Genomic DNA, 114,311 nt, shown 5'->3' with positions numbered 1-114,311 from the left:
CTAGCGCGTCGTAGATCTCCGACAGCCGCACGTGCGCGTACGCGATCGCCTCCTGCCCCGTCAGGATCGCGAGCTCGCGCTTTCGCGTGATCGACGCCTGTTCGAGCGCCCCTTCTTGCTCCTGCAGCCGGGAGAGCTCGGTGAGGATCCGCCGCGAGGTCGGCGTCCCGGCGGGCGCGCGCGAGGTGGCGCGCCCGAGCAGCGCGATCGCCTCGTGGGGATCTTTGAGCCGCTCACACTGGATCCGCGCGGCCGTGTAGAGCAGCCGCGAGGCGCGATCGTCGTCGAGCTCGTGCTCGGCTTCAGCGGAGAGCGATTCGCAGTACGCGCGCGGATCGTCGTGGCGCACGTGGTGCCGCGCGAGCGCCGCGCGGACCGGCCCCGGCGCGGGCTCGAAGCTCACGGCCCGCTCGAGGGCCGCGGTCGCGAGCGCCGGTTGCTGGAGCATGTCGTCGAGCGCCGCCGCGCGCTCGACGTGGAGCCATGCGGCGAGCCGCGTGTCTCCATCGGGCTTGCCCGCCTCGGGGGCGTACGCGTCTGCCATGCGTTCGAGGTGCTTTGCGAGCGACTCGGCGAGATCGCGCCCCTTGCCGCGCTCGAGCTCGCGACGAAGCACGGCCTCGAGGCCACGCAGCGCGTGCGGGTGCGCGGGCACGAGCTCGAGCGCCTTCCCGTAGGCCGCGCGCGCCTCGGGCCAGCGCCCGAGCTCGGCCGTGGCCCGCGCGCGCTCGACGAGCAGATCCGCGCGCTCGGCGTCGCTCTCGGCGACCACGAGCTCGTCGTCGACCACCGAGATCCGCTCCAGCCGATCTTCGGGCTCGAACAGATGCCGGAGCCGCGACAGCGCCGGGCCGAGCGAACGCGTGATCGCGCGCGCCGCCGCGAACGAGCGCCGCGCCGCGATCCGATCGTGCTCGACGCGCTCCTCGACGAGACCCCGCTCGACGAGGGCGCGCGCCGCGGCCACGGGATCGGCGCTCGTGATGCGCTCGGCGCGCCGCGTGAGCTCGACGCTCAGCGTGACTGGCTCGTTGGAAGCAGCTTCGGCGGGCGCGGCGGGCGCAGCCGCAGCCGCAGGCGCAGGCGCGGCGGGCGCAGCCGCAGGCGCGGCCCCCGTCGCAACCGTGGTCGCGCGACGCGGCGGCGCGGGACGACCGGGGACCGGCGGCGGCGACATCGGCGGAAGCGGCGGTGGTGCCATCGGCGGCAGCGGCGGCGCGGCGGCGGCTGCGGGTTCCGGCGTCGCTTGGCGCACCACCGTCGTCGCGGGCTTCGGCGGCATGGGCCCCACCGCGGGCACGACCTTGCCGGGCGGCGCGGGCTTCGGCGCGGACGCGCCTTGTGGCGGCTGCGCGGCTTGCGCGGGCGGCGCGGGCTTTGGTGGCGCTGCGGGCGCTTGGGGCTTGCCCTTGTCTGGCACGTCCCAGCCCGCGTCCACGGACATCATCGCGGGCCTTGCCAGCGGGGCGGGTTTGTCCTCGGCCTTCGGCTCGTCGGGGCGCTCGTCGTTCTCGGCCACGCTTCGATGCTACACGGCTTGCCCGTCGATCGAGCAAGCCCCGGGCATCGGAGGACCGTCGTTCACCCGGGGACGGGCGTCAGTTGCACTTCGCGCCGATGCAGGCCGCGAACTCCTCACCACACTCGGTCTGGATGCACCCGAAATCTCCGCCGCAGACCGGAAGCACACCGATGGCGCACGTGAGCACTTGATCCACGAAGAACTGCACGTCGGCGCAGCCCTGGGCCACGCAGTTCGCCACACAGGTCACGCTGAATTTCGGGGGATCCGCGCCGAGATCGAGGCACCCGAGGGCGCACGTGACCACCTCGAGGCACCCCTTCGTCTGGCACGTCCCGCAGTCCTGGGGGCAGATCGAGCACGTCTCGAACGCCTCGCACTTGCCGTTCGGGCACACCGAGCAGACGCCGCAGTCCGTCTGGCACGAAGCGCACGTCTCGGTCCCGGTGCAGATCCCGTCGCCGCAACCCGCGCACTTTCCGCAGTCGCCGGGGCACGTGAAACACGTCTCGGTGCCCGCGTCGCACGCGCCATCGCCGCAGCTCGGGCAGGCGTCGCAGTCGGGCGCGCAGGAAAGGCAGTCCTCGGGCGCCGTGCAGAACCCGTCGCCGCAGCTCGCGCACGCGCCGCAGTCCCCGGGGCACGACGCGCACGTCTCGCTCGGATCACATGCGCCGTTGCCGCACGTCTGGCACAGGCCACAATCGATCGGGCACGTCGCGCAGCTCTCGCTCGGATCACACGCGCCGTTGCCGCAGCTCTGGCATGCGCCGCAGTCGAGCACGCACGTCGCGCAGCTCTCCCCGTCGCCACACGTCCCGTCGCCACACCCCGCGCACACGCCGCAATCGACGGGGCAGTTGTCGCAAGCCTCGATCCCGGTGCACGCGCCGTCGCCGCACCCCGCGCAGAACCCGCAGTCCTCGGCGCAGCTCGCGCACGACTCCTCGGGATCACACGTGCCGTCGCCGCATGCGCCGTCGCCGCCCGCCGCCTGTCCCTCCGCGGGCGTGATGCTCGTGCGGCCGCATCCGGCGAAGGGGAACAAGGCGCCGAGCGCGCCGAGCAACAACACCCCGACGAACGACCTCTGCACGAAGCGCCGCGAGCTCTGCATGGGATCCACCTGTCCAAGAAATCGAAGCGAGCGAGCTTCGATCCTACCCGACGAGGCATCCCCGCGCTGCGCCCGCGCGGCCATCTTTCAGGCGCACAAAAAAGGACACCCCGGCGACCCGCAGAAAGCGGATCGCCGGGGTGTAAGTCGTTTCACTTCGGGGCGGCTTCGCCACCGGCCGGCGGAGCGGCCTGGTCACCCGCCGGAGCCGCGCCCTCGGCCGGCTTCGCCGCGTCACCCGCCGGAGCCGCGCCATCGGCCGGCTTCGCCTCGCCCGCGGCACCCTCGGGCGCCGCCGGCTCCTGCGCGGCGCCGCCGCAAGCAACCGCGAGGAGGGAGACCGAGAGGGCGAGGATGATGTGCTTGATCATGTTGAGATCCTCCGTACTAGCTAGAAGCTCCCGCAGACGTCCGACCTGCGGCTCTCCCCTGGACGCCCGAGGTCGCCGGAACGGCTCACGTGAGCTTCAAAAAAATCTTTGTGGCCGCCGTGAGCCACCTGCCACACCCTGAGCGTCCTTAAGGACACGCGGGATTATCGAAAATGGCGCCCAGACTTCAGCGCGGTCGGTTGCGGCTCGTCGAGCCATCGCCTCGCCCCACGACCGAGGGCGGCGAGGTGGCCGCGACGCCGGCCCCCGACGATCGCGCCGAAGCCAAGCGCCCGCCCGAGACCTCGCGTGTCCCCAAAGGCAGCCGCTCCGCGCTCGCCGACTTGCCCGACGCGCAGCTCGTCGGCCTCGGCGCGGAGGGCGACGTGCAGGCCCTCGAGATCCTGTACCGGCGCCACGCGGCCTTCGCGATCAACCTGGCCACGCGGATCGAGGGCTCGCCGCGCGACGTGGAGGACATCGTCCACGACGCGTTCCTCCGCGCCTTCGAGCGCCTGCGGGATCTGACGGATCGGTCGGCGTTCCGCGGCTGGCTCGGCTCGATCGTGGTGCACGCGGTGCGCTCGCGCATGCGCCGCGGCAAGCTCCTGAACCTCCTCGGGCTCGGTCGCGCGAGCGAGCCCGTGGACCTCGACGCGCTCGCGAGCCCCGACGCCTCGCCGCACGTGCGCGCGCAGCTCGCCCAGATCTACGCGCTCCTGCGGACGCTACCCGCGGACGAGCGCATCGCGTGGACGCTCCGCTGCATCGAGGGGCACGAGCTCGAGGCGGTCGCGGGGCTCACGCGGTGCTCGCTTGCCACCGTGAAACGTCGTATCACGCGCGCCCAGCGTTTCCTCGACGAACACTTCGTCGACCCGACCGGCAAGGAAGAACCGGTGAGCAAAGAGGTTGACCAATGAGCCGCCGCGTGGCGCCTCCTCTGCGGCCGCACGACCTGCGGGACCACGCCGATCCGGCGCGGATCGATCGCGTCTGGGAGCGGCTCGAGCACGATCTGCCGGGGCGCCGCGAGCCCGATCGCTCCCGCATGACGGGCACGCTGGTCGCCGTCGCCGCCGCAGCCGTCGCCGCCTTCTGCGCGGGCCTCTACGTCGGGACGAGCACGAGCAAGGACGGCGGTCCCACGGAGGTCCGCGCGATCGCGGCCGAGAACAACGCGTCGCCGAGCGTGCTCGCCGCCGGCACCCGGCAGGCGAGTTATCCGCTGCCCGGCGGCGGCACGTTGACTCTCTCGCCCGGCGCCACGGTGGAGGTCGAGCGCGGCGAGGGTGAAGCCGTCACGTTGCGCCTCCTGCGCGGCGAGGCCTCGGTGGACACGGCCGGCGCGCCCAAGGCCGCGGAGGTCGCGCTCGTCGCCGAGAGCGCGACGCTCTTCGCGCGCGCGGGCAGCGTGGTGTTCGTCCGGCGAAACGAGGCGGACATCGACGTGCGCGTGGCGAGCGGCTCGGCGCGCGTCTCGTGGCCCGCAGGATCACGCGAGCTCTCGGGCGGCGACGGCCTCGAAGCCGTGCCGATGATCGCGCTCGCCGAGGCCCCGCACGACGACGATCCGACGAACCCCGTTCCGCGCCCGCGCCGCGCCATCGCGCCCATGCCGCGCGACATCGACGTCTCTCCGCGTCCGCTCTCGCTCTCGCTCCCGCTCCGCGCCGAGACGCCGACGGTCGCGATCGCCGCGCCCGACTGGCGCGCCAAGTACAACGCGGGCGAGCTCGCGCAGGCCCTCGAGCTGCTCCGCCAGCAGCCCGGCGGGATCGAAGGCGCCATCGCGTCATCGAGGAGCGCGGCCGAGCTCGTGGTGATCGGCGACATCGCCCGCGCCAAAGGCGGAGATCCTTCCGCCGCGCTGCTCGCGCTCCGGCGCGTCGTCGAGCACTTCCCGAACGATCCGTACGCGGAGATCGCGGCCTACACGCTCGGCGGCATGTACGAGAAGATGGGGCAGGCCGATCAAGCACAAAAGTACTTCGAGCGTGCACGAAGCCTGAAAGGTGTCCTCGCCGAGGATGCTCTCTGCAAGCAGATCCGCGCCGAGCACCGCGCCGGTCGGAAGGAGGAGGCGGCGCGCATGGGCACGGAGTATTTGAACAAGTACCCCGATGGCCGGTGCAAGGAGGACGTGGAGCGAATTCTCTCGGGCGAGGAGCCCACGCAGGAGGAGCCCCAAGCTTCACCGGACGCGGGAGCAGGCGACGCTAGCGCGCCCTGAAGCACGCCGCGCGTGGCGCTCGCCCATCGCGCTCGCCGCCCTCGCCGCCCTCGTGACGTTCGCCCTCGGCCCGAGCGCCGCGCGCGCTGAAGGGCCCGCGCCCGCCACACCCGCGCCCGCCGCCACGGCCCCGCGCCGCGTCGAGGTGCGCCTCTCGATCTCGCGCGCCGCAGCCGAGGCGCTCGGCGGCGAGGCCCGCGTGCGGCGCTTGCTGGAGATCGAGCTCGACGACACGGGCACGCTCGCGCCTGGTCCCAGCGGCCCGCTCGGCGACGACGTGGCGCACGTCTGGATCGATCTCCCGAGCCCGTCCGAGGTCCTCATCGAAGCGAGGCTCGCCGAGCGCGCCGCCGGGCGACGTTTCATCCTGATCGGCGGCCTCAACCCCGACGTCGCCGCGCGCCTCGTGGCCATCGCCGCGAACGAGCTCGTCCGCACGCAGGCGCGCCCCCTCCGTCCGCGCAAGGCCCCGGCCCCGCGCGCGCCCACGCCGAAGGAGCTCGAGCTCGCGGCGCGCCGCGCGCCTGCGATCGTCTGGTCGGCCGCGCCGAGCTTCGTCTTCCTGCCCGGTTCGTCCGGCGCCTTGTGGGGCGCGGGCGCCTCGCTCGGCTTCCGCGGCGCCGGCGTGAGTGAACGCGCGACCGCCCGCTGGCTCACGGGCTCCACGAGCGCCGACGCGACCCGCTGGTTCGAAGTCGGGCTCGCCGTCGACTACCGCGTCTACCTCGGTTCGTCGGTCCGCCTCCTCTTCGGCGCCGACGCCGCGCTCGGCTTCTTGCACCTCAGCGACGTGCGCGCGACGGACGGCATCGTCGGCACGCGTGACGCTTTTTCCGGCCGCGCGGGTGGCCTGCTCGGCGTCGACGTGCGCGCGTTCGGGCCTGCTTGGCTCGGCCTTCACCTGAGCCCGGGCGCCATCCTCCGGCCCACGCGCTTCGAAACCAGGGGCGGCCTCGGCGGTACCATCGAAGGCCTCTGGCTCGGCGTCGACCTCGCCTTGCAGCTCGAGCACCCGCTCGTCCGATCCGCACCGACGAACCCCCGTTGATCGCTCGCGCGGAAGGGGGCCTTGTGCCTCGGCAGCGCGTCTCCATGAACCCGGGGGGGAGCCTTTCGATGCAACACCAGCAAGAGCCCGAGGAGACCTTCGTGCTCGGGCCTGCGAGCGCGGGGCGTGCGCTGCGCGCCCGCTTCGGCACGTTCGTCGGCGCCGACTACCTTCCCGGCAAAACGGCGATGCGCGACGCGCTCTGCGAGCGGTTCGGCGTCTCGCAGCTCGAAGCCGAGGAGCTCTGTGACGCGCTCGAAGCATCGGGCGCGCTCCGCTTCATCAGCACGCCCGACGGCGAAGGCTTCCACATCGACAGCGACGTGGTCGACGAGGCCGCGTAACGCGCCGCGAAGCTCGCCGCACGTCGAGCGACCTCGGGGCACGCGTGTTGCCCCCGTCGGGGCGAGCAGCTCGGCCCGGCGCGCGCGCTGCCACCGGAGGAAGCACCATGTTGGACCGTGGCTGGACGATCTTCCGCATTCGCGGCATCCCGGTGAAGCTGCACATCACGCTCGTCCTGTTTCTCCCGTACGTCGCGTTCGTCACGTCCTCCCAGTTCAGGGCCATCGCCGAGGCCGTCGGCCTCCCGCGGAGCGAGCTGCTCCTGCCGCCGCTCGTGTGGGGCGTGATCCTCGCGATCGGGCTCTTCGTCTCCATCCTGCTGCACGAGCTCGCGCACTGCCTCGTCGCGCTCTCGAACGGCGTCCGCGTCCGATCGATCACGCTCATGATGCTCGGCGGCGTCTCGCGCATGGAGCGCGACGTGCGGCCGGAGCGCGAGGCGTGGATGGCTTTCGCCGGCCCGCTGTCGAGCTTCGGCATCGCGGTCGCCTGCTGGCTCGCCTCGCTCTTGCCGCTCCTCGCCGAGGTGCGCGTCGCGTTCCTCGCGCTCGCGCTCGCCAACGTGGTGCTCGGCGCGTTCAACCTCCTGCCCGCCTTCCCCATGGATGGCGGCCGCGTGCTCCGCGGCCTGCTCTCCACGCGGCTCGGCATCCGGCGCGCGACGAGCGTGGCCGCGACGATCGGCAAGGGCATGGCCGTGCTCTTCGGCCTCTTCGGGCTGCTCTCGTTCAACGTGCTGCTCGTGCTCATCGCGGTGTTCGTCTACATGGGCGCGGCGGGCGAGCAGGGGCGGGCCCAGTGGAGGCAGGTCCTCGAAGGTTTGCCCGTGGCCGAGGTGATGAACGACCGGCTCGGCGAGGCGCACGCCGACGAGCGCGCGGGCGAGGTCGCGCGGCGGCTCTTCCGGCAGAACCTCGCGGGCGCGCTCGTGGTCGACGGCGAGCACGAGCATGCCGAGCTCGCGCCGGATCACGTGCTCGGCGTGGTGACGGCGTGGGACCTCGCGCGGCCCGAGCTCCACCGCGCGCCCGACGCGACCGTGGGCAAGGCCATGCGGACGGACGTGCCACGCGTGCACACGCGCGACGACGCCGCGGCCACGCTCGACGCGCTCGTGAACGGGGAAGCGGAAGCGGTGCTCGTGCTCGACGAGGGCGAGCACGTCGTCGGCCTCGTGACGCCGGCCGACCTCCAGCGCGCGCTCGCGCTCCTCGGTGCAGCCGGCGGACGAGGCCGTTAACGCGTCAGGCGCTCATCTTCGGAATGATCAGGCGCACGCGCGCGCCGCCGCTCGGAGCATCATCGATCTCGAGCTGCATGCGCACGTGCGCCGCGATCGCCGTCGCGGCGATGAGCGAGATCCCCGCCGGACGACCCGCCGCGAGCACCTCGAAATCACGGCTCAGCACGCCGGTCCTCGCCGCCTCGGGCAACGGGTGCCCGGCGTCGTCGACCGTCAGCGCATACCCGCCGCTCGTATGCTCGGAGAGCGTCAGCACCACCTCCGTGCCCGGCGGCGACGCGCTGATCGCATGATCGAGCAGCGCGTGCATCAGCACCGTCAGCGCCCCGATCTGCGCCACCTCGTACGCGCTCTGCGGCGCGTGCAGCGTCACGCGCACATCGTGCCGCGCTGCGCGCCCCACGTCGTCGCGCACCACGTCCCGCAGCGCCTCCGCGATGTCCACGTGCCGCGGCAGCTCGCCGATCGGGCACGCGCCGAGCCGCGCGAGATCCGCCATCGTCTCCGATGCTGCCGTCACGTGCCGCATCGCGCTCGCCACGATGTCGCCGACCTCGCCCTGCCGATCACGCAGCGGCAGGAGGTCGCGCGTGATCGCCGAGAAGATGCCGCGTAGCTCCGACACGAGCCCTCGCACTCCGGCCACGAGCACCGCGAGCCCCTCGCTGCTCACCGGCTCGATCGACGCGCTCGCCGGCGGCGTGCTCGATACCTTCGCGCTGCCGCTCGCGAACACCGCGGCGAGCTCGCGCGCGTAGGCCTCGCCTTGCTCCTGCGCGGCCTTCAGCTCTCGCTTCAGGTTCTCGAGCTCCTGCCGCTGCATGTCCACGTCGGCTGGCAGCACGAGCGTCTGCATCGACCCGTCGAGCTCGAGACGCCCTCCGTGCCGGATCGCCATGCGCGACAGCCACGCGCGCTCCGACTCGAACGTCGCGGGCTGGTCTGGACCGAGCACCACGCTGACCTTCACCTCTTCGCCTTCGCGGCGCACGCTCACCTCGGAGGTGCCCTTCGCGTTCGCCGGATCGCCTGCTTGACCGACGAGCAAGAGCAGCATGCGACGCAGCTCGGCCTCGTCGCCGAACACCGTCGTGCCCTCGCCCATCTCGATCTGCACGCGCGCCTCGGGCGCGACCTCCCACATGAGCTGCGCGAGATCGATCTTGCCTCGCCGCCCTCGCGTCGCAGGGTGCCCGTGGAGCGAGGCCAGCATGCCGACGGCCTCGTCGAGCTGGTTCAGCGTAGTCTCCACCGCGACCGTGCTCTCGCCGTCGGGCACGCGAACGGAGCCCGGGGGCCCGTCCTGGATGATCACTCCCTGGCGGAGCTTCTGCGCTGCAGTGCGGGCTTCCTGCGCGAGCAGCCACGTCAGCTCGTTGCGCGTCAATCGATCGCTCGTCACCCGATCTCCGTCCTCTGCGCTTTCTTCGAGAAATCGCGCCGACGCATGATGCCAGAACCCGTCCTGCCCTGCTACGCTGAAGGCGGACCTCGCCCCTCCTTCCTTTGCCATGACGAGCGCCGAGACGAAGGAACCGCGGCTGCGGCTCTCGCCCCATCTCCGCTGGATCGCGCCCCTCCTCCCCGCGGCCGCGCTCGCCGCCGCATGTGGGCCATCCACCGCGCCGAACCCCTTCACCGTCGACGCCGGCCCCGACGCGGCGGACGAACCCGACGGCGGCGGCGCCGGCGGCGGTAATCCCGACGACGGAGGCAGCCCCGACGACACCCTCGGCGGCCCTTGCAACGACGACACCCAGTGCGACGACGCGATCGCCTGCACCGTCGACGCCTGCGACGTCTCGATCGCGCGATGCCGCCACAGCCCCGACGACGCGGCTTGCCAGAACGGCGTCTACTGCGACGGCGTCGAGCGCTGCGAGCCCAAGCTCGGCTGCCTCGCCGGCGCGCCCGTCGCTTGCTCCGACGGCGACGTCTGCACCATCGACGCCTGCGTCGAGTCCACGGGCGCCTGCACCCACGTCCTGCGCGACGCCGACGGCGACGGCTCGCCCGACGGCCACTGCGTCGCGAAGGGCGACTGCGACGACGCCGATCCCAAGGTCTCCCCGGCGCTTCCCGAGGTCTGCGCGAACGGCACCGACGACGACTGCGACGGCGCCGTCGACGAAGGCGGCTGCGCCTCGCCCGAGCACGACACCTGCGGCGATCCCCTCGTCATCGACGCGCCCGGCGCCTACACGATCGACACCACCGCCGCCGCCTCGAACTTCGCCGCCTCGTGCAACGTCGACAACCAGCCTGCCGCGCGTGACGTCGTCGCCGCGATCGTCCTCCCTGCCGGCCCGCCCCTCGACGTCGAGATCACGGCCCGAACGAACGGACCCGACGTCGCCATCGCGCTCCTCGGCCAGTGCGGCGATCCCTCCACCGAGATCACGTGCGGCAAGTCCTTCTTCAACCTCCAGGGCGGCCGCTTCGCCAAGATTCGCGGCCGCGGCCTCGGCGATCCGGCGAAGGCCCTCGCGCTCCCTCTCTACGTCTTCGCCGACGCGGACACGCCTGTCTTCCTCGACGTCGCTTTCCTCCCGCCCGAACCCGTTCCCACGAACGAGACCTGCGGCACCGCCGAGCCCATCACCTTCGGCGTCCCCTTCTTCTCCACGTTGATCGACGCTGCCAAGGACGTCGGCATCGCCTGCACCCCGCTCACGGGCGAGCTCCTCTACAGCTTCGACCTCGCCTCCCCCGCGAACGTCCACGTCTACGCGAGCTCCGTCGACGGCGACGGCTACCCCGTGATCTCCCTCCGCGACGCGGTCTGCGCGCTGCCTGAAAACGAGATCACCTGCCAGAGCGCGCCGATCGTCGACGTCTTCCGCCACGCGCTCCCGGCGGGCACGTATCACGTCGCCGTTGGGGCCGCCGCGCCCACGGTCGTCTCCACGACCGTCGTGATCGAGCCGCCCACCGAGCCTCTCCCCGACGAAACCTGCGAAGGCGCCCCCGCGATCACGCCGAACGTCACGCTCGACGTCGACCTCCTCGAACGACAGGACGACGTCAAGCTCGGCTGCCTGCCTGGCGCCGTCGACGCGGCCTATTCGCTCTCCTTGCCTGTCGCCTCCGACGTCCTCCTCGTCCAGCGAATCTCCCAGGGCGACAATGGCGCCGTCTCGCTCTCCCTCCCGCTTTGCGCCGATCCTTCCGACCAGCTCGTCTGCGATTCCGGCGCGCAATCGCCGCTCCGCGTCGGCAAGCGCAACGTCCCGGCCGGCGATTACCGGGTCATCGCCGAATCACTCCTCGGCCAGCCCGTGCAGGTCACGGCGTTCGTCCGCAAGACCACGCCGCCTTTGATCGTGCCTTTCGCCGACGCTTGCGCCGACGTGCTCATGATCCCCGAAACGGGCGGTTTTTTCCAGGGCAACACCGCGAATGCCACGGCGAGCTTCAATGCCGGGTGTGATCAAGGTGGAGGGCCCGAGGGCGGGGCGCGTGACCAGCTCCTCGGGCTCTCGCTGTCTGATAAAAAACGCGTCATACTCGACATGGGCGGATCGGGCTACACGACGCTGCTCGACGTTCGCAAAGGGCCCGATTGCCCCGGCGTCGAGGTACCCAAGGCTTGCGCCGTCGGTTATGGCCAAAACAAGAGCTTCCTCGATCTCACCCTCGATCCGGGCATGTACTTCCTCCAGATCGATGGGCTCGCGCAGGACAGCGGCCCCTGGTTCCTCGACGTCCGTGTGGTGGATCCGTAATTTCTCGACGACCTGCTAACCGCTCGAGCCACCCCCTTTCTTCTTTTTCGACCTCGACTTCCCTGCCTGCACGCTGACGGTCACGTTGAACGCGAGCCGATGGATCTCCTCCACGGCTCGGTCCGCTTCCTCCGGCGTCATCGCGAATCCCGTGAACATCTTGCGCCCGGCATACCGCGCCGGATCGATGCCCTCGGCATTCACGTAGAGGAGACCATCACTGCCCAGGGCGAGCTCCGTAGGCAGCTCCGGCAGAGCCTCGTTCTCCCCCTTTCGTACGTCTCTCATTCGTCGCTTCGTCGACACCGCCATCGCGTCTTTGCGGGTGCTCGTTTTCGTTGTCCCCAATCGGGTCGATTCCTTACGCATGTACGCGTCCTCATGGGGGAGGATGCCGAACTCTGCGCGCCTGGCCAAGGCTCTTTCATGCTCGGTTTTCCCCCGAACGTCAAGCGCGGTTTTTCCGGGACCGTGGTTTTTCCGGGACCCTGGTTTGTCCGTGAACCCGGTTTGTCCCGAGCCCGTCCGGGCCTCCGAGGGTCCGGTCCGGACGGCTCGGCTCAGCCCTTCGCCTTCGTCTGCTCCGCGGCGAGCGCCGTGACGAACGCCCCGCGCAGCGCCTCGAAATCTTCGAAGGAAAGCGTGTGGCTATCCTGGACGAACCCATTGAACCAGTGCTTCGGCGCGCCCGGCCGCAAGGACTCCAGGATCGGCCGCGTCCGGATCTCCTTGCCGAGCTCTCCCAGCACCACGAATTTTTTTCGAAATGGCTGCGCCCCGCCGTCCATCCCCCGGAACGAGGGTGTGTCGTCCCGGTATGTCTCCCCCACGAACATCCCCATCGCCCGCAGCCCCCGGCCGCGCCCGGTCACGTGGAAAAAAAACGGATCGCCCTTGCCATACCGCTCGAGCTCGGCTTGCCTGCGCCGGCCGAAGCTCTTCGTCTGCATGCAGAGCGTGTAGTTCTTCGCCGTCACCACGAGCAGGTGCCGCCGCGCCGCGGCCTTGGCGCGTTGCTCGCCGAGCTTCTGCGCCACCGAAAAATCGAGCCGCGCCTCGGCCGAAGGATCCGGCGCGCGCTCGATCGCCGCCCTTCGCGCCGCGCGCAGCGCCTCGTACTCGGCCTCGAACGCCTCCGACAAGGGCCACGAGAGCTCCGACCAGAAGAGCTCCTCGAAGAGCCGCATCGGTCGTTCGAGCTCCGGCTCCGACACGCTCCCCTCGATCCGCACGTTCACCGCGAGGTCCCGCGAAAGCCCCGACGCCGCGAGGTCCGACGAGCCCACGTACACCACGCGCCGCGCCCCGCTGTCGAGCACGTAGAGCCGCGGCAAAAACGAAGTCCCGCCCCAGGCGTGGTAGAGGCGGCACCGCGCGCCCGGCATCCGCTCGAAGCGACGCAACATCGCCGTCTCCGTCCCGTAGCCGTCGAGCCCCGCGAGCAGCAAAAGCTCGCCGCCGCGCTCGACGAACCCCACGAGATCGACCACCCCGAGCGCGCTCGCCTCCGCGCGGCTCACCGCGATGCAGACCCGCGTCGCCTCGGCGAGATCCGCGGCGAGCCGCGCCCCCATCTCTCGGCCGTGACGCAGGAGCTCGATCGTCGCCATCTGCCCGCGTTTCTAGCAAGGGATCCCGCGCCGCGTCGAGCCTCTTTCGGGCAGATCGCGTTCCTGGGCAAACACGCCCCCGTCCGATTGACGCCCCTCGCCGGCTCGGGTCTCCTCACGAAGCATGAGCCACGATCCCGAGCGCGAGCTCGTCTACTTCGACATCCGCGGCCGAGCCGAGTCGATCCGCCTCCTCCTCGCCTACGCGCGCGCCCCTTACGTCGACCGGGGCATCCCGCGCGCCGAGTGGCCGAACCTCAAGAAGACCGTCCCCCTCGGCCAGGTCCCCGTCCTCATCGAGCGCTCGTCCGGGGGCGAACGCGTGATCCCCCAGAGCCAGGCCATCCTCCGCCACCTCGCCCGCGTCTTCGGGCTCGACGGGACGAACGAGGACGAGCGCGTCCGCGCCGACGTCGTCGCCGAGACCGTCCTCGAGCTCCGCGCTGCGTGGAACCGCGTCGCCTACAACCCCGGCTGGCTGAAAGATCAAGCCGCCGTCGACGCGCATTTCCGCGACGTCTTCCCTCGCTTCCGCGCGACACTCGAAGGTTTGCTCGAACAATCCGAGGAGCGCGGCGCCCTCTACTTCGCCGGCCCCTCGCCCACGCACGCCGACTTCCTCGCGTTCGACACCCTCGAATCGCACCGCGAGGTCGTCCCCTCTTGCCTCGACGGCCACGGCTCGCTCCAGCGCTTCCTCGACGACGTCCGCGCCCTGCCCGCGATCGCCGACTACCTCGCCCGCCGCCGCCCCTCGGATTTTCCGCAGCGGTCCTGATCACCTTTCCTGGTAGTTTCGTATCTCAAAAGGTCTAAAATAGATCTTGCAAGGGTCCCGTGTGTCTGCGACCGTGTACACACCTTCCACAAAGAGTGTACAAACCATGCGATCCTTACGCCTGTCTCAGCTCCTCGCGATCCTCGTTGGCTGCGCTCCCTTTGCCGCGGTTGCCTGCGGTGACGACCCGACGAACCCCGGTACGAGCACGAGCTCGAGCAGCGCCTCCGGCAGCGGGGGGAGCGGCGGCGTCGGCGGCGCCGGTGGGATGGGCGGCGTCGGCGGCGGAAGCTCGAGCACCGGCACCCCCGGGGTCGCCTGCGCCGACGCGCTCCTCCCGCTCCAGAACCCGCGCGCCCACACCCTCGGCGAAACGTTTTACCTGCCGCGATTCCTGACGGATGCCGGCTGCCCGGCCGATCTCGCGTGGCAGGTCGTCGCTGCGCCCGCGGAGAGCAAAAACGCCGTCTACAACATCGGCGCCCCCGAGCCGCGCTTCACGCCCGACGTCCCCGGCGAGTACACCTTCCGCCTCAACGACCCCGCGCAAACCGAGCTCACGCTCCGCGCCGTCGCGCGCACCCCGCAAGCGCGCTTCCGCAACCACCACCTCACGCCGCTCCACGGCGCGGCCGCGGTCGACGGCGAACTCTGGACGGCGAACGGCGCCTCGTACACCGTCACGCGCCTCGTCGCCGACAATGGCCAGTGGAAGAAGGCCGGCGAGATCACGGTCGGCGCCTGGCCCGCGGCGATCGCGCATCACCCCGGCGACAAGAAGGTCTACGTCGCGCAACGCGGCGGCGACACGGTCGGCATCGTCGATCGCGACCGCAACGTCCTCGAAGACGCGCTCTGGGTCGGCGACGAGCCGAGCGGCCTCGCCATCTCGCCCGACGGCACGACGCTCTACGTCTCGCTCGCCACGATGCGCAAGGTCGCCGTGGTCGACCTCGACAAACGCGAGGTCAAGGCCTCGATCCCGGTCGGCTTCGACCCACGCGCGCTCGCGCTCTCGGCCGACGGAAAGCGCCTCTTCGTCGCCTCGTATCGCTCGGGCAACAAGATCAAGGACACGCGCGGCACCTACGGCCCCGGCGACGACGAGGACATCTGGATCGTCGACACCGAGACGCAGAAGGTCTCGCTCGCGATCTCCGGTATCGCCGCGGATCTCCGCTCGATCGCGCTCTCCGAGGACGGCAGCGAACTCTACGTCGCCTCGACCGACGGTGACCCCGAGCCCTCGCAATCGGCGCCGAACGCCATGCCGTTCGTGCACGAGGTCGTCGTGCTCGGGGCCGACCCGGCCAAACCCGAGTACGGCACCGTCCTTCGACGCGCCGATCTCACGCGGCAATCGGGCTCGGGCGGCGCCGTCGTCAATCCCTCGGGCGTGCTCGGCGTGGGCGAAACGATCTGGGTCGCGTCCGAGTCCTCGGACGTCGTCGTGGCCCTCGACCGCGCCACGCTCGTCGAAAAAAGCCGCACCGCCGTCGGCCCCGGCACGCGCGCGCTCGTCAAGATCGGAAATGAAGTCGCCGTCCACAGCTACCAGAGCTTCGAGGCGCGCTTCCTCGACGCAGCGGGCGCCGTCGTGCAGACCGTATCTCTCGCCGAGGATCCGCGCCCCGCGAACGTCGCCCTCGGCGAGCGTGTCTTCACGCGCCCGGGCGGCGGATTCGCCGCCAATCATGCTTGCTCCAGTTGCCACGTCGAAACGCAGAACGACGGCATGGTCTGGCGCTTCGGCCCGCAGATCTGGCACAACGTCCGGCCGCTCCAGCTCCTCGACGCGACGACCCCGCTCGAATGGGGCGCGTACGTCTCGAACACGGACAATTTCGGCTATCAGGGCCCGAGCTCGATCGTCGGCCGCCCGGCGACGCCCGAGGAAGCGCTCGGCATGCAGGCGTTCCTCGGCTCGCTCCTCGGCGCGCCGCGCGAGACGGGCCATACCCGCATTGACGGAAGCTTCACGGAGGCGGCCCTCCGCGGGAAAGACCTCTTCGAGGGCAAAGCCGCTTGTTATGGCTGCCACGTGCCGCCGCTCTACACGTCGCGCGAATACATCCCCGTCGGCAAATCGGGCGAGCCGGCCGACGTGCCCTCCTTGCTCGGCGTCTACCGCCACGGCGTGTATTTCGTGAAGGGACAGGCGCGCGACCTCGAAGCGGCGCTCGACGTGGCCATCAATTACGTGCAGGCCGACCTCACGACCGACGAGAAGGCCGATCTGCTCCAGTTCCTGCGCGAGCTCACGCCCAAGGGCGCGCACCCGCTCGCGATCTGGCCCGACATCGACAGCGATGAAGCGGTATACCCGGACATCCGCCCGAGCGTCGCGTTCGCCGATCCGATCGACGACTCGCAGCCCGGAAAAACCGCGGCCGACCTCGCCGCGGAATACGTCACCCTCGAAACCGAGGCAGGCGAAAAGGTCGCCGGCTCGGTCGAGGTGACGGGCGGCCGCGTCGAGTTCGTCCCGACCACGCCCCTCACGGCGGGCGCCAAGTATCGATTCCGCGTCTTGCCGGGCCTACCGTTCCTCTCGGGCGGCGCGACCTCGGGCGAGCGGAGCACGGAGTTCGTCGTGGCGAACCCTGCGATCGGCGCCTGGCCCAAGGCCATGAAGATGACCGTCACGGTCCCGGGCCCGGGCGGCATGATGACCCCGCTCGATTACGTGCTCGAAGCGAGCGACACCCCGCGCCCGGGCGGAATGACCCTGATCGTAAAACCCCAGCTCTTCGGAAGCCAGCAGCGGCAGGAGGTGTGGGCGCGGCTCGACGGCGACAAGCTCTACATGCAGCCTGTCGCCTTGCCGATCAACCCGAGCGGCGTGGCCGACGCCGCGATGATCGTGGGCACGGTGAAGACCGTGAACCAGGCCGATCAGAGCATCTCGCTCGTCGAGGGCACGCTCCGGCTCGGCGGCCCGGGCATCAACCTCCCGGGCGTGAAATTCGTCATCGTCCCGAACTGATCCCTCAAGGCGCCTTCGTGTTCGCCTCGCCGGGTGTCGGATCACAAGCCCCGAAATCGCCGATGCCGTTCGGCACCCGGCCGTACGTCTGCCCATCCGCCACGGCTGCCGCCGGATAGGCCGCCTCCTCGACGATCGCGTCGCTCGGCGACAGGAGATAGATCTTGTCGCCGTTCGACGCGCTGATCCCGAATGCAGCTTGATAACAGGTCGCCGGCCCGCCGTCCGGGAGGCAATCCGATTGTGGTCCGGGCGCGGCCATGTCGAGGCCGGCGACGATGAGCAGGTACGCGCCCGGCGAGAGCTTCGTCCCGGCCTCGAAACGCACGGCCTCGGCGAGCTTCGGCATGTCGCCGTCCTGATCGGCGATCCCGTATCCGTCGAGATCCATCACCGCGTCGCCCACGTTGACGAGCTCGATCCAATCGTCGCCCGTGGCCGAAATCTCGTTGATCACCACCTTCGCCTGGCCGGCGCCGCCTCCGCCGCCCTGCCCGCCTCCGCCACTGCCGCCTCCGCCTCCGCCGCTCCCGCCGCCGCCTTGCCCCGAGGAGCTCGACGAGCTCGCGCCCCCCGTGGGAGGCGGATTCTCCGTCGATTCCGAGCAACCGAGCACGGCGGTTGCCGCGACGAACACACCTGCCAGGAAAAACTCCATTCGCGCCATCTCGTGGTCTCCTTTTTTCAGAATACGACCCGGCTCGCGAGCCGGAGCTCCCAGAAATCCGAGCCGGGCAGCGCCGCCCTCGCGACCTCCCCCGGCGCCTGCCGCGTCACGGCGACGTGCCCTTCGAGCGGCTGCGCCACGCGATATCCGACCGAGCCCGTCACCGTCACCACCGTATCCCCCGCCCCGCCGAGATCCCGATTCCAGTAAGCGCCGCGCACGCCGAACATCAGCCGATCGATCGGTTCGAGCCGCACGAATCCATCGACGAGCAAGGACCTTCGCGCGCCGTCGTCCGCGAGCCCCCACGCGTGCGTGACGGACGCGCCCGCGCGCACCCGCGTGCCTTGCCAGAGCACCGATCCGGTCAACCTGTCCGCGCGGGAGAGCCCCGTGCCCGACGAGCCGATCACGTACGATCCGAACACCGCGAGCGGCCGCGCGGCCCCGCCGGGCGCAGGATGCACCGACGCCGCGATTTCGATATTTTTCCCGCGATTGAGCTCCCGGTTCGTGTATCCCTCGCCGTTGTACGCGCCGACGGCGACGAACCCATACTGCCGCGGCAAGTTCACCCGCGCCGTCGCGCCGAGATCCGCCGGCGACAGCATGCCGGTTTGCTCGATCGGCGCGGGCCCGACGACCCTGAGCCGCCATGTCCCTTCGAGCTCGGGCACGGTGAGCGTCGGAACGACGCCGGCCGCGAAGACGAACCACGACGAATACCGGACCCCGGCCCACGCTTCGCGGAGCCGCAGCACGATGCTATCGCCGGCCACGCCGATCAGCGCTCCCTCGCTCGCCGAGCGCACGCCTTCGAGCACGACGCGCCCCATGGCCGGGCCAAACTCCCCCGTGATCGCGCCGTGCACGCGCGGCACCTCGAACAGGTGGAACCACGATCGCTGCCCCGGCTCGGTCGCGGTCCATCGAACCGCGTATTGCGCGAACATTTCGAGCCCCGGCGCCACCTTGAGCCCCGTGGTCCCTGCTGCGGTCGGAGGCGCCGCGGTGCCATTGAAATCGGGAGCGGAGGCGGAAGCGGGAGCGGTCGCGGGAGCGCGCGCGGCTGCGGGAGCCGTTGCGGCCGCCTCCTGCGCCGCCGAAGGTGCCGCAGAAACAAACAACACCGCAAAAACCGTCGTCAAAGCGTGAATGCGCATGCGAGTCCGTCACTCCCGTCAGGGCACATGAGCGTCGCCATAAAGCGCGCGCAAATCGGACGGCGGGGTATCCGCCGGATCCATCGGAACACCGAGCCGCGGTCCGCGCTCCGCGAGCGCCTCCTGGAACAGCCGCCAATCGGCGAGCACCTGCGCCGCATATCGATCGCCGACCTCGACCTGTTCCGCGACGAACCCTCCTGGATCCCGCCCGATCACCTCGGCCACGTCCCCCACCGCCCACGACGTGCCCAGGGGAACCGCCGCATGCGCGCGGGCCACCACGCCTCCGAGCCGACGCCCGAGGCTCGCGAGCGCCTCCGGGGTGCCTCGCTCCTCGCGCATGCGGCTCGTCCGCAACGTCTTTTGCCCCTCGCTCTCACGCTTGATCTGACAGACGAACCCCATCCAATCCGTCGTCCCCCAGAGCGGCTCCGCGTCGGGCCGTGCCCAGGCCGCGCGCGACGTGGTGCGCACGCGCTCGGCGACGCCGTCGTAAAACACGCCCGGCGGATAAAGGCCCGCGAGCCCGCTGTCGCCGAGCTCCTTCAATTCGAGCACGACATCGTCGGCCGGATCGTCCGTTGGTCCACGCACGAGCAAGATGACCCGCACCCGGGCCCAGCTCGCGACGCCCGAGCCGAGCTCGCGCGCGGAGTCGAGCAGCGTGAAGAAGGCAGGCGGCGGCGGATCGAGGAGCGTCCCGCGATATCGCTCGATCGCCGCGGGAAGCGCGGCATACGCCGCCGGGGGTACGTCGAGGTACACGCCCGTCGGCTCCTCCGGATCGATCACACCACGACGAAGACGACGCTCCGGGCCCACCAGCGTCGTGAGCTCGTCGAGCTCCGCGCGAGCGTCCCGATCCTCGATCGATCGCTCGAACAGATCCTCGAGGTTCGGATCTCCCCCGCCCTCCGTGATCCGTTCACGCGGCGCCCCTTTCGCGAGGGCCGCGATGGCCTCCGCATACCCTTCTGCCGCGGCGCGGGCCACGTCGCGCGACGCCGCGGCCGTCGCCGCCTGCGCAGCCGGATCGTCCGCGTTCGCGAGGCGCGCGGCGAGCGCCATTCCCGCGACGAGGCGGCGCACGTCCCAGAGATACGGCGCGAAATCCGCGCTGTCGAAATCGTTCGGCTCCAGCGCGAGCGTCCCGTCGGCCGCGAGCAAGGCCCCGAAGTTCTCCGGATGTGGATCCCCGAGCGCGGGCACGAGTGGCCCCGCGAGCGCGAACGCGGAGGCGCCGAAGCCGAAATTGTTCCCCCGATAATCGTGGAGCGAGAGCGGCACCGTGCCGCGATAAAAATCGTACGCGCTCGCGGCCATCCGCGCGTATTTGCCCTCGCAGAGGCGCGGCCTCGCGCGGAGGAGCGGCTCGTCGGCCCGGGCCATGACGCTCGTGATCTCCGCCTTGCGCGCCTCTTCCTCGGTCCTCTCGCCGCACGCCGAAAGCCCGAGCGCGAGCGCGAGGCAAAGACGAAGACATTCCGAGGGCGGCCCGTTCACGCGGGCGATGCCTAATCGACCGGAAACGTCGAGGCAATCACGCGACGCGCGCGACACCCTTCCTTCACGCGGCTGCCACGTCGTCTACGCGCGTGACATCGACCCGTCACCCGAGCGTCATTACGCCGAGCCGCCCCCGAGCCACGCGCCCACGAGCCTTCGAATCCGCACGTTTCCGGGGACACGCTCGACGAAGTGCCGGCGGTACACCGGATCCCCGATCGCCGCCTCGCGCGCGCCGAGCTCGTTGTGCGCCTCGCGCAGCGTCGCCTTCGCCGCCTCCGCATCCCCGGCCGCCATGAGCGCCTCGGCGAGCGTGAGGAGCACGCGTTCCACCCCGCGCGGCCCGATTTGCCGATGGAGCACGAGCGCCTCGCGACAAACGTTCGCCGCTTCGGCGGCGCGTCCCCGCGCGAGCAAAACCCTCGATCGGAACCACGCGCATGCGGCGCCGACGAGCTGGTTTCCTCGGCTGCTCGTGGTGTCGATCAGCGACTCCGCCGCCTCCACGTCGCCGCGCTCGATGTGGGCCTCGATCAGCGTGATGGAACCAAGCGCGCTGACGACGTTGCCGTCCTTGCCGTGCACCCGCTCCGCCACGGTGCGTGACATCGTGATCGCCTCCTCGAAGCGGCCTTGCGCGAGCCGGAGCTGCGCGAGATACGCCGGGACCACGTTCGCCGCCATGCTCGACGGGCGCGTCTCGGTGCGATCGAGCCACGACTCGGCCTCCTCGAACGCGCCGAGATCCGTGCAAATGCCGACGAGCAGCGCCGTGACCATCGGCACCACGTGCCGCTCCCCGCCCTCCTCCAAGAATCGCACGCCGTCGAGCGCGTACTGCCGCGCGAGCCACGGATTACGGCCGAGGTTCTTCTCCACCATCGCCGACGCATACGCGAGCGCGCCGGCCCGCGACGGCTCCACCTCGATGCTGGCCGCCAGGGTCGCGCGCATTTTTTCGAGAAACACGAATGCGTCCGCATTGCCGCTCGCCGCGAGCGCGGCGATGAGCGGGGCGAGCGCCCGCGCCAGCGCGGAGAGCGCATTCGGCGCGGGCTCCGTCTGCAGCACCCGCCGGCTCAGGTCCTTCAGCGTGTCGTGACGCCCGAGCAACATCGCGCCCCCGATCGCGCCCTCCAGCGCGATGCAATGGGCCACGGATCCCGGCGTCGTCCGGCGCAGAGCCTCCTCGGCCGCCGCGAGCGACGCCTCGTAATCACCCGAGGCCGAGGCGATGCGGGCCCGGAGCGCCCAGAGATCCGTCGCGACCTCGTCCGTCGGCCCGGCCGCGAGCCCCCGCTCGACCGCCCGCACGCCGGCCTGCAAGTCATTGCCGCGCATCGCCGTCTGCGCCGCCCGCGCGTGCCAGAACGCCGCCCGCGCGCCCTGCCCGCCGCGCTCGAAATGCATCGCCAGCACCGACGGATCCGGCTCGCCCACGCGCTCGAGCCACGCCCCCGCGAGTCCATGCCCGAGCGCGCGATCCCGCTCCGTCAACATCGCATACGCCCCTTCTCGCAGGAGCGCATGCCGGAATGCATATTCCTCCTCGCCGACGAACCGCCGCGAATTCCGCCGCGTCACGAACTCCCGCGCCACGGCATAATCGAGCGCCGCGTCCACGTTCACCGGCCTCCGACCGCCGAGCAGCCGCCTCACCCCGTTCGGCCAGAACACCTCCCCATAAACGCTGGCCGCGCGCAAGAAATGCCGAACGTCCGGCGGCAGCGCGGCGAGGCGGGCCTCGACCATCCCGAGCACCGTCTCCGGCAATCCGCTGCTGCGCCCCTCCGTGAAGGCCCGGACCAGTTCTTCCAGGTAAAACGCATTTCCTTCCGACCGCGCCACGAGCCCCGCCACGAGCGCGTCGTCGACGTCGTCCCCGAGCGCGGCCCGCACGAGCGCAGAAGCGGCGCGGCGCGGCAAGGGTCCGAGCCGGACCTCGTGCGTCCGCTCCGCCCAGATCCGCGGAAAGAGATCGTGGATGTCCGGCCGGGCAAACGCGACCACCGCGAACGGCTCGTCCCGGAGCTCGCGCAGCGTCGTATCCACGAGCTTCACGGACGAACCGTCCCCCCAGTGCAAATCCTCGAGCACGAGCAGCGTCGGCCCTTTTCGGGCCGCGGCGCGCATGAACTCGACCCACGCCGATTCGATCCGGCCCGCCATGAGCGGCGCATTCTCGCGGGCCGACCGGAGCAGCGGATTGCGTTCGTCCGGGAACGACGCGCCCACGAGCTCGCCCAGAAACGGCGCCGTCCGCTCCGCCGCCTCGCCCGACAGGAGCGCGCGCACCGCCGACGACACCTTTTCCTGCTGCACCTCGCGCCGCTCGCCCACCTCGATCTCCATGAGCATACGCAACGCCGACGCGATCACCGAAAACGCCGCGCCCGAGCGCATCGCGTCGGCGCGGCCCACCGCGAGGCAAAGGTCGGGGATCTCGAGCTGCAGCTTCGCGATGAGCTCCTGCCGCAATCGTGATTTTCCCATCCCCGCGGGCGCCGTGACGAGCACGGACTGCGCGCGCTGCTCGTCGAACTCTTGCTGCAGCAAATCGAGCAGCGTGGTGAGCTCGCGCTCGCGCCCGACGAACGGGCTCGGATTGCCGAGGAGCGTGCGCGTCTCCTCGCCGCGCGCGTGCTCGCTTCGCAGCCACACATGGCCCGCGTGCTCCTCCACCTCGAATCGTGGATCGAGCAGCGCACGCGTGACCTCGTCGACGATCACCCCGGGCCTGCCGTGCTCGCGGGCGCTGTCGAGCAGCAAGGCCACGAGCTCGACGAGATCCCCGACGGGGAGCCGATCCGCGAGGTCGCTCCGCCCCGTCACGAGCGCAACGATCCGATCGGGCGATGCCCCCTGAATCGCCAGCGCGGCGCGCGCCGCCCGCACCACCTGATCGGCCGGGCTCCCGACGCCGGGCAGCACCATCAAGATCGTGCCCCCGGCGAGCGTATCCACGAACGCGCCAAGCGGCTCCGCGATACGGCGAACCTCGTCGAGCGCGCCGCGCGACGTGCCGGAAATCGCCACGATCGACAGGAGCCGCCGCTCCCGCTCGCTGAGCCGCGACGGCGTCATGCTGCGGACCGACGGCGAGCTCGACGAGGTGATTCCGCCGATGGCGACGAGCTCGGCCACGAGCGCCGCCCCGTCCGCCGGCCGCTGGCTCGGATCCTTCGAGAGCATGCGCGCGCAGAGGCTCGACACGGACCCCGACACCTCCGGCCGCACGACCGCGAGCTCGGGCGGTTCTTCGAGCAGGAGCTTCGCGAGCAGCGCCATCGGGTGCGAGCCCTGGAAGGCCGGTCGTCCTGCCAAACACTCGAAGAGCACGCAGCCGAGCGAAAAGACGTCGGCGCGTGGGCCCACGACCTCGTCGCCGCGCGCTTGCTCCGGCGCCATGTAGCCGGGCGTGCCGAGCACGGAGCTCGAACGCGTGAGCACGGTCGAGCCCGTGGAGGCGCGCGCGATCCCGAAATCGAGCAGCTTGATGCGATCGACACGCCGGCCGACGAGGAAGATGTTGCTCGGCTTGATGTCGCGGTGGACGATGCCCCGCGCGTGCGCCGCGGAAAGGCCGTCCGCGACGTTCCGGACGAGCGCGAGGCCCGCGTCGATTTCGAGCGGCGCGCGCGAGAGGCGCGTCGCGAGGTCCTCGCCCGAGAGCCACTCCATGACGAGGTACGGCTCGCCTTCGGCCGTGAGCCCGTGCCCCATGTGCCGCACGATGCAGGGGTGTTCGAGCCGCGCGAGGATCCGCGCCTCGGACAGGAATCGCTCGGCGCCGTGGTCGGGATCCCGGAGGACCTTGAGCGCGACGGTCTCGCTCGTCGCGAGATCTTTCGCGCGCCAAATGGTGCCCATGCCGCCGGAGCTCGCCCGCGACTCCAGCTCGAACCGCCCGTCCACGATCTCGCCGCTCCGCATGCGCCGCGATCCTCGCCGAACCGCCCCATCAGTTCAAGGTTCGAACGTACGGCCCCGGACATTCCGTGCACGTAACGGCAGGATTTCCTCGCGCGGGCGGCTCAGGCCGGGCTGTAGAGGATATCCGTGCGCAGGACGAACTTCTCGCCGCGGACGACCTCGCTCGCGATATGGAGGATCCGGTGCTGGAACATCAATGCGCGCCCTCGCCGCGGCGTGATGCGCCGTTCGAGCTCCGGAAAATCGGTCTCGCCGCCCTCGAAATCATCGTTCAGGTAAAAGACCAGCGTCACCAGGCTACGCACGCCGCCGTCGAGGTGGACCACGGTGTCCCAGTGCGCCCCGTGTTGCTCGCCGGGCCCGTATCGATACAAGCGGATGCGCGGGTTGCCGCCCGCGAGCTTCATGCCCATGAGGAGCTTCGGCACGTGCGGCCCGACGCGCGCGACGAGGCCGTCGGCCTCGGACGCGTCGTCCCACATCACGCGCGTGTTGTTCCGGACCGCGAGGTCGACCTCCGGCTCGCCGTCTTCGCCCACGATCGGCGCGATCTCCTGGCTGCCCGTGCGGATGCGCTCGATGTACGCGTCGCAGTCGGCGGGCGAGAGCGCGTCGTCCACGGTCCAGACGAGAGGCTGCGTCAAATCGAGGTGACCTGCGTACATGGTCGCGGAGTATACGCGACGCCTGACCTCGCGTCGTCGGGGCTTGCGTCCGGCCCGACGCGACACCACCGTGGGGGCATGGCGCGCCGCCTCCTCGCCCTCCTTGCGGTCCTCTGCGCCCTCGTCCTCGCGTTTCCGGGCCACGCGCAGGCCGGTTCCCTCACCGCGGACGAAAAGACCCGCCTCGCGCGGGGGGAGGTCGTCAAGCGGACCTTCGACGTCGAGCTTCCCGAGGGCGATTTCATCGGCGGCCTCGGGTACGTGGTCATCGCGGCTCCACCCGCCGAGGTCATGGCCGTGCTGCTCGACCCGGGCTCGTATCGGTACATTTTCCCGCTCACGCAGGAGGCGCGCCTCGTCGGCCGGAACGGCGACGACTTTTTCCTGACGTTCCGTCAAGGCGGCGCCAAGGTCTCGGGTGAATACACCGTCCGCGCGCGCCGTGAAACCCCGTCGCTCGTCCGATTCTGGATGGACCCGTCACGGCCGCACGACATCGGCGATTGCTGGGGGTATTTCCGGGTCGACCCAGCCGAGGGCGGAAAAACCCTGCTCACGTACGGCGCGCTTTTGCACCTCGAATTCGGGGTGATCAAGCTCCTCTTCCAGGAGAAGATCCGCACGTATGCGTTACAGACGCCGGAGCTCTTGCGCCGACACGTGGAGGATCGGCGGGGGCCGAGGCCTTGACGGCCGCGCCCTCAGGAACGCTCTGCGGCGCTGGCGAGTTTTGCCCGGAGGTCCTCCGGGATCGGCATCGGCCTGAAGATCCCGACGTTCGCGCCGCCGGTATTGCCGAGGGGCGCGCGGCCGAGCAGCGACCCCGGCGCGGCCAGGAGGAGACGGGGCACTTGACCGAGCATCTCGCGCACGTCCCCGCGCCGATACGCAAAGCGGAACATGGCCCAGTGGACGCCGGTATGCGCGACAGCGAATGCCTGGCTGAGGATGTGAGCGCGCTCGAGCGCGCGCCACGCCGTCGCCATGTCGCCGTTCGCCTCGGCGGCCGTCGAGGCATCCAGCTCTGCCTTCAAGAAGCCTGCCATTTTCGTATTCATGTCGACTCCGAACCCTTCATGTTCGTGACTTTGCCCGTACCGAACAGGACGTAGATCGCAGGGAGAACGAGGAGTGTGAGAATCGTCGAGGAAAGGACGCCGCCGATGACGACGGTCGCGAGCGGGCGCTGCACCTCCGCGCCCACGCCGGTATTGAGCGCCATCGGCAAGAACCCGAGGCTCGCGACGAGGGCGGTCATCAGGACCGGACGAAGCCTCCGCTGCGCGGCCTGCTCGACGGCGTCGCGTACCGGCATCCCGGTGCCGAGGAGCTGCCGCACGGTCGAGACGAGCACCATGTCCGCGAGGACCGAGACCCCCGACAACGCGACGAACCCCACGCCGGCGGAGACGCTGAACGGCAGCCCGCGCAGCCACAAGGCGACGATCCCGCCAATCGCGGCGAACGGGACGCCCGTGAACACCCGCGCCGCGTCGAGGACACGGCCATACGTGAAGTAAAGGAGCGCGAAGATCAGCGCGAGCGCGACGGGCACGACGACGAGGAGCCGCGCCTGTGCCCGTTCCAGGTGCTCGAATTGGCCGCCATAACGAACGTAATAACCGGCCGGCCAAACGACCTTCTCGTCGATGCGCGTGCTCGCCTCCTCGACGAACGAGCCGACGTCGCGGCCGCGCACGTTGGTCTGCACCACGATCCGCCGTTTGGCCCACTCTCGGTTGATGGAGGACGGGCCCTCGACGAGGCGCAAATGCGCCACGCTCGAAAGGGGGATCTGCGTGCCGTTGGCAGCCGTGATCAGAATACGCCCGACAGCCTCGATGTCCGTGCGATACCGATCGTCGAGCCGCAGCGTGATCGGAAAACGCTTCTCGCCCTCCTGCATCTGGCCGACCTCGCGCGTCCCGAGCGACGCGACGACGTCGAGCACCTCGTGCGCCGGAATCCCGTGGCGCGCGATCGCCGCCCGATCCACCTCGACCTGGAGCAGCGGCTGCCCCGTGACCTGCTCCGTCACGACGTCCGCCGCGCCCGGAATCGTCTTCAGGACCGCCTCGATTTCACGCGCCTTCTCCTTGAGGATCTCGAAGTCCTCGCCGAAGAGCTTCACCCCGACGTCCGATCGAACCCCGGCGACCATCTCGTTCACCCGCATCTCGATGGGCTGCGTGAACACCATTCGCATGCCGGGCAGATTTTCGAGCTCGCTTTGCATGGCGCGCACGAGCTCGTCCTGCGTCGCGCCTCGCTTCCATCGCTCCCGCGGCGTGAGCGTGACGAACACGTCGGAGAGCTCGATCCCCATCGGATCCGTGGCCACCTCGGCCGTGCCCGTGCGCGTCCAGACGCGCGCGATCTCGTCGGGAAACTTCTCCCGCAGCGTCTTCTCGATCTGGAGGCCGTAACGCGTCGACTCTTCCACGGAGACCCCCGCGAGCCGGATCGTATTGACCACGATGGCGCCTTCGTTCAGGCGCGGGACGAACTCCGAGCCAAGCCGCGTGGAGAGCGCGGCCGCCCCGCCCAGGATCGTCACGGCGACGGCCACGACGAACCGCCTTCGGCGCAGCGCGAACTGGAGCGCCGGGCGATACACCCGCAAGAGCGCCCGAACCACGATGTTTTCCCGCTCCACGATCCTGCGCGGTAGGAGCAAGCTCGCGAGCACCGGCATGAGCGTGAGCGAGAGCAACATCGAGCCCGCGAGCGCGAAGATCACCGTCAATGCCATCGGCCGGAAGAGTTTTCCCTCGACCCCTTCGAGGAAAAGAATCGGCAAATAGACGATCATGATGATGAGCTCGCCGAACATCGTCGGTTTGCGCACCTCGAGCGCCGCGTCGCGCACGACCTCGATCGTCGACGTCTCGCCCTTGTCCTCCGCGAGCCGCCGCGTGGCGTTCTCGACCATGATCACGGAGCTGTCGACGACGAGGCCGAAGTCGATCGCGCCGAGGCTCATCAGGCTCCCCGCGATGCCGAAACGAAGCATCAGGTTCGACGCGAAGAGCATCGAGAGCGGGATCGCCGAGGCCACCACGAGCCCGGCCCGCAGGTTGCCGAGAAAAACGAAGAGGACCGCGATGACGAGGATCGCGCCTTCGAGGAGGTTCGTCCGGACCGTCCGCAGCACGTGATCCACGAGCTCCGTGCGGTCGTAGACGGTCGTGACCTCGATCCCCGGCGGCAAACTCTTCTTGATCTCGTCGAGCCGCACCTTGAGCCGGCTCGTCACGTCATGGCTGTTCTCGCCCATGAGCATGAAGCCGAGGCCGAGGACGACCTCGCCCTTGCCGTCCGCCGTCACCGCGCCGCGGCGAATCTCACGCCCCTCGACGACCTTCGCCACGTCGCGGACGCGCACGGGCACACCTTCGTGCGCCGTGATCACCATGTCCTCGATGTCGCTCGGGCGTGTCGCAATCGCGATTCCCTGGACGAGCGTCGCTTCGCCGGCTCGATCGAGGCTGCCACCGCCGACGTTCGTGTTGTTGTGCTCGATGGCCTCGGCGAGCTCCAGAAGCGTGAGGCCACGACGCTGGAGGTCTTTCGGATCGACGACCACGTGGATCTGCCGCTCGTCGCCGCCCCAGGCGTTCACCTCGGCGACGCCGCGGACCGAGCGGAGCTGCGGCTTGACGATCCAGTCGTGCGCGGTGCGAAGCTCGCTCAGGCTCTTGCCCTCGCCCGAAACGATGTAATGAAACACCTCGCCGAGCCCGGTCGCGACGGGCCCGAGGGTCGGTCGCTCGATCGGAGGCGGAAGCGAGACGCTTTGCAGGCGCTCCATGGCGACCTGCCGCGCGAGATAGATGTCGGTCCCGTCCTCGAAAACGACGGTCACCTGCGACAAACCGAACCGCGAGATCGAGCGCACCTCGTCGAGCCCCGGGAGGCCCGAGATGGCTTGCTCGATCGGCGCCGTGATCTGCCGCTCCATTTCGAGCGGCGAGAGCGCGGGGGCCACCGTGTTGATCTGCACCTGCACCGGCGTCGTGTCGGGGAAGGCGTCGAGCGGCAGGCGGCGAAAGGAGAGCGCCCCGAGGATCACGACCGCGACCGTCGCGAGGATGACGAGGAGGCGGTGGCCGAGCGACCACGTGATGATACGGCTCAGCATCGCTCTCAGTCGGCGTCGCAGCAGCCGGCGCCGATGCTCTCCTTCAACGTCTCGGTCTTGAGCAGGAAGCTGCCCGTCGTGACGACGTCCTCGCCGGGACGCGCGCCTTTGCGAATCTCGACGAGGTTGCCCTCGCGAACCCCAAGCTCCACGCGCCGCGCTTCGTATTCGTCCTCCGCGATCCGCACGAAGACGAGGTGCACGTCCTTCGCACGCTGCACGGCCGCGTCGGGGACGGTGACGCTCGCGCGCGCCGCGCCGACTTCGACGCGGGCCCGCCCGAACATGTTGCCCCGCAGGGCGCCGTCCGCGTTTTCCAGCGGAACACGCGCCCGCACGGTGCGTGTCGCGAGGTCGATCTGCGGGCTCAGATACGTGATCTTCCCGCGGAACGTGCGCCCTGCGAGCCCGTCGACGTCGAGCGTCACGGATTGCCCCACCACGACCGCAGAAAGCTCGGCCTCGGGGACGTCGAGCTCGGCCCACATCGCGGACGTGTCGACGACCTCGAAGAGCATCTCTTCGAGCCCGACGTGCTTGCCCACGGTCGCGCTTCGCTGGGTCACGACGCCGTCGATCGGCGAGGTGAGCATGTACGAACCGCCCGCCCCGCCGCCGGCTCCAATGATGGAGAGCGCCGTGGCGAGCGCCGATTGCTCGGCTTTGGCGGCTTCGAGCTCCTGCTCCGCCGCGAGCACGTCCTTCTCGGGGCTGAAGCCCGATTTCTGCAGCGCCGCGACGCGCTCGAGGTTCTTCTGCGCGATCCCGACGCGCGCCCGCGCGGCTTGGAGCTTGGAGCGATCCGCCCCGACCTCCGCGCTTTCGATCACGGCGAGCGGGTCCTTCTTTTTGACCTGCGCGCCGATGTCGACCTTCATCGTGCGCACGACGCCGGGCGCCCGCGCATTGATGTGCGCGAGCCGCGTGGCGTCGTAGACGAGCCGCGCCGTGACGAGGAGGCCGCCCGCGTTTTTCCGTTCCTCGGCCTTCACCGTCTGGATCCCGGCGAGCCGCGCGGTCTCCTTCGTCTTGAACCGAACCTTCGTTCCGTCGGCCGGCGCGTCCTTCTCGGGGGCGTTTTTCCCGCCGCCCTTGCCGCTCACGTCGGCGGCGGGGCGTCCGCCGCGCTCCGGATGGCAGATCGGGCAAAACGACTCCGGAAAGCCATGCTCGGCGCACCAATCGCCCTTCGCCTGGAACACGGCCGCGAGCTTCGGGTGGCACTTGGGACAAACCACCTCGAGCACGCCGTGCTCGCAGAGCTTCCCTTCGCCATCCGGTGTTGCCGCTGCCTTCTGCGTGGAGCTCGCAGGGGCCGCGGGCGATTCCTTCGGATCTCGGCCGCACCCGGCGATCCCCGGAAGGAGCGCCAGGGCGGCGACGATGAGGGCGCGCACCTCAGCTCCCCTTGGGAGGTCGAACGATCTCGAGGTCCGGGTTGCACTTCAAGCACTGCGACTCGGGCAGGCTGTGCTCGGGGCACCAATCGCCCGTGGCCTTGAAGGCCGGGATGAGGTCGGGGTTGCACCGGGTGCACTGCGATTCGGGGACCTGATGCTCCCCGCACCAATCCTCGTGCGAGCCGGGCTTCACGGTGCTCGGCGCGTGGGCGCCGTCTTGCTTCGCGGGTTGCGCCGCGGCCGCCTCGGGCTTGGCCGTGGAGCCGCCGTCCTTGGAGCACGCGGCGAGGGAGAGGGCAACGAGGAGCGAAAGGAGAAGCGAACGACGGATCATGATGAGCCTCTTCGGTTTGTCTTGCCAACTGCGGACACGTCGCCATGCGCGCACTGCGAGAATGCAGCTCGCGCGCCGAGACGGTCGATCGATGGAGCCTCCTCCGGCAGGGCCGGGGCTCCGATCAGCAGTGGAAGACTCGAAGGGCGATACAACGCTCCGCCGAGGAGCGTGGCCCCGCGCGAGGGAGCACGGGGCGAGCGACGATCCGCCGCGCTGACGTGAGGTACTGGGGGCTTCGCGGAGGGAGGAACGCGACCGGCAGCACCTCGTCCGGCAGCGGCGTGGCCGGCGCCGGAGGCACCTGCGGGAGTTCGAGGCGCTTGTACGCGGGCGGCAGCTCGCCGACCCGATGTTCCTCGCAGCAGCCTTCCCCGATGCTCGGACCTTGCTCGTCCTCCCCGTGAACGGCGCAGTCGTCGGATTCGCAGGCGTGCTCGACGACCTCCTGGACCGCCACGCAGAAGTAATAGCTCCGGCCCGAGAAGAACACCGCGAGCGCGACGACGGCGACGAGGAGCAACGCGAGCACACGGCGAGGCCCAGGGGCCTGCGTGGAGATCGCGGGGGCTCGGCGGGTCGTCACGGGCGTGAGCCTATCCGCGGCGGGAGAGCACGTAAAGGGCCGCCGCATCTGCGATCATCCGCACCCACGGGACCGAGGCTCCATGGTGCACAGGCCGGGACCCGCTTGATGGGATTGAACGAATTCGCCGGTTATTTCGCGGTCGCCGCGAGTTCCTCCAGACGAGCCTGAATCTGCCCGCGGGCTGTGCGGAATCGCTCGAGCATCTGCTCGCGCGACGACGAGGGATCGTCATGCGCGGGATCGGGAATGGGCCAGTGGAGCCGCTGGATCTTGCCGAGGAACACCGGGCAAACCTCCTCGGCGCAAAGCGTGACGACCAGGTCGACCGACGCAGGGTCGATCGTGTCCACCGACTTCGATGCGTGCGTGGTCAAGTCGATCCCGATCTCCCGCATCACCTCGATCGCGTAGGGATTGACGCGGGACGGGCGGCTGCCGGCGCTCTGCACCCGCACGTGATCTCCGAAGCGGCTCCGCGCCAGGCCTTCCGCCATTTGGCTGCGGGCCGAGTTCGCGACGCAGAGAAAGAGAATGCTCGTGGGAGTCATGCGTGGACCTCCGATTCCACAGCGGGCGCGCTGCGGGGAAAGAACCACTTGCCGAGCCGGAGCGCAACGTTGACGAGCCCGATGAGGACCGGCACCTCGACGAGCGGCCCGATGACGGCCGCGAACGCGGCGCCGCTATGGATGCCGAACGTCGCGACGGCGACGGCGATGGCGAGCTCGAAATTGTTCGACGACGCCGTGAACGACAGCGTAGCGGCCTGCTTGTAGTCCGCGCCGACGCGCTTGCTCAGGAAAAACGAGACGAAGAACATCACGACGAAGTACACGAGGAGCGGCGCCGCGATCCGCAGCACGTCGAGCGGGAGCTCCACGATGGTCTCGCCCTTCAGGGAGAACATCACCACGATGGTGAAGAGCAACGCCACGAGCGTGATCGGCCCGATACGCGGGACGAAGCGCTCTCGATACCAGTCCGCTCCCCGGGAGGACACGAGCACCCGGCGCGTGAGGAACCCGGCCGCGAACGGGATTCCCAGGTAGATGGCGACGCTCTTCGCGAGCTCGGGGATGGTGATGTTCACGACGGCGCCTCCGAGCCCGAGCCAGGCGGGCAGGAGCGTCGCGAAGAAATACGCGTACACCGGGAAAAACAGCACCTGGAAGATCGAGTTGAACGCGACCAATCCCGCGCAATACTCGGTATCTCCCTTCGCGAGATCGTTCCAGACGATGACCATCGCGATGCATCGCGCGAGCCCGATGAGGACGAGCCCGAGCATGTACTCGGGTTTGTCCTTCAGAAACATCACGGCGAGGCCGAACATCAGCACCGGGCCGATGATCCAGTTCTGCACGAGCGACAGCGCGAGCACGCGCTTGTTGCGAAAGACCTTCCCGAGCTCCTCGTAGCGGACCTTCGCGAGCGGCGGGTACATCATCAAGACGAGCCCGACGGCGATCGGGATCGACGTCGTGCCCACGCTCAGGCGATGCAGGAACGCCGTGAAGCCGGGCGCCGCGAAGCCGAGGGCCACGCCGAGGCCCATGGCGAGAAAGATCCACAACGTCAGGTAACGATCGAGGAACGATAACTTGCGCGCGATGCCGTCCATGGCGTTTCAGCGTCGGAGCCGGTCACGCCGTCGTCTTCGGCCCGCAGCAAGACGAAGCCGACGGCGTGGCCTCCGGTTTCTTGGAAAGCGCGATCGGCGTGCAGCACTCGCTCGCGTCCTTTTTCAGGGCCGGCGAATCCCCCATGGTGGCCGCGTCTGCCTTCACGACGAACACCTCCCACGAGTTCCCGTCCGGATCCTCGATCCACACCTTGTCCTGCACGGCATAACAGCAGGATGTATCCTCCTCCGTCATCGTCCGGAGCCCCGCGGCCTCGAAACGAGCCTTCGCTTCCAGGACGTCGTCTGTCGTCGCGACCTGAACCCCGAAATGACTGGCATTGACGCCCGTGCGAGGCGCCTCCTGCATCGTCAGGTTGAGCGAGGGGACCTCGAGGTCGAATTTCGCATATCCGGGGCGCCGCTTCGTCGCCGCGACGCCGAACGCCTTCTCGTAGAACGCGACGGATTGCTCGATGTTGGTGACGTTCAGGGACACGTGGGGCTTGAGGACGTTCATGCGGGGGCTCCTTTCTTCCAAAAAACTCGAACCATGGCGCAAAAAAAGAGCGGGCTTTCAGCAGCAGCCGCCCTTTCCGCCTTTGCCACGCTTGCAGCAGTCCTCCCAGAGGTATTCGGTGAGGGCGCGCAGCGCCGCGTAATCGGCGGCGTAGTAGTGGAACGTGCCTTCGAGGCGGGTCGTGAACAGGCCCGCCTCGACGAGCCGCTTCAAGTGGTGGCTCAGGGTCGAAGCGGGAAGATCGACATGCGCCTGGATCTCGCCGGCGGACGCCCCCTCGTCGCCCCCCTGCACGACGAAGCGCAGGATTTCGAGGCGAACGGGGTGGCCGAGCGCGCTGAGCTGCTGGGCATGACGGTCCAGCTTCGAGGTCACGGGGCTACTTCTAACATCCTCGAAGTAGACCCGCAAGGGGCTGCTTCCAGAAAAGTGGAAGTGCTCGGTTCACTCGAACAGGTAGTTCGACACGCTCACCTTCGCCGTCACCTCGAGCGGAACCCGCGTCCCCAGGAAGGGACGCGACGCCGTCGACTCCCAGACGACCGACATGAGCGACTCCGGGACCCCATACTCCTCGGGCTCTCCCGCCCAGTCGGCGATGCCATTGTCGCTGCAAAGCGCCGAGGCCGCCTCGGCGGTCTCGGCCTCGGCGATCTCGACGCCGTCCACACAATTGGCGGCGAGCACGAAAAGGGGGAGCGCAATGAACCCAAGAAAGCCATACCTCGGTGCCATGACCATCTCCTCGATCGAGTTTTTCAGGACGCACACCTCATGTGCTGCTCCCGAACGCTCAATCAGGATTCATGCCAGGCGGCGAGGACGGCCGGGGCCCCTCGAAAAGGCGTGAAATGCCGTGGCGCGGGCCGACGAGCCCCGCGCAATGCAGGCGCGCGCCCTCGGCACCACACGCGCGAGCCTGCATCGCAGACGACGGGGTCCGCTCAGTCGATACCGAGGGCCGTCACGTCCGTGATCGGCGTGGACGAAGCGATCGTGCGGATCTTGCCTTTCTTCGTGGTCACGATCCAGCCCGAGCCGCCGGGGATGCGCATCTTCGTGCCCGGGCGCATGCGGCGCGCCCCGCCCTTCGGCGGATAAAGGATCTCGACGGACCGATCCTCCGCCGCGATCTGCACGACGTACACGTACGCGAGCCGATCGAGCTCGCCCTCGATCGCGACCTTCGTGCCCGCCTCGACGTCGAGGTCGTTCATCGCCTCGTCACGCATCTCGCTGAGGAGCGCGTAGCCCCACGCGAGGCGCCGGCACGGCCGCCCCGAGAGGCTCGGCGGCGGCTCGTCGATGATCTCCACCGGCGCCGCGGCCGCGGCCCTCGCCGCTGCCTTCGCCCTCGCCTCGGCCTTCGCCGCCGCGCTGCCCTTCGTCGCCCTCGCCGACGCCTTCGCCGCCTTTCCCGCGCCCTTCGCAGGCGCCTTCGCCGCGCCCTTCGCAGGCGCCTTCGCCGCGCCCTTCGTCGCCTTCTTCGCCGCGCCCTTGACCCCGCCCTGCGTCGTCCCCTTGGTCTTCATCGTGCCGCCCTTCGCGCTGCTCCTGGTCACCATCGCCGTCGCATTCTATGGCGGAGCGCCGAAAAACCCTAGCGCGACGAACATCCCTCCTGCCGTGAGCGAGACCGCCGCCGCAGAGGGGCCGGAGCTCGGCCGGTCGAGCGAAGCCCCCCGAGCGTCGAGGGATCTGGCCGTGCCGCTTCGAGCGTGCTCTTCTTGACACCCCTCACGAAAGGAGCCCGGCACGACGATTGCGTCGAGCGCGGACGCGCCATGGATCCGATGGAGCAAGCGCGCCACCGCATGGTGGACGAACAACTCGCACGCCGCGACATCCAGGATGCGCGGGTGCTCGATGCGATGCGTCGCGTCCCACGGCACGCCTTCGTTCCCGCCGGGCGCGAGCACGAGGCGTATCTCGACAGACCGCTGCCGATAGCCGTGGGTCAGACGATCTCGCAGCCGTACATCGTCGCGCTCACCGCGCAAGCCCTGCGGATCGGGCCGGACGCGCGGGTGCTCGAGATCGGCGCGGGATCGGGGTACGCGGCGGCGGTGCTCGCCGAGCTCGCGCGCGAGGTCGTCACCGTCGAGCGCCACCCGCTCCTCGCCGCCGAGGCCGCCGCGCGGCTCGCATCCCTACGTTACGGAAACATCCGGGTGGTCACTGGAGATGGCACCCGCGGTTATCCCGAGGCCGCACCTTATGAGGCCATCGCGGTGACGGCGAGCGGGCCGCGTGTACCGAGCGCGCTTTTGGCCGAGCTCGCGCCGGGCGGCCGCATGGTGATTCCGGTCGGGCCGGACGAACACCGGCAAGAACTCGTCCTCGTCACGCGGGGCGACGACGGCCAGTTCTCGGAGACAATCCTCGGCGCCGTGCGGTTCGTCCCGCTCGTCGGCGAGGACGGCTGGGCCCGCGCGGACGGCGTTTAGACTTCATTCGACCCTGTCGACGCTCGGGGCTCCACGCGGACGAGCCGCGTTACGCCCCGAACCCCGTACCATTCGGCCCTCCGCCCTGGTACGATGAACCCATGGCGCATCCGTACCGCACGAGGCCCACGGTGCCCCCCGATGGCTCGCCCGAGGACGGGCGGCTCTCCGGTCCGACGCTCGCGTTTGGTCTGTTCTGCGTCATCTCGGGCCTCGCGCTCGCGGGTTCGTCGCGACCGGGCGCGCTCTTGCTCGCGGGCGGCGCCGGGACGATCGCGATCGCGGCGCGCAAGGGCCCGCGTGGAGGGACGTACCCCCGTGACAAGGATTGAGCTTCTGCACGGAGGTTTCCTTCTCTTCCACGACCCGTTTCTCACGCCGGACGAGGCCTCCGCCTCGTTCACCGCGCTGCTCGCGGAGGTCCCGTTCAGGCAGGAGACGATCCGTCTCTTCGGCAAATCGATCCTGCAGCCGCGCCTTTCGGCCTGGCACGGCGATCCGGGCGCGGCGTACACGTATTCGGGCCTGTCGCTCAAGCCGAACCCCTGGACGCCCGCGCTTTCCGCGCTCCGGGCGCGGGTCGAGGCCGCGGCCGGCTGCACGTTCAACAGCGTGCTCGTGAACCATTACCGAGACGGCGACGACTCGATGGGCAAACACGCCGACGACGAGCCCGAGCTCGGCGAAAACCCGGTGATCGCATCGCTGTCGCTCGGGGCGAAGAGAAGGTTCGTCCTGGAACCGAAGAAGAAGGGCGGCGAGAAGGTGACGCTCTTGCTCGGCGAGGGGAACTTGCTCGTCATGGCCGGGACGACGCAGCACCATTACCGGCACGGGGTGCCGAAGCAGGCGGGGCTGGGGGCGAGGATGAATTTGACGTTCCGGTGGATCCTGCCTGCGGAAGGCCACGGGTGACGCGGCGACGCGACGAGGCTTGTCGTCGCGCGAAAACCGAGCGATCATCGACGATGGGGCAGCGATGCACGCGCTGTCACCGATGACCTCACGTGCCCTGGCGAGATGCACAGGGAGAAATGGAGGCACGAATGATGCAACCGGGATTCGGCGCGAGCCTGCCTCGAAACGCAGGGCCCGAGCGCGAGAACGCCATCTTGAACGCGATCGAGCGTGGCGACATGGCGCCCGTCTCCTGGGCGCCCGTGCGAAACGAGGCCGCGGGGCACAAGATCACATTGCTCGTGAGCTCCGACGCGCTGCGTATCCGTACCGCCGACGGGCCGCTCCGCGTCAGCGTCACCGCACGAACGATGCAGCGCATCGCCGACATGCTCGGGTGCGTGCTTCCCACGGTGCGGATCTGCGATTTGATCTGGGAGCAGGCGGCGGTGAAGATCACGCCGTGCATCTATCCCGCGAACGACCTGATGGCCACGACCGCCCGGATGATCGAGTACGACGCCGCGGTGAGCCAGAAGGTGGCGGGGCGCTCGGGCCTCGTGGAGAACGTCGGAAAGAACTGGTGCATCTCGAACAGGCTGCTCGGCCAGGAGGGCATGGCCGCGAATTACGGCTTTTATGCGAGCGAGCCCAGATACCGCAGCGGGACGAACGGGCTCGGTCCGTATCACCTGTGGCAGCCGCTCGGCACGCGGCACTCGATGGACTACGTCGATTATTCGCAGACCATCCGCCTCGTGTCGCGGACCTGCTACGTCGACGGCGAGAAGCGCGACCTCGTCGACATCCTGACGGACCCCACGCTCGCCGCGCTCGTGTCCGACGACGGCCCCCTGAAGCTCGTCCGCTTGCCGGGCGTGGAGGTCACGGATCCGATCGACCGCTACCCGGTGGCCGACGTCGACGCCGTGGTGTGAGGGGCGGCGGCGATCGAGGATTTCTTGATGGGCATCCTCATTGGTTGATCCTGTCTCGACCGGCAATGCTCTGCTTCGCCGTATCTCGGTCCATGCCGTGGCTCTGTCTGAGATCCGCTCGCCGGCCACCGCGGGCTCCCGCGAGCCTCCCGGCGGTCACCCACCGACCTCCGGCCGGCTCCGGCGAGCTTCCCGGCGGTCGCTCGCCGACCTCCGGAGGTTGGCTTCATCTCAAATGTGGTCGCCAACCGACCGTCCCCCGGCTCCGCCGAGCCGTCCGTGGGTCGCAGGGCGACCGCCGCGGGCTCGCGGGAGCCTCCGAAGGCTCGACTCACGGTCATCTCTTGGGATGTTTTCCGCCGTAGGACAGCATGTCGCCTCACTCGTCGAGGTCGTGAGGCTTGAGGTCGGGGTGTTCGCGATAAATAGGATTCATCACGTCCAGGAGCATCGTCCCCATGATCTGCCCCACCGCTCCGCGATACGCTTCGAATTCGGATGGGCTGCATGATTCCATCACGAGCCTCACGGACTCATCCAGTTTTGCACCGTATTCGAGCATCAGCTTGTTGATCGCCTCGGCGACGTCTCTTCTCATCTCAGCACCCTGCTGCTTTCATGCATTTATTGACGCAGTTCCAGAACTTGAACCCGTGATCGCCCGTAGGTAGCGAAGAACGCGAACAGGTAACGATACAGTCGTCCTTCACCTGCTTACAGTCCTGCTGCGTCGGCGGAGGCTCATCTTTTGGCCTGGACATCTCGCTGACCACCTCCTCCGCGACATGCACCGTGACAGCCACGACGATCGTCACCCCGCCGGCGATGATCAAGATCGGGCTCAGGTTCACGGCCGCCGCCGCTGCCGCGGCCGCGGGGTGGCCCATGGGAGCCCGTCCCTCCGGGGAGACGCTGCCGCCGTAGACCGGCCCCGAGGATCGCAGCGGCGTGACGACCCCAGGCAATGACATGCCCGTCAGCACGCGCGTCATGCACGACTCGATCTCCCGATCGCCGATCATCGACTCCCTGACCTTGGCCTCGTCGACCTGACCGTCCGCCTTCACATCGACGTCGAACATGATGGCGTAGTGCGTGTCTGTCAGCCGAGCCGCGCCATGCTCGGCACATTCCCCGAGCTGCGCGACGGTCGCCGGTGGGACCGACGGGCCGTCATGCGAACCGTGAGCGCTGGGCCGCGGGTTCCCCATGGGGCTGCTCCCACAGCCAAGCGGCGTGAAGCCAAAGCCCAAACCGAAGGCGAGCCCCAACGATGCTGTAAGCCTCGTGGCCGTCGAGCGCATGTTCGGCAGTGTACAGACTCGTCCCCCGCCCACAAGAGGGCGTGGGCTCGCTACGTTTGGTCGCTTCCTTGCCGAGTTTACCGTCCGCCAATCCCCATGATAACGTCCCGCCCATGAGCCCTCCCCAAAAGAAAAAACCCCCGGTCGACCACGACGCCGCCAAGGCCGCATTCGAAAAGCTCCTCCCGCGCCTGACGCAGCTCCCCAAGGACAGCCTCCAATCACCGAATACCAGCGTCGACGCCGCGGCCATCGTCGCCCTCGGTATCGCCCGCGAGCTCTCCGCGCCGGAGATGCGCGCCCGATTCGAGCTCCTGCCCAAGGAGCTCTTCGACATCGCCGCCCTCGATGACCTCGAAGCCGCCTCCCTCGCGACCTGGTATGCGGCGACCGCGCTCCTCTCCGCCCATGCCCAGGGCACGGAGGCCAAGCTCCCCGTCGCGCTCGTCGACGACGCCACCACCCTCAAGGCGCGTATGCTCAAGGTCGGCGATTACCATTTCGACCCGGCCACGCCCACCGGCCGCGAGATCGCCGATATTCGCGTCGGCACGGGGTACCGCGACCTCGCCCAGGACCTCGCCCGGCTCGCCCGAATCTATCGTGCCGAAAAGAAGCAGCTCGAAACCGACAAGGTCCACTACAGCGCCGAGGACGCCGCGCGCGCGGACGAGCTGTCCCACCGAATCCTGGAGGAGCTCTCGGCCTCCCGGAGCACGGAGCAAGCGCTCTGGGCCGAGCGGGTCCAGCGCGCCTGGACGCTGCTCCTCGGCCTGTATGGAGAGGTGACGACCACCGTCGCGTGGATCCGGCGGAAGGAGGGCGCGTCGCCCTATCCGTCGCTGGTCGCGGCGGGGCGTACAACACGAAAGCCGAGGTCCGAGGACGCAGCCGAGGAGCAGCCCGGCGATCGCACGGACGCCTGACGCCTCAACACATTCCGCCTCGCCCCCATTTCCACATTCACCTCCTGCATGGGTGACATCGCTCACGCCATTGCATTCCGCCTTTGACAGTCGCGCGCCTGCCCCTTAGCTTCGCGTTGCTTTCATCCTTCCAAGGAGCGAATTCACCATGAAGCAGGGTCTTTGGCTCGCGCTCGGCCTCGGCGCGGCGCTCGCGGTCGTGGCTTGCGGCGACGATACGAACAATACGAACAATTCGACCTCCTCGTCCTCGTCGGGCTCGGGCGGCAGCGGCGGCGCCGGCGGCAGCGGCGGCACCGGCGGCGACGGCGGCAGCTCGGCGCTCGAGGTGCAGACGCACGTCTCGCCCGATGGATTCGGCGTCGATTCTCATCTCATCGTGGGCCCGACCGAGGTCGTCCTCGTCGATGGTCAATTCTTCACGGCGGAGGCGCAGAAGGTCGTCGACCTCGTCAAGGGCACGAACAAGAAGCTCAAGACCGTCTTCCTCACGCACGCCCACCCCGACCATTACCTCGGGATGGAGGTCATCCGCGCGGCGTTCCCGGACGCAGAGTTCGTGACGACGGCCGCGGTCCTCGCCGATTACAACGCGAAGAAGGACGGCACGCTCGCGTTCGCCCAGCAGAACTTCCCCGGCCAGGTGCCCGACAAGGTCGTGGCGTTCACCGCGCTCGCCGGGGCCACGATCACGGTCGACGGGCATACGCTCGACGTCGTCGAGATCGGCGACGCGGGTGAGAGCGTGGAGGCCGCGGGTCTTGCGCTGAACGAGCAAAAGGCCTTTTTCGCGGGCGATCTCGTCTACAACAAGGAGCACCTCTGGCTCGCCGAGTGCAACCTCGACGGCTGGATCAAGAACCTCGACGCCATCGCCGCGAAGGGCTTCACGACGTTTTATCCGGGCCACGGCGAGAAGGCCACGGCCAGCGTGATCGACGAGGACAAGAAGTACCTGAACGACGCGAAGCCCATCCTCGAGGCCGCGACGACCGCAGACGAGGCCGTGACGAAGCTGAAGGAGGCTTACCCCACCTGGGGCGGCGAGGGCCTGCTCTCGTTCGGCACCTCGAATTACTTCATGGCCTGCAAGACGCCCTGAGGCGATCAACGATCTAGAGGCGCGGCGCATCTCTCGGTATGCTGCCTCGGTGCGCCGCGCCCTTGCCTTCTCCCTTCCCCTCGCCGCCCTGCACCTCGTTGCCTGCAGCGACCCCGCGGAGCTGCCCGTGCCGCCGGAGACCGGCATCGTCGCGCTCTACGGCAAGCCCGCCGAGACGGCCCTCACGCCCTATCCGTCCGATCGATACACGACGGCCGATACCGCCACGGCGACGGGCCGGCGCGTGCACATCGGGCCCGAGACCGCCGCCGATCCGCTCGTGACGGGCTACCAGGGCACGGTCGATTTGCTGAACGAAATGGACGGCTTCTCCACGATGGGCGGGGTCGTGGTGAATTTCAGCGGCCCCCTCGACGCGCGTTCGCTCGTGCTCGCGCCGTACGCGGAGCCGCCCTTGCTCGGGCCCATCCTCGACGCGGAGGACTACAAAAAACCGGGCGCGCCGCTCTACCTCGTCGACGTGGATCCGGAATCGCCCGAGCGCGGAAAACCCGTCGGGCTGATTCCCCGCTGGTTCCCGCAGCCCGACGACGGCTTTTACCCGGACGATTTCACCCTGGTCGCGGAGCCCGCCGTGCCGCTCCGGCCCGGGACGCGGTACCTGTTCGTCGCGACGAACGTGCTCCGCGCGGACGACGGGAGCCCCGTGCGGCGATCGCCGGACATGCAGGCGCTGCTCGAAGGAAGCGCCGAGGGCGAATACGGAGACGAGGTGCGCGCGGCCATCGCCGAAGCCGCGCCGAGCGGCCTTTTCCGCGCCGAGGACGTCGTGCTCGCCACGGCCTTCACCACGGCCACGGTGCGCGCCGGGATCGAGGCGATGGGCGTGGCCGCACGAAAAGCGCCGCCACCCGCGCTGCTCACGCCGTTCGAGGTCGAGACGCCGGCCGAGCCCGGTGGACGCGTGCGATTCCGCGGGGTGTACGAGGCGCCCGAGTACCGCGGCGAAACCGGAAAATGGTCGTTCGAGGGAGGGACGCCCGTCGCCGGCAAAAAAGCCGGGCTCGAGGTGTTCCTGGCGTTCTCGAAGGCCGAGGTGAGCGGCAAGAGGCCCGTGGTCATTTACGGGCACGGGCTCGGCGGCGACAAGGACGGCACGTGGGGCACGGCCCAGAGGCTCGCGGCGATTCACCCGAACGGCGCGGCCGTCTTCGGCATCGACTCGCCCGAGCACGGCTCGCGCGCGAAAAATCCGGACCAGAATGCCCTGCTCGCCGCGTTCGGCTTCTTCGGCATCGACAGCGCCACGGGCGAATTCGACATCGGCAAGGCCCGGGACAACTTCCGGCAAATGGCCTCCGATCAGCTCGAGCTCGTGCGGCTCGTCGCCACGCTCGGATCCCTCGATCTCTTGCCCGCCGGCGCCCCGGACGGCGAGCCCGACCTCGATACCTCGCGCATCCTCTACATCGGCCATTCGTTCGGGTCCGTGCAGGGGCCGACGATCCTCGCGCTCGCGCCCGAGATCCGGCAAGCCGTCTGGAACGTGGGCGGCTCGGGGCTCATGACGCTGCTCCGCGACTCCGGCACGTTCGGCCTGCTCGTCGACGCGATGCGTCCACCCAAGACGCCGGACGGCGCGCTCGCTCGATTCTTCGCCGTGACGCAGGCGATCGTGGACCCGGGCGATCCGATCAACTACGCTCGGTTCGCGTCGGGCGAACCCTTCCCCGGCGCACCCGAATCGAAGCCGCGCGACGTGCTCTTGCAAGTGGTCATGAACGACACCATCGTCCCGAACTCGACGAGCGAGGCGCTCGCGCGCGCGTCGGGCATGACGCTCATGAATGCCCTCCGCCCGGTGAGCGGCCTGCCCGCCGCGGAGGGGCCGCTCTCGGGCAACGGCAAAGCGGGCTCGACGCTGGTGATGTCGCAGTTCGACCGGATCGAGGGGACGAAGCTCGCCGTGCACGGCGAGCTCATCTTCTCGCCGGAGGCACAGGCGCAGTACGTGGAGTTTTTCCAGACGGGGCTCGCCGAGCCGTACGCGACGGCGAAGCCGCCTTATTGAAGACGAATTCGAGGGGTCGAGGAGAGTTCGAGGAATGTCGCATTTCGACGGTCTGCCGGGCAAGCCGCCGCGCGAGCGGGGCATCTTTTGCAACCGGACCATGAACATGCGGTCGATCAAGGCGATCGGCTACGACATGGACTACACGCTCATCCATTACCAGGTGGAGGAGTGGGAGCGCCTGGCGTACGAGCACCTGCGGACGCGGCTCGTCACGCGTGGTTATCCGGTCGAGGACCTCCGCTTCGATTCGGAGCTCGTGATCCGGGGGCTCATCATCGACACCGAGCTCGGCAACCTGCTCAAGGTGAACCGCTTCGGGTACGTGAAGCGCGCGATGCACGGGACGTCGATGCTCGATTTCGAGCCGATGCGCGCGGCGTACGCGCGGACGATCATCGACCTCGCCGAGCCGCGGTTCGTCTTTTTGAACACGCTCTTCTCGCTCTCCGAGGCGTGCATGTACGCGCAGCTCGTCGACCTCGCGGACGCCGGGAAAATGCCGGCCGGGACGGGCTACGAGCAGCTCTATCGGCTCGTGAAGAGCGGCCTCGACGAGGCGCACATGGAGGGCCGCCTGAAGGCCGAGATCATCGCGGATCCGGACCGGTTCGTGGTGCTCGACCCGGAGGCGCCGCTCGCGCTCCTCGACCAGCAGCGCGCGGGCAAGAAGCTCCTCCTCATCACGAACTCGGAGTGGGGATACACGGACGCGATGATGCGGTATGCATTCGAGCGTTTCCTGCCGAATGGAATGCGGTGGCGTGATCTCTTCGACGTGGTGATCGTCCAGGCGCGCAAGCCCGATTTCTTCATGCAGAAATCGCCGCTCTTCGAGGTCGTGAGCGAGGACGGCCTGCTCCGGCCCTGGATCGGGCCGCTCAAAGAAGGCGGCTCGTACCTCGGCGGCGACGCGACGCAGGTGGAGCGCTCGCTCGGGATCTCGGGCGACGAGATCCTTTACGTGGGCGACCACATCTGGGGCGACGTCCGGGTGTCGAAGAGCGTCCTGCGCTGGCGGACGGCGCTCATCCTGTGGGAGCTCGAAGAGGAAGTGCGGTCCGCCTACGCTTCGCGCGTGGACGAGGCGCGGCTCGGCGCTCTGATGGAGGAAAAAGAGGCGCTCGAGCTCGCCGCCTGTCAGCTCCGGCTCCTCGCCCAGCGGCACAGGGAAGCTTATGGTTTGCCCGGGGACGCGCCGTCGTGCGACGAGGTCCTCGCGCGGCTCGGCGAGATCAAGACGGCGCTCGCCGAGCTCGACGATCGTATCGCCCCGCTCGCGAAGGCCGCGGCCGAGGTATCGAATCCGCGCTGGGGCCTGCTCCTGCGCACGGGCAACGACAAGAGCCACCTGGCGCGGCAGATCGAGCGTTCGGCAGACATCTACACGTCGCGTGTGTCCAACTTCCTCCGCTACACGCCGTATTCGTACTTCCGTTCCCGCCGCGGGAGCCTGCCGCACGACCCCTCCGGAGAAGCGCCGAGCCCGAACCCGGGGCCTTGACCGACCCCTCCCTTGGCGGGACATTGTCCGGGACATGACGAAGCACGACGAGGACTCCACGAGCGAGCTCGCGCGCGAGCTCGCCCGAGCCAAACAACGCATCGCGGAGCTCGAAGCGCAGCTCGCCGCCGAGGAGGCGGCGCGCACGAAGCAGGCCCACTGGATTTACGACGCGCTCGCGAGCGCGGGGATCGGCGTGTGGACCTGGGACATCCCGCGTGACGTCATCTCGTGGACCGACACCGTCCTCGCGATTTACGGCCTCACGCGCGAGACGTTCGGGAACAACATGACCGATTTCATGACGCGCGTGCACCCGGACGACCAGCATATCGTCCAGGTAGCCGTGGAGCGTGTGTTCACGGGGAACCCTTCGTACCTCGTCGAGCACCGTGTCCTCCGGCCCGACGGGGAGATGCGCTGGGTGCGGGGCACCGGGTTCGCCTATCACGACGCGAACGGCAAACCGTACCGCCTCGCGGGCGTGACCGAGGACATCACGGAGCGGGTCCGCGAGCAGGACGAGCGCTGTGCGATGCAGCAGCGGGTCATCGACGCGCAACGCGAGTCGCTGCGTCAGCTCGGGGCGCCGATCATCCCGCTCACGAAAAACGCGCTCGCCATGCCGCTCGTCGGGACGTTGACGCCCGAGCGGGCGACGCTCGTCACCGAGACCTTGCTCCACGCCGTGACGGAGCGCGCCGCGGAGCACGTGATCCTCGACGTGACGGGCGTGCCGTCGGTCGACAACGAGGTCGCCGACGGGCTTTTGCGCGTGGCCCAGGCTGTGCGGCTGCTCGGCGCGGAGGTGGCGCTCACAGGCATGCAACCCGCCGTGGCGCAAGCGCTGGTGGAGCTCGGCGTGGACATGAGCTCGTTCGTGACGAAGGCGGACCTGCAATCGGGAATCCGCTGGGCATCGAAGCGCGCGCAGCGCTAACGTTCGTCGGGGGCGCGCGCCTCGGGTTTTACTTGGCCACCTCGGTCTTGCAGCCGAGGCCGATTTGCACCTTTGCGCCGAAGTCCTTGCGGACGGCGTCGCAGGTGGCCGGGCAGAACGAGATTTTCGAGGGGACGACGGGATTGTCGTAATACCAGCCGAGGCCGTTCGTGCAATTCTTGTCCTGGAGGATCGTCTCCGGTTCGCCGCCGCCCGACGGCGTGAAGAGCACGTTCACGAAGCCGGGATCGACCTCGCCGCCCGAGACCTTCGTCGGAATCTCGTAATCGCAAGGCAGCGCCTTTCCGCGGGCCTTCGCGAGCGCATTCTGGAACTCGACCTGGACGTTCACGCTGCCGACGAGGATGGCCGAATCGGTGCCGCCCGCGGCCGCGATGAGGTTCGCCGTGTCCTGCGGGACGCCCTGGAGGCCAATCACGAACGTGCGGACCTTGAATTGCGAGAGCCCCGTCGCGGCGAGGTTCGCGATGACCTGCGGGTCCTCCGGATTGACGCCGCTGCACAGGGGCGCGGGCCCGACGGGCGCGCCGTCCGTGACGAGGAGCACGGCGCAGCCCGTGCCCGGCTTTTGCTGCAATGCGTCGGCGCAGGCGAGGATGGCGCCGCCGAGCGCCGGGTAGATCGGGGTCTTGAAGCCGTTCGGGTCCTCGGCGGCGATGGCCTGAATGATCGGCTCGGCGTTCGTCGGCAGCTCGCCGAAGGGCACGACGGGCGCCTTGTAGAGCATCTGATCACACGTGGACTCGGCCGGCAGGGGGAAAAAATTGAGCGCGACCGAGGTGCCGGCCGAGCTCGGATCGTTGACGAACGCCGCGAGCCCCGCCTCGCCGCTGTTCCACTTCGTTCCCACCATCGAGCTCGACTTGTCGAACGCGATGTAGAGCGAGAGCGGCACGGACTTTCCTTCCTCGGTGATGAGGCCGCACCCGGGATCCACGGCGCCGGTCGAGCTGGAGCCGCCGCCGCTGCCGACGAAGATATCCCCGCCCGAGCCCATGCCGCCCATGCCACCCGCGCCGCCCGCGCTCCCTGCGCCGGCGCCGGCGCCGCTGGGATTGCCCGCGGGCGGCAGGTTCGAGTCGGGCGCACAGGCAACGCCGAGGGCGCATGCCGATAGAACAAGCAAAGCGGCGTGGATACGGTTCATGTCGCGATGGTGCACGATCGGGGGGAGAGACGTCAACCAGGCCGGGGCGCTCGCATCCGTGCCGCATTTTGCGACAGTGCGGGACGACCCGGGTCGGACGATCACATTCGGGCTGTACGGCGTTCGTCGAAATGGAAGAAATTCCTTGCCAAGGCAAGCTTCGGGAGAGAAAGATCCTCGCATGCGCGCGCGTCTTCTTCTTGGTACGACACTAGGTTTGATCGGGTTGGTAGGGGCAGTTTCCATCACCGGCTGCGCCGAAGGCGGGTCCGTGACGTCCGGAGGCAGCATCACCGGCAGCGGAGGCTCCGGTAACGGGGGCTCCGGCGGCTCGGGCGGCGAGGCCGGCGCTGGCGGCGGCTCGGGGTCGAGCTCGAGCTCGAGCGCATCGAGCGGCTCGGGCGGCGCGGGCGGCGAGGCCGGTGCAGGTGGCGCGGGCGGCGCAGGCGGCGCAGGCGGTGCAGGCGGCGCGGGCGGTGCGGGCGGCGCGGGCAGCGGCGGCGCGGGCGCAGGCGGCGCGGGCGCAGGCGGCGCGGGCGCAGGCGGCGCGGGGCAAGGGGCCGGAGGCGGGGGAGCCTCGTCCACCACGAGCACCGGCTCCGGCGCCGGCTGCGGGGACGGGGTTTGCGGCGGCGGCGAGAGCTGCGAGACGTGCGCGATGGATTGCGGCGCGTGTTGTGGCAACGGCGTCTGCACCGGCGACGAGACGTGCATGAACTGCGCCTCCGATTGCGGCGCATGCGAGGCGTGTATGGGCGCCGGCGCGGCCACGACCTCCCTCGACGCCGAGGAGCAAGGCTTTCTGGGCATCCTGAACGATTACCGCGCGCAGAATGGCCTCCCGCCGCTCGCGGCGTGCACCTCGCTGCACCGCGCGGCGCAGGGGCACAGCGAGAACATGCGCGACCAGAACTATTTCTCGCACAACGGCGAGAACGGCTCGAGCTTCAGCGACCGCGCCTGCGACGCCTGCTACGACCACGCCTGTCCCGTGCAGACCGCCATGGGCGAGAACATCGCCGCGGGCAATTCGACCGCGGACGCGGTGTTCACGCAATGGAAAAACTCCCCCGGGCACAACGCGAACATGCTCGGCAGCTCGTACAAGGTGATCGGCATCGGCCGCGCGACCGGCGGCGGCGATTACGGCGTGTACTGGACGACGGTCTTCGGCGGGGACACCGAGGCGAGCTGCAACTGAGCCCTCACGTCACCACGCGGAGCCGATTCCGCGGCTGGAACGAGGCATGGCTGCCCGTCTGCGGGGCGCGCATCTCGGGATTCTGGGCGCGTGGCGCGGGCGCACTCCAGACCCCGTAATCGCCCGAGAGCGGCCCCGGGAGCATCGGCTGCACGGTCCGTTCGAGGAGCTGAAAATCGTTGTGGGCTTCGAGATCGAGCGGCATGCCCCGGAGCGGCCCCGCCTGATCGAGCCACGCCTTCACCTTCTGCACGTTGCGCACGAGCACCCAGTGCTGCGGATCCTTGCGCCAGGCCTCCGTGAAGAGGTCCTGCATGTTTTTCCACGCAGAGCGCCGGGCCGCGATCACCGCGAGCATGTTCAGGCAAAGCCCGGGCAAGGGGTGGCCGAGCTCGAGCGCCCGCGACGCGTGCCGCTCCGCCGCGTCCAGGTTGTTCTCCCGGTAATGGGCGGTGGCGCAGTCGAGGTGCGCGGGAGCGTGATCGCCGAGCCGCCCGAGGATCGCCTCGCATTCGGCCGCGCTTTCCCGGTAATGGTCGCGCAGGCCGCTGTTCTCGCGGAACCAGTTGCTCATGAGCAACGTATCCTCCTCGGAGGCGTCGAAGGGCACCTTGAGCTCCTGGAAATCGCCCGTGAAATAGACCTCGGGATCGAGCCAGCCGGAGGCCGTCGCCTCCTCGTAATCGCGCGTGCCGGGATAGATGGAGAGGCACGAAAAAATGTACTGGTGGGGCCGCGCGCGGTCGAGGAACACGAGGGTCTCGCGGAACGTCTCGGCCGTCTCGCCGCGATTGCCGAGCATCATGAAGTAACGGACCTTGATGCCGTATTTTTTCGCGAGCTCGGTCGCGTCGATGATCTTCTGCACCGTGATCTTCTTGTCGACCGCCTTCAAGATCCGCGGCGAGCCGCTCTCCACGCCGAGCGAGAGCCGCTCGCAGCCCGCGAGGCGCATCTCGTAGAGCAGCTCCTCGCCGAGCACGTCGACGCGCGTGTCGCAGCTCCACAAGAATCGAATGTTCCGCTCCCGGATGCCGCGGCAGAGGTCGAGGACACGTTTTCGGTTCGTGGTGAAGGTGTCGTCCTTGACGAGGATCATCTTCACGGGCAAACGCGCCACCGTCTTTTCGAGCACGTCGAGCACGTACGGCACCGATTGCCCGCGGAATCCGCGTCCCCAGGTGTTCTCGGCTCCGCAGAACGTGCACGCCCACGGGCAGCCGCGCGACGTCATCAGGATGTGCGTGTCGAAAAACGCGTGCGGCGAGGCGAGCGTGTCGAGATCCTCGATCGAGCCGCGGCTCGGCCCCATCTCCACGCGGCCTTCGAATCGATACGCCGCGCCCGCGAGCCCGCGCAAGCTGCGGCCCGCCGCGAGTCGATCCACGATCTCGAGGAACGTGATTTCACTCTCGCCGACCGTGGCGACGTCGACCTCGGGCCAATGGTCGAGGATCTCCTTCGCGAAGGGGCTCGCGTGCGGGCCGCCGACGACGATGGGCGCCTTCGGGCGTCGCGCGCGGATCGCCTTCGCGACGAGCGCGACGCCGCGGCGATTCGCGGTCCAGCACGACATCGCGTAAAGATCGGCGTCGAGCGTCGAGAGCACCTCCTCGACCTTCGCCCACGTCATCGCCGAGAGGTTCAGGACCTTGACCTGATGACCGGCGCGAATGGCCTGCGCCGCGATCGAGAGCAGGCCGTACGGGATCTGGTAGAAATCCGCGTCGAGATCCCCCTCGCGGTACTCGGCGGGCGGCCCGTCGCCGCGCGGGTCTTCCGGCTCGCCGCGAGCCGGGATCTTCCAGGGAGGGGGATACAGGAGCGCAATACGCATCGGTGCCTCTCGACGGACCGATTGTAACGGGTCGCGAACGCCCCGCGCGTCGAAAAATCGCGTCTCACCGCTCGGTCCGCCCGACGAGGTCGAGCCCTCGACCGTGCGCCAAAAAAAGACGCGCCACGCGGACCTTGGGGGGGGGACAGGTCGACACGCAGCGCGCGAGGGGGTTGATAGCAGGGGGGTCCGGGGCGTGCAAGGCGGACGAACCCGGATCCTCCTGATTTCATTCGATCTTCATGCCCGGCGGCAGCTCCCCGCTCCACACGGGGAGCCCGCGCGGGATCCGAGGTGCACGTCCCCGGGCGCGCGTCGCATGCGCAGCGGCGCACGACGACGTACCGGCGGGCGAACGAGCTTGCCTTCGGCGCTTCCGGTTCCAGAGACGGCGCGCGCTCTGGTAGCATCGGGAACCGATGGAATGCCCTCGCTGCAAGATCGAGTTGACGAACGACCCCTATCGCGGCGCCGAGGAACGCCATCACCGGCGTGAGCGGCTCGAAGCCGTCGCGCACGAGGCCGGCGTGGAGATCGATCGCTGCAGGGGATGTGGCGGCGTGTTCCTCGATCACGGCGAGCTCGCCAAGATCCAGACGGCCGCGGCCCGCGGCGACACGAAGCAGAGCCACGCCCCGACGACGGCCCTCCAGCGCGTCTACGCGCGCGCCCGCGAGCGCGGCGCGGCGGGGGAGGCCGAAGCCGCCGCGCTCGTTTGTCCGGCCTGCGGCGGCGAGATGGCCGCGCGCAACTGGGGGTTTGGCTCCGAGGTCATGATCGACACGTGCATCGAGTGCCGCGGCGTGTGGCTCGATTCCGGCGAGCTCGAGGCGCTCGAAGACCTGTTCCGTTAAAACCCGAGCCCGGCGTGCAGGCCGAGCTCGACCCATTCGAGCGGCGTGTAGACCGAATAGGTCCCTCGATCGGACGTGCTCTGCACGGCCACGTATCCTGCGTGCACGCCGACCCGGACGATCGCCGCGCTCAAATCGATCGCTCCGCCCAGGTCGTACGTGGGTCCGCGTACGTCCTGCTGCACGATTGCGATCCCGTAATGAGCGAAGATCGTGGGTTGCACCATGCCGCGCAAGGAGAGGCGCGCCCCCGCGACCCCGCGCATCGGGGTCTCGATCGCGTTCAAGCGCAGGTAGGATCCCCCGAGCTCCGGCGTGATGGTGAAGGGCCCGAGGTTCGCGCGATACCCGATCCGGCCGCCGAGACCGCTGCCGACGTCGCCGAGGGGGCCACTGCCGGTCGTCACGACACCCACGTTCATGTCGGCGCCCAACGAGAGGCCTGCCCGGGCCGTGGAAGGGACGAACCCCACCACGCCAAAACCAGTGATCACGGAAATCAGGAAGAGGTTCCGGCGCATATTTACCTCCTGGGACGGTCTTCGCCTGACGTAAGCACGTCCGGCGCCGACCCAGGAGGCAAACGGCCCGAGCCTCGAAATACGGATTTTCGTTTCAGGCAGCCTCGGCCTTGGACCAGTCCTCGACCTCGTAAAGGAAACGCGTGCTGCCGATGAGCTTGCGGTTGTACGAGGTGCTCTGCACGAAGACGACGAACTTCTCCAGGCTCGCGGGCTTGATGCGCACGGTCGCGCCGGGCGGCAAACCGAGCATCTCGCGGGCGCGCTCGCCGCTGTAGAGATCGCCCGTCTTGCGGTCCATGAGCACCACCTCCTTGTGCCCCTGGATCGTCTCGGTCTTCATGAACTCGTAGAAGCCGCGGCCCGCCTTGAAGGTGAGGCCGTTTTCCAGGACGAACTGCTTGATGGGCATGTCGCGGTCCACGTCGAGCACCTGGAATCGGCCGGGCGGCACGGCGCGGAGGTCGGTGTCGCCGTATTCGGCGGACGCCTCGCGCTTCATCATCGTGCCGAACATCTTGTCGAGGCCGCGGTTCATGCGGCCCTGCTTCTTCACCTCGCGCTCGTAATCCTGGAGCTTCTCGTCGGACGATTGCTTGTAGCAAACCGCGAGGATCATGTCGGTCACGTAGGCGAACTGGTCGAGGCCGATGTGAAATCCGCCGCTCTTCCGCGCGAGCTCCGCGTAAAACGGCGTCGCGTGGCGGCGGCCCAGGCATTGCACGCCGTAGACCGGGATCCCGGCCGCGCCGAGCGCGTCGACCTCATTGCGCCAATCGAGCTTCTTCGGGTTCTGGTTCGGCCCGTGCGGCACGTCGTCGCCGATGAGGACGAAGACCTTCGTGTAATCCTTGGTCCACGACATCGTGCGCGCCTCGTGCAGGACGAGCTCGTAACACTCGGGCGCGTCGCCGCCGCCCGTGGGGCCGACCTTCTCCACGAAACGCACGATCGCGTCGCCGTCGTCGGTCAGGTCGAGGGCCTTCGTCACGTACGTCGAGCCGGCGTCGCAATAATCGCCGTGAGCGATGATGCCGATCCGGATCCCCGGGATCTCCTTCATCAATCGCCGCACCGTCTCGCCGACCTTGCGGCGAACCTGCGTCAAGCAGGGGTACATGCTGCCGGTGGTGTCGAAAGAAAAGACGACCTCGATCCTGTTGTCGATCATGCCCAAGCCCTCCGATTCGTCGCGACCGCGTCGCGATTGGTTCGTCCAATGTGCGCCCATTCGACGCGATTGTCCATTGACGATTCAGGTGGGTCGGACATTGTTCGACATATCGTTCGAGAATGGCGAACGCGAGAGCGATGGGCGGACATTGTTCGTCACGGGATGGACAAACGGCGCAGGGATGCGGCTTTGCAGGTGTGCGGGCTTCCTGCTAGCGTCGGCGCCCCGGCCGATCCGTCCGGAGAAAGATGCTTAACGATGCGAACGAATCACTTATCCCGTGCGCTCGCGGTCTCGTTTTCCCTCGCCCTCGCCGCCCTGATCGGCGTCGGCTGTAGCTGCGAGGAGAACGAGTTCGACGGCGCGACCTCGTGCCAGAAGCTCGTCGACGCCGCGAACGGCGTGCTCGAGACCTGCGGCAAGCCCGCCGTCGACGCGAATGACGTCTGCTTGGCTTCGACCGGCGATTGCAGCAGCATTTCCGGCTGCTCCGCCAAGGTGGACGTCGAAAGCTGCGTCAAGCACATCCAGGCCCTCTCCTGCGACAGCGTTCAGTTCCGCGAGTACGCGTTCGGCACGATTTGCAGCGACGTGCTCTCCAACATCAAAACCTCCTGCGACCGGACGAGCACCGGCGACAGCGACTGGGACGACGACTGAACGTCCTCGACGCCTCGCGCGCCTCCCCTTGCGGCCCTCGGCTTGCAAGTCGTATGAAGACGGCCCCCTCCGGCCTATCCGCACACGATGAGCCCCTCCCCCGCGATCGAGGTCCGTGACCTCTCGAAGCGCTTCGGTGACGTCGAGGCCGTCCGCGGCGTGAGCTTCACCGTGAAGGAAGGCGAGATCTTCGGGTTTCTCGGGCCGAACGGCGCCGGCAAGACCACGACGATCAAGATGCTCTGCACGCTGCTCGCGCCGACGAGCGGCTCCCTCCGCCTCGCCGGCTTCGACGTCACGAAGAGCCCCGAGGACGTGCGGCGATCCATCGGCGTGATCTTTCAGGATCCGTCCCTCGACGATCGCCTCACCGCGGAGGAGAACCTCATGCTCCACGCCGTCGTGTACGGCGTGCCCCGCGCCGAGCGCCGCGCGCGCCTCGACGAGGCCCTCGCATTCGTGGATCTCTCGGATCGAAAGAAAGATCTGGTGCGCACGTTCTCGGGCGGCATGAAGCGCAGGCTCGAGATCGCCCGCGGCCTCGTCCATCGCCCGCGCGTGCTCTTCCTCGACGAGCCGACGACCGGGCTCGATCCGCAGACGCGAAACGCGACCTGGGAGGTGCTGCGGGACCTGCGCGACCGGAACGGCATGACGTTGTTCCTGACGACCCATTACATGGACGAGGCCGAGAACTGCGATCGAATCGCGGTGATCGATCACGGGCGGATCGTCGCCGAGGACAGCCCCGAGGCGCTGAAGCGCGCCGTGGGCAAGGACGTGGTCTTCGTGCGGACGAACGAGCCCGCGGCGCTCTGCGCGGTGCTCGCCGAGCGCTACGGCCTCACGCCGGATCGGACGGAGGAAGGGCTCTGCTTCCGCGTGGAGGACGGCGAGGCGTTCGTGGTGCGGCTCGTGTCCGAGGCGCGCGTCGCCGTCACGGGCATCGCCGTGCGCCGTCCGACGCTCGACGATGTGTTCCTCGCCCTCACGGGCCGTCAGATCCGGAACGGAAACAGCGAAGCTGGTCGCGACGCGATGCGCGCGATGGCGCGGCGGAGATGAGCATGCGCGCGGAGGTCGTCTACCACCTCGCCCGCCGCGACGTCGTGAAGTTCCTGCGCGACCGGCAGAACCTCGTCGCCACGCTCGTGCGGCCGCTGCTCTGGGTCCTCGCCGTCGGCTTCGGGCTGCGGCGCGCGGTAGGCACGGGCGCGACCGGCGTCGATTTCGTCTCCTTCCTCGTGCCCGGCGTGGCCACGATGGCCGTGCTGTTCTCCAGCATGTTCTCCGCGATCTCGATCGTGTGGGATCGCGAGTTCGGGTTCCTGAAGGAGCTGCTCGTCGCGCCCGTCCCGCGCGCCACGCTGGTCCTCGCGAAGATGATCTCCGCGAGCGTGACCGCGCTCATCGAGGTCTCGGTGGTGCTGCTCGTCGCGCCGCTGCTCGGGGCGCGGATCGATCCGCTCGGCGCGCTGCTCGCGATCCCCGTGCTCGTCGCCTTCGGCATGTCCGTGAGCGCGCTCGGGATCACGGTGGCCTCGCGCATGAAGACGTTCGAGGGCTTCGGCGGGATCGTGAACTTCTTGATCCAGCCGGTCTTCTTCTTCTCCGGCGCGCTCTATCCACTCGACGGCCTGCCGCCCGCGCTCGCGGTCGTGGTGCGGCTGAACCCGATGTCGTACGCGGTCGACGCGACGCGGGGCCTCTGCGTCGGCGTGCACCATTTCCCGATCCCGCTCGACGTGGGCATCGTGCTCGCGACGCTCGCCCTGCTGGGTACGCTCGCGGTGCGCTCGTTCTCACGGATGCAGGCGTGAATCCCCGCGCCCGCGGCGCCGTCGCCGCAAGTTCTTGACGCCCGCGCGCACGAATTCCATACGTCGAGGAGCGTCGTTCGATCGAAATGCGAAGGCCCATCCGCCGCCCTGCCCTCCCTGCCCTGCTCCTCGCCGTCTCCCTCGCGCTCTCCGCGGCGGGCTGCGGACGCGCCTACAAGCACGCGATGTCGCGCGGCGACGCCTTCGCCCGCGCCGGCAACTGGGACGCGGCGGCCGCGGAGTACGAGCGCGCGACGCGGATCGATCCGGACGAGGAAGAAGCACAGCGCAGGCTCGCGGCCGCGCGGCACAAGCAGTCGGAGGCGCGCACGGTCGAGAGCCGCGAGGCGCTCTCGCGCGGGGAGCTCGAGAAGGCGCTGTTCTTCGCGCGCGACGCGGTCGCGTTCGAGCCGGTGAACCAGGATGCGCGCCGCGCGTACGTCGAGGCGCGCGCCGCCGTCTTCAAGCGCGCCGAGGAGCTGCTCGCGAGCGGCCACGACGACGCGGCCCTCGCCCTCGCGCGCGCGGCGCGGCAATGCGATCCGAACGATCAGGCCGCCGCCGTCCTCGAAGGCCGCATCCTCGACCGGATGGCGACGCGCGCCTACGACCGCGCCATCAAGTACGCCGACGAGGGCAAACGCGGAAACGCCCTGCTCGCGTTCCGCGACGTCGAGGCCGCCCGCCCCGGCTTCCGCGACGCGAAGCAGCGCGCCGACGAGCTCCGCCGGACGCTCGAAGACGAGCTCCGCTTCTACCTCGTGATCGAAAAACCCGCGGACACGAAGGCGAGCGGCGTCTCCGCGCTCGTGGAGACCGAGCTTTTGCGGTGGAAGGGCGACTCGCGCGCGCGGCTCGTCGCCTCGACCTCTCAGGAGCCGCCGCCGAACGCGGCCGGCGTGCGCATCCAGGCCGCGTTCGACACCATCGCCCGCGGCCACGACGTCGCCACGCAGGCCCGCACCTGCGACTACGTGTGCGGCGCCGATCGCCTCCCGAACCCCGCCTACGACGCCGCCTCGCGCGAGGTCGACGAAGCCGAGCGGCGCGCGCGCGCCGCGGAGAGCAACGCCCGCCGCGTGAAGAAGACCGTCGAGGACGCGCGCCGCGCCCTCTCGTTCGCGACGAACGCCCACGATCGCGCCAAGGCCGACGAGAAGCGCCTCGATCGCGAGCTCGATCAGTGCCGCGCGACGCAAAAACCGCCCGCCGACTGCAAGGCCGAGTCGGATCGTTACGACGACGCGCGCCGCGCCCGGAGGGACGCGGAGAGCCGCGAGGACGAGGCGAAGCGGGAGCTCGATCGCCGGGAGCAGGAGCTCACGGACGCGCAGCAGAAGGTGACGAACGAGCGCGACACCTGGGACCGCGCCGTCGCCGAGCTCCGGCGGACGCCCACGACGATCCTCGTCGATCGCATCTGCGCGCACAACTACGGCGTCGAGCAGCACACGTGGAGCGCCGCCACCGCGCTCGCGCTGCGCGCGCACGTCCTCGGTGATGCGAGCCCCGTGACCTTGCCGCCGGATCCGATCACGACGCGCGCGACGGACGAGACCTTCCGCGCCGAGTCGGGCCGCTGCCGGGAGGTCGCCGCGGGGGATCCCTTGCGAGTCCCCTCCGACGCGGACATCGAGGCCGCGCTCGCCACGCGCGCGGTCGAGAAGATCCGCGGGCAGGTGTTCGTCTGGTACGCGGGGTACGTCCAGAGCTACGCGGACGACCACGCGCGGGAGAAAGCGGCGGGGCGGATCGAGGAGGCGAACGAGGCCTGGGTCCGCCACCTGCTCACGGGCCCGGGTCTGCCCCCGATCGCCCGCTGACGAGCGCGCTGCGCGCCGCGAGCACCCGCTCCGCGGCCTTCTCCGCGGTCTCCGCCATCGCCACGAGGTGCCCCATCTTCCGACCCGGGCGTGCCTCGGTTTTTCCGTACAGATGAATCTTCACGTCCGGGAACGCGGCCGCCCGATCCCATTGCGGTTCGCCGTGCGCCCAGAGGTCCCCGAGCAAATTCGCCATCGCCGCGGGCCTTAGCAACGTGGGCTCGCCGAGGGGCAAACCGCAGACGGCCCGCAATTGTTGCTCGAACTGGCTCGTCACGCAGGCGTCGAACGTGTAATGGCCCGAGTTGTGCGGCCGCGGGGCGAGCTCGTTCACCACGATGTCACCGTTTGGCAGGTAAAACATCTCCACGCCGAGCACGCCCACGAGGTCGATCGCCTTCGCGATGTCCGAGGCGACTTCCGTTGCGCGCGCGCGCGCCGCCGCAGGCACGCCCGCCGGCGCGAGCGAGACGTCCAGGATGTGCCGCGCATGCCGATTCTCGGCGACCTCGAAGGGGACGATGTCTCCCTCGCGCGAACGCGCGACGACCACGGAGAGCTCACACGCGAACGGAACGAACGCCTCGAGCACGCCGAGCTTGCCGGAGAGCGCTTCGAACGCGCGGCCCGCGGCCTCCGGCGCGTCGATGCGGACCTGGCCTTTGCCGTCGTATCCGAACTCCGCCGTCTTCAGGATCGCCGGTGTGCCGAGACGAACGAGCGCGTCGCGAAGATCGTCCTCCGTACGGATCTCGGCGAAACCCGCCACCGGAAAACCACCTTTCGCGAGGAATCGCTTTTCGCGCAATCTGTGGCGGCACGTATCGAGCACGGCGGGCGAAGGGTGCACGGGCCGTAGCTCGGCGACGGCGGCGAGCGTCTCGGAGGGGACGTTTTCGAACTCGAACGTCACGACGTCGACCCCTTCGGCGAAGCGCCGCGCGGCGTCCACGTCCTCGTACGGCGCGACGACCTCGACGTCCGCGACTTGCCCCGCGGGTCCGTCCTGCGAAGGGTCGAGCGCGTGCACGCGGTAGCCCATGCGCCGCGCCGCGATCGCGAACATGCGGCCGAGCTGTCCGCCGCCCAGGATGCCCACGGTGCGTCCGGGGAGAATGGGGCCGCGGGAGGTCACGTCGTCAAACCTCGCTTTCGAGCGCGGCCCGGGTCTGCTCCGCGCGGAAGAACTTGATGCGGTCGCGCAGCGCGGGGTCGTGCAGCGCGAGGATGGAAGCGGCGAGGAGCGCGGCGTTCTTGGCGCCCGCGTCCCCGATCGCCAGGGTCCCGACCGGGATACCGCCCGGCATCTGCACGATGGAGAGCAGCGAGTCGAGCCCGTGCAGGGCGTGCGAGAGGATCGGCACCCCGAGTACGGGCAGGGCCGTCTTCGCGGCGACCATCCCGGGCAGATGCGCGGCGCCGCCCGCGCCGGCGATGATCACGTGGAGCCCGCGCGCCTCGGCCTCTTCCGCGTAGCTGAAGAGGAGGTCCGGCGTGCGGTGCGCGCTGACCACGCGCATCTCGTACGGCACCTCCAGGCGATCGAGCATCTCGGCCGCTTTTCGCATGGTCGGCGCGTCGCTCGTGCTGCCCATGATGATCCCCACGCGGGGGGCGCGCTGCGTCATGGCGCGTGTTCTAGTCGGTTTCGGGGCGCACGTCACCGAAGTCGGACGTCGAGTCCGTCCGTCAGGTGAAACGAGCGGACGGACCCGGGCCCGTGCGCCCTCCCACGGGTCCCCGAGCCCAGCACGAGCTCGGGGACCCCGGGGGTCTTGGAGATTGCGGAAGGCTACATGCGCCTTCGATCAGTCCCAGCCGGCGCCACAGGGCCCGATGTCGTTGAACGCGAACTCGCGGCCGGCGATGTAGAGCCTCATGCGGGTGAAATCGAGGTCGCCCGCGTAGGCGCCGTTGCCGTTGCAGAATTGCCCGTAGTAGTCACCGAGATCGAGCGAGCCCTGCCAGATGTTGCCGGAGAGCTGCTGGGCGTAGTAGCCGCCGACGGGGACGTCGCTGAAGTACGCATCGTTGTTGTACCACTGGCCGTTGGGGCCACCGCCGCAGGTCGCGCCGCCCGTGAGGAACGCGTAGATGTCGAGCTGGTTCACCTGGCAGTTGTCGACCGCGAAACGGCAGTTGATCTGGTTTCCGTCGAAGCAGACGTCGACGTCACCGAACACGAGATTGCCGCCGTAGCCATAGCCGGGGTAGCCGCCGGGGCCGGGGCCGTAGCCGCCGGGACCATAGCCGCCGGGACCGTAGCCGCCGGGGCCATAGCCACCGGGACCGTAGCCGCCGGGACCGTAGCCGCCGGGACCGTAGCCGCCGGGGCCATAGCCGCCGGGACCGTAGCCGCCGGGACCGTAGCCGCCGGGGCCATAGCCACCGCCCCAGTCGTAGATCCGGCCCCTGCCGCCGTAGTACGCGCCGCGGGATCCGTAACCATACGCGCCGCCGTAGCCTCCGGGGTATCCGCGTCCGCCGTAATATCCAGCTCCATACTGGTCGTTGATGTCCCAATCATTCGTACCCGCGATCGCCTGCCCGGAAGCGGCGAGGAGCATGGCAGAAGCGAATGCGGCGGAAAGGATCCCGAGCGACTTCTTCATGAAAACCCCCTTTTCGGTTCTCTGCCTCCTCTCGCGACAAACATCGACGCGAGAAGGGCCGGCGTCTCATTACATCAAGCTGCGGCTCGCCGGCGTGCCGCGCGACCCCGAGCATTGCAAGGTCGCGGCCGCGGGTCCGACGCGCCATGGTCGTTCGGAAGCGTGCGGTATGGGGTCGCACGCTGGCTTCGCACTGCGGTCGCGAACGTATTTCGGTCCGCGGACATACGCGCGCCGTGCAATGAGAAACCATCCCGCCCCGCGTGCGCCGCGCGCACGAACCGAGGACGGAGCCGCGCGCCCCGCGCGAAAGGAGGATGCCGGCCCGGACGCTGCGGCGGCGTGGGGTTCGTCGGGAACGTCCCCTCAGCCGAATCGCTCGAGCGCCTCACCCACGGTGGAAAGGCGCGGCGCGCGGAGCAGGCCTCCTTCGAGGGGCTCGGCGCGGACCGGGTCGACGAGGTGCGTGTCCGTCGGCCGGCCTTCGAGATCGGCGCAAAGCACGTCGAGCAGGACGCCGTCGGTCTCGGCGACGTGCCAGTGCACGTTGTCGCGCTCGTCGGAGATGCTCGTCGCCTCGCCCGGGCCGAGGACCCGATCGATCGTGGGCCGGAGGACGATACCGCCGGGCTCGTCGCGCACGCGATCGTAATGGCGGACGCGGAATCGACCGCGGAGCACGTAATGCACCGAGACCATGTTGTCGTGCGCGTGCGGCGGGTTCGCCCGGCCGGCGCGCAGGACGAAGAGCTTCGTCACGATCCGCGGACGGTCCTCGCCGGGGAGCGAGGTCGAGAACGGGACGACCGCAGCGCCGCGGCTCGCCGCGGGCGCGCGCGCGAGGAGCGATTCGACGTCGATGGCGCGGGCAATCTCTTCCGGCGAGGCGCCGCCGAAGGCCTGCTCCACGAGCTCCTGCCACGTCGCGGGCGAAGACCGCCCCTCGACGAGGGCACGAGAGGCCTCACGGGCGGCGAGAAAAACATTCTCCGCGGAGCGACGCTCGGCTGGCGCTGCCGAACCTGGTAACAGCGTGTACCGTGCCAGAACGCCGAGGGCCGCGGTGAGGCACGCGCCCATTGCGACGCGCCGCCCGATGCGACGATCGGCGCGCAGAGCCTCGGCGGCCGTGGGCCGGCCCGGGAGCACGAACGTGCGGGGTTCGCTGGGCATGGATAAGGCCGCATTACGAGACGCAGGGTCAAAAGTCAAGAAAACAGCGCGATCGAGGCGCCGCGCATCGCATCCATTCCCCAGGTTCGGCCCGCGCCGCCGCGCATTCCGAGAAATATCCAGCCCCAAGATACCCAGGTCTGTCAGGTACGGATCTCGCGTAACGTGACGTCGCGCACCGGAAAACAGTAACTCCGCCCACGTTTGACGCACGGGGACATTGCCGGGGTCGAAGAACCGTGGCAAGAGCGTCCCCGCGTGGCAAGAGCGCCCTTCATTTTCAGCGATTATCGCGGCCTCGTGCAGCTCAAGCTGGAGACGGCCGAGGATCTCGCGCAGATCCACGCGCTCCCGGCCGCCCGCTGGTCCTCGACGAGCGTCCCCATCGACCAGCTCCTCTGCGACGAGGCGTTGCTCCGGTACGTCGACGTCGACGGCAACGGGCGCATTCGCGTCCAGGAGCTGCTCGCCGCGCACGATTGGCTGCGGGCGCGCCTCCGGAACATGAACCGCATCGCCGAGCGGACCGACACCGTCCACCTCGACGACCTCGATCCCTCGCAGCCCGACGCGGCGCGCCTCCGCGCCCTCGCGAAAAAACGCATCAAGGCGAGCGGCCAGGCCGCGCGGCCGGGCGCGACGCTCTCGCTCGCCGACATTCGCGCGTTCCGCGACGGATATGCGCGAAAATCCCCGAACGGGGACGGCATCGTGGCGACCTCGCAAATCGAGGACCCGGCCCTCGCCCGCCTCGCGACGTTGATCGTCGAGGCCACGGGCGGCGTGATGGATCTCTCGGGCGACATGGGCGTGGACGTGGCGAAGCTCGACGCGTTCCTCGCGCTCGGCCACGCGGAGCTCGCGTGGGAGGCGGCGGGCGCGCTGCGGGCAGGCGCGGAGACGAGCCTCGTGCTGCCGTTCGGCGAAGGGACGGCGGCGGCGTTCGTGATCGTGGACGGGCTCGCGGGCAAGCTCGATCAATTCTTCGCGCAATGCGATCTGCTCGGACAAGGCCCGGTCGCGGAGGATCGGCTCGCCGTCAAGCCGGAGCGGCTCGCGGCGCTCGACGTGAACGATCCCGCGGCCATTCGTGGTTTCTTGCGCGAGGCCTCGCTCGGGCCGCCGAACCCCTCGGGCGTGCTCGACCTCGAGACCGGGGTGAATCCGCTCTTCGCGGACGAGGCGCGGCGTCTCGCGGTCGAGGTCCTGCCGCGCGCGCTCGGCGAGCCGGGGCCCGTGCGGGAGCTCGATCGCAAGGGCTGGGAGCGGGTCCGCGCGCTCTTCGAGCCGTACCGGGCGTGGCAATCGAAGAAACCCGCGCCCTTGCCGGGTGGGCTCGCGGGCGCGGAGCTGCGTGACCTGCTCGCAGGGCCCTTGCCCGGGGCGCTGCGCGCGCTCGTGAACGAGGACGCGAAGGCCTCGGCCGAGCTCGTGGGGCTCTCGGGTCTGGAGAAGCTCGCGCTCCTGCAGCGGTGGATCCTGGATCTCGCGAACAACATGGTGAGCTTTCCGGCGCTCTTTTCGGCCGGGGAGCGGTGCCTGTTCGAGGTCGGCACGCTCGTCCTCGACGGCCGCGAGATCAACCTCTGCGTGCGCGTCCTCGACAAGGCCGAGCACCGGCCGATCGCGGAGACGAGCAACATCTTCGTCGCGTACGTCGAGCTGGCGCGCAAAGAGGGCGACGCATCGAAGACGATGTACGTCGCCGCCGGCGTGACCTCGGGCTCGCGGCGTGGCATCGCCGTGGGCAAGCGCGGCGTGTTCTACGATCGCGACGGCAACGAATGGGACGCGAAGGTCACGGACGTGATCGTCAAGCCCATTTCCATTCAAGAAGCCGCGCTCGCGCCCTTCGTGAAGCTGCGCGAGTTCGTCGGCGACAAGATGACGAAGCTCTTCGGCACCAAGCTCGAGGCCATGGAAAAGAGCGTCTCCGCCCGCGTGGACGCGCACCTCGATGCTGGCCCGCCGAAGAGCCCGCCCGCCGCGCCGCCCGCGCCGCCCCCGCCTCCGGCCGCGCCCGCCGCGCCGCCCCTCGTGGCCCCGGGGACGCAAGGATCCATCGTGGGCGGCGGCATCGCATTCGCGGCCGTCGGCTCGGCCGCGGCGTTCGCGCTGCAGACGCTTTCGAATACGAACCCGCTGAATGCCCTGCTCGCGGTGGCGGGCGTCGCGCTCGGGGTGATGACGGTCTCGGGTTTTCTTGGCTGGCTCAAGCTCCGCAGGCGTGATGTCTCGGCGCTGCTCGAAGCGTCGGGCTGGGCGTTCAACGTCCGCATTTACCTCCGGCGCAACCTGAGCCTCCGCTTCACGCGCGTGCCGCCGCTGCCGCGGGGCAGCATACGCGAGCGCAGCGTCCTGCCCGTCTTCGTCTCCGGCGAGGACCAGGCGCCCGTGGGTCGCATTGTGCTCGCGCTCGCCGTCGTCGCGCTCGGCGTATCGCTCGCGTGGCATTACCGCGAGGCGATCGTGGCATGGTTCCGCCATTTGTTCATGCACTGAAGCTCCCCGCTGCGTAATCCTTTACGCCATCGCAACGGAGCCATTACGGTCGCCAGCTCGGGGCTTGACAGTCGCTCGCAATCGCGATTCCCTGTCCATCCTGGCGCACGAGCGCCGGCATTTCTTAACGAGGGGAACGACGACATGAAGGCACTTGCGAAGTACGCTGGCATTGTGCTGTCCGTGGGCATCGTCGGCTGCGGCGGCGGCGGCGACGGTGGTGAGGGGGACGCGATCGATCAAGCGCTGCTCGCGCAATACCGCGCGGCCGTCCCCAGCGAGACGCAGATCATGGCTTCCTCGCCGAAGGCATCGAGCGGGGCGAAGGTCGGCGATCCGGCAATCTATCCGGCCGGATCGGCGGAAATCGCGCTCGGGATCAACGGCTCGGTCGGGTACATCATCGCGACCTTGAAGCTCATCGTGAGCATCGAGCCCACGGTGTACAACAGCGACACGAAGGAGTTCTTCTGGGGCCCGTACCAGAACGAGAACGGGTTCGGGACGATCGCCGCGTACATCAAGGACGCGGGCGAGGGGGCGGAGTTCCGCTACCATTACGCGATCTTGCGCGGCAAGGACAAGGACGTCGCGGGCCTCGTGCCGGTCATCTGGGGCGGCGCGAACCCGGATCCCGACACGAAGGAGCACGGCTCGGGCATCACGCTCTTCGATTTCGAGGCGAATCACGCGTTCGAGACGGCGAACAACCCGAACGGCGCGAACATGCCGATGGACCGCGGACGCTTCGTGGCCGTGTACGGCAAGGACGCGACGGACAAGGGTGACCTGACGCTCGTCCTCGCGGCCCTGCGCGGCTTCGTGCCCAAGGACAAACCCGACACGATGCCCGCGGATCTCGATTACCTGTACGGCCGCCTCGACGACGGCACGAACAAGGTCGATTTCATCGACTGGAAGAGCGCTTTCGACGTGCACGAAGATCCCGCGAAGGCCATGCCCGAGGACGTCGGCGTGCGCCTCGCGTTCGTGAACGAGGGCCAGGGCCGCGCCGAGGCGCAGGCTTCGGGCGGCGATCTCGCCTCGGGCCAGGTTGCGGACGCGATCGAGTGCTGGGACAACGCGCTCGCGCAGAGCTATCTGTCGTTCAAGACGTCGACGAACGGCGTGGAGGACCAGGCGGTCTCGGACGGTGACCTCGCGAGCTGCGGCTTTTTCCAGGCGTCCTTGTCCGAGCTCGGCGTGCCCGCGCTCGCGGACGTGCCGGCGGAGTACAAGGCGGCGCTCGATCAGCTCGCGAAGACGGGCGTGCCGCAGGATTGATCCGGCGTAAAACCCGAGAAGGAACGAAGGGGGCTCGGCATACGTCGGGCCCCCTTTTTTGATGTCAGCTCTTCGCGGCGGCGATCACGGTCGAGGCGTGCTCCTTCGGATCCACCTCGAGCCACACGTGCTTGATCTTCCCATCTTTCCCGATCAGGAACGATTGCCGCGCGGCGAACGAGAGCCGCGTCGGCACGCGGAACGCCTTCGTCACGGCGCCGTCCGTGTCCACGACGAGCGGGAACGGCAGCTTGTGTTTCTCGATGAACGCTTTGTGACTCTCGGCGTCCTGCGTCGAGACGCCATACACCTCGAGGCCGGCGGCCTGGATATCGGCCCAGCCGTCGCGCAGGCCCTGCGCCTCGACGGTGCACCCCGGCGTATCGTCCTTCGGATAGAAATACACGAGGACCTGCTTGCCCTTCAGGCTCGACAGCTTGACCTCCTTGCCGTCCGTGAGCTTCAGCGTCACGTCGGGCGCGGCGTCTCCCACTTCGAGCGGCTTGGACTCGTCTACGGCGTGGGGGTTTGCCGGATCGGCTTTCGCCGACGCGGGCTTGTCGTCCTTGCAAGCCGCGAGGCCGAGCGCGGCGATCACGAGGAGCGGGAGGAGGCGGGGCGATCCGTTCATGGCCGGCAGGATGGCAAAGTCACGCGGGCGCCGCAAGGCTGCCGTTCCGGCCTTCGGATCAAGGCTTCTTGCGGGGCTTTGGCTTCGGGGGCGGCAGTGTGGCGAGCGGGCGCGTCGTCGGCATGTAGCCGCCGAACTGCTTGTCGAAGCGCCACAGGATCTCGATCGCCCGCGGCGTCTCCTCGTCCGCATATTCGCGGGGTACGCCGCGCATGCCGAACCAATCGAATTTGTCCGAATGGATCTCGTAGACCTTTTCCCAACGGCCGACCCCCGTCTCCCCGTTGAACGGATACAGAACGGTGCCGTACTCGTCCACGGCGAGGACCGACCATCCTGCCTGGGTGCCCGCGGCGTCGAGCGTGTCCGTCTGCGAATAACTGAAGACGTGGATTTGCTTGTTTCGTTCGACGATACCCATCGGCTCTTCTCCGATGTCCGCGACGTCGACGAGATCCACGAACTCGCCCCCTTTGAAAATGGCGATGGAGGGCAACACGGCGGACGTATGACCGATCTCGACATCGCCGAGCCTCCGTTCAGGCACGTAAAGAAGGCTCTCCGAGGTCACGACGGAGGACGTGTCCTTGCCTGGATGGCGGCTCGTCTCGATGCGGTCTGGGTCTGCCGGGGAATACGAGAGGCCGAACGGCCTTCGCTCGGCGAGATTCTGCCGGTAGACCGCGACGCGGAGAGCGGCGTGCGGCTCGAACTCCACGGGCTCGGGCGCGGCGACGTCGATCCATTTTGCGCGGTCGATCTTCGGCGGCGCGGACGTCGTCGCGGCGATGGCCTGGACCCGCGCCGCGGCGATCGGCGCGGCCGACGCGCGGGGATACGCCGCGACGGGGATCCGTGCCTCGATGGTCATTCCGCGCGGCGTGAATGCCATGGCCGTGACGGAGCTCGGGACCGGGACGAGCGCGCCGCTCTCGCTCACCTGGAAAAGGCCCTTCTTGTCGAGCCGGAACATCCGCTCGAATCGCGCCTCGTGCGCCTCGACGCCGGACGAGGGAGCGGGCGTCGAGGGAGAGAACCCAAAGGCGAGCCAGATCCCGTCTTTCGAGAGCTCGGCGAGATCCGCCGCGACGAACGCGCCGTCCTTCGTGAGCGCGAAGGCCAGGTGCGAGGGCGCGTCGCGCGGATTCGGATCGGCGGGAGACGGTTTCTCCACGGGCGCTTGCGGCAGGAGCGAACCCCATTCGGCGATGTCGCCGTCGATCAATGGGTTCGCGGGGACATTGTACGGGTCCCTCACGCTGACGAGCGGCGAGGGCTCGCGGGGCGCGGGCGCCTGCAAGGCCGCGGGCGGCTCGCGCGACGACTCGGGTTTGCCGCTGTGCTGCGGCGTGGGCGCAGAGGCGCACGAGGCCGACAGTGCGGCAAGCGAGGTGGCGAGCGCAACGCACCGGGTCATGGCCAGAGCGTCTACCATACCCCTTGACGTCTTCGCCATCGTGGTCTCCCCTCCGCGCAGGAACCGGAGGATCGACGTTGAAGATCACGTGCATCGGCGGCGGACCCAGCGGCCTCTACCTCGCCATCCTGGCCAAGAAGCGCGACCCTTCGCGCGAGGTCGTGGTCCTCGAACGCAACCGGCCGGACGACACGTTCGGCTTCGGCGTGGTCTTCTCGGACGCGACGCTCGACAACCTGGAGGGCGTCGACAGGCCGGTCTACGACGCGATCCGGAAGAGCCTCGCGCACTGGGACGACATCCACACGTTCTACCGCGGCGAACGGCTCGTCTCGACCGGGCACGGCTTCAGCGGCCTATCCCGGCAACGGCTGCTCACGATCTTGCAGGCCCGCGCCGAGGAGCTCGGCGTCGTGCTCCGCTTCGAGCACGAGGCCACGGACTTCGAGGCGATCCGGCGCGCGAGTGATCTCGTGGTCGCGGCGGACGGCGTGAACAGCGGCGTGCGGAGCTTGTATCAGCCGCACTTCGGCACGCGCATCGACGGGCGGCCGAACCGCTTCGTCTGGCTCGGCACGACGTTCCCGTTCGACGCGTTCACGTTTTACTTCGACGAGAACGAGCACGGCCTCTTCCGGGTGCACGCCTATCGTTACGAGCCCGAACGATCGACGTTCATCGTGGAGTGCCGCGAGGAGACGTGGCGCCGCGCGGGGCTCGATCGGGCGACCGAGGACGAGACGCTCGTGTACTGCGAGAAGCTCTTCGCGCCGCGGCTCGCGGGGCACCGGCTGCTCAAGAACAAAAGTGTCTGGCGGAGTTTTCCCACGATCCACAATGAACGGTTTTCCTGGGAAAACGTGGTCCTCGTGGGGGACGCCGTGCATACGGCGCATTTCTCCATCGGCTCCGGGACGAAGCTCGCGCTGGAGGACGCGATCAGCCTGGCGGACGCGCTCGACGCGCACGGTAGCCTCGAAGGCGCGCTCGCCGCGTACGAGGCGGATCGGCGGCCGAAGGTGGAGACGCTTCAGCGCGCGGCGCAGGTGAGCCTGGAGTGGTTCGAGAACACCGAGCGATACATGGATCTCGAGCCGCTCCAGTTCAATTTCAGCATGCTGACGCGTAGCCTGCGCGTGACGCACGAGAACCTGAAGGTGCGGGATCCGGCGCTCGTGCGTGAAGTCGACGCCTGGGTCGCGGCAAAGGCGGAGGAGCAAACGGGCGTGCGGATCGAGTCGAAAGAGCCGCCGCCGCCGATGTTCACGCCGTATCGGCTCGGCAAGCTGCTCCTCGACAATCGCGTGGTCGTCTCGCCGATGTGCCAGTATTCGGCGGAGGACGGCGAGCCGAACGATTGGCACCTCGTGCATCTCGGCAGCCGCGCGGTCGGCGGCGCGGGGCTCGTGATCGCCGAGATGACGGACGTGAGCGCCGAGGGCCGCATCACGCCCGGATGCACGGGCCTCTACCGGGCGGGCCACGTGGCCGCGTGGCGACGGGTCACCGAATTCGTGCACCAGTTCTCCACGGCGAAAATCGGGGTGCAGATCGCCCACGCGGGCCGCAAAGGATCGACGAAGCGAATGTGGGAGGGCATGGATCAACCGCTCGAATCGGGCGGCTGGCCGCTCCTCGCCGCGTCTGCGATTCCGTATCTGCCGCACAGCCCCGTGCCGCGCGCGATGGATCGCGAGGACATGGACCGCGTGAAGGCCGATTTCGTGACGGCGACGAAGCTGGCCGACGAGGCGGGCTTCGACCTCATCGAGGTGCACATGGCCCACGGGTATCTGCTCGCGAGCTTCCTGTCGCCGATCACGAACCGACGCACCGACGAATATGGCGGATCGATCGAGAATCGCCTGCGGTTCCCGCTCGAGGTCTTCGACGCGGTGCGGGCGGCGTGGCCGAAGGACAAACCGACGAGCGTGCGTATCTCGGCGACGGACTGGGCGCCGGGCGGGATCACGCCGGAGGACGTGATCAAGCTCGCCGTGGCGCTGAAGGAGCACGGGGTCGACATCGTGGATGTATCGGCTGGACAAACCGATCCGTCGGCGAGGCCGGTGTACGGGCGGCTCTTCCAGACGCCGTTCAGCGAGCTCGTGCGGCTCGAGGCGAAGGTGCCGACGATGACCGTCGGCAACATCCAGAGTTATGCCGACGTGAACAGCATCATCGCCGCGGGAAGGGCGGATCTTTGCGTGCTGGCGCGGGCGCACCTGTTCGATCCTTACTGGACGCGGCACGCCGCAGCGGAGCAGGGATACGTGATGCGGTGGCCGAACCAGTACGTGTCGGTGGAGCGGTACGTGCCTCGAATGAAGTAGGCTTCATCCCCGGCGGCGCACGAGCGCGAAATAACTCGGCAATGCCTCTATTTTGTCGGGTGTTCGCAGCGGCAGCGTGTACATGACGGTGGGGCCGCTCTCCAGGATCTCCCAGACGGCGCCGGGGAAGTATTCGCGGACCTCGGCGTCGCCGAAACGGGACGGCGGCCTCACGCCGGCAGCGACGACCTTGCGCACCGGCTCGGGCATGTACGTCGGGGTCGCGCCTTGCAGCACCATGTGATCGAGCGGATCGCCGTCGATGCTGCTCTCCGATAGATAAAGCACGCCCCGCGCGCCGAGCGCGCCGCGCATGTTCTCGACCGCCACGGCGCGGCGCTTGGGATCGAGGACGTGGAGGACGCCACGCATGAAGACATTGGCCTCGCCGAGCTCGTCCACGAGCCATCGGAGCGCGTATGGGATGCTGATGTCGGCGACGTGGAAAGAAAGGTTTTCGATCCCGGCGGACTCCTCCCGCGCCTTCTCGATGGCGTGGCTCGACACGTCGAGGCCGACGACCTTGGGATAACGAGCGGCGAGGAGCCGCGAAAACCTCCCATTGCCGCAGCCGATGTCGATCACGGGCAAGTCGGGCGCGAAATGGGTGGTGACGCGTTTCAGGACCTCCTCGATTTCCCGGGGATCCTCCGTATCCCAAAGCACCTCCCCGCGGTTCCCCGTGCGCCGGATCTCGCTCCAGAAGCGATCCCACGCTTTCGCCGGATCGCGGGGCGCGCGCGCGGCGTACGAGAGGAGCTGCGGGAGAAGAAGGTACTTTTTCCAGGACATGTCGAGAAGACGATAAGGCCAGCGGGAAGGATCGACAAGATTTCCCCTCCGAGCGCTCCCTTCGTTCTCATTCACGCGCGCCCATGGTGTGTCGTTTGCACCGTCCGGGCCGCCAGAGGGTCGAAAGGCACCGCCGCGCACACTCCGGTGCGCGACGGCAGCGAAAAGGACGAACCTCTTTGCGGCAGGTAAACCCCCGCGAAAAGGGAGGATTCCATGTTCGGTCGGAACCAGATCTTTCGTGCATTGGGATGGACCATGTGCGTCGCGATCGTCACATCCCTGTCCCTCCTGGCGTGCTCGCAGGGGGAGGACGTGAAGGCCCGGGACGAGGTCTTCGGCGTGGATCCGCAGGCGCTCTCGGCGGAGGATCTTTTCAGCGGCATTTTCTTCGGCGTCGGCCCGGCGGCGCCTCTTTGCCCCGAGGAGCATTCGAAGGTGACGGACGAGAGCACCGCTGCCGAATTCGTGGCGCTGCTGAAGGAGAAGGAGCCGGCATTTCTACCGCAATTCAGGGCGGATGTCACGAGCGGCGATGCGCTGCGCGTCGATCGCGCCGTTGGGGACGCCCTCGACGCCGCGACGCGCCTCTCCAGCGTCGTGAGCCCCGTCGCCGGGGCCGACGGCGTCATCGTCGTCGACGTCGACACGCTCAACAAAAGCCAGAATGCCGACAATACCAAGAGCGATCAGAAGGGCGAACACAAATCCTTCCTTGCAGACCGGGTCTTCGACAGGGTGCTCGAGAGCCGCCTTTATCGGACGGACCTCGTGCGAAATCTGACGCAGGATCTCGCGGCGGGAGGAGGTCTCATCGGCCGCTAGAGGACGCGGCCCCGGGGGCCCTCCGTGTTTTCCCTGTCGCGGAGGGCCCTCGATTCCCTTCGAAGAAAGGAGAGGACGATGCTCGACAGAAGCCACGAAACCCGCCGCGTGCATACGGGCGTGGTCGGCGCCGCGGCGCTCGCCGTCGTTCTCGGGTGGTCGACGTTCGCCGCGTACACGATTCACGCGGCGCTCCCGACGAATCCGATCGAGCTCCCGTTCGCGTCGCGCGTGCATGCCGAACACTTCGCGCAGGAGTCCTTCAACTATTTTACGAAAAACCCGCATTACCCGCGGATGCTCGCCTACGTGCCCGCAGGGGAAGGGCGCTGGCGACAGGCGAACGTGTCGCCGTACGCGAGGCCCGAAAACGCGCTCGGGCTCTCGCGCGCGCCCGAGGCGCAGGAGCAGGAGATGAAGATGATCGCCAGGCGCATCCGGCAATCCGACCTCGCCACGTGCGAAGGGGAGCTCGACGCGTGCTTGAATCGAGCAGGCGTGATCGCCCGCGTGAAGAACGACGCTCCACGCCGGACGCTCTGCGGCTCCGTGGGCATCGTGCTGCGAAGGCCCACGCCCTGGGCGTGGAGGAACGATGGGGTTCGAATGGACACGCGCGTCGCGCGGCTGGAGGTCTCATGCTCGTAGAAAAAGCGAAAGGGCTCGACGCGCTCGGCCTCCGCGCGAGCGCCTGGGCAAACCACGCCGCGCCGTGGTCCTGGACGATCGGCTGCGCGCGCTCCCTGCTCGCGCTTTGCACGGCGGCGACGCTCGCCGTCAATGGCGCGGACGTCCTGTTTGCCCCGACGCTCGACGTCCCCACGGGGCTCGCTTGTGACGGCGTGCGGAGCGCTGGGCTCTTTTGCGTCGCGACACACGAGCACCTCGATGTGGCGCGCTGGGTCGCGGTCCTCGCGCTTTTGGTCGTCGCCTCCGGTTATCGACCTCGCGTCACGGGCATCGTTCACGGGTGGATCAGCTTCAGCCTCCACAACAACGCGACCGTCGGGAATGGGGGCGATCAAATCGCCGCCGCGCTCACGTTGCTGCTCTTGCCGCTCACCCTGACCGATCCACGGCGCTGGCACTGGGAGGCACCTCCGCCTTCGCGCGGGACCACCGGGGATACCGTTACAAGGCTCGTCGCGCGCTCGTCCGTGTGGGCGGTTCGCGTGCAGGTGGCGATCATTTATTTTCATGCGGCCGCCGGAAAACTCTCCGTGCAGGAGTGGGTCGACGGCACGGTCCTTTATTACTGGTTCACCGATCCGCACGTCGGCGCGGCCCCATGGCTCATGCCCGTCGTGCGATGGTTCGTCAATCATGGCACGCTGCTCGCCCTCACGACGTGGAGCGTCCTCGTGATCGAATTCCTCCTCGCCGCCGCGCTCGTCATGGATCGGCGCTACTGGCCGCCGGTCTTCGCCCTCGGGCTCTTCCTCCACGCGGGCATCCTCGCCGTGCACGGGCTCTTCACGTTCGCCCTCACGATGATGGCCGCGCTCGTCCTGTATTTGCCGCCCGAGCGCGCCGCCGCCCGCCGCCTCTATTCGTCGCTCGCGCTGCGGAACCGCTGGACCACGTAATCCACGAAGGCGCGCACCTTCGTCGGCATGTGCCTGTGGTACGGGTGCACCACGAAGACGTTCTTCTCGCCAAGCGCGTGCTCCGGCAAGACGCGGCGCAGCCGGCCCGCCTCGATGTCGGCCGCGACGTACGATCGTGGCAGCCGCGCGACGCCGATGCCGTCGAGCGCCGCCTGGCGCAATACGGCGATGTTGTCGGTGATGAGCGTCCCGGTGACGGGCACGACCTGCGTGCGGCGGCCGCATCGAAATGACCACTCGCGCCGGACCGGCGAGAGGCGCAGGCAATTGTGATGCACGAGATCCCGCGGAGAGACCGGCATCCCGCGACGATCGAGATAAGCGGGCGACGCGCAGACGATCATCCGCACGGAGCCGATGCGGCGCGCGACGAGCGCCGAATCTTCGAGGGTGTCGGCGACACGAATGGCCACGTCGTAGCCCTCCGCGACGATGTCGACGCGGTGCTCCGACAGCGAGAGCTCGATCACGAGCCGCGGATATCGCTCGTGCAGCTCGCGCAGGATGCTCGGAAATTGAAGGATTCCCGTGCCCACGGGTACGGTGACGCGCACGAGGCCCTCGGGCTCCGCCGACGCGCTCTCCAGCACGCCTTGCGCCTCGTCCGCCGCGGAGACGAGCCGCGCGCACGTCTCGTAGAGCCGCGCGCCCTCCTCGGTGAGCGAGAGGCGCCGCGTGGTGCGATGCAAAAGCCTGACGCCGAGCCGCTCTTCGAGCCCCGAGATCCGCGCGCTCACGACCGACTTGGACAGGCCGAGGAGCGCCGCCGCGCCCGTGAACGAGCGCGCCTCCACGACCCGCGCGAAGACCGCCATGGAGACCACATCGTCGAGCGCCGCCGTCATCGATTGTTCGCCCTGGCGAACAGTGTTACCCGGTTCGCCCCCCTAATCAAGCGGCCGTTCGGGGCGCATGGTATGACCCTCGAAACAACCCCCGAAGGGACGATCCGACCATGCGCATGATTCGATTTGTGGTTCTCGCCGCCGCCGTGCCCGCCCTGCTCTCGCTCGCGGCCTGCGAGGATCCGGCCAAGGACAAGCCCAAGGCGACGGTCGCTCCGGCCTCGTCGGCACAGGCGGACACCAAGCCCGCGAGCACCGCGGCGGTCCAGGAGACGCTCGACGTCGACGCCACGGCCTCGACGGTCGGGTTCATCGGCTCGAAGGTCACGGGCAAGCACGAGGGCAAGTTCGAGAAGCTCGCCGGCAAGATCACGCTCGCCGACGGCAAGGCCGAGGGCGGCAAGATCTCGTTCGAGGTGGAGACCGCGTCGGTCAAGACGGACGCGGCCGATCTCGACAAGCACCTGAAGAACGCCGATTTCTTCGACGTCGAGAAGTTCCCCAAGGCGACGTTCACGTCGACGGAGATCAAGGCCGGCGGCACGAACGGCGCGACGCACACGATCACGGGCGATCTCGATCTGCACGGCGTGAAGAAGTCGATCACGTTCCCCGTGACGATCACGATCGCGCCGGACGCCGCCACGGGCACCGCGGAGTTCTCCATCAATCGGAAGGATTTCAACATCACGATCGCGGGCAAGCCGGACGACCTCATCCGCGACGACGTGCTGCTCAAGCTCACGCTGAAGGCGCCGCGCAAGAAGGGCTGATCGCCCCTCCTCCCCTCACCCGACCTGCTCGTAGCGGCCCTTCGCGTCGATACGATATTTCGGGACCCGCCTCGTTTGCTCGAATTCCTCGAGAAACGGCTTCAGATTCTCCCAGAACGCCCGGTGCGCCCCGCCCGCGGGTGAGGCGAGCAGGCCTGCCATGTCCCGCGTCGGGAAGATGTGGACGGGGAGCGAGGCGCCGGTCCACTTGTATTCGCTCGCCGCGAGGTAGATCTCGGCCATGCGATCGTCGCTCATGGCGAGGCAGCCGACGGAGGCGCAGCTCCCGTGAATGAGGATCTCGCCGCCCGGCTGCCGGCGATCGCCGAGGATACGATCCGAGCGGTTCGGGTAATCGACGTGCAAGGCGAGGTAAAACGGCGTGCCAGGGAGCGACTCCTTGATCTTGTAGAGCCCCTCGGGCACCTGGCCATCCCCTTCCACGCGTTTCGGGCCGAGCTCTCCGGACGCGTAACAGACGCCGTAGATGGCAATCAGCGAGAGCGGCTCGTCCGCACGAGAGGCGGCCCAGAGCTCGAGGACACGTTCCTTTTTGAAGGCGCGGAGGAACATCTGCGCGGGAGGGAAAGCTACGCGCGCCTCCGCGAAGAGGCGCTTCACCTCGGCCATTTTGCTCTTTTTCGCCTCGGCGACGCGGCCGAAGGGGGTTTTCTCCGCAGAGAACCATTGTGTCGGCTCGCGGACGGGAAACGCCGGGGCGGACGGAACGGGAGCGGGCGGCGCCGAAGGGATGGACGCGACGGCCGTCGCCAGCGAGGTCGGCGCGGGCGCGGGCGTGGTGAGCGCGGGCGGATTCGATGCGACCGCGGGGGGCGGCGGCGGGGCGGTTTTCGTGCAGGCTGCGAGGACGGCGAGGGCGGCGAAGAGCGCGCGAGATGGGGGCACGCAGGTGGTACACGCGAGCGCGCCGGACGATTGGGCGCGGGGCGCAGGGCGCGCCGCGGGTCCTACAGGAGGTGCCGGGCCTTGATTTCGAGGTAACGATTGATGAGCGCGGGCGTGAGGTCGGCGGGGGCGACGTCGAGGACGAGGGCGCCGTGTTGCTTCAAGCGGCGGACGAGCTTGTCGCGAAACGAGAGGATCTCGGCGGCCGCGCCGCGCAGGTAGGGGCCGACGCCCGCGAGCGCCGCGGCCTCGCCGGAATGACCGAGCGCGAGGGCGTCGACGTCGACGTCGCGCAAAAGCACGAGGAGCGGCAAATGGCGGGGCATGAGCCCACGCATGAGCTTTTCGAGCTCGGCGGCGGCGACCTCGTCGACGACCTGCGTGAAGAGCACGACGAGCGTCCGCTTTTTCACACGGACGGCGAGCGCCTCGAATGCGGCCCGGTAATTCGTGGGGGCGAGGTCGGGCTCGATGTCGTAACCCGCTTGCACGATCTTGCGTGTCGCGCGGGCGCCGCCCGTGAGCGGCGCATACGCGAGGACCTCCTCGGCGAAGGCCATCATGGAGACCTTGTCGCCGCCGCGGGAGGCGACGTGCGAGAGCATGAGCGTCGCGTTCAGGGCGTGGTCGAAGAGCGAGAGGTTCGCGCATTCGGCCGTCATGAGGCGGCCAGCGTCGATCAGAAAGACGACGTTCTGGTCGCTCTCGAGCTGGTATTCACGCGCCGTGAGCTTCTTGCGGCGCGCCGTGGCCCGCCAGTCGATGCTGCGATACTCGTCCTCGCGCCGATACTCGCGCAGGCGCTCGAACTCGCTCTCGCCGCCGAGGCGGCGCGAGGCGCGCACGCCGGCAGGATCGCGGTCTTGCCGCGCGAGGAGCTCGTAGCCTCGGACGGCTTCGAGGTCGGGATACACCTTGACGGGTGAGCGCGCGGAAATCGGGTACTGGCGAATCCAGAGGCCGAGGGGCGAAGGATAACGGACGTAATGGTCGCCGAGGACGTGCGCGCCGCGGCGGGAGGGCGTGACGCGGTACTTGAGGGTCGCGTGTCCACGCGGCGGGAGGTCCGTTTCGAGGGGGAGCTCCTCGCTCTCGGCGGACGGAAAGAGGTCCTCCTGCACGCGCACGTGGAGCTTGCGCCGGGCGAGGGAGCGGACGTCGAGGGAGATGACGTTTGGCCGGCCAATCGAGAGCACGGCCGGGGCGCGGCGGACGACGGTGACCAGGCGGCGCCGCGCGAGCAGGGCGTCGAGGAGCGCGAGCAGGGCGATCGCTCCGTCCGTGAGGAGCATGGGGACGATCAATCCCCGGTCGAGGAGCGTGAAAAATGAGAGGACGAGCGGCCCCGCGAACAGGAGGACGAGCGCGCGCGAGGGGACCATGTCGGATTCAGGCCGCCGTGCGCGGGACCTTCGCCTCGCGCAGGATGTCTTCGACGCAATCGTCGGCGCTCGTGCCTTCGATCTCGGCGTCGGGGTGGAGGATCAAGCGGTGGCGGAGGACGGCGGGGGCGAGCGCCTTGACGTCGTCCGGGGAGACGAAATCGCGGCCCTCGCTGGCGGCACGCGCGCGCGCCGAGCCGAGGAGGCCAATCGAGCCGCGCGGAGAGGAGCCGAGGTAGACGGCGCGGTGAGCGCGCGTGCGGGCGACGATGTCGGTGATGTATTCGATGATGCCGTCGTCGACGCGCACGCCGCCGAGGGCCGCGCGCATGGCGATGATCTCGTCGGCGGAGGCGATGCGCTCGATGCCCACGCGATCGAGCTTGGCCGCGGAGAAGCCGTCGACGTGGTGGCGGAGGATCTGCTTTTCGACGGCGGGCCCGGGGTAACGGACGTGCAATTTGACGAGGAACCGGTCGAGCTGGGCCTCGGGCAAGGGATAGGTGCCCTGTGATTCGACGGGGTTTTGCGTGGCGATGACGAGGAAAGGCTCGGGCAGGGGGCGCGTGACGCCGTCGGTGGTGACGGCGAGGTCCTGCATGGCTTCGAGCAAGGCGCTTTGCGTCTTCGCGGGGGCGCGGTTGATCTCGTCGGCGAGCAGGAGCTGCGTGAAGACCGGGCCCTCGTGGAAGACGAAGCGGTCTTCTTTCTGATCGAAGACGTTGCCGCCGGTGACGTCGCTCGGCATGAGGTCGGGCGTGAATTGAATGCGGCGGAAGCTCGCGCCGAAGACGTGGGCGAGGGTGCGGACGAGCAGGGTTTTTCCGAGGCCGGGGACGCCCTCGATGAGGACGTGACCGCCGGCCAGGATCGCGAGGAGCGTGGTCTCGATGATCTCGTCCTGGCCGAGGAGGACCTTGCCCGCCTCGCGGCGGATGCGATCGAAGGTGTCGCGGAAGAGGGACAGGTTCATGCTTTTCGGGTCTTCTTGCGGGAGCGCTCGCGGGAGGTCTGGGCGAGGAAATGGTCGAGGGCGCGCATCACGGCGAAATCGGACGCGGCCTGGGCGCGGTCAGTGCCCCGCGAGCGGCCGCGGAGCGAGGCGTCGCCGGAGCGGAGGGACACGGGGGCCGCCTCTTTTTGCGCCTCGGTGGCCTCGACGAGGACGTGCATGACCTCGCCCGTGGGTTTGCCGACGCGGACGCCGATGGCCTCGGCGAGCCCGGACAACCCTTGGCGGCCCTCGCGCGGGACACGCTCGCGGAGGCGCTCGACGGCCCACGCGGCATAAAGGCCGAGGGCGTGGCGCGAGGCTCCGGCGCGGGCATACGCGAGGCCGAGGGCGCGGACGTGATCGGCGAAGGCGCGGCGGCGATTCGCGGGCGGGTCGCGCAAAACACCGAAGGCGCGGCCCTGCCACAGGAAAAAGAGGCCGAGGAGCAAGAGGAGCTGGAGGAGAATGGGCAAGAGGTGCGCGCGGCTCAGCGTATCGAGGGGCGTGTCGGCGCCGAGGGAGGTCCAGGCGTCGCAGAGCTCGACCTCGCGATGGAGCGGCCGGAAGAGGGAGATCAAAAAGGCCGCGTTGTCGCCGGCCGTCAAGGCGACGTTCGTGAAGAGTTTGTCGTCGGCGAGGACGACGACGCGCCCGTCGCCGACCTGTTTGAAAGACGCGTAAATGCCCTCCGAACGGGCGAGCAGGGGCTCGGCGTCCGTGAGGGAGAGCGAGGGCCCAGGCGGAACGGCGAGGACGATTTCGCCGAACTCGTGCCGATAGCCGGAGGAGACGAAGGCGTCGCCTCCGGTGACGTTCTGGGCGTCGAGGGACGCGCCGGTCCAGGCAGGGAGATCGGGGACGCCCGCGACGACGAGATCACCGCCGGCCTCGACCCAGGCTTGCATGCGGCGAAAATCGGCGGCCGAGATGTCGAGGTCCGGCAGGAGGACGAGGGTCGCGTCGTCCTCGTCGGGCAGTTTGTCGAGAGGATCGCGGCGATGGCGGAGCTCGATGCCATAAGCCGAGAGCATGGCGCCGACCGCGTGCGTGCCCGAGGGCGAGGTGTCGCCACGGAAGACGCCGTCGGATTCGTCGAGCGCGGCGACGCGGCCGCAAGAGACGGTCGCGGAGAGGCCGACGATCACCGCGAGAATGCCGAGCGCGCGCGAGACGAGCGGGACGACGCGGTCGTGAATGCGGGAAAATGTCTCGGCCGAGGCTGCGCGGGAGCCGAACTGAACGCTCTCGACATCGGCGACGATGTTCCGCACCTCCGCGGCGATCTCGGGCCGCTCGCGGCGCAGGCTGCGCACGTAATCGCCGTTCGTGCGGGAGGCGTGAATCTCGATGATGCCGTCGCCGTCGAGGCGCCGGAGGAGCGCGGCATAAACGTCGTCGATCGCAGGCCCGAACGCGCCGCGCTGGGCCGCCGCGCGGGCGCGGGCGAGGAGGCGGGCGACGTCGGTCTCGACGGGGCCGCGGGGCACCTTTTGCCGCTCGCCCGGGGCATTCTCGGGGAGATCCTCGGGGGGAGCCTCGTCCTTGGGCGCGTCGCGCTCGGAGAGGACGTTTTTCAGGACCATCCACGCGATGAAGGCGATGAAGCCGCCGAGCAGGAGGAAAAAGAGGATACGCGCGAAGCCGCTGGCGGCGCTGGCGATGGCAGGATCCGCGGGCGCGGGCGGAGGCGGAGGCGGGGGCTTTGCCGGTTTTGGTTCGGCCTGCCCCTTCCCTTCCCCGCCGCCGGGGTTCTGGCCGGGCGCGTCGCCGGGTTTGCCCGTGCCGTCCTGACCGGCGGGTTTGCCCGGACCGGACGCGTCGCCGCTGCCGTTCTGGCCTTGCTCGCCGCCGGGTTTGTCCTGTCCGGGTGTGCCCGGATCGGATCTGTTTCCCTCGGCGCCGGAGCCGTCGCCCTTGCCCTGTTCGCCCGCGCCCGGCTTCCCGTCGCCGGAGGCGCTGCCGGCCGAGCCCTCGAATCGGCGGACGGCCGTGCGATCGTCGCGACCGGAGGATCGTCCGGCCAAACAGCGGGAGCCCGCCTTGCAGCTCGGGGAGATGCCGGCGGGAGGGCCGCCTTTTTCGAGCGGAGCGGGCTCCTTGCGGCAGGCGGCAGGGAGCGATGGACAAAGGGCGCTCTCGTCGTCGATGAGCGAGCAAAAGGCGCGCTCGTCGTCGCCGAGGGGATAATCGTCCTCGTGGCAGAACCGATACCGGGAATCGGTGAGGACCTCGCGGACCCGATCGTCGGCGTTGTAGATCGGGCTCGCGCCGAGGACCGAGAGGAGCACGACGAACTTGATCACGCGGCCCTCCTGCGCTCCTGCTCGGCCCGCGCGCGGATCGCCGTGAAACGAAGCTGGATGTCCCAGCCGTCCTCGCGCGTGCGGGTGTCGATGTAATAGAGGAACCGCGCCGTGGAGACGAAAGGCACGGCCAGGAAAAACCCTGCGATCGCGGCCGGCGAGCCGCCGTCCTCGAAGAGCCAGCCGAATGGACGGCCGAACTGGAGGAGGTCGTTCACGAGGCCGTCGAAGAGGAGCTCGGCCGTGAGGACACCGCCGAATCGAGCGCCGAGGAGCATGAGGAGGACGAGGAACGCGTCGCCGGTGCGCATCGAGACGAGCCGCTGGGCGCGCTCGTGCGCGCGCGAGCCCGAGAGGCCTTCGAGCAGGCACGCCTCGTCGAGGAGCAAGAGGCGAATGCCTACGAAAGGCAGGGTGATGAAGAGCGTGATGGCGCCGATCAAAAGGCCGAGGAAGCGAATGACGAACGAGCTGAGGAGCGCGCCGAGTCGCTTGCGGAAGAGGCCAAAGACGACACGCGGGGTGATGGTGGGCGAGAAGATGACCTGGCTGACGGCGACGGTGAAGAGGGCCTCGACGAAGGGCACGGTGAGGAAGGCCGCGAGCCAGACGAGGATCCACGGGGCATCGAGCGCATATCGCAGCGCAAGGCAGCCGGCGAGGAGCGGTACGACGGCGTAGAGGGTGAGCCGCGCGTAAAGAGGGAATGCGAGCGAGAAGCAGAGGCGAAACGCGAGGTCCATGACCTCGGTGAGGCTGCGCGGGCGCAGGACGATCGCGGAGTCGCCGAGGTTCAACGGGCCCTCCCGCGTTCACGGCCGGCGAAGAGGAAATAGGCCGTGACGAGCACGGAAAAGAGGGCGGCGACGGACCATTTGACGGGCGCGGGCGCGCCCGAGGGAGACCAGAATCCCTCGATGCCCGCGGCGATGAGGAGCATGACGGCCGCGCCCACGACGAGGCGGACGATGTCGGGCGCGCTCTCGCGGAGCGAGCCGAGGCGCGTGCGGCCGCGGGTGACGACGAGCGAATACCCCATGCGGAGCCCTGCCGCGCCCGCGATGAGGATGGCCGTGAGTTCGAACGGCCCGTGCCCGCACATGAACGTGCCGATGTTCCGGCCAAACCCGGCCGCGGTGACCCAGCCGGTCACCATGCCGATGCTGAGGCCGTTGTAGATGAGGAAAAAGACGCTGCCGAGGCCGAAGAAGATGCCGGTGGCGAAACAACGGAACGCGATGCCGACGTTGTTGTTCACGTAAAACCCGGCCATCGCGGAGTCGGTCCCCTCGCTGCGGCCCTCGTTGAAGCCCTTCGAATACATGTCGGCCATGCCGTCGAGCATGCTGCGCGGGAGGATCTGCGAGGCGGCGTCGGGCACGAAGAGGGCGAGGACGATGCCAATGGCGCAGGGGATCAAAAAGAGCGCGGAGGAGAGGGCAAAAAACGAGGCGTTCTTGCGGAGGGCGCGGGGGAAGTCGCGGGTGAGGAGGGACCAGAAGGCCGGGATGCGGAAAGGCTCGGCGCCATAAAGGGCGCTGTGCGCGCGGCCGGCGAGGTTGTCGAGGTACGCGACGAGGTCGGGCGTGCAGCGGGCGCGGCAAAGGACGAGGTCGCCCGAGAGGGCCCGATACAGCGCGGCGGCGCGGGAAATGGAGGGGCCGTCGAGGTGGTGGAGGGCCTCGGCGCGCGAGACGAGGTTTTCGAGCTCGCGCCAATCGGCGTTACGCGCGGCGACGATCTCGTCCTGGCTCCTCACAGAGGCCTCCTGCGCTCGCTGGCGCGCGCGTGGAGCAAGGCGAGGAGGCGCGCGGAGTCCTTGTTCCGGATGCCCATGCGGCTCGCGAAGATGGGCGCGACCATGGCCGCGAGCTCTTCCTCACGCGCAGGGCCGAGGCCTTCTTTGCGGCGAAGAAAAAGCTCGATCGCTTCGAGCTCGTCACCCGAGAGCGGGAGGCGCTGCGGGAGGCTCGAAAGCTCCTTCGGGGTGGGCGGAGGGTTGATGCGGAGCGTGGAGGCGACGGCGCGGCGCTCCTCGACGATGACCATGGTGCCCGCGACCATGTCGCCGAGGCGGCGAAAACGGCTGTCGCGCGCCATGGCGACGAGGCCGACCGTATACCCGAAGGGAAGGAAATCCGCGGCGCGGAGGAGGTTGCGAAGGAAGCTGTCGCCGATCCGCAAGGGATGGCCATCGACGCTGACGACCCGCAGATCGAGCGCACGTTTGCCCGGCGTGCGGCCATTCCAGGCGACCTCCCAGAGCGTGTAATACAGCCACTCCAGGAGGAAATAGATAACGAGGAGGAGCCCGGAGGAGAGCTCGGAGACGGCATCCCCGATGGCAAAGCCGCCCATGAGCGCGAAGATGCCGAAGACGAGGAGGACGGCGCCACGAATGAGCAAGTCGAGCACCCAGGCGACGACACGTCGAGCCGGGCCAGCGACGGGGTAATGAAACCGCACGTGCTCGGGGGTCTCGATCTCCGCAGTGGTGTCGATCGGCTGGAGGCGTCGGGCAGGCTCCGCCATGGGGCGGATGACATCACATCACGAGAGAGGCGTCGGGGTCAAACGACGTCGTCGTCGCCTTCGGTCGCCGCTTCGCGTGTCTCTTCTTCCTCGGCCTCGTCGCCGATGATCCACGCGACCTCGGCCCACAGGACGTCGAGGTCGAGCTCGAGCCCTTCGCATCCGGGGAGCCTCAGCTTGCCCTCGGAGACGGAGGCATCGAGGACGTAACGACCATCCGCGCCGAGCTCGCAGAGCTCGATCACTCGCGCTTCCGGGTCGACGAGCATGTAGAGCTTGACACCGAAGCGTGCATACTCCGAGCGCTTGTCCAGCCGATCACGCCGGACGTCACCGGGGCGCGGGGAGAGAACTTCGACGACGAGCAGGGGGGCGGTGAGCGAAAGAGAGCCGCGTCCTCAAACCCCCGCCGCGTGGAGCACGAGCACGATCGCCGCGACGAGGAGCAACGCGCCGACGACATACAGCAGAATGGTCCGCGACCTCGCCGGCGTCGCGCTCGGAAGGGCCATCGCCGCGGCCGTCGGCGCGACCGCGGGGGCGGCCACGGGCGCCGCGCGCGTCTGCGGCGGGAGGGGAATGCCGCGCTGCTGGAGCCACGCGCCGAGCGCTTCGTGCATCTCGGCGGCGGTCTGGAAGCGGGCGTCGGGGTCACGCGCCATTGCACGGCGGATGATCGCCGAGAGCTCGGGATCGAGCGAAGGCAGGTGCGTCTCGGGCGGCGGCGGATCCTGCGAGACCACGCGGAACGCGAGCTCGACCGCGTTTCTCACGTCGAACGGGACCTTGCCCGTGACGCTTTCGTAAAGGATGACACCCGTGGCATAAACGTCCGTGCGCGGGTCGACCTTGTCGGAGCTGCGGATCTGCTCCGGCGACATGTACATCGGTGTGCCGACCATGGCCCCGGTGCGCGTCAGGGCCTGGCCCGCATTCGTGAGCTTCGATGCGCCGAAATCGAGAATCTTGAGGAATCCACGGCCATCGGGGCCCGGCACGAGGAAGAGGTTCGCCGGCTTCAAATCGCGGTGCACGATGCCGAGCGCGTGCGCCTTCGAGAGGCCGGCGAGGAGCTGGAGGACGAAGGAGACGGCCTCCTCGGACGGGAGCGGGCGGCGCTTGCGCAAGAGGTCGGCGAGCGTGCCGCCGTCGAGGTATTCGAGGACGATGAATCGTCCCTCGGGCGCAGCGCCCGCGCCATACACGAGGACGATGTGGTCGGAGCCGATGCGGCTCGCGGCCTCGGCTTCGCGCTCGAATCGCTGGACGATCTCGGCGTCCTGGGAGAGCTCGCGGTGCAGGATCTTCACCGCGACGCGGTGGCCCCGCACGTCGTCGACGGCCTCGTACACGGCGCTGACCGCGCCCTCGCCGAGGAATCGCACGACACGAAAGCGCCCCGCGACGAGATGACCAGGCTGGAGCTCCATGATGATTCCGTCAGGCCTCCAGCACGACGGCGCTCTTCGGGTCCCAACCAACGATGACCGAGGTGCCCTGCTCGATATGGCCATGCGTGGCCGGCGGCTCGGTGGCGACGACACGCTCGCCCCCCGCGAGGCGCACGACGGTCTTCCAGACGGAGCCGACGAAGACGGTCTCCTCGACGGTGCCGGGGAGCGCGACGCCCCGGGCTTCCCCGCTTTCGGCCTTTCGGACGGTGACCATTTCGGGGCGCACGCTCAAGGAGATGCGCAGGCCCGATTCGAGGACGGCGTCCGGCTCGATCGGGATGCGCGCGCCGCCGACGGAAAACGTATGCGCGGAGCCGTCACGGGAAACCTCGCCCGCGAGCAGGTTCGTCTCGCCGATGAAATCGGCGACGAAGCGGGTCTTCGGGTGGTTGTAGATGGCAACGGGCGCGTCGATCTGCTCGATCCGGCCGCCGTTCATGACCGCGACGCGGTCGCTCATGGTGAGCGCCTCTTCCTGGTCGTGCGTGACGTAGACGAACGTCATGCCGAGCTTGCGCTGGAGGCTCTTCAGCTCGAATTGCATCTCCTTGCGGAGCTTCAAATCGAGGGCGCCGAGGGGCTCGTCGAGCAGGAGCACCGAGGGGCCATTGACGATCGCGCGCGCAACCGCGACGCGCTGCTGCTGGCCGCCGGAGAGCTCGCGCGGCTTGCGCGCGGCGAAGGAATCCATGCGCACCATGGCGAGGACCTCGGCCACCTTGCGCTCGATCTCGGCCTTGGGGAGGCGCTTCTGTTCGAGGCCATAAGCGACGTTCTGGCGCACGCTCATGTGCGGGAAGAGGGCGTAGCTCTGGAAGACCGTGTTGACGTCGCGCTTGTAGGGCGGGAGCGCGGAGACCTCGCGGCCATCGAGGTAGATTTCGCCCGAGGTCGGCATCTCGAAGCCGCCGATCATGCGCAGCGTCGTGGTCTTGCCGCAGCCGCTCGGGCCGAGGAAGGTGAGGAATTCGCCTTTCTCGATGGATAGATCGAGCGACTTGACGACCTCCACGTCGCCGAAGCGCTTGACGACCTTGCGTAGCTCCACGATGCCCAAGACGTTTACTCCTTGTCGCGGCCGCCGAGCGCGGTGCCGAGCAGGATGAGGCCGATCGATCCGGCGAAGACGAGGGTCGAGATGGCGTTGACCTCGGGAGAAATGCCCCGGCGCATCATGGCCCAGATCTGAATGGGGAGGGTGTTGTCGCCCGCGATGAGGAAAAACGTGACCGGAATCTCGTCGAGCGAGAGCGTGAACGAGAGGAGCGCCGAGCCAATGATCGCCGTCTTGATGTTCGGCAGGATGACCCGGAAAAACGTGGTGAGCGGCGGCGCGCCGAGATCCGCCGAGGCCTCTTCGAGCGAAGGATCGAGGCGCCTCAAGCGCGCATATACCTGCGTGAGGGTAATCGCGATGAGGAAGGTGCCGTGGCCGATGAGGACGGCGAGCAAGGAGACGGGGACGCCAATGAGCGGAAAGAAGCTCAACATGGCGACGCCCGTGACGATGCCCGGCAAGGTGAGCGGCAAAAGGACGATCCGTTCGAGGATCCGTTTGCCCGGAAATTCGTGGCGCGCGAGCGCGATGGCCCCGGGGACGCCGAGGAGGAGGCCGATCGAGGTGCCGCCGAGCGCGATGAGGAGGCTGACGCGCAGGGCCGAGACGAGCTGCTCGTCGTCGAGCAGCATGCGATACCAGCGGAGGGAGAAGCCGCGCATCGGGAAGACGTTCACCGCGTCGGGGTTGAACGAATACACGACGACGACGACCATCGGCAGGTAGATGAACGCGAGGACGAACGCCGCCGCGGCGCCGACGAAAAGCGTGGGCAGATCGAAGCGGCTTTTCAACGCGCGCCTCCGAGGCGACCACGGCCCGATTCGAGGCTCGCGAACGATTTCTCGGCGCGGGACGTCGTCTCCAGGAGCGCCACGACGACGACGAGCAGGACGATTCCGACGACGGAGCCGAGGGGCCGATCGTTCGAGGTGCCGAAGAGGTTCTGCACGACGTTCGAAATCATGAGGTTGTCGGTGCCGCCGAGCAGGACGGGCGCGAGGAAATCGCCGAGCGTCAATACGAACGCGAACGTGCCACCCGCGATGACGCCCGGGAGCGAGAGCGGGAAGACGACGCGGAAGAACGTGGTCAGGCGGCCGGCGCCGAGGTCCTTCGACGCCTCGACGAGCGAGCGCGGGATCTGCTCGAATGCCGTGTACACCGGCATGAGGACGAACGGCGTGTAGATGTGGACGAGGCCGATGACGATCGCCCATTCACTGTAGAGAAAGGCCTCGACGGGCGCGTCCGTGATCTTCGCCCACTGGAGGAAGGAATTCAGGATTCCCTCGCGGCCGAGGATGATCTTCCACGCATACGCGCGGACGATGTAACTCACCCAGAGCGGGACGATGATGAGGCTGTAGAGCAGCTCCTTCCAGCGGCGCACCTTGAACGCGATGAAATACGCGAGCGGCACGCTGAAGAGCACGGAGAGGCTCGTGACGGTCAGCGCGATCTTGAAGGTGTAAAGGAGCGTGCTGCGGTAGAGGGTCTTCGTGAAGAAGGCCTTCCACGGGTCGAGCGTGGGCTCGAGGACGACGTTTCCGAGGTCATCCGAGCCGAGGAAGCTCTGGATGAACAGGCCGAGGTACGGCAGGACGAGGAAGCAGAGGAGCCAAAGCGCAGGGGGCAGGACGAGGAACAGGAGCGCCCGCCTCTTCGGCGGGTTTTGTGCGTGAACCGTGGCCTTCGCGGCGGGCGCCGTGTCCATTCGATATCCGCCTACTTCGCGCTCTTCGCCTCGTTCGGGGCCTCGGTCGTCTTCTCGCTCTTCACCTCGTTCCAGAGCTCATTGTACTTCTTGCGCTCCTTCACGTATTGCCAGAAGTTGAGGCGCTTGAAGTACGTCTCGCCCTCGGTGACACACGGGCTCTTCTTGAGGTCCTCGGACATGTGCTCCTTGGCCTTGGCATTCGCGACGCAATAGCCGCCGGTCGCCTCGAAGACGAGCGCCTGGGCCTTCGGCGTCGTGACGTAATCGAGGTACGCGAGCGCGAGGTCCTTGTTCTTCGACGAGGAGGTGATCATGAGCCGATCGATCCAGCCCGTCGCGCCCTCCTCCGGAATCACGCCCTTGAGGTTCGAGCCCTCCTTGTTGAGCGTGCCGACCGTGAGCGGCCAGCCGACGGCCAGGACGATCTCCTTGTTCTTGAAGAGATCGTTGAGCTCACCCGCGGTCGCCCAGTACTTGCGCACCTGGGGCTTGAGCTCGACGAGCTTCTTCTTCGCCTCGGCGAGCTGCTCGTCCGTCATGTTGTAGAGCGCCGCCGGGTTCGACTTGTCGAGCCCCATGATCTGGCCGACGAGATAGATGTTCGAGATGTCGTCCCAGAGGCTGACCTTGCCCTTGTATTGCGCGTCGTAGAAGACCTTCCAGCTCTTCGGCTCCTCCTTCACGACATTCGCGTCGTAAATGAGGTAATCGGGGCCCCAGGTGAAGGGGACGCCGTAGAGCTTGCCGTCCTTCTTGACGTCGTCGAGGTTCTTCAGCGCGTCCGCGAGCTCGCCCCAGCTCGAGATCTTCGTGGTGTCGATGGGCTCGACGAGGCCGCCCTGCATGAGCGTGTACGCGACGTCCGAGGACGGCGAGACGACGTCGTAGACGCCCGGGCTCGACTTGAGCTTCGCCACGAGCTCGTCGCTCGAACCGAAATACGTGTACTTGACGGTGACGCCGTATTTCTCCTCGAACCCCTTCGTGAACTTCGGATCGGCATACCCCTCCCACGTGAGCAGGTTCAAGGTTTGTCCCTTGAACTTCTCGGCAGGGTTTTCAGGCTTCGCCGCGGCCGCCGAGGCCCCGGGCGCCGCGCTGCCCGTCGGGGCCGCGCCCTCCGGCTTCTTCTCGCCCTGACAGCCGAGCGCGACCACCCCGAGCACGGCGAGGCCCGCCGCCGATACCCACGAAGACATACGAATCATCGCGAATCCTCCAATCCCACGGACGGGTCTATCCCCGGAACGAAATGACGGTCTTGCGCTCGCTGTACTCTTCCATCGCGTAACGCACGCCCTCGCGGCCGAGGCCAGACTCCTTCACGCCGCCATAAGGCATGTGATCGGCGCGATAGGTGGGGACCTCGTTGATCATGACGCCGCCGACCTCGAGATCCTCGACCGCGCGGCGCGCGACGCGCAAGCTGTCGGTGAAGACGCCCGCCTGGAGGCCATACTTGGAGCGATTGACCGCCTCGATGGCCTCGCCGACGTCGCGATAGGTGAGCAGGTTGAGCACCGGGCCGAAGACCTCCTCGCGCATGACCGAGAGCGCCTCGCCCGGCTTTTCGAGCACGGTCGGCTGGATGAGGTTGCCCTCGCGTTTGCCGCCGCAAAGGACGTTCACGCCCGACTTCTGCGCCTCGTCGATCCACGTGGTGATGCGATCGGCCGCCTTGCCGTCGATGACCGGGCCGACGAGCACGCCCTCGGCGCGCGGATCGCCGGTCTTGATGCGCGCGACCTCCTCCAGGAGGAAGCCGCGGAACGCCTCCTCGATGTTCTCCTCGACCCAGACGTTTTGCACGGAAATGCAGACCTGGCCGGCATACGCGAATGCGCCGTACGCGACACGGGAAGCAGCCCGGACGAGGTCGGCCCCGCTGTGCACGACGACCGCGGCATTGCCGCCGAGCTCGAGCACGGTGCGCTTGCCACGCGCCATGCCCTGGATGCTCCAGCCGACGGAGGCGCTGCCCGTGAAGCTGACGACGCCGACGCGCGGATCACGGATCGCGCGGCCCGTGACCTCGTTCGGCGCGGTGATCGTCTGGAGCGCGCCGAGCGGGATCGTCTCGCGGCTCTCGGAGACCTCGTTCGCCGCCGCCTCGAAGACCTCGGCGAGGAGGCGGACGGCCCCCGGGGTCTGCGGCGCCGGCTTGACGAGCACGGGCGCGCCGATCGCGAGCGCAGGCACGACCTTGTGCGCGACGAGGTTCAGCGGGAAGTTGAAGGGCGTGATCGCGAGGACGGGCCCACGCGGGACGAAGAGGCTCGTGCCCGGCTCGTACGCGCGGCCCGCCGCGTCGATGTCGACGGGGAAGACCTCACCGCCGTACCGCTTGGCCTCCTCGGCGCCGACGGTGAAGGTCGTGATCGCGCGGGAAACCTCGGCGTCCGCGAGCGCCGCGGGTTTGCCAGCCTCGTCGACGATCGACGCGACGAACTTCGCGCGCTCCTCGTCGATCCGCCGCGCCATCGCGGCGAGCAGCTGGCTGCGCAGGTACCGGCTCGTCTTGCGGAAACGCGTCTGCGCGGCCTTCGCGGCCGCGAGCGCGCGCTCCATGAGTGCTTCGTCCGCCTCCTCCGCGACCGCGACGATGCGGCCGCTGTAGGGGGACTTGATGGTGTGCGTGCGGGACGACTCCCGCCACGCGCCGTCAATGAAGAGCAAGTGCCGGCTCATGCGCTCCTCCCGAGTTCCGAAAGCCCCGCTTCCAGGACCACGAGCCCTTCGTCGAGCTCGGTGTCTTCGAGGGTGAGCGGCGGGGCGAGGCGAATGACGTTGCCGTACGTGCCAGCGCCGAGGACGACGACGCCGTGCTGATAACAGTACTTCGCGAGCGCCTGCGCCGCGGCCTTGTCGGGCTCCCGCGTCTCGGGATCCCGCACGAGCTCGATGGCGCGCATGGGGCCGATGCCGCGGACGTCGCCGATGATCGGGAAACGCTCTTTCCACGCGAGGAGGCGCGCGCCGATCTGCTCGCCGACGGCGTGGATACGCTTCAGAAGCGCGCCGCCGTCGGCCTCGAAGCGATCGAGGACGGCGAGCGCGGCCGCGCAGGAGACCGGGTTTCCACCGAACGTGCCGCCGATCGCGCCCTCGATGGGCGCATCCATGATCTCGGCGCGGCCTACGACCGCAGAGATCGGCAGGCCCGAGCCGAGGCCCTTCGCGAGCGTGACGAGGTCGGGCTCGACGCCGTAGTGCTCGCACGCGAAGAGCTTGCCGGTGCGGCCGAACCCGGTCTGGATCTCGTCCGCGATGAGGACGATGCCGTGCTCCTTGCAGAAGCTCGCGAGCTCCTTGACGAAAGGCGCAGGCGCGTCGATGAAGCCGCCCTCGCCGAGGACGAGCTCGATGACGATCGCGGCGACGTTGTTCGCGCCGACGTGGTGCAGGACGAGCTCGCGCAGCTCGCGCATGGCCCACGCGGAGGCGTCGGGCTCGGGCGAGCGGTAGGTGTAGGGGAACGGCGTGCGATACACCTCGGGGACGAACGGCGCGAAGCCCTGCCGATACCCGACCTTGCTGGTCATGGTCATCGCGAGGTAGGTGCGGCCGTGGAAGGCGTGGTCGAAGACGACGACGCCCTGCCGCTTCGTGTGGGCGCGGGCGATCTTGACGGCGTTCTCGACGGCCTCGGCGCCGCTGTTCGCGAGGAAGGCCTTCTTCGCGAAGCCGCCGGGCGTGATGCGGTTCAGGCGCTCGCAGAGCGCGACGTAGCCCTCGTACGGGACGACGTTGAAGCTCGTGTGCAAGAACCGTTCAGCCTGCGTCTGCACGGCGCGCACGACGTCGTCCGGCGTGTGGCCGAGGTTCGTCACGGCGATACCGGACGCGAAATCGAGGAGTCGATTGCCGTCGACGTCCTCGATCACCGCGCCGTGCGCCTTCGCCACGAAGATGGGCGTGCCATGGAACGGCCCCCGGGCGACCGCCGCGCGGCGCTGTTCCATGAGCGCCCGGCTCCGAGGCCCCGGGATCTCGGTCTTCAATTCGATCCGCATGCGGTCTCTCCCGAAAACGTCGGCTAGTACCAGCCGAGCGGGGCCTCGTCCAGATTGATGTTGACCTGCTTGGTCTCGAGATAAGCCTCGATCCCGTAGAGCCCGAGCTCACGCCCGGTGCCGCTCTGCTTGTAGCCGCCCCAGGGCATCTCGTTGAAGGTCGGGTGATACGTGTTCACCCACGTGATGCCGGCGCGAAGCTCGCGGATCACGCGGTGCGCGCGCGTGAGGTTCTTCGTCCAGACCGCGGCCGCGAGGCCGTACTCGGTGTCGTTCGCGAGCGCGATCGCCTCCTCCTCGGTGTCGAAGGGGAGCACGGCGAGGACGGGCCCGAAGATCTCCTCGCGCGCGATGCGCATCGAGGGCTTGACGTCGACGAAGATCGTGGGCTCGAGGAAGTGGCCGCCCGCGAGCGCAGGATCCGAGGGCCGCTTGCCGCCGCAGGCGAGCCGCGCGCCCTCCTCGACGCCGATGCGGATGTACGACTCGACCTTGTCGCGATGCGCAGCCGAGACGAGCGGGCCCATCTTCGTCGCAGGATCGAGGCCATGGCCGACTTTTACGCGCGGGATCTTCTCCACCATCGCGGCGACGAGCTTGTCGTGGATCGATCGCTCGACGAGGAGGCGTGATCCGGCGGAGCAGACCTCGCCCTGGTTCGCGAAGGCGCCGAAGAGCGCGCCGTCGACGGCGGCCTCGAAATCGGCGTCGGCGAAGACGATGTTCGGGTTCTTGCCGCCGAGCTCGAGGGTGACCTTCTTCAAGTTGGTCGCGGAAGCCTGGAGGATCTTGCGGCCGGTGACGGTGCCGCCGGTGAAGGCGACCTTGTCGACGCGCGGGCTCTCGGCGAGCTCCTCACCGGCGCCGGCGCCGGGGCCCGTGAGGATGTTGACGACGCCGGGCGGAAAACCGACCTCGGTGAGGATGCGGCCAAGCTCCAGGGCCGTGAGGGGCGTGAGCTCCGAAGGTTTGAGCACACACGTGTTGCCAGCCGCGAGGGCGGGCGCGAGCTTCCAGGCGGCCATGAGGAGCGGGTAGTTCCAGGGGATGATCTGGCCGCAGACGCCGACGGGCTCCCGGACGACGAAGCTGACGCTGTTGGCCGGGACGTTCATGGTCTCGCCGGCGATCTTGGTGGCGAGGCCGCCGTAGAACTCGAAGCAGTTGGCGGCGTCGGCGACGTCGAACTGGGCCTCGGCGAGGGGCTTGCCACAGCTCTGGACCTCGAGGCGCGCGAGGGCATCAGCCTCCTTGGTGATGGCCTCGGCGAGCTTGAAGAGGAGCTTGGCGCGATCGAGCGCGGTGGTTTTGCGCCAAGGGCCCTTGTCGAATGCCGCGCGCGCCGCGTCGATGGCCGCCCGCGCATCCTCCCGGGAGGCCTCGGGGACCGTGGCGACGAGCTCGCCATTGGCCGGGTCGCGAAGCTCACGCGTCTGACCGGAGACGCTGTCCACCCAATTCCCACCGATGAGCATCTGATAGCGTTTCATTGCGCGGCCCTCTCCTCCCCTCGGAAGGCGGGCAGTCTACTCGGGAAGTAGGCCGCGGCGGGAGAAAAAAGGCGCGGGGGCGGACGAGGGAGCGACGCGGACGGAGGGATGGGAGTGAGGCGTGGGGGCGGGCGGAGGAGGAGGGCAGCAGCGCAGGTGCGACGGGACGGTTTCGGCTGTTTGGCGGGGGTGCCCGCGTCTGTTCGGCTCGCCAGGGCAGCGGTCGCTACCAACCGATCCGAAATGATGAAGAAATAGAATCAATCAAGGTCCTCGTCGCGTGTACGGAAATCACAGTGACGGAAACGCTGACCTGATCCGTATTGCCAATTCACCCCCCGAGCTTGCTGCGTTCCTCCAGCGTCGCGACCAGGATCGGCAGCATCATCCGGTCCTTCGGCCGTCCGACCTTGGCCTTCACCGCAATCAACGTCGGCAGATCGAGCACCCGCAACGTTCGTCCCTCGTCTACGACCGACTCGCTGCGCGGCAGCAGTTCATCGTACCCCGTCCCCTCGTCGAGCTCACAGAGCGGATCCAGAGGCCCGAGCGACGTGGAGAGATTGACCTGTCCTCTCCCGGCCAGCATTTCCGCTGTCGGGCGTAGGCCTCGGTTGGCCAGGTCGTAGCGCATCGTTGCATCGAGCTGGAGCAGGACCTCGAGCAGGCGAGCCACATTTTCCGGCGTTCTGCGGTGAACGATGTCGAGGTCGCTGGTCGTGATTGGCGCGCCGTGGATCACGGCGGCTGCTCCTCCCACGATGATGAACTCGACCCCCGCGTCACAGAGCCGAGCGAGCAGCGCCGGCAGATCAGCGGCGCTGGGATGACGCTGCATCGCGAATCTTGGCGAGGGTCTGCATCATCCGGGACGCGGAGCGCAACCGGTTCCACGGCGACTGCTGGAGCGAGAGCAAGATGAGCGTACGGTCGACGTCGAGGATCGCGGCGCGGATCTCGGGGTCGAGCTCGGCGATGAGCGAGCTTGCCTGCGACGCCGCTGGCAAGCTCGTCGGTTGTTCTTGGAGCAGGCTCTCCACACCCTGAACTTAGCACGATCGGTCCGACGGGGGCAGCCCCGTCATACTTACTCCCCCGTCCCCTCGACCCCCTCCTCCGCGCCCTTCGCCCGGCTCACCTTCCGGAAAAACTGATCCGCCCAATCACGCGGCAAACCCCGCTCCCGCGCGCGGGCCGTCAATGCATCGTGCAATCCATCCCGATCGCGCGTGAGGTTCCCGGCGAGCTCTTCCCGGCTGATACGCGCCTCGCCGCGCACCGTGGCCACGGCCGCGGTCCTGGCGATCGCCGCGCCGGCGGCGTTCACCCAGGGCTCCAGGTGCGCGCGGTGCTTGTCGAGGACGGGATCCTTCGATTCGAGCCACCCACGCACGCGCGCGACCTGCTTGGGCAGCGCTTGTCGGACGAATTTGCTCACCGTGCTCGAAAAGAACTGCGTCCACCGCGCCGACGAGCGGTTCTTGTTCACGGCGAGCCAAAGATCGTCGCCGAACCGCGCGCAAGCCGCGTCGAGCCGACCATTGGCGATGATCCGCGCGGCATCCGCGTCCGCCTGCGCCTCGCGCGCCGCGCGCTCCTTCACCCGCACGGCGTCGACCATGGCGAGCCAGGTGTCCGTGAGGGGAAGCAGGTCGCAGGCGTCAGGGTCGCCCTTGAGACAAGAGCGGGTATAAAAGACCTCGGCGTCGGTCTCGTCGAGGGGCTGCGTGGGCACGATCTTGCGGGGATGGGACATGGGAACCTCCAGAATGGGGTGACGTCGAGGACGTCGTGTGGACCATCACGAGAAAAGCGCCAATTAGACGCTCCGACCCGGGCGAGCACGCCCGGAGAGCACAATCCCAACGGAAAGTTCCCCGGTGAGCGTCACGAGACCCGCGTGCACCGGCTGCAAGCGGCATTCGTACACGCCGAGAGGTGTTTGCACCGCGTGCAGACGGGTCTCGGAGCGTCACGAGAGGTGTTTACACCGCGTGCAGACGGGTCTCGGAGCGTCACGAGAGGTGTTTGCACCGCGTGCAGACGGGTCTCGGAGCGTCACGAGAGGTGTTTGCACCGCGTGCAGACGGGTCTCGGAGCGTCACGAGAGGTGTTTGCACGCGGTGCACGCGGCATCCGGGGCGTCACGGGGGCGTTTGCACGCGCTGCACGCGGCGATCGGGCGTCGCCAGTCCGAGCGGCCGGCGTCCCGATGCGGTGCATGCAAGTCTGGGGGGCGGGGAGCAAGGAATGGGAGCGCTTCGAAGACCTGGAGGCTCGTCGAGGTCATATGAAGGTGAAGCCATAGGAACGATTGCCAGCGAGCCAAACCCCCGCCTATTCTCCCCCAATGCCCAGCTTCCCTCACCCCCTCCCCCTCTCCCTCGAAGCCGCGCGGGCGCTCTTCACCGGGGACGCGTCCTTCGCGGACGTGCGTGGCGTGCTGCTCTGCTTCGTGATGATTCCGGTCGAGGAGCGCATCGGTGCGTGGCGCTTCGCCGGCGTGGCGCGGCGCGCGCCGGAGATCGTGCAGGTCCTCGACGGCTTCATCCGCGCGATGTCGATGAACCCGGGGATCCAAGATCCGGCGCTCGATATGCTGAACTCGTCCGCCATGATGATCTGGGACGGCGCGGACGATACGTGGTCGTACGGGGACCTGCCGCTCGAAGAAATCGGCAAGCACGCGGTGGTCCTCCTGGCGGAGGGAGGCGCGCCCTACGACGACGTGGGCCTGTGTATCGTGGAGATTCCGTCGCTCGAAGGGTCGCCCTTCGAGCACCGCGCCCCCGAGACCACACGGCCGGAGGCGTGGGACGCGGCGATGAAGGCAATGGAGGAGGACGAAGACGACGACGAGGAATGACCTCGCCAACCGAATTTACCGTCTTCCGCCGCCGCCCCGGCGACCCCCTCCGCCTCGGCGCCCACCTCCGCCCCCCTTCCCCGCCGGCTTCTTTTGCGGCGGCGCGGGCGGCGGCTCCTTCGTATACGCGATCAGCACGGCCCGCCCGCCTCTGTATTCGGGCGAGATCTGCGTATAGCCATGGTTCTTCCCGAACCCGGCCATATCACCCTTATGCTCGCCCATCCATTCGCTGAAGCGCTTCCAGAGGTCACGCGCTTCCTCCTCGGACAGCGCGACGCCGTCCACGAATGCGGAGAGGTTACCGGGCTCGGTCGTCATTGGATTCCGTACTCCTTGAGGCGCCTGTAAAACGTGCGGCGCGGCAAACCCACGAGGCGCGCGGCTTTCACGCGGTTCCAGTTCGAGGCCTGGAGCGCCGAGAGGATACGCTCGCGCTCGTCGGCCTTGTGCGCTTCGAGCGAGGAGAGCTTCCGCGAGGGCTCGGGCGAAGCACTGCGCGGGCCTTCACGCAAGCTCTCCGGCGGCGAGGGCGGGCGCGGGGCGAGGCGCGCCTCCGGCAGCTCGAAGTCCTCGGGCTCGAGCTCCGCTTGATCGGAGAGGACCCACGCATTCAAGAGGACGTTCTCGAGCTGGCGCACGTTGCCCGGCCAGCCATGCCCCATCAGCCGGCGAAGCGCAGCCCGCGAGACGCTCCGGCGCTCACGGCCATAACGAGCCGCGAAGATGCCGAGGAAATGGTCGATCAAGATCGGGATGTCCTCGATGCGCTCGCGGAGCGGCGGGACGCGGACCTCGACGACGTGCAAGCGGTAGAGGAGGTCCTCGCGGAACGTGCCGGCCGCGGTCATCGCCACGAGATCCCGGTGCGTCGCGGCGATGACGCGCGTGTTCACCGGCTCTTCGCGCGCGCCGCCGACCGGACGGACGACCTTTTCTTGCAAGACGCGGAGGAGGCCGGCCTGCATCTTCGGCGGCATTTCGCCGATTTCGTCGAGCAGGATGGTGCCGCCCTCGGCCTCGCGGAAGAGGCCGCGGCGATCCCGATCGGCGCCCGTGAAGGCGCCTCGCACGTGGCCGAAGAGCTCGCTCTCCAGGAGGTGCTCGGGAATGGCGCCGACGTTGATGCCCACGAAAGGTTTTTTGGCGCGCGGGCCGGCATTGTGGATTGCCCGCGCGACGACTTCCTTGCCCGTGCCGCTCTCGCCGATGACGAGGACCGGGATGTCCGTGTCCTTCACGCGATCGATGAGCGCATACACACGGCGCATGGCCTCGCTGCGGCCGACGAGGCCCTCGTAGCCGAAATGCCCCTTGATGACCGCGCGCGCCGAGCGGAGGTCACGCTTCGTGGCCTTGAGCTCCTCGGTGCGCAGGCCGAGCAGCTCTTCGAGCTCCGCCCGCGCCGCTTCGAGGTCGCGGTTCGCCCGTTCGAGCTCCTCGCTCTTCTTTTCGAGCTCGCGCGCGCGCCGCGCGTTCTCACCGACGAGGCGCGCCGTCTCGATGGTGATCGCCACCTGATCGGCGAGCGCGACGAGCGTGGGGAGCTCGTCCGTGAAGCCCATCGCCGGGCGGAGGCGCGTCTCCAGGTAAAGCGCGCCGATCACCTCGCCGCCCCGCGCGCGAATGGGCACGCACGCGATCGACTGGAGCATGAGCTGGTGGACGGAGACATACCCGGCCATGCGGGCATCCTCGCGCGCGCTCACCGTAACGATGGGCTCGCCGACGTGGACGACACGCTCGGCGATCGACTGCGAGAAGCGCGCATGCGCGTCGTCCCCCTCGCGGCCGCGGAAGGCGTGGACCGAGAGCGCGAAGGGCAGCGGCGCCGAAGGATCGGCCTCGTCCCGCGGCTGCGTGCTCTTCAGGATGACGAAGCCACGCTCCGCGCCGAGCAGGGCGATCGCGTGGTCGGTGACCTTTTCGAGGAGGCGCCCGAGATCGACCTCGCCCGCGATGGCGCGGTTGATCTCCAGGATGCGCGCGAGGCGCTCCTCCGTCGGGGCCTTGCGCGGCGCCGCGAGCGTGCTCGAAGGCGAGGCGTTCGGCTGGCCGGGCGTCGTGGCCTGCGGCGTGTGCACGGAGGGCACGCAGAGCGCGCGCAGGGCGCGGCGGCGCGGGTCGTCCCAGAAGACCTCGCGCAGGTCGCGCGGCAAGACCGAGGCGATCTCCTCCAGCACGGCGAGCGCGGCCTCGCGATCGCGGCGCGCGAGCATGGGCTTGCCGCCGTCCTCGTGCAGGGCCGCGCGCGCTTCGAGGGCACGGGCGATGAAATCCTTCTGGCCCGAGGCGCGCGCCGCTTCGAGCGCCTCCTCGCAATGCGCCGCGGCCTGTCGTTCGTCGCCGAGGAGCGTGGCCACGCGGGCGCGCGCGAGCGAGAGGAGCGGGCGATGCGCCGAGCCGCCCCCGAGCGCCGCCGAAGCACGCTCGATCTCGGCTTCGAGGTCACGCACGCCTTCGCCCGGAGCGACGGGCGCGATCATGACACGTTCGAGCCGCGCTTCGGCCGCGTCGACGCCCCGGCCGAGGCTCTCCCAGCTCTCGGCGCAAGCGAGGCAGAGGCGCTCGGCCGCGGCGGGATCCCCCGAGCGCGCGGCGTGCTCGGCTTCGAGCGAGAGGAGCTGCGCGCGCTGGCTCGGGCCGAGCTCGGTGCGCTGGAGCGCGAGCTGGTCGATGGAGACCCGCGCCCGCGCGAGCCGGCCGAGGTAAAGCTCCAGGTTCGCGAGGTTCAGGAGCGCCTGGCGAAGCGTGGGGACACGGCCCGAGCGGTGGCCCATGTCGACCGCCGCTTCGAGGTGCATGAGCGCGGCCGCGAGGTCGCCCTGCGCCTTGGCGATGCCCGCGAGGTTCAAGCGCGTCGTGGCCACGCTGCCCGCATCACCGGCTTGCTCGGCGGCGGAGAGGGCTTCTTCGTAGGCCGTCTTCGCGGGGTCGAGCTGATCGTCGCGCTGGAGCGCGAACGCGAGGGAGCCGAGCGCGACCGAGAGGATACGCGGCTCGCCGCCCACCCCACGCGCGAGGCGCACGGCGCGCGCGAGCGTGCGCTTGGCATCCTCGTGCCGCGCGGAGAAGCTCTGCGCGAGGCCCGAGACGGCGAGCGCATCCGCGGCGATCGCGAGCATGGCGCGCGCGCGGCGGCCTTCCGCGCGCGGCAAGGGGGCCGCGTCGTCCGCGGCCGCCGAGAGGCCCGTGCGTTCAGCAGCGGCGGCGGCCTGGGTCTCGGCGCCCGCGTAGTCGCCGGCGCGGAGGAGGGCGCGCGCCGCGTGAAGGCAATACGAGGCGGCGATCTCGGCGTCGGCCGCGAGGGCCTCGTCCTGCACGCGTTCGAGCTCGGCGATCGCGCGCATGGCGTCGCCGCGGCTCGTGAACAGGCGCGCGCGGGCGATCGCGACGGCCGGCGAGGGGTCGTCTTCGAGGCGCGCGAGCACCTCGGCGGCCTCGTCGACGTGGCCCCGATCGAGCAGCTTCATCGCGCGCTCCCGATCGGTGCCGCGCTCGTCCTCCTCGGCGAGGAGGCGATCGACGTCGTCGGGGCTCGCGACGGGGGCGCGCGCGATCGCCTCGACGATCGCGCGGATCTTCCCGGGCAAATGGCCCGCGCGCCGCGTGACGTGATCCGCGACGACATCGCCGAGCGAAGGGATCGCCGAGCGCACGAGGTCACGCGCGCGCGACTCGTCGAGCGGCGGGACGGCGAAGAGCTCGAGCGTCGGGCCAGGCAAGTTTGGCAGGCGCTCGGGGTCGAAGGTCACGACGAGGCGTGCGCCGGCCTCGCGCAGCGCGGCGAGGCGCTCGAGGTCGGGCTTCGCGAGGCGATCGGCGTCGTCCACGAGGACGATCGCGCCTTGCGTCTCTTCGACCCCCGCGAGCTCGAGGTCCATCGCGTGCCCCGGATCGGGCGCGACCGCGGCCTCGACCCAGGCGACGGCGCATCCCTTCACGCCGAGCCACCACGCGACGCGCCGGAGCAGCGTGCTCTTGCCCGCGCCCGGCAGGCCCGTGACCACGATGCCGCCGCCCGGGCGTAACGCCTCGATCTGCGCGTCGAGCGCGGCCGCGTGCTCGTCGAGACCGACGATCGGCCAGACGAGCGCGTCACGCGAGGCGAACGCCTCGGGCATCGGCAAGGAGGCGGCGCGGCGGATGGCGCTCGCGAGCTCGTCCGCGCTCGGGAAGCGGCTCGTCGGATCGGTCGCGGTGGCGCGACGCTCGATCTCTTCGAGCGCAGAAACGACGGCCGGATCGAGCGAGGGTCCGACCGCGGCGAGGGCCTCGCGCAGCGTGACGCCAAGCGCGTAGATCTCCGCGCGCACGCCGAGCGGCGCGCCCGAGAGCAGCTCCGGCGCGGCATACCGCGGCGTCAGGCCCGACGGGCGTTCGCCGACGTCGCGGAAGTTCGCCGCGAGCCCGAGGTCGACGAGCGTCGCCTTGCCGTCCGGCCCGACGATGATGTTCGCGGGCTTCAGGTCGCCGTGCAGCAAGAGGGCGCGGTGCAGGCGCGTGAGCTGATCGGCGGCCTGCGCGATCGCGGCGAGGATCTCGAGCGGCTCATCGGGTTCGGCGAACCGCGCGGCCAGGCTCTTTCCGACGACGAGCTCGCGAACGAGGTACGCGCGTCCGCTCTTCGGCAAGCGTCCGAAGCCGAGGATACGCGGCACGCCGAGGCCTTCGAGGCCGGAGAGCGCCACGGCTTCGCGCACGAGGGCGAGCATTTCGGCCTCGTTTGCGCCCTCTGCGAGGACTTTGACGGCCACGGCGGCGCCGGTGATGCGGTCTTTCGCCGACCACACCTCTCCACCGCCGCCCTTGCCGAGGGGTGCGATTGGTTCGTATCGGGGCGGGAGCTGCAACGTTCCCTGGGCTCCTCTTCGGTCAGAGGATGTAGTCGATGCTGGCGCCGAAGTATACGCCCGAGCTAATGGCGAAGCCCACGTCGGCGCGCGCCTGCAGCATCTTGATGGGTTTGTAGCGGAAGCTCACCTGCGGCAGGGCGATCCAGGGGAAAACGAGCGGCTTCGACCCGCCGTTCGCCCAGCTCGGCTCGGCGTAGTTGCCGAAGTGGCCGTTGTCGTTGGCGCAGTAGGTGGCGTCCGGCTCGCCGAGGGAGGTGCAGTCGTTCCACTGCGACGGGACCGCCGGATCGTTTCCCGAGCCGGGGTAGACCTGCCGCCGATAGAGATCGCCGATCACGCCGCCGATGCCCACGCCGCCGCCGAAGAGGAGCGAGAAGCGGCTCCGGCTGTCGAGCGGCACTTCGTAGAGGATCTCGACCTTGCCGAAAATCACGGCGAGATCACTCTGCACGCGCTCGTAGGCCGTCGCGGGCTGGGCCTTGCCTTTGAAGAGCATCTCGGCGCTCGAGTAGTCGGCGTACGAGAGCGAGAAGATGTATTCGAGCCGATCGCGCCGCGTGCCGAACTCGAGGCCCCCCATCGGCACGCCCACCGTGGCGCCGCCGTCGGCGAAGATGTTCAGGATCGCCTTGGGGACGATGGCGTGGCGGTAGCGGATGCCGACGTAGCGGTACGCCTTCGTGGGATCCTCTTTCGTGTCCCAGATCCCGGTGTCGCCGCTCTCCTCCTTTTTCGTCTCCTTCTCGCCCGGCATCTTGTCGCCGGCCGCCGCCTCTTCCTTGTCGTTCGCCTTTCCGGCGAGCGTATCTTCGGCGTCCTTGTCGAACCCGTCCTCGGAGGGCTGCGCATACGCGGTGCCGGTCACGAAGAGGGACGCGCCGAGGGTCAGGAGGGCGAAGCGTGCAAGCAGGGCCTTCTGGAACATGGGGCGCTCTTTCGTCGGTGTGTTGCCAAGAAGAAGGACGCCGGAGACAGTACACGAGCCCGCTCGTCTTGAAAGCCCCCGCGACGCCCGAATCCCGCCGAGCGGTCCGAGGAGTGATCCGCCCCACCTGAAGTCACGCAGGTGCCATCCATTTCGGGATCCTCATCGCAAGGGCTTCCCGGTTTTCCTGGGAAACGCGCGCTGCGCGCGGGCCCAAATGCCCTGGATGTGCTCGGCGCGTTGCATGCTCGGCACATTCTTGTAGGTAATCGGAGGGCACCGATGATCCTGCACCAACTCCGGGTCGAACAGGCGATCGATCGCGACGCGCGCGGGCGTTTCGTGAAGGAGCTGTGCATCGTGCGGGGCGGCGCCGGCGATGACGGGATTCCGCTGGCGATGGTGCGAAAACGCTCAGCGGAGCTCGGCGGGACGCGGGGGAGCGTGCTCCTCATTCACGGCTACGGGCAAAATCGGTACGCCTGGCATCTGCCCGCCCGGAGCCTCTCGAACTACCTGGCCCGCGAGGGCTTCGACGTCTTCAACCTGGACCTGCGCGGCCACGGCCGTTCGAGACATCTCGGCGCCCGGCGCCCGACCGACGTGAGCGAGTTCGTCAAGCAAGACGTGCCCTGGGCGCTCGAAGAGGTGCAGCGCCTCGCAGGTCCGCGGCCGGTCTTCCTCGTGGGACATTCGCTCGGCGGGCTCGTCAGTTACGCGGCGGCGCCGCTCGCCCACGGCGCGGTAGCGGGCGTCGTGAGCCTCGGCAGCCCCTACCATTTCACGCGCGGCTCGCTGCCGCTCACGCTGGCGGGGCACGTGCTCCTCGCCGTGGACCGGCGCATGTCGTTCGGGCACGGCGCGCTCGGGCTCCGCGCCGTCGGCGAGGTCGTCAGGCTCGCGCGCGTGCTCGTGGAGAGCCCCGTGTTCCCGCTGCCGATCCGCGGATTTCGGCCCGGATCGATGGAGCCCGTGGTGCTCTCGCAGCACATGTCGCTGGCGATGGATAGCGGCAGCATCACGGTGCTCCGGAACATGTTCCTCGCGGCGGCGGAGGCGCGGCAGAGCGGGCACCGGCTCGGCGGTTTGTCCGGGTTCGTCGAGGGCTTCGAGGCGATGGACGTGCCGCTGCTCGTGATCGCCGGCGAGAGCGACGACCTCGCGCCGCCCGCGTCGGTCGAGCCCGCGTATCGGTCGAGCCGCTCGCGGGACAAGACATACCGCGTATTCCCGCAAGGTCACATCGATCTGATCATGGGCAGCCGCTCGACGCACACGGTCTGGCCGCTGCTCGCACGGTGGCTCGGCGCGCGCACCGCCCATTGAAGAATTAGGAAGGAAAGAAAACGCGCGGGGGCCCGGCACGGCCTTTCGCGTCGAACCCCCGCGCGCAAAGATCGGATTCACCAGTTGACGGTGATCGCCAGCGGATCGGTCGAGGACGGTGGCGCCGAATCCGGCGCGGGTTCCTCGGGCTGGCGGAGGACGACGCGAATCGGGCGCGGCGGCGGCGGCGTCGATTGCGCCTTTCGACCGAGGGCCACGGCCACGGTGATGTCCGTGACGGGCATGATGACCTCGGCCCAGGGGACGTGTCCCGGCGAAATGGCGCGCAAGACCCGCCAGCGCAGCTCGCACGGAATGCGCCCGCGGTGTGGCCCGATCGAGATCAGCGTATCGTCGAGGTAAATGCGCGCATCCGGGGGCGTGACCTGGACACAAAGCAGCACCGTGGAATTCGGCGACGCCTCGGCCGAGCGCTGGGTCTTGGGCTGGGTCGACGGCGGATCGTCGTCGGATTCAGGAACGCCCGGTACGCAGCCGTGGGCGAGGCCGTTCGAGTGCATTCGCTCCCCTCCCGAGCACACGCGCGGGAAAAATCCGGCGCGAATGGCTCTGCAGGACTCTGACAAACGTAATAGCAAACGCAAATCGAACCAACGCTTTATGAGGGGACGGGGGACAGGAGGCCGCCTACACTGAACCCTTCTTTCGGCCGGGTCTGCTAGGCTCCGTCCATGTCCATCAAGGATCGGATCGTCTCCGAGGGAATGAAGTTCGCGGCGAGCCCGCAGGTCGCGAAGCTCATGCAGGACGAGCGCTTCATGAAGCTCGTGATGACGGCGATGAGCATGCCCGGGCGGGTGTCGACGTTCACGACGGAGCAAAAAGAAGCGTTCGCGAAGTCGATGGGCCTCGCGACCTCGGACGAGGTGCGGGACCTCCGGCGCGTCGTCTCGTCGCTGGAGCAGAGCGTGTCGCGCCTGCGCGCGAAGCTCGAAAAAGAGTCGTCCTAGCAGCCTGCTAGCGCGCTGCTAAGGCGCGGGCTCGATCTGCCGCACGGTGCGGAGGAGCGGGTCGTCCTGGGCAGGCTCCTCGCCCGTGCCCGCGCCCGCGGCCTTGGCCTTCTCCTCGAGGCCGGCGAGGCGCCCGCGCGCCGCCTGTAGCTCGCGCTTCTCGTCGGGCCGCAAGGTCCCGGGACGCTGCGCCTCGACCTGCTCGGTGAAGTCGAGCCATCGATCGGCGCCGTCGTGGTCCCCGAGCATCATCAGGGACAGCCCCAGATACAGCCCGTAGCTCACCTGCTTGCGCGGCGAGAGTTCGGCGACTTCGTCCTCGTGAACCTCTAGCTTCTCGGCCGCTTCGAGGTAACGGCCGTCCTGGTACGCGCGCTCGGCGCTGCCGATGTATCCGGCGCAGCCCGCGGAAAACAGCAGGAAGAGGGACGAACCAAGGAGCGCGCCGAGGCGTCGCATGAACGATCTATAACCTGGAAAAGACGAGGCCCCAATGGGTAGATCCGCGAAAATGAGCGCGAAATGGGTTTTGCGTAGCGCGAACGCGGCTGCGCAGCGTTGCATTTTCGCGACGTTTCGCGCGTATTCGAGCGCGACGCGTCGCTCACGGCGCACCGCGGCAAAATGAAAAAGGCTCCCCGCTCGGTGGGAGCGGGGAGCCTCGGGACGCGCTCGGAAGGGGCTTCTACTTGGTATCGCCGCGGGCGTAGATGCTCGCGACGTAGTCGAGGACGTCGCGCGCGGAGACCTCGTTGTAACCGAAGTATTTGATCATCCGCGTCTTGATGATGTCGATCTTCTCCTGGGTCTCCTTGTCGATGACGCTGGAGACGAGGGTCTGGAGCTTGATCGCGTCCTTCTGATCCTCGAACAGCTTGAGCTCGAGCGCGCGGCGCAGGCGGTCGTTCGTGTGCCACTCGAACTTCTTGCCGTCGACCGCGAGCGCGCCGATGTAATTCATGATCTCGCGGCGGAAGTCGTCCTTCCGGTTCTCGGGGATGTCGATCTTCTCCTCGATCGAGCGCATGAGCCGCTCGTCCGGCTCGACGTCCTCGCGGGTGAAGCGATCCTTGACCTTCTCCTTCAAGGTGTAGGCCTTGATCGAGTCGATGTAGTTCGCCGCGAGCTTCTGGATCGCGTCCTCGTCGGCGCTGATGGCGCGCTGGACCTCGTTCTTGACGATCTCCTCGTACTCGCGCTTCACCATGCCGATGCACTCGCCGTAACGCTTGCGCTGCTCGTCGCTCGTGATGAGCGAGTGGTGGCGCAGGCCCTTCTCGAGCTCGGAGAGCACCATGAACGGGTTGATCGTGCCCTCGCCGAGGTCATTGACGAGCGCGTTCGAGATCTTGTCCTGCACGTAGCGCGGGCTGATGCCCTCCATGCCCTCGCGCGGCGCCTCCTTGCGCAGCTCCTTCACGGTGTCCTGCGTGTAGCCCGGCAGGACCTTGCCGTCGTAGAGCTTCATCTTCTGCACGAGCGAGAGGTTGTGCTTCTTCGGGTCCTCGAGCCGCGTGAGCACGGCCCACATCGCCGCCACCTCGAGCGTGTGCGGGGCGATGTGCTTGCCGCGGATCTTGTCGCGGTTGAAGTCCTTCTCGTAGATGCGGATCTCCTCCGACACCTTCGTGATGTACGGGATGTCGATCTTGATCGTGCGATCGCGGAGGGCCTCCATGAACTCGTTGGAGAGGAGCTTCTTGTACTCGGCCTCGTTCGTGTGGCCGAGGATGACCTCGTCGATGTCCGTCTGCGCGAACTTCTTCGGCTTGATCTTGTGCTCCTGCGACGCGCCGAGCAGGTCGTAGAGGAACGCGACGTCGAGCTTCAGGACCTCGATGAACTCGACGATGCCGCGGTTCGAGATGTTGAACTCGCCGTCGAAGTTGAACGCGCGCGGATCCGAGTCCGAGCCGTACTCGGCGATCTTGCGGTAGTTGATGTCGCCCGTGAGCTCGGTCGAGTCCTGGTTCTTCTCGTCCTTCGGCTGGAAGGTGCCGATGCCGATGCGGTCCTTCTCGGTGAGCACGAGGCGGCGCACGCGGATGTGCTGCATGACCTTGCCCCAGTCGCCGCCGTACCGCTCCATCAGCTTGTTGAAGATGAAGCGACAAGCCGGATCGAGGTCGCCGTCGACGCGCACGTGGAACGTGGGGTTCGAGAGCTCGAGCTCCTTGATCGCGCGCTCACGCCACGAGGGCGGGATCAGGCGGAGCGGCTCCTCGTGCATCGGGCACTTGAAGCGGCCGCTCTCGGGGCCCGCCATGCCGACGCCGTCGAGGTTCACCCAGTCGAACGTGTAGAGCGCTCCGTCCGGCGACATCGAGTAGTGCTCGATGCCCTTCTTCATGAGCCGCGCGATCGTCGACTTCGAGGAGCCCACCGGGCCGTGGAGCAGGATGACGCGCTTCTCCGGGCCGTACCCTTCCGACGCCGCCTTGAGCACGTGCACGAGGCGCATGAGCGGGATGTCGAGGCCGTAGATGGCGTCCTGTCCGCCGTTCAGCTCGTCCTTGAAGAAGTTGTACCGGACGAGCTTCTTCTTGTTGTCGGTGTACTCCTCGGTCCCGTACCGAATGATCATGTCGTACGCACGCTGGAACGCGTTGCGCGTGACTTGCGGCTGCTTGCGAATGAGCCCCAGGTACTCCTCGAAGCTCCCTTCCCAAGACAGGTCCCGATACAGGGCGTAGTCCTGCATCGCAGCGATCTTGCCCACCAGACTTTGCGCGTCGCCCATGTGGATACCTTACAACACGGATCACGGTGACGCGAACGCGGCCGCACCGTTCAGAAACGCCTTCCAGGAGGCCTTTTCCTGACCCTGCTCGGTGAAGAGCCCGAGCGTGCATGCATAGGCCGCGTAGGGTCCGTCCGCAGCCTCGCCCAAGACGGCCACACGCTCTCCGCACCGGACGGGAGCGAGGTCGTGCAGCGCGTCGACGTTCACGAACACGAAGCGATCGCGCCTCGGCACGAGCGCGCCGAAGAACGTCTCGAGGAAGAGCGCCTGCTTGTCCTCCGATCCCCCGACGACGGACGAGCTCGGATACCCGACGGATTCGAGCACCACGGCCTTGTCCGCAGCACGCGTGAGGATCGTGTCGGCATGCGCGGAGATGTCAGTCGTCGCCCCCGCTTCGGCGCCGCCGAGGCCGGGGAGATACGAAGCGACCGCGACGTCGCTCGCGTCGAGCAGCGGCAAGAACGAGGGATCCGGAAGGGCCACGCCCTCGAACGAGAAGCCGACGCCCGCGCGGATGTCCGGCGCGGCGAGAGGATGCGCGCGGACGTAGTCGAGCACGTCGCTCGCGAAGAGCTCGAAGGACGCGCGCTCGTCAGGGCGAGCCGCGAGGCGGACGTCGACGTCGCGGCCGAGCACGACGAAACGCGCCGAGCCGCCGAGCGCCGAGAGCGCCGCGTCGACGGAGGCTTGCGCGAAGGCGAGGACCTCGGGCGCGTTCCAAGGCATCTCCGCGAGCTCGGGCGGGAGGTGCGCGACGCCGCGTTCGACGATGACGAGCGAGAAGCCGAGAACGACGCCGCGACTGCTGAAGAAGGCGGCTTCCTCGGCGAGCGCCTGGATGCCCTGCTCCGTGGCGAGCTCCATCGGCGTGCGCCTGAGCATCGTGGCCCGCGCGCCGAGCGCGAGCGCGCCGAGCCGCGCCGCGATCACGTCGCCGGCCTTCGGCGGTCCATCCCCCATGGGCGTCGGCGTGAGGCCGATCCAGACGGGCGCAGAGGGAACGACCGGCGCGTCGGGATCACCAACGTCGCCGTCGGGGAAGGCGTCGGGCCAGCCTCCGTCGAAGGAGGGACCGCCGTCGCCGGGATCGCCCGGCCGACCGATGATCACGGGGTAGCCGCTGTCGTCACACGCGAGCGGCGCGAGGGCGACGCCGAGGGGCACGCCGCAAAACAAGAGCCAACGAAGCAAAGCGCGCACGAAGCGGATCGTAACGAATTCTTCGCGTGGTGGCTCGCGCGCGGGCTCGCTCGTCGCGCGTTACGGAGGCCCGCCGTAACGCGGCGGTGCAGGCATGCTCGCCCCGGACGGGAGTCGCCCGGACCACTCCACGACACCGGGCGTGGCCTGCGAAGGCGCCCAGGCCATGCCGCCCTTCTCGAGCACGCCCGGCCACGAGTCGACGTACTGCGGCGGCTCGGAGGGGCCGGACGCGTCGATCCAGAGCGCGTGTCCCGTGCCGGGCCTGCGCACGTCGACATGGACGAACTTGCTGTTCGGATAGAAGCCGCAGCCGACGTCGTCGAGGGTGCGGCAGAGCTGGAAGACCGTGGCGTTCGGGATGCCGTGGACCTGGATGTCCGCGGCGCGCGCGGCCGCGTGCATGCTCTGGTGGCTCGTGCCCGCGACCTTCGCGCCGGGGCGATAGCCGCTGTAGATGTAGATCGGTCGCCACGGGAACGAGTCGGCGATGCGCTGCAGCGCCCAGAGCAGGCGCGGGTGCACCAGGCGCACGTCGGCGATCCACTCGCCTTTGCGCGTGGCCTCGGGATCGGGCTCGTCGGGCAGGAGGTCCGCGGGGCGCGCGACGTCGGCCGGGCGCATCATGAGCGAGAGGCGATCGAGCGCTTCGGGCGCGACGGAGCCGTCACAACGCACGAGCGGGAAGACGTCACGCTCGCCGGAGCCGCGCACGAAGATCACGGGGCGACGACGGCATCGCCAGTCGCGCACGGGCTTCGGCGGCGGCGCCCAGAGCGAGTCGAAGCCGTTCGAAGCGAAGCTCGGTCCGGTCGAGGCGAGCAGCGCCGGCGCGCGCGCGGGATCGAGGCCGTTCCACGACCAGGACGGCAGGACGTCCGGCTCGATGCGAAGGAGCTCCGAGCCATCGGAGGACGCGCGGAAAAACGGGAGCGGCGCGCCGGCCGCGGGCTCGTCGTCGAGGAGACGAACACGGCTCGACGCGAACGCGTGGAGGTCGTCGTGCTGCGCGTCGGGTTCGTCCGCGGCGTCGTCCGCGGCGTCGTCCGCGGCGTGCGCGGGGCGCCACGCGAGTTGCAACCACGGCTCGTTCCGCCACTGACCGAAGGGTCCCCAGATGTAGCGGCGCAGCGGGCCGGGGCTCTCGACCTCGGCGTTGAGGTACGAACGCAAAAGGCCGAGGCGCGGCGCGGACGGGTCGTCGAGCTTGAAGGTGTAGAGCTTGGGCGGCTGATCGAGGAGCGGCCCCGCGTGAGCCTGCGTCGCGGCAGCGAGCGCGATCGCCGCGATGCCCATCATCGCGATACGCGGAGCTTTTTGATCCGAACGAACCACGAGCTTCGTCATCCCAAGAGCCGACTCCCCCGTTTTGCCACAACCAACGAGGGGGCGTCAGCAATTCCCGCGCTCAAGCGGAGGAGGCACGACGCAGGCGATCGTGGACGGCAGCCCACGCCGAGCCCGACGGAGGCGCTTCGACCACGACGCTGTCGCAGCCAGCGTCGTCGAGTCGATGGAGCGCCGCATAAAGCGCGGCCGCGTAACCTTCGGGGTCGGCGGGCAAGATCTCGACGGGAGGATCGAGCGCAGCGCCGGGCGCACGGAGCGCAGCGCCCGTGACGAGGCCCGCCGCGCGGCGCCTCGCGATCTCGGCGCGCGCCTCGTCGGCAGGCACGATGACGAGCGTGGCGCGAGGCGCGTAGTGCCGCGCGGAGGTGCCCGGCGAAGGCGCGCGTTCGTCGAGCGAGACGGTGATCGCGCCGGGATCGACGACGTCGACGTGGCGGCAGAGTTCATCGAGGGAGATGGCGCCCGGGCGCAAAAGAACCGCAGGGCTGCGCGAGACGTCGACGATCGTGGACTCGATGCCGTGCCGGCAAGGTCCGCCGTCGAGCACGAGCGGGATGCGCCCGCCGAGCGATTTCAGGACGTGCTCGGCCGTCGTCGGCGAGAGCGAGGTCGTGCGGTTCGCGCTCGGCGCCGCGATGGGCAAACGGCACGCTTCGAGGAGCGCGCGCGCGACGGGCGCCGCAGGCACGCGGATCGCGACGGTCGATCCGCCAGCCGCGACCTCGTCGGCGACGGCGCCCGGCCTACGCGTGACGACGAGCGTGAGCGGGCCCGGCCAGAAGAGCTCGGCGAGGCGCTCGGCGACGGGCGGAAAGTCGAGCGCGAGCGCGCGCGCCTCGGCCACGCCGGCGACGTGCACGATGAGCGGGTTCGTCGCGGGACGACCCTTCGCTTCGAAGATGCCACGCACGGCCGAAGGTTCATCGGCGCGCGCGCCGAGGCCGTAGACGGTCTCGGTCGGGAAGGCGACGAGGCGCTTGCCGCGGAGGAGCGCGGCGGCGCGTGCGATCGCCGGCGGGTCGAAGGGCAGGAGCTCGGTGCGGATCACGGGCGCGGCGATCATGGAGCAAGGCGAGCCGCTTCGCACGCGGCGCGCGGGTTCTTCAAGGCGCGGCGCGGAGGTACCGCGGCTCGAACGGCGCGAGAGCCGCGAGGGTCACGAGCGCGACGTGCTCGGCCACGACGCTCATGCCCGCCTGGCAGTCGGGCGGGATCGTCACGACGAACCCACGCTCGAGCGCGTCCTTCGCAGTGGCGAACATGCCGATCTCGGTCGCGCAGCCCGTGAGGATGATCTGATCGGCGTGGAGCTCGTCGAGCAGCGGCCCGAAGGAGCTACCCGTGAAGGCGCTGTACGTCCGCTTGTGCACGACGTGATCGCCGGACGAAGGAGCGATCTCGGGCCACACCTCGGCGCCCTCGGTGCCGGCGACGGCGTGGCGCGGCCAGTCGCGGAAGTCCTCGTCGTCGGGCTCGTGCGTGTCGCACACGTAGATCACGGGGACGTTTTTCTCGTGCGCCCACGTGATGCGCTCCTTCACCGCCGAGACCACGTCACGCGCGCGCGGAACTTCGAGCGGGCGGCCGGGCGTGAGGTAGTCGTTGATCATGTCGAGCACGACGAGCACCGGACGCCTCGGGCCGCGTGGCCTCGGGCGCGTCGCGAGGAGGCGCTCGCGCAAGCGCTTCGGCGGCTCGACGGGCGGCGCGGCGTGCGCGAGGAGCGCGAGGTCTTCACGCAGCGCGCCGAGGTCGGCCGTGTCCTCGGGCGAAGCGGCGGCGAGCGACGCGAGGGCCCTTTCGGGCGTGCCCGCGAGCGTGAGTTCGAGGAGCCGTTCTCTGCCGAGCCGATCCACCATGGAACGCGCTTTTTTTTCGTAGCACGTCCGCGTGGACGAACCCACGGCGGAGGCGCGCGCGGGCACCAGTTCCTTTGGTCGGGCCGGGAAGCCGCCGTGGTCAGGGCGCGGGCGTACCACCCTCGGGAGCGACCGGAGCGGGCACGGGCGCAGTTTCTGCGCCCACGGTGATCGTCGCCTGCGTCACCTCGCCCGACTTGATCTCGATGGGGATGCGGGCGAGCGCGCGCAGCCCTTCTCCGCGGAGATCGAGCTCGTACGCGCCCGGGGGCGCCTCGGCGGCGACGACGGCTTCCTCGACGAAAGGGGAGATCCGAAGGAAGGGGACGAGCGTATCCCGCGGGGACAGGAGCTCTACGTGCGCATCCCCGGGCGGAGGGAGCGGCTTGCCTGCTTCGTCCACGAAACGAAGCTCGATCGCGCCCGGGACGCGCCCCTCGCGGACGAGGGCGAGCTCGGTGAGCACGCCGAGGGTGTCGCCGCGCGGGGCCACCATGAAGAGCCGCTCGTAGCGCGTCGATCCGCCGGGCGGCAGCGTGACGTCCCGGCCAAAGCGTAGGCTCACAGTCCTCGCAGCGCCTTCGATCTCGAGCGTGGGTCGATCGTCGGCAGGCGCGATCGCGTACGCAACGTAATGACCGAGCGCAGCCACGAACGGGGCTTTGGCCGCGGCGGCCGTGGGAGGCGGTGGTCCTTTGGCGGCCGCGGACACGGGCTCCGCCGCGCCCCAGTGGACGACGTCTCCGAGGCTCGGGATCACCACGGGCTCGTCGGCCTTCGAGGCGATCAGGGTCGACACGACGATCACGCGCGCGCCCGGGACGAGCATGTACCGCGTGGCGATCGTCACGCGTGGATCGCCCTCGGCGTGGCCACGCGCGAGGACCTGCGCCGATCCGTCGCGCCCTTGCGAGAGGCTCATCGTCACGCCGGTCAGGCAGCCGAGCGGCGCGCCGAGGCACGTCGAAACGCGGCCGAGCGCGTCCTCGCGGACCTCGACGTCGGCGGCATCCACGAGCGCGCCGTCCGAGGCGCTGATCACCGCCGCGATCGCGCCGTTGTCGAGGAGGACGTCGCCCGCTTTCGCCTCGACCGCGCCCACGAACAGCCTCTGCTCCTTTTCGACCCGCGCGAGGGTGACCGCGGCGGGCGCTTCCGTCTCCGGCGCGCAGAACCCGGCCTTGCCCTCGGCGCCGCGACGAAAGCGGCACATCGCGGCGACACGCGCTTCTTCGCCGCCGTACATGACGACGCCGCCGCTCTGGATCGGCTCGACGCAGGCGGCGAGGGCCGTCACGAGGCCGAGGAGAAGAGGTCCGAGCGCGAGGCGTTTTTTGGGGGAGCCGGACGGCATGATGAGCCTCCGACGCGCGAACGCGCCGGATCTTGGGACGTCATTCGTCGTCGACCATCTCGGGGTAGTCGCCGGGCGCGAGGTTGTCGAAGCGCGTGTACGACGACGCGAACCGCACGAGCACCTTGCCCGTGGGACCGTTCCTCTGCTTCGCGATGATGATCTCGGCGATGCCCTTCGCGTTCGTGGTCTCCGGGTTGTAGTACTCGTCGCGGTAGATGAACATGATGGTGTCCGCGTCCTGCTCGATGGCGCCGGACTCGCGGAGATCGCTGAGCTGAGGGCGCTTGCCGTTGTCCTTGTTCGTGCGGGTCTCGACGGAGCGGTTGAGCTGCGAGAGCGCGATCACGGGGACACGGAGCTCCTTGGCGAGCTGCTTCAAGCCTCGGGAGATCTCGCTGATCTCCTGCTCGCGGCTGCTCACGCCGTCGCGGCCCTTCATGAGCTGGAGGTAGTCGATGATGACGAGCCCCACGCGCCGTTCGGGCTGCCCCGGCCCAGCCGCGCGGTTGTACTCGGCCTGGATGCGGCGGACCTTCGCGCGGACCTCGAGGAGCGTGAGCGCGGACGTGTCGTCGACCCAGATCGGGAGCGTCGACAGATACGAGGCGCTCTCGGTGAGCCTGCGCCAGTCGTCCGGCTGCAAAAAACCCTGGCGCAGCTTGCCGAGATCGACGCGCCCCTCGGTGCAGACCATACGACTCGCGAGCTGCTCACGCGGCATCTCGAGCGAGAACACGCAGACGCCGTAGCCGGGCTCCTGCCGCTCGTAGCCATGGTCCGCCTCGCCAGGGCCGGCGGCCACCGTGCGCGGCGAGGCGACGTTGACGGCGATGTTGAGGACGAACGACGTCTTGCCCATGCCGGGGCGCGCCGCGACGATCATCAGATCGCCGTCGTGCAGGCCCGCGGTCTTCGAATCGAGCCGCTCGTAGCCCGTGGAGATGCCCGTGATGCGATCTCCACGCTCGGCCGCGGCCGTGATCTGCTCGAACGCGGCCTTGAGCACCTGCCCGATCGGCTGCACGCTCGTCGACTGCGCGGTGCGCGCGAGCATGTAGATCGCCTGCTCGGCGCCGTCGATGAACTCCTGCACCGTGCCGACGTCGCCATACCCCTCGGCCGCGACGCGCTGGCACGTGGCGATGAGCTGGCGCAAACGCCATTTTTCGGCAACGACCTTGGCGTGCGCGGCGACGTGCGCCACGGCGGGCGTCGCGTCCGCGAGCTGCGCGAGGTAGCTGGCGCCGCCGATCTGGGCCAGCCACTCACGATCGCGTAGCCACGAGGCGATGGAGACGATGTCGATCGGCGTGCCGGAGAGGGCGAGCGCGGTCGCCGCCTCGAAGATGCGTCGGTTCGCATCGCTGTAAAAGTTTTCCGGCTTTACGATCTCGAGGACTCGATCGAGCGCATCACGCTCGAGGAGCACAGCCGAGAGCACCGCGGCCTCGGCGTCGAGGTCATGCGGCGGAACACGACCCGCGACAGGGGCCGGTTCCATCGGTTGGTTCGAACGTCCACGACGCTGCTGAGCGATCTGCATGGCACTTCTTCACCAGATGGCCCCAATCAATCCCGAAGATATCCACATGGTGAGGCCCCAAATGGGAGACGCCCCGAAGGGCGGGCCCTCCGAGGCGTCGGGATCGACGAGCGATCTACCAGGAAACACCCGCGCGCGGTACCCGGATCGGCAAGACGATCGCGAGGAAACGACGACATCCGCCGACGTGGTGTGTGTGGGTGAGGCACTCTGGGACCTCTCCACATCACCGGGCACGTCGCTCGACGACGCCACCGAGCTCTCCCTCACACCCGGCGGCGGCGCGGTGAACGTGGCGCTCACGCTGGCACAGCTCGGCCTGCGCGCAGGGCTCGTAGCGTCGGTGGGCGACGATCCCGTGGGGCACGCGCTCGTGGCACATCTGTCACGACGCGGGGTCGACGTGTCGCGCGTGCACGCCAAGAAGTCGACCCGCACGGGGCTCGTGTTCCTGACCCACGCGCCGCCGCGCGCCGTGGCGTATCGCGCCGTGCAGGAAGAGGCGCTCGCGTTGCGTGACGCCTTGCCGCGCGCTTTTGGCGCGCGCGTCGTCCACGTCTCCGGGCTCCTGCCCTCGCGCGCGTGTTTGCTCGCGCTCGAACGATCGGCACGGCAAGCAAAGCGTGAGGGAGCGCTCGTCACGCTCGACGCGAACCTCCGGCCTCGGCTCTGGGCTGGCGACGCGATCACGCGCGCGGATCCGCGGAGGCTCTTCGCGGCGGTCGACTTGCTCAAGGTGAGCGAGGACGATCTGCGGCTGCTCGGCGCGTCCGCTCCACAGGATCTCGCGCCCCTCCTCCGGCCCGAGGCGATCGTGATCGCGACGTTCGGCGCGGCGGAGACCCGCGCGCTCGGTCCCTTCGGCGAGGTGCGCGCGGGCGGCCCGGCGCTCGCGGTGGCGAGCACGTTCGGCGCGGGTGACACGTTCGTCGCGGGGCTCCTCTCGGTGCTCGCGCGCGAGGGGCCGGCGTCGCTCCGGGATCACGCGACGATCGAACGCGCGATCCAGCGCGGCAACGAGATCGCGCGGAGGTCTCTCGCGGGAGAATCGTTGGTCGACAAATGAACGAAGGCCCGGACCGATCGGCTCTTCGCCTTTCGATCCGGGCCAACGCCTGATGCCTACGAGATCAGGACTTCGCTGCGACCGTGACGTCGATCGTCGCGGTGACGCTCGTCGCGAGGCGGATCGGAACCTGGTAGGTGCCGAGCGCCTTGATCGTGTCGAGCTCGATGCGACGACGATCCACGGTGAAGCCCTGCGCCGCGAGCGCCTCTTCGACGTCGCGCGAGGTGACCGAGCCGTAGAGCCGATCACCCTCGCCGACCGGCTTCGTGATCGTGAGCTTCACGTTCGCGAGCTTCTGCGCGAGCTCCTCGGCCGCCTTCTTGGTCTTCGCCGCGCGCACCTCGGCGACCTTCTTCTCGTGCTCGATGCGAGCGACGTTCTCCGCCGTCGCGCCGACCGCGAGGCCGCGGGGAACGAGGAAGTTACGGGCGTAGCCGGGACGAACCCGGACGAGCTCACCGCTCTTGCCGACGTTGGGGAGGTCCTCGGTCAGGACCACGTGAATGTAGTTGGCCATGACGTCCTCCTCGTTACGCCGTCACGGTGAACGGCAAGAGCGCGATGTTGCGCGCCCGCTTGATGGCGAGCGTGACCTTGCGCTGATGCCGCGCGCAGTTGCCGCTGATGCGGCGCGGGACGACCTTGCCGCGCTCCGAGATGAAGTACTTGAGCGCCTGCGGGTCCTTGTAGTCGATGAAGAGCGCCTTGTCGGCGCAGTAACGGCAGACGCGCTTGCGGCCGGTGCGGCGGCGTCCGGGGGCGTCGGCGTTCAGATCCGGCGTCCGCCCGAAATCGCGGTCGTCCATGTCCATGTTGCGGCTGCCCGAATCCATTCCTCGCTGATTCATGGCTCAGCCTCCCTCTTCCTCGTCGCCGGTCATGTCCGCCTCGCCCTCGAGGTCGTCGAGCTCGCCCGAGGCCGGCGCCTCG

At 68.9% G+C, this 114,311-nt stretch carries 105 protein-coding genes (2 of these 105 cut by a window edge); 35 read left to right on the top strand and 70 right to left on the bottom strand.

All coding sequences use genetic code 11. From position 1 onward, the window contains the following. From QHF84_RS13485 to QHF84_RS13475, 3 genes are all read right to left on the bottom strand, one after another. Positions 1-1,519 carry the start of a cellulose synthase gene (locus QHF84_RS13485; protein WP_281313672.1) on the bottom strand. The gene continues 4,052 nt to the left of window position 1, outside the view, so only the first 1,519 of its 5,571 coding nucleotides appear in the window; it begins with the start codon at positions 1,517-1,519; the stop codon falls past the left edge of the window. Between the two features lie 79 nt (positions 1,520-1,598). After that, positions 1,599-2,639, bottom strand: coding sequence for a hypothetical protein (locus QHF84_RS13480; RefSeq protein WP_281313671.1), 1,041 nt, complete (start codon positions 2,637-2,639; stop codon positions 1,599-1,601). Positions 2,640-2,791: 152 nt separating this feature from the next. After that, the gene (locus QHF84_RS13475) at positions 2,792-3,010 is read right to left on the bottom strand and encodes a hypothetical protein (RefSeq protein ID WP_281313670.1); all 219 of its coding nucleotides are present in this window, start codon (positions 3,008-3,010) and stop codon (positions 2,792-2,794) included. A gap of 173 nt (positions 3,011-3,183) precedes the next feature. Here QHF84_RS13475 and QHF84_RS13470 point away from each other — a divergent pair, with 173 nt between their 5' ends. From QHF84_RS13470 to QHF84_RS13450, 5 genes are all read left to right on the top strand, one after another. Next, positions 3,184-3,933 carry an RNA polymerase sigma factor gene (locus QHF84_RS13470; RefSeq protein ID WP_281313669.1) on the top strand — a complete coding sequence of 250 codons (750 nt, stop codon included), beginning with the start codon at positions 3,184-3,186 and terminating at the stop codon, positions 3,931-3,933. Then, the gene (locus QHF84_RS13465) at positions 3,930-5,243 is read left to right on the top strand and encodes a FecR domain-containing protein (protein ID WP_281313668.1); all 1,314 of its coding nucleotides are present in this window, start codon (positions 3,930-3,932) and stop codon (positions 5,241-5,243) included. The genes QHF84_RS13470 and QHF84_RS13465 overlap by 4 nt, the downstream gene beginning before the upstream one ends. Positions 5,244-5,295: 52 nt before the next feature. After that, positions 5,296-6,291: a hypothetical protein gene (locus tag QHF84_RS13460; RefSeq protein ID WP_281313667.1), complete on the top strand. Its 996-nt coding sequence runs from the start codon at positions 5,296-5,298 to the stop codon at positions 6,289-6,291. 68 nt (positions 6,292-6,359) lie between these two features. Continuing rightward, positions 6,360-6,635: a hypothetical protein gene (locus QHF84_RS13455; protein ID WP_271927236.1), complete on the top strand. Its 276-nt coding sequence runs from the start codon at positions 6,360-6,362 to the stop codon at positions 6,633-6,635. Positions 6,636-6,742: 107 nt separating this feature from the next. Next, positions 6,743-7,876: a site-2 protease family protein gene (locus QHF84_RS13450; RefSeq protein ID WP_281313666.1), complete on the top strand. Its 1,134-nt coding sequence runs from the start codon at positions 6,743-6,745 to the stop codon at positions 7,874-7,876. A 4-nt stretch (positions 7,877-7,880) separates the two neighbouring features. On the opposite strand, the gene QHF84_RS13445 is transcribed toward QHF84_RS13450, so the two are convergent. Next, on the bottom strand, positions 7,881-9,281 hold the full coding sequence (locus QHF84_RS13445; RefSeq protein ID WP_281313665.1) for a sensor histidine kinase: 1,401 nt from the start codon (positions 9,279-9,281) through the stop codon (positions 7,881-7,883). A gap of 109 nt (positions 9,282-9,390) precedes the next feature. On the opposite strand from QHF84_RS13445, the gene QHF84_RS13440 reads away from it, so the two are divergent. After that, positions 9,391-11,604, top strand: coding sequence for a putative metal-binding motif-containing protein (locus QHF84_RS13440; RefSeq protein WP_281313664.1), 2,214 nt, complete (start codon positions 9,391-9,393; stop codon positions 11,602-11,604). 15 nt (positions 11,605-11,619) lie between these two features. Here QHF84_RS13440 and QHF84_RS13435 read toward each other — a convergent pair whose 3' ends face one another. After that, on the bottom strand, positions 11,620-11,892 hold the full coding sequence (locus QHF84_RS13435; RefSeq protein ID WP_281313663.1) for a hypothetical protein: 273 nt from the start codon (positions 11,890-11,892) through the stop codon (positions 11,620-11,622). A gap of 272 nt (positions 11,893-12,164) precedes the next feature. Further along, positions 12,165-13,214 (bottom strand): hypothetical protein, encoded by a 1,050-nt coding sequence (locus QHF84_RS13430; protein WP_281313662.1) that lies wholly within the window; start codon positions 13,212-13,214, stop codon positions 12,165-12,167. 124 nt (positions 13,215-13,338) lie between these two features. Here QHF84_RS13430 and QHF84_RS13425 point away from each other — a divergent pair, with 124 nt between their 5' ends. Together QHF84_RS13425 and QHF84_RS13420 are read left to right on the top strand one after the other, a co-directional pair. Next, positions 13,339-13,992 carry a glutathione S-transferase family protein gene (locus tag QHF84_RS13425; protein WP_281313661.1) on the top strand — a complete coding sequence of 218 codons (654 nt, stop codon included), beginning with the start codon at positions 13,339-13,341 and terminating at the stop codon, positions 13,990-13,992. 106 nt (positions 13,993-14,098) lie between these two features. Next, complete coding sequence (locus tag QHF84_RS13420) at positions 14,099-16,978, top strand: YncE family protein (protein ID WP_281313660.1); 2,880 nt, start codon at positions 14,099-14,101, stop codon at positions 16,976-16,978. A gap of 4 nt (positions 16,979-16,982) precedes the next feature. Here QHF84_RS13420 and QHF84_RS13415 read toward each other — a convergent pair whose 3' ends face one another. From QHF84_RS13415 to QHF84_RS13395, 5 genes are all read right to left on the bottom strand, one after another. Further along, complete coding sequence (locus QHF84_RS13415) at positions 16,983-17,645, bottom strand: lamin tail domain-containing protein (RefSeq protein ID WP_281313659.1); 663 nt, start codon at positions 17,643-17,645, stop codon at positions 16,983-16,985. Between the two features lie 17 nt (positions 17,646-17,662). Then, a complete protein-coding gene (locus QHF84_RS13410; protein ID WP_281313658.1) occupies positions 17,663-18,775 on the bottom strand; it encodes a hypothetical protein in 1,113 nt (370 codons plus the stop codon). Between the two features lie 51 nt (positions 18,776-18,826). Continuing rightward, entirely contained in the window at positions 18,827-20,314 is a 1,488-nt protein-coding gene (locus QHF84_RS13405; RefSeq protein ID WP_281313657.1) for a DUF2252 family protein, read from the bottom strand. Positions 20,315-20,434: 120 nt separating this feature from the next. Then, positions 20,435-24,250, bottom strand: a complete 3,816-nt coding sequence (locus tag QHF84_RS13400; RefSeq protein WP_281313656.1) for a serine/threonine-protein kinase — start codon at positions 24,248-24,250, stop codon at positions 20,435-20,437. 101 nt (positions 24,251-24,351) lie between these two features. Further along, positions 24,352-24,915 (bottom strand): 2OG-Fe(II) oxygenase, encoded by a 564-nt coding sequence (locus QHF84_RS13395; protein ID WP_281313655.1) that lies wholly within the window; start codon positions 24,913-24,915, stop codon positions 24,352-24,354. Between the two features lie 78 nt (positions 24,916-24,993). On the opposite strand from QHF84_RS13395, the gene QHF84_RS13390 reads away from it, so the two are divergent. Next, the gene (locus QHF84_RS13390; RefSeq protein WP_281313654.1) at positions 24,994-25,605 is read left to right on the top strand and encodes an SRPBCC family protein; all 612 of its coding nucleotides are present in this window, start codon (positions 24,994-24,996) and stop codon (positions 25,603-25,605) included. Positions 25,606-25,616: 11 nt separating this feature from the next. Here the strand turns inward: QHF84_RS13390 and QHF84_RS13385 are convergent, their stop codons facing one another. From QHF84_RS13385 to QHF84_RS13335, 11 genes are all read right to left on the bottom strand, one after another. After that, positions 25,617-25,973, bottom strand: coding sequence for a DUF3703 domain-containing protein (locus QHF84_RS13385; RefSeq protein WP_281313653.1), 357 nt, complete (start codon positions 25,971-25,973; stop codon positions 25,617-25,619). Continuing rightward, the gene (locus tag QHF84_RS13380) at positions 25,970-29,056 is read right to left on the bottom strand and encodes a CusA/CzcA family heavy metal efflux RND transporter (protein WP_281313652.1); all 3,087 of its coding nucleotides are present in this window, start codon (positions 29,054-29,056) and stop codon (positions 25,970-25,972) included. The genes QHF84_RS13385 and QHF84_RS13380 overlap by 4 nt, the downstream gene beginning before the upstream one ends. A 5-nt stretch (positions 29,057-29,061) precedes the next feature. Further along, positions 29,062-30,453 (bottom strand): efflux RND transporter periplasmic adaptor subunit, encoded by a 1,392-nt coding sequence (locus QHF84_RS13375; RefSeq protein WP_281313651.1) that lies wholly within the window; start codon positions 30,451-30,453, stop codon positions 29,062-29,064. A 1-nt stretch (position 30,454) separates the two neighbouring features. Next, positions 30,455-30,790, bottom strand: coding sequence for a hypothetical protein (locus QHF84_RS13370; RefSeq protein ID WP_281313650.1), 336 nt, complete (start codon positions 30,788-30,790; stop codon positions 30,455-30,457). Positions 30,791-30,914: 124 nt separating this feature from the next. Next, positions 30,915-31,376 carry a hypothetical protein gene (locus QHF84_RS13365; protein ID WP_281313649.1) on the bottom strand — a complete coding sequence of 154 codons (462 nt, stop codon included), beginning with the start codon at positions 31,374-31,376 and terminating at the stop codon, positions 30,915-30,917. A 131-nt stretch (positions 31,377-31,507) separates the two neighbouring features. Next, entirely contained in the window at positions 31,508-31,927 is a 420-nt protein-coding gene (locus QHF84_RS13360) for an arsenate reductase ArsC (RefSeq protein WP_281313648.1), read from the bottom strand. Next, positions 31,924-33,000 carry an ACR3 family arsenite efflux transporter gene (gene arsB / locus QHF84_RS13355; protein WP_281313647.1) on the bottom strand — a complete coding sequence of 359 codons (1,077 nt, stop codon included), beginning with the start codon at positions 32,998-33,000 and terminating at the stop codon, positions 31,924-31,926. Before arsB ends, QHF84_RS13360 begins: the two co-directional genes overlap by 4 nt. A gap of 22 nt (positions 33,001-33,022) precedes the next feature. Continuing rightward, complete coding sequence (locus tag QHF84_RS13350; protein WP_281313646.1) at positions 33,023-33,520, bottom strand: ArsI/CadI family heavy metal resistance metalloenzyme; 498 nt, start codon at positions 33,518-33,520, stop codon at positions 33,023-33,025. 57 nt (positions 33,521-33,577) lie between these two features. Further along, positions 33,578-33,895 (bottom strand): metalloregulator ArsR/SmtB family transcription factor, encoded by a 318-nt coding sequence (locus QHF84_RS13345; protein ID WP_281313645.1) that lies wholly within the window; start codon positions 33,893-33,895, stop codon positions 33,578-33,580. A 69-nt stretch (positions 33,896-33,964) separates the two neighbouring features. Next, a complete protein-coding gene (locus QHF84_RS13340) occupies positions 33,965-34,255 on the bottom strand; it encodes a hypothetical protein (protein WP_281313644.1) in 291 nt (96 codons plus the stop codon). 209 nt (positions 34,256-34,464) lie between these two features. Continuing rightward, positions 34,465-35,085 carry a DUF4384 domain-containing protein gene (locus tag QHF84_RS13335; RefSeq protein ID WP_281313643.1) on the bottom strand — a complete coding sequence of 207 codons (621 nt, stop codon included), beginning with the start codon at positions 35,083-35,085 and terminating at the stop codon, positions 34,465-34,467. 162 nt (positions 35,086-35,247) lie between these two features. Between QHF84_RS13335 and QHF84_RS13330 the strand changes: the two genes are divergently transcribed. The 4 genes from QHF84_RS13330 (at position 35,248) to QHF84_RS13315 (ending at position 37,802) form a co-directional block, all read left to right on the top strand. Then, on the top strand, positions 35,248-35,967 hold the full coding sequence (locus QHF84_RS13330) for a protein-L-isoaspartate(D-aspartate) O-methyltransferase (protein WP_281313642.1): 720 nt from the start codon (positions 35,248-35,250) through the stop codon (positions 35,965-35,967). Between the two features lie 101 nt (positions 35,968-36,068). Then, a complete protein-coding gene (locus QHF84_RS13325; protein WP_281313641.1) occupies positions 36,069-36,299 on the top strand; it encodes a hypothetical protein in 231 nt (76 codons plus the stop codon). Further along, positions 36,286-36,882 carry an alpha-ketoglutarate-dependent dioxygenase AlkB gene (locus QHF84_RS13320; RefSeq protein WP_281313640.1) on the top strand — a complete coding sequence of 199 codons (597 nt, stop codon included), beginning with the start codon at positions 36,286-36,288 and terminating at the stop codon, positions 36,880-36,882. Before QHF84_RS13325 ends, QHF84_RS13320 begins: the two co-directional genes overlap by 14 nt. Positions 36,883-37,013: 131 nt before the next feature. Next, the gene (locus QHF84_RS13315; protein ID WP_281313639.1) at positions 37,014-37,802 is read left to right on the top strand and encodes a hypothetical protein; all 789 of its coding nucleotides are present in this window, start codon (positions 37,014-37,016) and stop codon (positions 37,800-37,802) included. Between the two features lie 379 nt (positions 37,803-38,181). On the opposite strand, the gene QHF84_RS13310 is transcribed toward QHF84_RS13315, so the two are convergent. Continuing rightward, on the bottom strand, positions 38,182-38,400 hold the full coding sequence (locus QHF84_RS13310) for a hypothetical protein (RefSeq protein WP_281313638.1): 219 nt from the start codon (positions 38,398-38,400) through the stop codon (positions 38,182-38,184). 1 nt (position 38,401) lies between these two features. Beyond that, on the bottom strand, positions 38,402-39,106 hold the full coding sequence (locus tag QHF84_RS13305) for a hypothetical protein (protein WP_281313637.1): 705 nt from the start codon (positions 39,104-39,106) through the stop codon (positions 38,402-38,404). 113 nt (positions 39,107-39,219) lie between these two features. On the opposite strand from QHF84_RS13305, the gene QHF84_RS13300 reads away from it, so the two are divergent. The 5 genes from QHF84_RS13300 (at position 39,220) to QHF84_RS13280 (ending at position 45,610) form a co-directional block, all read left to right on the top strand. Next, positions 39,220-40,032, top strand: a complete 813-nt coding sequence (locus QHF84_RS13300) for a hypothetical protein (RefSeq protein ID WP_281313636.1) — start codon at positions 39,220-39,222, stop codon at positions 40,030-40,032. Between the two features lie 148 nt (positions 40,033-40,180). Then, on the top strand, positions 40,181-41,134 hold the full coding sequence (locus QHF84_RS13295; RefSeq protein ID WP_281313635.1) for an MBL fold metallo-hydrolase: 954 nt from the start codon (positions 40,181-40,183) through the stop codon (positions 41,132-41,134). Between the two features lie 49 nt (positions 41,135-41,183). Next, a complete protein-coding gene (locus tag QHF84_RS13290) occupies positions 41,184-43,166 on the top strand; it encodes a hypothetical protein (protein WP_281313634.1) in 1,983 nt (660 codons plus the stop codon). Between the two features lie 34 nt (positions 43,167-43,200). Beyond that, positions 43,201-44,670: an HAD-IG family 5'-nucleotidase gene (locus QHF84_RS13285; protein ID WP_281313633.1), complete on the top strand. Its 1,470-nt coding sequence runs from the start codon at positions 43,201-43,203 to the stop codon at positions 44,668-44,670. Positions 44,671-44,704: 34 nt separating this feature from the next. Next, positions 44,705-45,610 carry a PAS domain-containing protein gene (locus tag QHF84_RS13280; RefSeq protein WP_281313632.1) on the top strand — a complete coding sequence of 302 codons (906 nt, stop codon included), beginning with the start codon at positions 44,705-44,707 and terminating at the stop codon, positions 45,608-45,610. A 28-nt stretch (positions 45,611-45,638) separates the two neighbouring features. On the opposite strand, the gene QHF84_RS13275 is transcribed toward QHF84_RS13280, so the two are convergent. Beyond that, positions 45,639-46,778, bottom strand: coding sequence for a vWA domain-containing protein (locus QHF84_RS13275; protein WP_281313631.1), 1,140 nt, complete (start codon positions 46,776-46,778; stop codon positions 45,639-45,641). A gap of 271 nt (positions 46,779-47,049) precedes the next feature. Between QHF84_RS13275 and QHF84_RS13270 the strand changes: the two genes are divergently transcribed. Then, a complete protein-coding gene (locus tag QHF84_RS13270; RefSeq protein ID WP_281313630.1) occupies positions 47,050-47,979 on the top strand; it encodes a CAP domain-containing protein in 930 nt (309 codons plus the stop codon). 4 nt (positions 47,980-47,983) lie between these two features. Here QHF84_RS13270 and QHF84_RS13265 read toward each other — a convergent pair whose 3' ends face one another. Continuing rightward, entirely contained in the window at positions 47,984-49,816 is a 1,833-nt protein-coding gene (locus tag QHF84_RS13265) for a radical SAM protein (protein WP_281313629.1), read from the bottom strand. A gap of 419 nt (positions 49,817-50,235) precedes the next feature. On the opposite strand from QHF84_RS13265, the gene QHF84_RS13260 reads away from it, so the two are divergent. Next, entirely contained in the window at positions 50,236-50,670 is a 435-nt protein-coding gene (locus QHF84_RS13260) for a zf-TFIIB domain-containing protein (protein ID WP_281313628.1), read from the top strand. On the opposite strand, the gene QHF84_RS13255 is transcribed toward QHF84_RS13260, so the two are convergent. Next, positions 50,667-51,164 (bottom strand): hypothetical protein, encoded by a 498-nt coding sequence (locus QHF84_RS13255; RefSeq protein ID WP_281313627.1) that lies wholly within the window; start codon positions 51,162-51,164, stop codon positions 50,667-50,669. The two genes, QHF84_RS13260 and QHF84_RS13255, sit on opposite strands and share 4 nt — an antisense overlap. A gap of 121 nt (positions 51,165-51,285) precedes the next feature. Then, entirely contained in the window at positions 51,286-52,362 is a 1,077-nt protein-coding gene (locus QHF84_RS13250; protein ID WP_281313626.1) for a vWA domain-containing protein, read from the bottom strand. Positions 52,363-52,623: 261 nt separating this feature from the next. On the opposite strand from QHF84_RS13250, the gene QHF84_RS13245 reads away from it, so the two are divergent. From QHF84_RS13245 to QHF84_RS13230, 4 genes are all read left to right on the top strand, one after another. Continuing rightward, the gene (locus QHF84_RS13245; protein ID WP_281313625.1) at positions 52,624-53,025 is read left to right on the top strand and encodes a hypothetical protein; all 402 of its coding nucleotides are present in this window, start codon (positions 52,624-52,626) and stop codon (positions 53,023-53,025) included. An 87-nt stretch (positions 53,026-53,112) separates the two neighbouring features. Continuing rightward, entirely contained in the window at positions 53,113-54,090 is a 978-nt protein-coding gene (locus tag QHF84_RS13240; protein WP_281313624.1) for an ATP-binding cassette domain-containing protein, read from the top strand. Between the two features lie 2 nt (positions 54,091-54,092). After that, positions 54,093-54,845, top strand: a complete 753-nt coding sequence (locus QHF84_RS13235; RefSeq protein WP_281313623.1) for an ABC transporter permease — start codon at positions 54,093-54,095, stop codon at positions 54,843-54,845. Positions 54,846-54,931: 86 nt separating this feature from the next. Beyond that, positions 54,932-56,668 (top strand): tetratricopeptide repeat protein, encoded by a 1,737-nt coding sequence (locus tag QHF84_RS13230; RefSeq protein ID WP_281313622.1) that lies wholly within the window; start codon positions 54,932-54,934, stop codon positions 56,666-56,668. Here QHF84_RS13230 and QHF84_RS13225 read toward each other — a convergent pair. The 4 genes from QHF84_RS13225 to QHF84_RS13210 all read right to left on the bottom strand — a co-directional run bounded on the left by QHF84_RS13225 (position 56,634) and on the right by QHF84_RS13210 (position 60,453). Further along, entirely contained in the window at positions 56,634-57,803 is a 1,170-nt protein-coding gene (locus QHF84_RS13225) for a 5-(carboxyamino)imidazole ribonucleotide synthase (RefSeq protein WP_281313621.1), read from the bottom strand. The genes QHF84_RS13230 and QHF84_RS13225 overlap by 35 nt on opposite strands. Positions 57,804-57,807: 4 nt before the next feature. After that, complete coding sequence (gene purE, locus QHF84_RS13220) at positions 57,808-58,296, bottom strand: 5-(carboxyamino)imidazole ribonucleotide mutase (protein ID WP_281313620.1); 489 nt, start codon at positions 58,294-58,296, stop codon at positions 57,808-57,810. 180 nt (positions 58,297-58,476) lie between these two features. Further along, positions 58,477-59,280 (bottom strand): hypothetical protein, encoded by an 804-nt coding sequence (locus QHF84_RS13215; protein ID WP_281313619.1) that lies wholly within the window; start codon positions 59,278-59,280, stop codon positions 58,477-58,479. A 366-nt stretch (positions 59,281-59,646) separates the two neighbouring features. Next, positions 59,647-60,453, bottom strand: coding sequence for a hypothetical protein (locus tag QHF84_RS13210; protein ID WP_281313618.1), 807 nt, complete (start codon positions 60,451-60,453; stop codon positions 59,647-59,649). A gap of 258 nt (positions 60,454-60,711) precedes the next feature. Between QHF84_RS13210 and QHF84_RS13205 the strand changes: the two genes are divergently transcribed. Beyond that, the gene (locus QHF84_RS13205) at positions 60,712-62,955 is read left to right on the top strand and encodes a hypothetical protein (protein WP_281313617.1); all 2,244 of its coding nucleotides are present in this window, start codon (positions 60,712-60,714) and stop codon (positions 62,953-62,955) included. A 144-nt stretch (positions 62,956-63,099) separates the two neighbouring features. Further along, entirely contained in the window at positions 63,100-64,239 is a 1,140-nt protein-coding gene (locus tag QHF84_RS13200; protein WP_281313616.1) for a hypothetical protein, read from the top strand. Between the two features lie 64 nt (positions 64,240-64,303). On the opposite strand, the gene QHF84_RS13195 is transcribed toward QHF84_RS13200, so the two are convergent. Next, complete coding sequence (locus QHF84_RS13195; RefSeq protein WP_281313615.1) at positions 64,304-64,870, bottom strand: redoxin domain-containing protein; 567 nt, start codon at positions 64,868-64,870, stop codon at positions 64,304-64,306. Positions 64,871-64,928: 58 nt separating this feature from the next. Then, positions 64,929-66,287, bottom strand: coding sequence for a hypothetical protein (locus tag QHF84_RS13190; protein ID WP_281313614.1), 1,359 nt, complete (start codon positions 66,285-66,287; stop codon positions 64,929-64,931). 77 nt (positions 66,288-66,364) lie between these two features. Here QHF84_RS13190 and QHF84_RS13185 point away from each other — a divergent pair, with 77 nt between their 5' ends. Continuing rightward, positions 66,365-68,620 (top strand): bifunctional salicylyl-CoA 5-hydroxylase/oxidoreductase, encoded by a 2,256-nt coding sequence (locus QHF84_RS13185; RefSeq protein WP_281313613.1) that lies wholly within the window; start codon positions 66,365-66,367, stop codon positions 68,618-68,620. Between the two features lie 3 nt (positions 68,621-68,623). On the opposite strand, the gene QHF84_RS13180 is transcribed toward QHF84_RS13185, so the two are convergent. After that, positions 68,624-69,412 carry a class I SAM-dependent methyltransferase gene (locus tag QHF84_RS13180; RefSeq protein WP_281313612.1) on the bottom strand — a complete coding sequence of 263 codons (789 nt, stop codon included), beginning with the start codon at positions 69,410-69,412 and terminating at the stop codon, positions 68,624-68,626. A 216-nt stretch (positions 69,413-69,628) separates the two neighbouring features. On the opposite strand from QHF84_RS13180, the gene QHF84_RS13175 reads away from it, so the two are divergent. The 3 genes from QHF84_RS13175 (at position 69,629) to QHF84_RS13165 (ending at position 71,823) form a co-directional block, all read left to right on the top strand. Beyond that, positions 69,629-70,237 carry a hypothetical protein gene (locus tag QHF84_RS13175; RefSeq protein ID WP_281313611.1) on the top strand — a complete coding sequence of 203 codons (609 nt, stop codon included), beginning with the start codon at positions 69,629-69,631 and terminating at the stop codon, positions 70,235-70,237. Between the two features lie 78 nt (positions 70,238-70,315). Beyond that, positions 70,316-70,885 carry an SdpA family antimicrobial peptide system protein gene (locus tag QHF84_RS13170; RefSeq protein WP_281313610.1) on the top strand — a complete coding sequence of 190 codons (570 nt, stop codon included), beginning with the start codon at positions 70,316-70,318 and terminating at the stop codon, positions 70,883-70,885. Beyond that, positions 70,876-71,823, top strand: coding sequence for a sporulation-delaying protein SdpB family protein (locus QHF84_RS13165; protein WP_281313609.1), 948 nt, complete (start codon positions 70,876-70,878; stop codon positions 71,821-71,823). Before QHF84_RS13170 ends, QHF84_RS13165 begins: the two co-directional genes overlap by 10 nt. Here the strand turns inward: QHF84_RS13165 and QHF84_RS13160 are convergent. Then, positions 71,784-72,689: a LysR family transcriptional regulator gene (locus tag QHF84_RS13160; RefSeq protein WP_281313608.1), complete on the bottom strand. Its 906-nt coding sequence runs from the start codon at positions 72,687-72,689 to the stop codon at positions 71,784-71,786. The genes QHF84_RS13165 and QHF84_RS13160 overlap by 40 nt on opposite strands. A gap of 116 nt (positions 72,690-72,805) precedes the next feature. Between QHF84_RS13160 and QHF84_RS13155 the strand changes: the two genes are divergently transcribed. Beyond that, positions 72,806-73,462, top strand: coding sequence for a YceI family protein (locus QHF84_RS13155; RefSeq protein ID WP_281313607.1), 657 nt, complete (start codon positions 72,806-72,808; stop codon positions 73,460-73,462). Between the two features lie 15 nt (positions 73,463-73,477). Here QHF84_RS13155 and QHF84_RS13150 read toward each other — a convergent pair whose 3' ends face one another. The 19 genes from QHF84_RS13150 to QHF84_RS13060 form a co-directional block, all read right to left on the bottom strand. Then, complete coding sequence (locus tag QHF84_RS13150) at positions 73,478-74,368, bottom strand: L,D-transpeptidase family protein (RefSeq protein ID WP_281313606.1); 891 nt, start codon at positions 74,366-74,368, stop codon at positions 73,478-73,480. A 62-nt stretch (positions 74,369-74,430) separates the two neighbouring features. Then, a complete protein-coding gene (locus QHF84_RS13145; protein ID WP_281313605.1) occupies positions 74,431-75,750 on the bottom strand; it encodes a DUF58 domain-containing protein in 1,320 nt (439 codons plus the stop codon). Between the two features lie 7 nt (positions 75,751-75,757). Further along, positions 75,758-76,723, bottom strand: coding sequence for a MoxR family ATPase (locus QHF84_RS13140; protein ID WP_281313604.1), 966 nt, complete (start codon positions 76,721-76,723; stop codon positions 75,758-75,760). Then, entirely contained in the window at positions 76,720-79,047 is a 2,328-nt protein-coding gene (locus QHF84_RS13135; RefSeq protein WP_281313603.1) for a DUF4350 domain-containing protein, read from the bottom strand. The genes QHF84_RS13140 and QHF84_RS13135 overlap by 4 nt, the downstream gene beginning before the upstream one ends. Continuing rightward, entirely contained in the window at positions 79,044-79,844 is an 801-nt protein-coding gene (locus tag QHF84_RS13130) for a hypothetical protein (RefSeq protein ID WP_281313602.1), read from the bottom strand. The genes QHF84_RS13135 and QHF84_RS13130 overlap by 4 nt, the downstream gene beginning before the upstream one ends. Beyond that, entirely contained in the window at positions 79,841-80,806 is a 966-nt protein-coding gene (locus QHF84_RS13125) for a stage II sporulation protein M (RefSeq protein WP_281313601.1), read from the bottom strand. Before QHF84_RS13125 ends, QHF84_RS13130 begins: the two co-directional genes overlap by 4 nt. Beyond that, positions 80,803-81,579 carry an RDD family protein gene (locus QHF84_RS13120; protein ID WP_281313600.1) on the bottom strand — a complete coding sequence of 259 codons (777 nt, stop codon included), beginning with the start codon at positions 81,577-81,579 and terminating at the stop codon, positions 80,803-80,805. Before QHF84_RS13120 ends, QHF84_RS13125 begins: the two co-directional genes overlap by 4 nt. Positions 81,580-81,617: 38 nt before the next feature. Continuing rightward, complete coding sequence (locus QHF84_RS13115) at positions 81,618-81,947, bottom strand: Uma2 family endonuclease (protein WP_281313709.1); 330 nt, start codon at positions 81,945-81,947, stop codon at positions 81,618-81,620. Between the two features lie 30 nt (positions 81,948-81,977). Beyond that, positions 81,978-83,009 carry a serine/threonine-protein kinase gene (locus QHF84_RS13110; RefSeq protein ID WP_281313599.1) on the bottom strand — a complete coding sequence of 344 codons (1,032 nt, stop codon included), beginning with the start codon at positions 83,007-83,009 and terminating at the stop codon, positions 81,978-81,980. 10 nt (positions 83,010-83,019) lie between these two features. Beyond that, entirely contained in the window at positions 83,020-84,081 is a 1,062-nt protein-coding gene (locus QHF84_RS13105; protein ID WP_281313708.1) for an ABC transporter ATP-binding protein, read from the bottom strand. Positions 84,082-84,095: 14 nt separating this feature from the next. Further along, on the bottom strand, positions 84,096-84,884 hold the full coding sequence (locus tag QHF84_RS13100; RefSeq protein ID WP_281313598.1) for an ABC transporter permease: 789 nt from the start codon (positions 84,882-84,884) through the stop codon (positions 84,096-84,098). Then, complete coding sequence (locus QHF84_RS13095) at positions 84,881-85,807, bottom strand: ABC transporter permease (RefSeq protein ID WP_281313597.1); 927 nt, start codon at positions 85,805-85,807, stop codon at positions 84,881-84,883. Before QHF84_RS13095 ends, QHF84_RS13100 begins: the two co-directional genes overlap by 4 nt. Positions 85,808-85,818: 11 nt before the next feature. After that, complete coding sequence (locus QHF84_RS13090; protein ID WP_281313596.1) at positions 85,819-87,018, bottom strand: ABC transporter substrate-binding protein; 1,200 nt, start codon at positions 87,016-87,018, stop codon at positions 85,819-85,821. Between the two features lie 28 nt (positions 87,019-87,046). Then, positions 87,047-88,498 carry an aldehyde dehydrogenase family protein gene (locus QHF84_RS13085; protein ID WP_281313595.1) on the bottom strand — a complete coding sequence of 484 codons (1,452 nt, stop codon included), beginning with the start codon at positions 88,496-88,498 and terminating at the stop codon, positions 87,047-87,049. Next, positions 88,495-89,823, bottom strand: a complete 1,329-nt coding sequence (gene gabT / locus QHF84_RS13080; protein WP_281313594.1) for a 4-aminobutyrate--2-oxoglutarate transaminase — start codon at positions 89,821-89,823, stop codon at positions 88,495-88,497. Before gabT ends, QHF84_RS13085 begins: the two co-directional genes overlap by 4 nt. A 23-nt stretch (positions 89,824-89,846) precedes the next feature. After that, complete coding sequence (locus tag QHF84_RS13075; protein WP_281313593.1) at positions 89,847-91,313, bottom strand: aldehyde dehydrogenase family protein; 1,467 nt, start codon at positions 91,311-91,313, stop codon at positions 89,847-89,849. A gap of 331 nt (positions 91,314-91,644) precedes the next feature. Beyond that, positions 91,645-92,151, bottom strand: coding sequence for a hypothetical protein (locus tag QHF84_RS13070; RefSeq protein WP_281313592.1), 507 nt, complete (start codon positions 92,149-92,151; stop codon positions 91,645-91,647). Then, entirely contained in the window at positions 92,126-92,353 is a 228-nt protein-coding gene (locus tag QHF84_RS13065; RefSeq protein ID WP_281313591.1) for a hypothetical protein, read from the bottom strand. The genes QHF84_RS13070 and QHF84_RS13065 overlap by 26 nt, the downstream gene beginning before the upstream one ends. 47 nt (positions 92,354-92,400) lie before the next feature. After that, on the bottom strand, positions 92,401-93,069 hold the full coding sequence (locus QHF84_RS13060) for a hypothetical protein (protein ID WP_281313590.1): 669 nt from the start codon (positions 93,067-93,069) through the stop codon (positions 92,401-92,403). A gap of 594 nt (positions 93,070-93,663) precedes the next feature. Here QHF84_RS13060 and QHF84_RS13055 point away from each other — a divergent pair. Continuing rightward, on the top strand, positions 93,664-94,179 hold the full coding sequence (locus tag QHF84_RS13055) for a hypothetical protein (protein ID WP_281313589.1): 516 nt from the start codon (positions 93,664-93,666) through the stop codon (positions 94,177-94,179). A 15-nt stretch (positions 94,180-94,194) separates the two neighbouring features. Here the strand turns inward: QHF84_RS13055 and QHF84_RS13050 are convergent, their stop codons facing one another. From QHF84_RS13050 to QHF84_RS13040, 3 genes are read right to left on the bottom strand one after another with little or no spacing between them, the layout of a single operon-like run. Then, positions 94,195-94,500 (bottom strand): hypothetical protein, encoded by a 306-nt coding sequence (locus QHF84_RS13050; RefSeq protein WP_281313588.1) that lies wholly within the window; start codon positions 94,498-94,500, stop codon positions 94,195-94,197. Beyond that, positions 94,497-99,032, bottom strand: coding sequence for a sigma 54-interacting transcriptional regulator (locus QHF84_RS13045; RefSeq protein WP_281313587.1), 4,536 nt, complete (start codon positions 99,030-99,032; stop codon positions 94,497-94,499). The genes QHF84_RS13050 and QHF84_RS13045 overlap by 4 nt, the downstream gene beginning before the upstream one ends. Positions 99,033-99,054: 22 nt before the next feature. Further along, complete coding sequence (locus tag QHF84_RS13040) at positions 99,055-99,960, bottom strand: hypothetical protein (RefSeq protein WP_281313586.1); 906 nt, start codon at positions 99,958-99,960, stop codon at positions 99,055-99,057. Between the two features lie 282 nt (positions 99,961-100,242). On the opposite strand from QHF84_RS13040, the gene QHF84_RS13035 reads away from it, so the two are divergent. Next, the gene (locus QHF84_RS13035; RefSeq protein ID WP_281313585.1) at positions 100,243-101,286 is read left to right on the top strand and encodes an alpha/beta hydrolase; all 1,044 of its coding nucleotides are present in this window, start codon (positions 100,243-100,245) and stop codon (positions 101,284-101,286) included. Between the two features lie 77 nt (positions 101,287-101,363). On the opposite strand, the gene QHF84_RS13030 is transcribed toward QHF84_RS13035, so the two are convergent. Continuing rightward, complete coding sequence (locus QHF84_RS13030; RefSeq protein ID WP_281313584.1) at positions 101,364-101,807, bottom strand: hypothetical protein; 444 nt, start codon at positions 101,805-101,807, stop codon at positions 101,364-101,366. A gap of 171 nt (positions 101,808-101,978) precedes the next feature. On the opposite strand from QHF84_RS13030, the gene QHF84_RS13025 reads away from it, so the two are divergent. Next, on the top strand, positions 101,979-102,257 hold the full coding sequence (locus QHF84_RS13025; protein WP_281313583.1) for a hypothetical protein: 279 nt from the start codon (positions 101,979-101,981) through the stop codon (positions 102,255-102,257). Between the two features lie 18 nt (positions 102,258-102,275). On the opposite strand, the gene QHF84_RS13020 is transcribed toward QHF84_RS13025, so the two are convergent. From QHF84_RS13020 to dnaB, 8 genes are all read right to left on the bottom strand, one after another. Continuing rightward, positions 102,276-102,716 (bottom strand): hypothetical protein, encoded by a 441-nt coding sequence (locus tag QHF84_RS13020; protein ID WP_281313582.1) that lies wholly within the window; start codon positions 102,714-102,716, stop codon positions 102,276-102,278. A gap of 226 nt (positions 102,717-102,942) precedes the next feature. Continuing rightward, positions 102,943-104,997 (bottom strand): serine protein kinase, encoded by a 2,055-nt coding sequence (locus QHF84_RS13015; protein WP_281313581.1) that lies wholly within the window; start codon positions 104,995-104,997, stop codon positions 102,943-102,945. A gap of 21 nt (positions 104,998-105,018) precedes the next feature. Further along, entirely contained in the window at positions 105,019-106,203 is a 1,185-nt protein-coding gene (locus tag QHF84_RS13010) for a hypothetical protein (RefSeq protein ID WP_281313580.1), read from the bottom strand. Positions 106,204-106,263: 60 nt separating this feature from the next. Next, positions 106,264-107,550 (bottom strand): D-Ala-D-Ala carboxypeptidase family metallohydrolase, encoded by a 1,287-nt coding sequence (locus QHF84_RS13005; protein WP_281313579.1) that lies wholly within the window; start codon positions 107,548-107,550, stop codon positions 106,264-106,266. Between the two features lie 61 nt (positions 107,551-107,611). Then, positions 107,612-108,616 (bottom strand): L-threonylcarbamoyladenylate synthase, encoded by a 1,005-nt coding sequence (locus tag QHF84_RS13000; protein WP_281313578.1) that lies wholly within the window; start codon positions 108,614-108,616, stop codon positions 107,612-107,614. Positions 108,617-108,656: 40 nt separating this feature from the next. Beyond that, positions 108,657-109,412, bottom strand: a complete 756-nt coding sequence (locus tag QHF84_RS12995; protein WP_281313577.1) for an isochorismatase family protein — start codon at positions 109,410-109,412, stop codon at positions 108,657-108,659. A 100-nt stretch (positions 109,413-109,512) separates the two neighbouring features. After that, a complete protein-coding gene (locus QHF84_RS12990; protein WP_281313576.1) occupies positions 109,513-110,766 on the bottom strand; it encodes a hypothetical protein in 1,254 nt (417 codons plus the stop codon). Between the two features lie 40 nt (positions 110,767-110,806). Beyond that, entirely contained in the window at positions 110,807-112,270 is a 1,464-nt protein-coding gene (gene dnaB / locus QHF84_RS12985; RefSeq protein WP_281313575.1) for a replicative DNA helicase, read from the bottom strand. Positions 112,271-112,358: 88 nt separating this feature from the next. Here dnaB and QHF84_RS12980 point away from each other — a divergent pair, with 88 nt between their 5' ends. Continuing rightward, positions 112,359-113,378 carry a PfkB family carbohydrate kinase gene (locus tag QHF84_RS12980; RefSeq protein ID WP_281313574.1) on the top strand — a complete coding sequence of 340 codons (1,020 nt, stop codon included), beginning with the start codon at positions 112,359-112,361 and terminating at the stop codon, positions 113,376-113,378. A gap of 64 nt (positions 113,379-113,442) precedes the next feature. Here the strand turns inward: QHF84_RS12980 and rplI are convergent, their stop codons facing one another. The 3 genes in view from rplI to rpsF are tightly spaced (at most 25 nt apart) and all read right to left on the bottom strand, a layout consistent with a single transcriptional unit that may run on beyond the window. Next, a complete protein-coding gene (gene rplI / locus QHF84_RS12975) occupies positions 113,443-113,886 on the bottom strand; it encodes a 50S ribosomal protein L9 (RefSeq protein ID WP_348652858.1) in 444 nt (147 codons plus the stop codon). Between the two features lie 25 nt (positions 113,887-113,911). Continuing rightward, positions 113,912-114,229, bottom strand: coding sequence for a 30S ribosomal protein S18 (gene rpsR / locus QHF84_RS12970; protein ID WP_136929515.1), 318 nt, complete (start codon positions 114,227-114,229; stop codon positions 113,912-113,914). A gap of 3 nt (positions 114,230-114,232) precedes the next feature. Then, on the bottom strand, positions 114,233-114,311 hold the 3' end of the coding sequence (gene rpsF, locus QHF84_RS12965) for a 30S ribosomal protein S6 (RefSeq protein ID WP_281313572.1). Its footprint extends 461 nt past the window's final position; 79 of the gene's 540 nt are visible here — the last part of the coding sequence; its start codon lies off the right edge, out of view; it ends in the stop codon at positions 114,233-114,235.

Source organism: Polyangium sp. y55x31 (assembly GCF_029946505.1).
In the GTDB taxonomy this organism is placed as follows: domain Bacteria; phylum Myxococcota_A; class Polyangia; order Polyangiales; family Polyangiaceae; genus Polyangium.
The sequence above is the reverse complement of the archived record's forward strand: the minus strand, read 5'-3'. Positions and strand labels throughout refer to the sequence as shown.

Coding starts and splice junctions, on each gene's coding strand:
- QHF84_RS13480 (WP_281313671.1), bottom strand. CDS start 2,639: ATGCAGAGCTCGCGGCGCTTCGTGCAGAGGTCGTTCGTCGGGGTGTTG.
- QHF84_RS13475 (WP_281313670.1), bottom strand. CDS start 3,010: ATGATCAAGCACATCATCCTCGCCCTCTCGGTCTCCCTCCTCGCGGTT.
- QHF84_RS13470 (WP_281313669.1), top strand. CDS start 3,184: ATGGCGCCCAGACTTCAGCGCGGTCGGTTGCGGCTCGTCGAGCCATCG.
- QHF84_RS13465 (WP_281313668.1), top strand. CDS start 3,930: ATGAGCCGCCGCGTGGCGCCTCCTCTGCGGCCGCACGACCTGCGGGAC.
- QHF84_RS13455 (WP_271927236.1), top strand. CDS start 6,360: ATGCAACACCAGCAAGAGCCCGAGGAGACCTTCGTGCTCGGGCCTGCG.
- QHF84_RS13450 (WP_281313666.1), top strand. CDS start 6,743: ATGTTGGACCGTGGCTGGACGATCTTCCGCATTCGCGGCATCCCGGTG.
- QHF84_RS13440 (WP_281313664.1), top strand. CDS start 9,391: ATGACGAGCGCCGAGACGAAGGAACCGCGGCTGCGGCTCTCGCCCCAT.
- QHF84_RS13435 (WP_281313663.1), bottom strand. CDS start 11,892: ATGAGAGACGTACGAAAGGGGGAGAACGAGGCTCTGCCGGAGCTGCCT.
- QHF84_RS13430 (WP_281313662.1), bottom strand. CDS start 13,214: ATGGCGACGATCGAGCTCCTGCGTCACGGCCGAGAGATGGGGGCGCGG.
- QHF84_RS13425 (WP_281313661.1), top strand. CDS start 13,339: ATGAGCCACGATCCCGAGCGCGAGCTCGTCTACTTCGACATCCGCGGC.
- QHF84_RS13420 (WP_281313660.1), top strand. CDS start 14,099: ATGCGATCCTTACGCCTGTCTCAGCTCCTCGCGATCCTCGTTGGCTGC.
- QHF84_RS13415 (WP_281313659.1), bottom strand. CDS start 17,645: ATGGCGCGAATGGAGTTTTTCCTGGCAGGTGTGTTCGTCGCGGCAACC.
- QHF84_RS13400 (WP_281313656.1), bottom strand. CDS start 24,250: ATGCGGAGCGGCGAGATCGTGGACGGGCGGTTCGAGCTGGAGTCGCGG.
- QHF84_RS13395 (WP_281313655.1), bottom strand. CDS start 24,915: ATGTACGCAGGTCACCTCGATTTGACGCAGCCTCTCGTCTGGACCGTG.
- QHF84_RS13390 (WP_281313654.1), top strand. CDS start 24,994: ATGGCGCGCCGCCTCCTCGCCCTCCTTGCGGTCCTCTGCGCCCTCGTC.
- QHF84_RS13385 (WP_281313653.1), bottom strand. CDS start 25,973: ATGAATACGAAAATGGCAGGCTTCTTGAAGGCAGAGCTGGATGCCTCG.
- QHF84_RS13380 (WP_281313652.1), bottom strand. CDS start 29,056: ATGCTGAGCCGTATCATCACGTGGTCGCTCGGCCACCGCCTCCTCGTC.
- QHF84_RS13370 (WP_281313650.1), bottom strand. CDS start 30,790: ATGATCCGTCGTTCGCTTCTCCTTTCGCTCCTCGTTGCCCTCTCCCTC.
- QHF84_RS13360 (WP_281313648.1), bottom strand. CDS start 31,927: ATGACTCCCACGAGCATTCTCTTTCTCTGCGTCGCGAACTCGGCCCGC.
- arsB (WP_281313647.1), bottom strand. CDS start 33,000: ATGGACGGCATCGCGCGCAAGTTATCGTTCCTCGATCGTTACCTGACG.
- QHF84_RS13350 (WP_281313646.1), bottom strand. CDS start 33,520: ATGAACGTCCTCAAGCCCCACGTGTCCCTGAACGTCACCAACATCGAG.
- QHF84_RS13340 (WP_281313644.1), bottom strand. CDS start 34,255: ATGGCACCGAGGTATGGCTTTCTTGGGTTCATTGCGCTCCCCCTTTTC.
- QHF84_RS13335 (WP_281313643.1), bottom strand. CDS start 35,085: ATGGTGACCAGGAGCAGCGCGAAGGGCGGCACGATGAAGACCAAGGGG.
- QHF84_RS13325 (WP_281313641.1), top strand. CDS start 36,069: ATGGCGCATCCGTACCGCACGAGGCCCACGGTGCCCCCCGATGGCTCG.
- QHF84_RS13315 (WP_281313639.1), top strand. CDS start 37,014: ATGATGCAACCGGGATTCGGCGCGAGCCTGCCTCGAAACGCAGGGCCC.
- QHF84_RS13310 (WP_281313638.1), bottom strand. CDS start 38,400: ATGAGAAGAGACGTCGCCGAGGCGATCAACAAGCTGATGCTCGAATAC.
- QHF84_RS13305 (WP_281313637.1), bottom strand. CDS start 39,106: ATGCGCTCGACGGCCACGAGGCTTACAGCATCGTTGGGGCTCGCCTTC.
- QHF84_RS13300 (WP_281313636.1), top strand. CDS start 39,220: ATGAGCCCTCCCCAAAAGAAAAAACCCCCGGTCGACCACGACGCCGCC.
- QHF84_RS13295 (WP_281313635.1), top strand. CDS start 40,181: ATGAAGCAGGGTCTTTGGCTCGCGCTCGGCCTCGGCGCGGCGCTCGCG.
- QHF84_RS13285 (WP_281313633.1), top strand. CDS start 43,201: ATGTCGCATTTCGACGGTCTGCCGGGCAAGCCGCCGCGCGAGCGGGGC.
- QHF84_RS13280 (WP_281313632.1), top strand. CDS start 44,705: ATGACGAAGCACGACGAGGACTCCACGAGCGAGCTCGCGCGCGAGCTC.
- QHF84_RS13275 (WP_281313631.1), bottom strand. CDS start 46,778: ATGAACCGTATCCACGCCGCTTTGCTTGTTCTATCGGCATGCGCCCTC.
- QHF84_RS13265 (WP_281313629.1), bottom strand. CDS start 49,816: ATGCGTATTGCGCTCCTGTATCCCCCTCCCTGGAAGATCCCGGCTCGC.
- QHF84_RS13260 (WP_281313628.1), top strand. CDS start 50,236: ATGGAATGCCCTCGCTGCAAGATCGAGTTGACGAACGACCCCTATCGC.
- QHF84_RS13250 (WP_281313626.1), bottom strand. CDS start 52,362: ATGATCGACAACAGGATCGAGGTCGTCTTTTCTTTCGACACCACCGGC.
- QHF84_RS13245 (WP_281313625.1), top strand. CDS start 52,624: ATGCGAACGAATCACTTATCCCGTGCGCTCGCGGTCTCGTTTTCCCTC.
- QHF84_RS13240 (WP_281313624.1), top strand. CDS start 53,113: ATGAGCCCCTCCCCCGCGATCGAGGTCCGTGACCTCTCGAAGCGCTTC.
- QHF84_RS13235 (WP_281313623.1), top strand. CDS start 54,093: ATGCGCGCGGAGGTCGTCTACCACCTCGCCCGCCGCGACGTCGTGAAG.
- QHF84_RS13230 (WP_281313622.1), top strand. CDS start 54,932: ATGCGAAGGCCCATCCGCCGCCCTGCCCTCCCTGCCCTGCTCCTCGCC.
- purE (WP_281313620.1), bottom strand. CDS start 58,296: ATGACGCAGCGCGCCCCCCGCGTGGGGATCATCATGGGCAGCACGAGC.
- QHF84_RS13215 (WP_281313619.1), bottom strand. CDS start 59,280: ATGAAGAAGTCGCTCGGGATCCTTTCCGCCGCATTCGCTTCTGCCATG.
- QHF84_RS13210 (WP_281313618.1), bottom strand. CDS start 60,453: ATGCCCAGCGAACCCCGCACGTTCGTGCTCCCGGGCCGGCCCACGGCC.
- QHF84_RS13200 (WP_281313616.1), top strand. CDS start 63,100: ATGAAGGCACTTGCGAAGTACGCTGGCATTGTGCTGTCCGTGGGCATC.
- QHF84_RS13195 (WP_281313615.1), bottom strand. CDS start 64,870: ATGAACGGATCGCCCCGCCTCCTCCCGCTCCTCGTGATCGCCGCGCTC.
- QHF84_RS13190 (WP_281313614.1), bottom strand. CDS start 66,287: ATGACCCGGTGCGTTGCGCTCGCCACCTCGCTTGCCGCACTGTCGGCC.
- QHF84_RS13180 (WP_281313612.1), bottom strand. CDS start 69,412: ATGTCCTGGAAAAAGTACCTTCTTCTCCCGCAGCTCCTCTCGTACGCC.
- QHF84_RS13175 (WP_281313611.1), top strand. CDS start 69,629: ATGTTCGGTCGGAACCAGATCTTTCGTGCATTGGGATGGACCATGTGC.
- QHF84_RS13170 (WP_281313610.1), top strand. CDS start 70,316: ATGCTCGACAGAAGCCACGAAACCCGCCGCGTGCATACGGGCGTGGTC.
- QHF84_RS13165 (WP_281313609.1), top strand. CDS start 70,876: ATGCTCGTAGAAAAAGCGAAAGGGCTCGACGCGCTCGGCCTCCGCGCG.
- QHF84_RS13160 (WP_281313608.1), bottom strand. CDS start 72,689: ATGACGGCGGCGCTCGACGATGTGGTCTCCATGGCGGTCTTCGCGCGG.
- QHF84_RS13155 (WP_281313607.1), top strand. CDS start 72,806: ATGATTCGATTTGTGGTTCTCGCCGCCGCCGTGCCCGCCCTGCTCTCG.
- QHF84_RS13145 (WP_281313605.1), bottom strand. CDS start 75,750: ATGGTCCCCTCGCGCGCGCTCGTCCTCCTGTTCGCGGGGCCGCTCGTC.
- QHF84_RS13140 (WP_281313604.1), bottom strand. CDS start 76,723: ATGAACCTGTCCCTCTTCCGCGACACCTTCGATCGCATCCGCCGCGAG.
- QHF84_RS13120 (WP_281313600.1), bottom strand. CDS start 81,579: ATGGCGGAGCCTGCCCGACGCCTCCAGCCGATCGACACCACTGCGGAG.
- QHF84_RS13110 (WP_281313599.1), bottom strand. CDS start 83,009: ATGGAGCTCCAGCCTGGTCATCTCGTCGCGGGGCGCTTTCGTGTCGTG.
- QHF84_RS13095 (WP_281313597.1), bottom strand. CDS start 85,807: ATGGACACGGCGCCCGCCGCGAAGGCCACGGTTCACGCACAAAACCCG.
- QHF84_RS13090 (WP_281313596.1), bottom strand. CDS start 87,018: ATGATTCGTATGTCTTCGTGGGTATCGGCGGCGGGCCTCGCCGTGCTC.
- QHF84_RS13085 (WP_281313595.1), bottom strand. CDS start 88,498: ATGAGCCGGCACTTGCTCTTCATTGACGGCGCGTGGCGGGAGTCGTCC.
- gabT (WP_281313594.1), bottom strand. CDS start 89,823: ATGCGGATCGAATTGAAGACCGAGATCCCGGGGCCTCGGAGCCGGGCG.
- QHF84_RS13075 (WP_281313593.1), bottom strand. CDS start 91,313: ATGAAACGCTATCAGATGCTCATCGGTGGGAATTGGGTGGACAGCGTC.
- QHF84_RS13070 (WP_281313592.1), bottom strand. CDS start 92,151: ATGCAGCGTCATCCCAGCGCCGCTGATCTGCCGGCGCTGCTCGCTCGG.
- QHF84_RS13060 (WP_281313590.1), bottom strand. CDS start 93,069: ATGTCCCATCCCCGCAAGATCGTGCCCACGCAGCCCCTCGACGAGACC.
- QHF84_RS13055 (WP_281313589.1), top strand. CDS start 93,664: ATGCCCAGCTTCCCTCACCCCCTCCCCCTCTCCCTCGAAGCCGCGCGG.
- QHF84_RS13050 (WP_281313588.1), bottom strand. CDS start 94,500: ATGACGACCGAGCCCGGTAACCTCTCCGCATTCGTGGACGGCGTCGCG.
- QHF84_RS13040 (WP_281313586.1), bottom strand. CDS start 99,960: ATGTTCCAGAAGGCCCTGCTTGCACGCTTCGCCCTCCTGACCCTCGGC.
- QHF84_RS13035 (WP_281313585.1), top strand. CDS start 100,243: ATGATCCTGCACCAACTCCGGGTCGAACAGGCGATCGATCGCGACGCG.
- QHF84_RS13030 (WP_281313584.1), bottom strand. CDS start 101,807: ATGCACTCGAACGGCCTCGCCCACGGCTGCGTACCGGGCGTTCCTGAA.
- QHF84_RS13025 (WP_281313583.1), top strand. CDS start 101,979: ATGTCCATCAAGGATCGGATCGTCTCCGAGGGAATGAAGTTCGCGGCG.
- QHF84_RS13020 (WP_281313582.1), bottom strand. CDS start 102,716: ATGCGACGCCTCGGCGCGCTCCTTGGTTCGTCCCTCTTCCTGCTGTTT.
- QHF84_RS13015 (WP_281313581.1), bottom strand. CDS start 104,997: ATGGGCGACGCGCAAAGTCTGGTGGGCAAGATCGCTGCGATGCAGGAC.
- QHF84_RS13005 (WP_281313579.1), bottom strand. CDS start 107,550: ATGACGAAGCTCGTGGTTCGTTCGGATCAAAAAGCTCCGCGTATCGCG.
- QHF84_RS13000 (WP_281313578.1), bottom strand. CDS start 108,616: ATGATCGCCGCGCCCGTGATCCGCACCGAGCTCCTGCCCTTCGACCCG.
- QHF84_RS12995 (WP_281313577.1), bottom strand. CDS start 109,412: ATGGTGGATCGGCTCGGCAGAGAACGGCTCCTCGAACTCACGCTCGCG.
- QHF84_RS12990 (WP_281313576.1), bottom strand. CDS start 110,766: ATGCCGTCCGGCTCCCCCAAAAAACGCCTCGCGCTCGGACCTCTTCTC.
- dnaB (WP_281313575.1), bottom strand. CDS start 112,270: ATGGAACCGGCCCCTGTCGCGGGTCGTGTTCCGCCGCATGACCTCGAC.
- QHF84_RS12980 (WP_281313574.1), top strand. CDS start 112,359: ATGGTGAGGCCCCAAATGGGAGACGCCCCGAAGGGCGGGCCCTCCGAG.
- rpsR (WP_136929515.1), bottom strand. CDS start 114,229: ATGAATCAGCGAGGAATGGATTCGGGCAGCCGCAACATGGACATGGAC.